Source organism: Streptomyces sp. NPDC049813, assembly GCF_044465085.1.
Classification (GTDB): Bacteria; Actinomycetota; Actinomycetes; order Streptomycetales; family Streptomycetaceae; genus Streptomyces.
Genome location: NZ_JBITLI010000003.1, coordinates 322,489 through 437,264 on the forward strand (window position 1 = coordinate 322,489; position 114,776 = coordinate 437,264).

Sequence of the window (114,776 nt, forward strand, 5' to 3'; positions counted from 1 at the left end):
CCGGCGCCTCGCGCTCGCCGAGTACGACGCCGAGATCGCGCTGCGCCGCCTGGAGCGGCACGGCCTGGCCGCCCAGTCCTCGGCGCGGCCCGGCCGCTGGGTCGCCGCCCCGCCCGGGGTCGCCCTCGGCGCCCTGCTCACCCAGCGCCGGCACGATCTGGAGCAGGCGGAGCTGGCCGCGGCGCTCCTCGCCGAGGAGTACCGGGCCCAGGCCGCGGAGCCCGCGGTGCACGACCTGGTCGAGGTGGTGACCGGCGCGGCCGCGGTCTCGCAGCGCTTCCTGCAGATCCAGCTGGGCGCCACCGCGGAGGTCTGCGCGCTGGTCACCGGCAACCCGATCGCCGTGACCGGCATGGAGAACGAGGCGGAGCCGCAGGCCGTCAGCCGCGGCGTCGGCTACCGCGTCGTCATCGAGCGGGAGGTCCTCTCGCTGCCGACCGGCCTCACCGAGCTGTCCGCGGCGATCGGCCGCGCCGAGCAGGTCCGCGTCCTGGACCGGGTGCCGACGAAGCTGGTGATCGCCGACGGCGCGCTGGCGCTGGTGCCGCTGGTCTCCCGCGCCTCGGAGCCGGCCGCGCTCGTCGTGCACGCCAGCGGCCTGCTCGAATCCCTCTCCGGGCTGTTCGAGGCGGTCTGGCGCCAGGCGCTGCCGCTGCGGCTCGGGGAGCACGGGCGGGTGGAGGAGGCGGGCCGGGCCGGGCCGGACGGCACCGACCTGGAGATCCTCTCGCTGCTGCTGGCGGGGCTGACCGACGTGAGCGTGGCCAAGCAGCTCGACCTGGGGCTGCGGACGGTGCAGCGCCGGGTGAAGCGGCTGATGGAGCTGGCCGGGGTGACGACCCGGCTGCAACTGGGCTGGCACGCGTACGAGCGGGGCTGGGTGGCGCGCTGAGGCGGGGCCCGGAGGGGCGCGAGGCCTCGGCTCACCCTCTGATCTGCGCGTTCGCCGCGTCTGGGGGACCCTGGGGCCATGGGAGCGTGGGAACTCCTGCTGGTCGGGGCCGTGCTGGCGCTCGGCCTGTGCGGGGTACTGGTGCCGGGGGTGCCCGGGTCCTGGCTGGTGTGGGCCGGGGTCGCCGTCTGGGCGCTGCGCGATCCGCACGGCCTGGCCTGGGGCGTCCTCGTGGGCGCCACCGCCGTCCTGCTCGCCGCGCAGGTGCTGCGCTGGCTGCTGCCGCCGCGGCGGCTGCGGCAGGCGGGGGCCACGCGGGCGCTCGCGCTCTGGGCGGGCGCGGGGGCCCTGGCCGGGTTCTGCGTGCTCCCGGTGATCGGCGCGATCCCCGGCTTCGTGGGCGGTATATACGCGGCGGAACGGCTGCGGCTCGGCAGCCACGGGGACGCCGTGGCCTCCACCAGGACGGCCATGCGGGCGGGCGGCTCCAGCGTGCTGGCCGAACTGTTCGCGTGCCTGCTGATCGTCGGGGCGTGGGCGGGAGCGGTGATCTGGGGCTGACGCGGCTCCCCGCGCGTCCCGGGGGTGCGGGCCGGGGGTGCGGGCCGGGGCCGGGACGCCCGTCGTGTCCCTCGGTGGGGCCGGTAGGCTCGACGACCGTGACGGTGACACGGGTGGGACGCACGGGACCAAGGGGGCTCCCCGGGGCCCCGCGCGGTCGGGAGGCGTGAGCCGTGGACCACATACAGCAGTGGGCGGGCGGCGGGGACGACGCCGCGCTGTGGCTGGTGCGGACCGACGCCGGGCCCGGCCCTGCGGCGGACGCGGGCGTCCTCGACGCCGACGAGCGGCGGCGCGCCGCCGCCTTCGCCTTCGACCGGCACCGGCTGCGGTACGTGAACGCGCACGTGGCGCTGCGCCGCGTCCTGGGCGAGCGGCTGGACCGCGCGCCCGGCACGCTGCGCTTCGTGCGGCTGCCCTGCCCGGGCTGTGGCGAGCCGCACGGCCGCCCGGCCCTTGCCGACGCCCCCGGGCTGCACTTCTCCCTCTCCCACAGCGGTGATCTGGCGCTGGTGGCGCTCGCCGCGGTGCCGGTCGGCGCGGATGTGGAGGAGCTGACCCAGTCCCTGGCCGCCGACGACCTGGCCGGGGTGCTGCACCCGCGGGAGCGGGCCGAACTGGCGGCGCTGGCCGGCCCCGCGGAGCGGCGTCTTGCCGTGTCCCGTGCCTGGGTCCGCAAGGAGGCCTACCTCAAGGGCATCGGCACGGGCCTGTCCCGCTCCCCCGACCTCGACTACGTAGGAACGCTGCCGGGCTCCCCCGGCGCGCCCGGCGGCTGGTCGCTGCGGGACGTCCCGGTCCCCGCCGGATACGCGGCGGCGGTGGCGCTGAGCCCCGCGTGACGGGCGGCGCACGCGGAGACCGCCCCGGTGCGCCTACAGCGAGCCCTCCAGGGTCAGCAGCCGCACCTTGCGCTCCAGCCCGCCCGCGTAGCCGGTGAGCGCCCCGCCGGCGCCGATCACCCGGTGGCAGGGGCGCACGATGAGCAGCGGGTTGGCGCCGATCGCGCCGCCGACGGCCCGCACGGCGACACCGGAGGCGCCGATCCGGGCGGCGACGGCGCCGTAGGAGGTGGTCGCGCCGTACGGCACCTCGTCGAGCGCGTCCCACACGCGCCGCCGGAACTCCGTGCCCCGGGGCCGCAACTCGACGTCGAACTCCTTGAGCTCACCGGCGAAGTACGCGTCCAGCTGGTCCGCGACCGCGGTGAACGGCGCCGGGTCGCGCACCGGCCCGTCCCGCAGCTGCTCGACCGTCCGCCCGCCCTTCTGCCCGGGCACGGACAGGGACGTGAGCGCGCCGGCGGCGTCACCGGTCAGCAGCAGCTCGCCTAGCGGGCTGGCGAGGGTGGTGTAGTACGTGGTCGCGCTGGGAGTGTTCACAACTGTCCTTCTGCGATGAGGTGGTGGCGGGCGTACGACCGCCAGGGCCGCCAGGCGTCGGCGGCGATGCCGTCACCGGGCACGGCGACGTCCGGGTCGCCGAGGGCGCGCAGCCGGATGAGGGCCGCGGTGCGCGCGTCCAGGCCGGGCAGCCGCCGCAGCGCCGCCTCGGCGTCGTCACGGTCGGCGCCCGGGCCGAGGTTCAGGCCGCCGCCGGCGAGGGCGCGGGCGAGCGCGCCGAGCGTGCCGGGTTCGCCGGCGAGGGCGTCCGGCGCGGGGAAGACCAGGTGCAGCCCGCCGCAGGGGGCGTCGAGCCGCTTGCCGTACCGCTCGACGAGCCGCGCGGACTCCTGCGGCCCGGCGACCGTCCGCACCGCCAGCTCCTCCGGGTCGGCGGCGCCCGGCGAGCGCAGGCCCGGCCGGGCGGCCGCCGCCGCGGCGAGCCGCGGGTCGGCGCCGAGCCGTGCGTCGATCGCGTACGGGTCGCTGTCCAGGTCGAACAGGCGCCGCAGCCGGCCCACGGCGGTGGTCAGGTCCCGCAGGTCGGTCAGGTGGATACGGGCGTCGAGCCAGCCGCCGCGGTGCTCGGCCCGCGCGCCGGGCTGCTCGTGCCCGGCCTCGTCGACGGAGACGATGCCCGTGCCGTACGGCAGCCGCAGCACCCGGCGGTACGTGCGCGCGCCGCGCTCCCCCGTGGCCTCCTCGACGCCGGGCAGGAGTTCGGCGCCGAGCAGGTCGAAGACGGGGCCCGCCCGGTAGGGGCCGCGGTGGGCCAGGCGCAGCGGGATCCCGGCGGTGGCGGCGACGGTCCGCCGCTCGCCGGCCCGGCCGGGGGCGTCGGTGCGCAGCTGCGTGGGCGTGCGGGCGTACACCTCCCGGATGGTGTCGTTGAACTGGCGGACGCTGGCGAACCCGGCGGCGAACGCGATCTCCGTGACCGGCAGCGGTGTCGTCTGGAGCAGGACCCGTGCGGTGTGCGCCCGCTGGGCGCGGGCGAGGGCGACCGGGCCCGCGCCCACCTCCGCGGTGAGCTGGCGCTGGACCTGGCGTGCGCTGTACCCGAGCCGCCCGGCGAGGCCGCCGACCCCCTCCCGGTCGACGACGCCGTCCCCGATGAGCCGCATCGCGCGGCCGACGACGTCCGCGCGCACGTTCCACGCGGCGGAGCCGGGTACGGCGTCCGGGCGGCACCGGCGGCAGGCCCGGAACCCGGAGCTCTGGGCGGCGGCGGCGGAGGCGTAGTAGCGCACGTTGTGGCGTTTGGGGGTGACCGCGGGGCAGCTCGGGCGGCAGTAGATGCCGGTGGTCCGGACGGCGAAGAAGAACTCGCCGTCGAACCGGGCGTCCCGGCTGCGGACGGCTTCGTAGCGGGTGTCTTCTGGGGTGGTCACGGGTCCAGTGTGCGCTTGCGCTCCGCTTGGGGCTGGCGGAAATCGGACGCGGGGTTCGCCCCGCGCCCGGGGGGGCCGTCCTTCGGCTAACCGGCCGGTGAGGGCCGATCGCGCAGTTCCCCGCGCCCCTCAAGGGCCGTCGTTCGACTGACCGGCCGGTGGGGGCTTGGCGCGCAGTTCCCCGCGCCCCTGAAGGGTCGTCGTTTGGCTCACCGGCTGGTGGGGGCTTGGCGCGCCGTTCCCCGCGCCCCTCAAGGGTTGTCGTTCGACTAACCGGCTGGTGGGGGCTTGGCGCGCCGTTCCCCGCGCCCCTCAAGGGGCGTCGTTCGGCTCACCGGCTGGTGGGGGCTTGGCGCGCCGTTCCCCGCGCCCCTCAAGGGCCGTCGTTCGGCTGGCCGGGCGGTGGGGGCTTGGCGCGCCGTTGCCCGCGCCCCTCAGAGGCAGTCTCTCGACTGACGCGCCGTCGTGGTTGCTCGCGCAGTTCCCCGCGCCCCTGGAGCATGCGGCTTCGCCGCAGCCCCATGAGATGGCGCACGTAGTGCGCATCTCAGGGGCGCGGGGAACTGCGCGAGAAGCCCCACCGGGCCCGCAGCCGAAGACGGGGGCGCTCGCAGTGCGCCCTTCAGGGGCGCGGGGAACTGCGCGACCAGCCCCCACCGGGCCGCAGCCGGGTGACCGCCCCGGGTCCCTGAGGCGCGGGCGGGTCAGGCGTGGCGGCCGCGCTTCGCTTCCAGGGCCGCGCGCCCGAGCGCCCCACGCTGCTTGAACTCCCGCCGCATCTCCCCCCGCAACCTCGCATCCGTCCGGGCGGCCAGCCGCTGGTTCTCCCGGAGGAGCTTGCGGTAGCTGTCGAGGCGGCGCTGATGGAGCGCCCCGTCATCCACCGCGGCGAGCACCGCGCAGCCGGGCTCCACGGTGTGCGCGCAGTCCTGGAAGCGGCAGTCCCGCGCCAGTTCCTGGATCTCCGCGAAGACCTGCCCGACCCCGCTCTGCGCGTCGTAGAGGCCGACGCCGCGCAGCCCGGGCGTGTCGATGAGGACGCCGCCACCGGGGAGCGCGAAGAGGTTGCGGGTGGTGGTGGTGTGGCGGCCCTTGCCGTCGACGTCACGGACGGCCCGGACGTCCATCTCCTCGGCGCCCAGGAGCGCGTTGGCGAGGGTCGACTTCCCGGCGCCCGACTGCCCGAGCAGCACGGCCGTGCCGTCGGCGACGGCGGCCCGCAGGACGTCGGTGCCGTCGCCGTCGTGGGCGCTGACGGGCAGCACCTGGACGCCGGGCGCGCTGGTCTCGACGTCGGCGACCAGGTACGCCAGCGTGACGGGGTCGGGCACGAGGTCCGCCTTGGTGAGCACGACCAGCGGCTGCGCGCCGGACTCCCAGGCGAGCGCCAGGAACCGTTCGATCCGCCCGAGGTCGAGTTCGGCGGCGAGGGAGACGGCGATGACCGCCTGGTCCACGTTGGCGGCGAGGATCTGTCCCTCGGACCGCTTGGAGGAGGTGGAGCGCACGAAGGCGGTGCGGCGCGGCAGGTACGCCTGGACGTAGCGCGGATCGTGGTCGTCGGGGTCGACCGCGGCCCAGTCGCCGGTGCAGATGACTTTCATGGGGTCGCGCGGTACGACGTACTCGGTGTCGGCGTGCACGATCCCCTCGGGCGTGACGAGATCGCACCGCCCGCGGTCGACGCGCAGCACCCGCCCGGGCACGAGGCCGCGCCCGGCGAACGGGGCGAACGCGGCGGCCCAGTCGGAGTCCCAGCCGTAGGGGGCGAGGACGGAGTGGTCGAAGCGGAGAGACAAGGGGTGACCCTTCGAAGGGCGGCCCCGGCGACGGAGGAGGAGCGCGACGGCTCAGCCGGTGGCCACGGAGGTGGACGAGATGAACTTCCGGATGCGGGCAGCGCCCGTCGCCATGACAGTCATCGGTCTCCACCTCCCTGATCCCGGCGAGATCTGCGATCTCGGCTCTCGTCGTGCCTGGTCCCTCACGCTCCCGGGTGGCTGACCGCCCGGGAACGAGAGGACCGTATCCCCGGGCGCGGACGGCGCGCCACTTCTTTTTCGCCGCCCCGGCCCCCGCCCGCGTCCGCGCCGCGCCGGGGGGTCAGTCCGCGGCCTTCGCCTGGGCGGAGATGCCGCCGTCCACCGGCATCGCGGAGCCCGTGACGAAGGAGGACCGGTCGCTGCAGAGCCAGAGCGCGGCCTGTGCGATCTCGACGGGCGACGCCATGCGCTTCTGGATCTGCGGGGCGATGAACGCGCTCTCCAGCACCGGTAGTTGCCGGACCGCTTCGTCGATCATCTCGCTGCGGGTGGTGCCCACGACGAGCGCGTTGACGCGGATGCCCTGCTGCCCGTACTCGGCGGCGGCGCCGCGGGTGATGCCGAGGACGGCGTGCTTGGCGGCGACGTAGGCCACGGACGCGCCGGTGGCGTACCGGCCGGCCGTGCTGCTGGTGTTGACGATGGAGCCGCCCCCGCCGGCCAGCATCACCGGCAGCTGCTGCTTCATGCAGTTCCAGACGCCGCCCGCGTTCACGTCCATCGTGCGGGCGAACACGTCGTCGTCCGTCTCGTGCAGCGGGCCGTCCAGGGTGGCGTAGCCGGCGTTGTTGAAGGCGCAGTCGAGTCCGCCGAAGCGGTCCACGGCCGTGCCGACGGCGCGGCGCGCGTCGTCCGGCCGGGTCACGTCGCCGACGGAGGCCGCGGCGCGTCCGCCGTCCGCCTCGATCTCCGCCACCAGCGCCGCCAGCGGGTCACCGCGCCGCGCCATCAGGACGACGGCGGCGCCTTCCCGGGCGAAGAGGCGCGCGGCGGCGGCCCCGATCCCGCTCGACGCCCCGGTGATCATCGCCACCCGGCCCGCGAGGAGCCCCGTGTGCCGTCCGTCCCCGTTGTCTCGCTCAACTTGTTGGATCATCGTGCGAGCATACGGACAAGTCGGTCGTCAGTCGCTCAATTCCTTCTCCAGGTGCGGCTGTTGGGCCGCCCCAATCGGGGTGGCGAGGAGGGCCTCGGTCACTTGCCGGACGCTGTCCACCGCCGTGCGGTCGCCGCAGCGCAGCGCGGTGTTGGCGGCGAGCAGCACCGCGTCGAGCTGGAAGGCCGCGAGTGCGGCGGCGTCGGGGGACGCGCCGGTGGCGTGCCGCACTTCCCCGGCGAGCAGTCGCCGCCAGTCGCGCTGGCCCGCGAACAGCGCGTCGTGGACCGGGCCCGGGCGACCGTCGAAGGCCGCCTGGTTCGCCGCCCAGAAGCAGCCGCCCGGGAAGAGCGGCTCGGACGCGTAGCCGATCCACGCCTCGACCAGGGCCCGCAGCCGCGCGGCTCCGCGCCCGGCGCTCAGCGCGGGCCGGACCACGGCCTCGTCGAAGACTTTGCGCGCGTGCTCGGCCGTGGCGGTCTGGAGGTTCTCCTTGGTGGCGAAGAGGGTCTGGACACCGCTCTTGCTGAGGCCGAGCCCGGTGGCGAGCGCCCCGAAGCTGAGTCCGTCCAGGCCCTCCACCGAGGCGACGTCGACGGCCCGGCGCAGGATCGTCCGCCGCGACCGGGCCCCGCGCAGCAGCCGCCGGTCCCCGCTCTCCTGGTCCGTCGTCTCGCTCATGGCGGCATTCTTCCAGAGGCCTTGCCGAAAGCGTACGTACGACCGTACGTTTTCTTTATGGACTCCACGGAACAGGCCGAGGCCGCCCTGGACAGCATCCGCATGCTCAAGCTGGCGCACGCGCTGGCGCGCGCCAAGAGCCGGCAGGACGTGCCCGCGGCACTGCGCTGCCTGCACCCCGACATGACGCTCCGGGCGCCGGCCTTCGGCTCGCTGGCGCGCGGACTCGCCGCCAACGAGAAGGCGCTGACCGGCTTCTTCGCCTCGTTCCCCGACTACGAGGTCACCCTGGAGGGCCACGCGACCGGCGCGGGGACGCTGGTGTGCTGGGGGACGGCGCGGATGACCATGACCGGCGACCGGTTCGGGGTGCGGCCGAGCGGACGCCGTGCCGTGCTGCCGGTCGACATCCGGTTCGGCTTCCGGGACGGGCTGATCGCCGACGAGCGGTTCTGCTTCGACCTGGCCGAGCTCTGCGCGCAGTCGGGGGTCTCGACGGACGCCGTCCGGGCCACGCTCTTCGCCGACGGGAGGCGATGACGATGACGGGCGACCCCCGGGTCAAGGACGTCGCGCCGCCGCGTACCGTCCGGCTCTTCGACATGGTCGTCGACCTGGACCCGCGCCGTGACTTCGGTGCGGGACCGCTGGGGCGGCGGGTGTTCTTCGGCTCCGCGGGCGGCACGTTCGACGGGCCACGGCTGCGCGGGGACGTGCTGCCCCTGGGCGGCGACTGGGGCCTGTTCCGCCCGGACGGCGTGCTGGCGCTGGACGTCCGGCTGCCGCTGCGCACGCACGACGGCGACCTCGTGCACATGACGTACGGCGGCCGGTGGGTCACGCCGCCCGAGGCGCGGGCCGACGTGGCGGACCCGGACCGGCGCCACCTCGTCGATCCCGCGCGCTACTACTTCCGCACGAACCCGCTCTTCGAGACGGGCTCGCAGCGGTACGCGTGGCTCAACGACGTGGTGTGCGTCGGCTCGGGCTACCTGGTGGCGGGCGGGATCGCCTACCGGGTCTCCCAGCTGCTGTGACCCGCGCCGGGGCCACACCTCACACCGGCAGGCCCCGCGGCTCCTTGACGCGCTTCATGATGATCTGCGAGTTCACCTCGGTCACCCCGTCGAGGGTGGTGAGCCGCTCGATCCACAGCCGCTCGTACGCGGCCAGGTCCGCGACCGCGATGCGCAGCAGGCAGCCGGGGCTGCCGAAGAGGCGGTAGGCCTCGATGACGTCCGGGATGTCCTGGAGGGCCCGCTCGAAGGCCTCGACGGCGGCGCGGTCGCGGCGCACCTCGATGGAGACCAGGACCTCGAAGCCGCGGCCGACCGCGGCCGGGTCGACGACCGCGCGGTACCCCTGGATGACGCCGTCCTTCTCCAGCTGGCGGACGCGGCGCAGACAGGGCGACGGGCTCAGGCCGACCCGCTGGGCCAGCTCCTGGTTGCTGAGGCGCCCGTCGTCCTGGAGCTCGCGCAAGATATGCAGGTCGATCCGGTCCATGACGCAATTCTGCGCCATGGAACAGCCGGACGTCGGCCATGATTCGCAATCCGATTGCGCCTCGCTGGAATTATCCTTGCTGGAGATCGAACATGTGCGCGCCCTGCCCCGGTGGCGCACCCCTTCCCCCTTCGCGAGGCAGCCCCCCATGGAACGCACCCGCGCGCCCAAGCGCATCACCCTCATCAGCACCGGCGGCACCATCGCCAGCCGCTGGCAGGGCACCGGTTACGCCGCCGACGCCGGCGGCGACACCGTGCTGGCCAGCGCGGCCGTGCCGGACGGGGTGGCGGTCGAGGTCGTCGACCTGTTCAACGTGAACAGCTCGCGGATGACCAGCGAGCGGCAGCTGACCCTGCTGCGCACCGTGCGGGAGGTCCTCGCCGACCTGGAGGTGGACGGCATCGTCGTCACCCACGGCACGGACACCCTGGAGGAGTCCGCGTTCCTGCTCGACCTGCACCACGACGATCCGCGCCCGGTGGTGTTCACCGGGGCGCAGAAGCCGCTCGGCGCCACCGACGGCGACGGCCCCGGCAACATGTACGACGCGCTTCAGGTCGCCGCGGACGCGCGGGACCTGGGCGTCCTGGTCGTCTTCGACGGGCGGGTGCACGCCGCGCGCGGCACCGTGAAGACGCAGACCCTCGCCGCGAACGCGTTCGCCGACCCGTCGGCCGGGCCGCTGGGCCGCCTCGGCTTCGGCCGGGTGGACATCCGCACCGGTCCGCAGCGCCCCGAGCCGCTGCCGGCCCCGCGGGAGGCGGCGGGGACACCGCGCGTCGACATCGTCATGCACCACAGCGACGCCGACCCGGCGCTCTTCGAGGCCGCGCTCGCGGCCGGCGCGCGGGGCGTCGTGCTCGTCGCGACGGGCGCGGGCAACGCGACGCCCGCGTTCGTCGACGCGGTCGCGGCCGCCGTGCGCCGCGGTGTCCTGGTCGCCGTCAGCACCCGGGTCCCGGCCGGGCCGCTCGCCGAGATCTACACCGGGGGCGGCGCCGTCGACCTGGTCGCCGCGGGCGCCGTGCTCTCCGGCACCCTGCGCGCGGGCCAGACCCGGATCGCGGTGCTCGCCGCGCTCCTGGCGGACGCGGCCCCCGCCGCCCGCCCCGCGCTGCTGCGCCGGCTGATCGCCGCGCCGCTGTCCGGTGAGGGCGCGGCGGACGCCGAGCGGGCGGCCTGAGGCCCTGGGGGGCGGCCGGAGGGTCTGAGGGGCGGGCGCCCCTCAGACCTCCACGGCTTCCTCGTTCGGGGCGAGGCTGTCCATGAAGGAGCTGACCGAGAAGACGGCGCGGCCCGCGCCCGAGGGGCCGTAGCCGGGCGGGGACGAGAGCCCGAACTCGTCCATCGTCGAGCGGTAGGCGTCCAGGAGCCGGATGTGGTACTCCAGCGGGGCGCCGTTCGGGTTCTCCTTGCCGAGCGGCGTCGTCGGCTCCGGGCACCACGTGGTGAAGCGCGGGGTGATGCCGTTCGACATGAAGAAGCGCAGCCCCTCCGTGGTGGAGGCGATGGCCTCGTCGACCGTCGTGAAGCCGAAGGGCTGGGCCATCTCGACCCCGGCCACGAAGTTCGGGATCACGTTGCGGGCGCCGAAGACGTCGCGCGATTCGAGGATGCGCTTGTGCCACTCGTCGCGGCCGACGTACCGCTCCTTGCCGGGGCAGTACATCTTGAAGAGGTACTCGTCCCACACCTCGTAATTGGGGTGGTAGATCTGGATGCCGTAGTCCTTGAAGCGCTGGACGTCGTCCTTGGGCAGTGCCTGCGCGACGACCTTGCCGATCCAGCGGCCCGGGAAGTACTCCTCGATGGCCTTGGCGTACCGCCCGTAGAAGTCCGCCTCGTCCAGGCCCTGGACCTTCGAGGTGATCGCGCCGCCGGTGAGCGTGTAGGCGGTCGAGGCCTTCGCGGTGTCGTACTTGTCGATGATCTCCAGCGCCTCGAGGACCTCGTCGACGTCCTTGACGCCCGTGTAGGGCCGGCCCGCCGCCTTGTGCTGGCGCCAGTTGTGGTTGATGTCGCAGTACTGGCACTCCTCCTTGGCGCCGAAGTACTGGCAGACGCGGAACGCGGTCAGGTAGATCAGGTAGCCCCACTGGATGGTCGGGGCGACCTCCATGACCGACTTGCCGTTGGAGAGCTTGTGCCGGTAGTACTCCGGCATCGGGGGCACCCCGACGTCGGAGATCCGCTTGCCGTCGAGGTAGAGGCCGAGCATGCCGTCCTCGGAGGCCGCCACCCGGTAGGGCGACGAGGGGTTCACGCGGACCGAGACGACCGTGCGGCGCAGGTCGTAGGGGCCGCCGGTGAGGACGATCTCCTCGGGCGGGCGGCGCAGCGCGGCCTCGCCCAGCTCGGGCAGCGTGCCGTGGTCGAAGGAGAAGATGAAGTACGACTTCGGCTTGACCTCGCCGTCCTCGTTGTCACTGAGAGCCGAGGCGTCGAAGGCGACACCGCCGCGGAGCAGGTCCTCCTTGAAGACGGCCTCTTTGGGAACGTGCGGGAAGCGCTCCATCAGGTCCTCGACGAGTGCCGTGCGGCTCTGCATCCCGTTCTCCTTGCTCTACGACGTGCTTCTCCGACTGTCCTGACAGTCGCAGTTCGACACCTCACGGTATGCCCCCGCTTGTCGCTCAGCCCTGGCGGGTCCCCGCTCGCGCCACCACATGGGCGGGCGCGGTGATGCCGGGCGCCAGCAGCGGGTCCGCGGTGGGCGCTCCCCAGCGGGAGGTCAGCGGCAGGGTGCCGGCCCAGCGGCCGAGCTGGGCGTCCGGGGAGCGGCCGTCGTCCGGCGGGCCCGCGCTGATCTTGACCGAGGCCTCCTCCAGGGAGAGTTCGAGGACGGTCGTGGCGGCCAGCTCCTTGCGGTCCGGGCGGCGGGCGTACTCCCACTGGCCCGGCGCCGCGTGGTGGGTCAGCACGCGCAGCGCCTCGGTCTTCTCGGCGTCGTCGGCCAGGACGCGCGGCACGCCGTAGACCATCGCGGAGCGGTAGTTCACGCCGTGCTCGAAGACGGAGCGGGCCAGGACGAGGCCGTCGACGTGGGTGACGGTGACGCATATCTCGGTGTCCGGATCGGCCGCCAGACTGCGGCTGGCCACCGAGCCGTGCACGTAGAGCCGGCCTCCGTCGCGGCCGTAGACGGTCGGCAGGACCCGGGGCGCTCCGTCGACGATCACTCCCAGGTGGCAGACGAAGCCCGCGTCGAGGACGGATTCGAGGTCGGAGCGCTCGAAGCTCGCCTGTTCCTTCATGCGGCGCGGGCGGGTCCGGTCGGTGGGGGTGAGCGTGTGCGGCGGCTCGGTGTGCGTCATGGCCCGGACAGTACTCCCGGGCGGGCGTGATCCAATCTGCGGGACGCCCGCATCCGAGAGAGGCAGCCGCCGTGGCCGAGACCAGCTCCCACGCCCCCACCAACTGGGCCCGCAACATCACCTTCTCCACCGCGCGCCTGCACCGCCCGGAGTCCCTGGACGCGCTGCGCGGCCTCGTCGCGCGCAGTGCGCACATACGGGTCCTCGGCAGCGGCCACTCCTTCAACCGGATCGCCGACGTGGACGGCGGCCGCTCGGGCACCCTGGTCTCGCTCGCCGGGCTGCCGGGTGGCATCGAGATCGACTCGGCGGCGCGGACCGTGCGGGTCGGCGGCGGCGTGCGCTACGCGGAACTCGCCGCCGAGCTGTACGCGCACGGGCTCGCCCTGCCCAACATGGCGTCGCTGCCGCACATCTCGGTCGCCGGGTCCGTGGCGACCGGCACCCACGGCTCCGGGGTGGGCAACGCCTCCCTGGCCGAGGCGGTGCGCGCCGTGGAGCTGCTCACCGGGGACGGCGAGACGCTCACGCTGGCGCGGGGCGACGCCGGGTTCGAGGGCGCCGTCGTCTCGCTCGGCGCCCTGGGGATCGTGCTGTCGCTCACCCTCGACGTGGAGCCCGCCTTCGAGGTGGCCCAGCACGTCTTCGGACGGTTGCCCTTCGAGGGGCTCGATTTCGCGGCCGTCGCCTCGGCCGCGTACAGCGTGAGCCTGTTCACCGGCTGGCGCGGCCCGCACTTCGACCAGGTGTGGGTGAAGCGGCGGCTGCCCGAGCCGCTCGCCTTCCCCTGGGCGCGGCCCGCGGCCGAGGCGCGACACCCGGTGCCGGGGATGCCCGCCGTGCACTGCACCGAGCAGTTCGGCGTGCCCGGGCCCTGGCACGAGCGGCTGCCGCACTTCCGGGCCGCGTTCACGCCCAGCAGCGGCGAGGAGTTGCAGTCGGAGTACCTGCTGCCGCGCGAGCACGCCACGGCGGCGCTGCACGCGCTCGACGCGGTGCGGGAGCGGATCGCGCCGGTGCTCCAGGTGTGCGAGGTGCGGACCGTCGCGGCCGACACGCAGTGGCTGAGCCCCGCCCACGACCGGTCCACGGTCGCCTTCCACTTCACGTGGGTGGCGGACACCGAGCGGGTGCTGCCGGTGGTGTCGTTCGTCGAGGACCGGCTGCGGGAGTTCGCTCCGCGGCCGCACTGGGGCAAGGTGTTCACGGCCGCGCCCGAGCAGGTCGTCGCGGGCTATCCGCACGCCGCCGACTTCGCGGCGCTCGTCCGGCGCCTCGATCCGCGGGGCACGTTCACCAACGCGTTCGTCCGGGCGCTGCTGCCGCGCTGAACCGGGGCCGGGAGCAAGGGTTTCGCGGCCTGCCCGGGACGGGCCACGAGGACTTCCGCGCGAGTTGTTGGACTTCCGTTCTCCTGTGGTGGCGCCGCCCGGGCGACGGGGTAACGCTTCCCGGGAGACCGCAGCCCTGCCCGTGCCCCGCCCCGAGGAGCCCCATGTCCGTCTCGTACGTCGAGGACGTCTCGCCCGGGACCGGGGCGCTGCCGCCGCGCGCCTGGTACGCCGCCTCCTCCGCCGCCGCGCTCTGCCTGAACGGGACCTGGCGCCTGCGCGTCGCGGAGACCGCCGACGCGCACGACGAGTCCTTCGCCGCCGAGGGCTACGACGCCGGGGCCTGGGCGGAGGTGGCGGTGCCCGGCCACTGGGTGCTGCAGGGGCACGGCGCGCCGGTCTACACCAACCACCGCTACCCGTTCCCGGTCGACCCGCCGCACGTGCCGGACGAGAACCCGACCGGCGACCACCTGCGCGTCTTCGACCTGCCGGACGACTGGCCCGCGGACGGCGGGGCGGTGCTGCGCTTCGACGGGGTCGAGTCGTGTGCGCGGGTGTGGCTGAACGGCACCGTCCTCGGCACGTTCACGGGCAGCCGCCTGCCGCACGAGTTCACCGTCGGCCACCTGCTGAAGCCGGCCGGGAACGTGCTCGCGGTCCGGGTCCACCAGTGGTCGGCCGGCTCCTACCTGGAGGACCAGGACCAGTGGTGGCTGCCGGGCATCTTCCGCGACGTGACGCTGCTGCACCGCCCCGCCGGGTGCGCGCTCGACTTCTTCACGCACGCCTCGTACGACCACACCGCCGGGACGGGCACGCTGCGCGTCGACAGTGACGTCGCGGGCCGGGTCGTCGTCCCGGAGCTGGGCATCGACGCGGCGACGGGCGAGCCGGTGACCGTGCCCGTCGAGCCGTGGACGGCGGAGACGCCGCGGCTGTACGCGGGCACGCTCGACACCGGCGGCGAGCGCGTCCCGCTGCGGATCGGGTTCCGTACGGTGGCGCTGTCGGACGGGCTGATCAAGGTGAACGGCGTGCCGGTCCTCTTCAAGGGCGTCAACCGGCACGAGTGGCATCCCGAGCGCGGCCGCGCCCTCGACCCGGACACGATGCGGCGCGACGTCGAGCTGATGAAGCGCCACAACGTCAACGCCGTGCGCACCTCCCACTATCCGCCGCACCCCGCCTTCCTCGACCTGTGCGACGAGTACGGGCTGTGGGTGATCGACGAGTGCGACCTGGAGACCCACGGCTTCGTCGAGCAGGGCTGGCGCGACAACCCCGTCGACGACGACCGGTGGACGCCCGCGCTCCTGGACCGGGCGGCGCGCATGGTGGAGCGCGACAAGAACCACCCGTCGGTGGTGCTGTGGTCGCTGGGCAACGAGGCGGGCACCGGCCGCGGCCTCACTGCGATGGCGCAGTGGATCCGGGGCCGCGACCCCGGCCGGCTCGTGCACTACGAGGGCGACCTCGACTGCCGTGACGTGGACGTCTATTCGCGGATGTACGCGGACCACGCGGAGGTCGACCGGATCGGCCGCAGCCTCGACGGCGGCCCGGTGCGCCGCCGCTCGCTCCCCTTCCTGCTGTGCGAGTACGCGCACGCGATGGGCAACGGCCCCGGCGGACTCGCCGACTACCAGCGATTGTTCGAGGCCCACGCGCGCGTGCAGGGCGCCTTCGTCTGGGAGTGGATCGACCACGGCATCAAGGACGACCGCTACGGATACGCCTACGGCGGTGACTTCGGCGAGGAACTGCACGACGGGAACTTCGTCTGTGACGGCCTGCTCTTCCCCGACCGGACGCCGTCGCCGGGCCTGCTGGAGTTCAAGAAGGTGATCGAGCCGGTGCGGTTCGAGATCGACGCGCGGGCGGGCACGGCGCGCGTCACCAACCGGTTCGACTTCCGCGACCTGTCGGGCCTGACCTTCACGTGGTCGTACGAGGACGGGGACGGGGCCGCTGTCGCGTCCGGGCCGCTGACGGTACCCGCGCTGGGTCCCGGCGAGTCGGTGACGCTGGAGCTGCCGCCGGAGTGCGCCGGTCAGGCGGCCGGGTGGACGACGCTGCGGGCCCTGGACGAGGACGGCCACGAGGTGGCGTGGGGCCAGTCGCAGGCGCCCCCGGCCCCCGTGCCGGCGGGGCGCTTCGAGGCCCGCGCGGTGGCCGGTCCCGGCCGGATCACGGTCGGTCCCGGCGTCCTCGACGCGCGCACCGGCGCCCTGCGCTCGGTCGGCGGGGTGGAGGTGGCGGGGCTGCGGCTCGACGTCTGGCGGGCGCCCACCGACAACGACGACGGGGCGAGCTGGCAGGACGACGAGCGGCTCGGCCCGCTCTGGCGCCGGTACGGGCTGCACCGCATGCGCCACCGGGTCGACGCCGTCGAGGTGGCGCGGGACGCCCTGACCGTACGCGGCCGGGCCGCGCCCGCCGGGACCGACATCGCGCTGCGGACCGTGTTCCGCTGGTCGGCGCGGGAGGAGACGCTGCGGCTCGCCGTGTCGGTCGTCCCCGAGGGCGACTGGCGCGTCCCGCTGCCCCGGCTCGGGGTGCGGCTCGGGCTGCCGGGCGGCGCGGACGCCGTGCGCTGGTGCGGCGGCGGCCCCGGCGAGGCCTACCCGGACACGCGGGCCGCGTCCCGCCTCGGCCGGTGGGAGTCGACGGTCGACGCCCTCCAGACGCCGTACGTACGCCCGCAGGAGAACGGGGCCCGCGCGGACGTGCGCTGGGCCGAACTCGGCGGACTGCGCATCGAGGGCTCCCCCGCCTTCTCCTTCACCGCCCGCCGCTGGACGACGGAACACCTCGACGCGGCCGACCACCTGACGGACCTGGTCCCGTCCACCCCGGTCTGGCTCAATCTGGACCACGCCCACCAGGGCATCGGCACCCAGTCCTGCGGCCCCGGCCCCCTCCCCCACTACCGCCTGACCCCGACCCCGGCATCCTTCACCTTCACGTTCCGCCGGTCCTGAGCACCGCGGAAGAGGGCGTACGTCCTTGGTCGGGGGCGGGGTCCCCGCGCGCAGGGGGTGGGGGCGGTTGTCATGATGGTGGGGTGAACTTCCGGTCGATCTATGCCCATGGTTTCGCGCGCGTGGCCGCCTGTACCGGCCAGACCGCCCTCGCGGACCCGCCCGCCAACGCCGAGGCGATCCTGCGCCAGGGACGCAGGTGCGCCGAGGAGGGGGTGGCCGTCGCGGTCTTCCCCGAACTCGGCCTGACCGGCTACTCCATCGAGGACCTGGTGCTCCAGGACGCGGTGCTCGACGAGGTCGAGCGGGGCCTGGCCCGGGTGGTGGCCGGTTCCGCGGAGCTGCTGACCGTGCTCGTCGTCGGCGCCCCGCTGCGCCACCGCGGCCGGGTCTTCAACTGCGCGGTCGTCGTGCACCGCGGCCGGATCCTCGGTGTCGCCCCCAAGTCGTACCTGCCGAACTACCGCGAGTTCTACGAGCGCCGGCAGCTCGCGCCGGGCGACGACGTGCGGGGCGGCTCCATCCGGATCGGCGGCACCGACGTGCCGTTCGGGGTGGACCTGCTCTTCGCCGCCGAGGACGTGCCGGGGCTTGTCGTGCACGTGGAGATCTGCGAGGACATGTGGCTGCCGGTGCCGCCGAGCGCCGAGGCGGCGCTCGCCGGGGCGAGCGTGCTGCTCAACCTGTCGGGCAGCCCCATCACCGTCGGCCGCGCCGACGACCGCACGATGCTCTGCCGCTCGGCGTCCTCGCGCTATCTGGGCGCGTACGTCTACGCGGCGGCGGGCCTCGGTGAGTCGACGACCGATCTGTCCTGGGACGGACAGACCATGATCTTCGAGAACGGGGTGCTGCTCGCGGAGACCGAGCGGTTCCCGGACGGCGACCGGGCCGCGGTCGCCGACGTCGATCTGGACCTGCTGCGCCAGGAGCGCCAGCGCATGGGCACCTTCGACGAGAACCGCCGCACCCACGCCGCCCGCACCGGCGACTTCCGCACCGTGGGCTTCCAGCTCGACCCGCCGGTCGGCGCCGACCTCGGCCTGCGCCGCCCGGTCGAGCGCTACCCGTTCGTGCCCGCCGACGCGCAGCGGCTCGCCCAGGACTGCTACGAGGCGTACAGCATCCAGGTCGCGGGCCTGCAGCAGCGGCTCGGGGCGATCGGCGACCCGAAGGTCGTCATCGGGGTCTCGGGCGGGCTCGACTCGACGCACGCGCTGATCGTCGCGGCCCGGGCGATGGACCGCGCGGGCCGGCCGCGCAGCGACATCCTCGCCTTCACGATGCCGGGCTTCGCCACCGGCGACCACACCAAGAGCAACGCGCACAAGCTGATGAAGTCGCTCGGCGTCACGGCGGCCGAGCTGGACATCACGGACACGGCGCGGCTGATGCTCAAGGAGATGGACCACCCGTTCTCCGCCGGCGAGCCGGTGTACGACGTCACCTTCGAGAACGTGCAGGCCGGTCTGCGCACCGACTACCTCTTCCGCCTCGCCAACCAGCGCGGCGGCATCGTGCTGGGCACGGGCGACCTCTCCGAGCTGGCGCTCGGCTGGTGCACGTACGGCGTGGGCGACCAGATGAGTCACTACAACGTGAACTCGGGCGTGCCCAAGACGCTGATCCAGCACCTGATCCGATGGGTCGTCAGCAGCGAGCTGTTCGGGGAGGAGACCGGCCGCACGCTGACCGCGATCCTCGCCACGGAGATCAGCCCCGAGCTGGTGCCCGGCGAGGAGCTGCAGTCGACCGAGTCGAAGATCGGCCCGTACGCGCTGCACGACTTCAGCCTCTTCTACGTGCTGCGGTACGGCTTCCGGCCCTCGAAGATCGCGTTCCTCGCGTGGCACGCCTGGCGCGACCAGCAGGCCGGGGAGTGGCCGCCCGGCTTCCCCGAGTCCGACCGCGGCGCCTACGGCCTCGCGGAGATCCGGCACTGGCTGGAGTACTTCTGTCAGCGCTTCTTCGGGTTCGCGCAGTTCAAGCGGTCCGCGATGCCGAACGGGCCGAAGGTCTCCGCGGGCGGTTCGCTCTCCCCGCGCGGCGAGTGGCGCGCCCCGTCCGACGGCAACGCGCGGGCGTGGCTGGCGGACCTGGCGCGCTGGGAGTGGCCGGCCGACGAGTGAGACCCCGGCTCGCGCCCCGTGGGCCGGCGCGGCCTCAGCCGGCCGGGCTGAGGCTGCGGAACGTGCGCCGGTAGGCCCGCGGGGAGACGCCGATCGCCGCCTGGAGGTGCTGGCGCAGCGAGGTCCCGGTGGCGAAGCCGACCTCGGCGGCGATCCGGTCGACCGGCAGGTCGGTGGATTCCAGGAGGTGCCGGGCCCGGTGCACCCGCTGCTGGATGAGCCAGCGGCCCGGGCTCGTGCCGGTCTCGTCCTGGAAGCGGCGGGCGAAGGTGCGCGGGCTCATCCGGGCGTGCCCGGCCAGCTCCCGCAGGGCGAGCGGCCGGTCGAGGTGGTCCAGCGCCCAGGCGCGGGTGGCGGCCGTGCCGGAGCTGCCCTCCTCGGGGACCGGCTGCTCGATGTACTGGGCCTGCCCGCCGTCGCGCCAGGGCGGCACGACGCAGTGCCGGGCCACCCGGTTGGCGGCCGCGCTGCCGTGGTCGCCGCGCACCACGTGCAGGCAGGCGTCGACGCCGGACGCGGCGCCCGCGGAGGTCAGCACGGTCCCGTCGTCGATGAACAGGACGTCCGGGTCCAGGTCGACCTGCGGGAACATCCGGCGGAAGACGTCGGCGAGCGCCCAGTGCGTCGTCGCGGGCCGCCCGTCCAGGAGCCCGGCCGCGGCCAGTGTGAAGGCGCCGGTGCAGATGGAGAGCAGGCGGGTGCCCGGCCGGATCCGGGCCAGCGCGGCCCGTACGTCCTCGGGCAGCTCCGCCGAGATGCGCCGCAGGTCGTAGGGCGGGATCACCACCGTGTCGGCGCTCTCCAGCGCCTCTGGGCCGTGCTCGACGGTGATCGTGAAGTCGGCGTCGGTCGCCACCGTGCGCTCGTCGGACGCGGCGCAGGTGAGCACCTCGTACGCCCCCGGCACCAGTGGGAAGACCCGGTTCGGGATGCCGAGCTCGAAGGGGTAGACGCCGTCGAGCGCGAGGGTGACGACGCGGTGCGGGCGGCCTGCCCGGGGTTCGTGAAGGGCCATGGCACGATGTTATCGGTACCTGGCAATCTTGCCATTGCCCAGGTCAGCGGGGGCAGGCAGGCTGGGTCCATGACCAAGAACACGATGAACGCGCTCACCCAGGCCACCCTCGGCGACCCCGACGTCCTGCACGAGGCGCGGCTCGCCCGCCCGGAGCCGGGCATCGGCCAGATCCTCGTCGCCGTGCACGCGGCGGGGCTCAACCCCACGGACTGGAAGCACCGCGCCTCCGGGCTCTTCCTGGGCGAGCCCCCGTTCACCCTCGGCTGGGACGTGTCCGGCGTCGTGGAGGCGGTCGGCTTCGGCGTCTCCCTCTTCGCGCCGGGCGACGAGGTGATGGGCATGCTGCCCTACCCGTACGGCGCCGGATCGCACGCCGAGTACGTGACCGGTCCCGCCCGCGCCTTCGTGCCCAAGCCCGCCGGGCTGAGCCACGTCGAGGCGGGTGCGCTGCCGCTGGCGGCCCTCACCGCCTGGCAGGCCCTCGTCGACAACGCGCAGGTCGGTCCCGGACAGCGGGTCCTGGTGCACGCGGCGGCCGGCGGCGTCGGCCACCTCGCGGTGCAGATCGCCAAGGCGCGCGGCGCCCACGTGATCGGCACGGCCAGCGCCGCCAAGCACGACTTCGTGCGCGGCCTGGGCGCCGACGAGGTCATCGACTACCGCACGACCGACTTCGTGACGCAGGCGCGCGACGTCGACGTGGTGCTCGACTCGCTGGGCGGCGAGAACTGCCTGCGCTCACTGGAGGTGCTGGCGCCGGGCGGCATCCTCGTGTCGATCCTGCCCGACCAGTGGGACGCGGTACCGGTCCGGGCGCGGGAGCTGGGGGTGCGGGCCCGCTTCATGCTGGTCGAGCACGACCAGGCGGGGATGGCGGCGGTCGCCGGTCTCGCCGCGTCCGGGCAGCTGCGCGCGCACGTCTCCGGCACGTACTCCCTCGCCGAGGCGGCCAAGGCCCACGCGGAGGGCGAGACGGGCCGCGTCACGGGCAAGCTCGTCCTCGCGGTCCGGGCGTAGGGACCGGGGCGGGCCGGGGTCCGTTAGCGTCGCAGGTATGAACAGCGACGCCCCGGCACCCCGCTCGTTCCCCGAGGCCCTGGCCCGGCGGGCCCTCGTCCTGGACGGCGGTCTCTCCAACCAGCTGGAGGCCGCCGGGCACGACCTCGGGGACGCCCTGTGGTCGGCGCGGCTGCTCGCCGAGGAACCGGAGGCGGTGACCGCCGCGCACCTCGCGTACTTCGAGGCGGGCGCGGAGGTGGCCATCACGGCCAGTTACCAGGCGACCTTCGAGGGGTTCGCCGCGAAGGGGTTCAGCCGGGATCGCACGGCCGAACTCCTCGCCCTGAGCGTCGAGCTGGCGCGGACGGCGGCCCGGCGGGCGGCGGTGCGGCGGCCGCTGTGGGTGGCCGCCTCGGTCGGCCCGTATGGGGCGATGCTCGCGGACGGATCCGAGTACCGGGGCCGGTACGGGCTGAGCGTGGCCGCGCTCGAACGCTTCCACCGGCCGCGGATCGAGGCGCTGGCCGCGGCGGGGCCGGACGTTCTCGCCCTGGAGACCGTGCCCGACGCCGACGAGGCGCGCGCGCTGCTGCGGGCGGTGCGCGGGGCCGGGGTGCCGGCCTGGCTGTCGTTCAGCGCGGCCGGGCGGCGGACGCGGGCCGGACAGCCGCTGGAGGAGGCGTTCGCCCTGGCCGCCGACGCCGAGGAGGTGGTCGCGGTCGGGGTCAACTGCTGTGCCCCGCAGGACGTGCCGTACGCGGTCGAGACGGCGGCGCGGGTGACCGGCAAGCCCGTCGTGGTCTACCCGAACAGCGGCGAGGAGTGGGACGCGGCCGCCCGCGCCTGGCGGGGCCGCCCCACCTTCACCCCGGACCAGGTCGCGCGGTGGCACCGGGCGGGGGCCGCGCTCATCGGCGGCTGCTGCCGGGTGGGCCCGGCGACGGTACGGGACATCGCGGTGACGCTCGGGCGCTGAGCAGGCGGTGCGTGGGGGCTGGCCGCGCTGGTGTGCCCGGGCACGGTCCGCGCTGGTTCCCTCCGGGCGCCGACTGACCCGCCGTCGTGGCTGGTCGCGCAGTTCCCCGCGCCCCTGAGATGCGCACTTCGTGCGCCATCTCATCGCCCCTGGGGAGCGGCCCTCCGGTAATGCCCCCCGGAGAGCAGCCCTTCGGCAAGTGGGCCCCTGAGGCTGCGGCGAAGCCGCACGCCTTCAGGGGCGCGGGGAACTGCGCGACCAGCCCCCACCGGGCCCGCAGCCAAAAACGGTGGCGCACGCAGTGCGCCTTCCAGGGGCGCGGGGAACTGCGCGAGAAGCCCCACCGGCCCGCAGCCGACAAGCGGGGGCGCACGCAGTGCGCCTTCCAGGGGCGCGGGGAACTGCGCGAGAAGCCCCACCGCCCCGCAGCCGACAAACGGGGGCGCACGCAGTGCGCCTTCCAGGGGCGCGGGGAACTGCGCGAGAAGCCCCACCGCCCCGCAGCCGACAAACGGGGGCGCACGCAGTGCGCCTTTCAGGGGCCCCCGGAGGGGCTGGACACCCGGCCCGCCGGGGCGGCACGCGTCCGGGGCGCGCCGGCGTCGCCTACGCCGTGGTGGCGATGCCGCCGTCGACCGGGATCACCGCACCCGTCAGGTAGGCGCCCGCCCGCCCGGCGAGGAAGACGGCGACGCCCGCCATGTCGTCGTCGCGGCCGATCCGGCGCAGCGGCGCGGACGCCGCGATCGCCTCGCCCAGCTCGTCGAGGGTCGCCGCCATCATCGCCGACGGGAACGGGCCCGGCGCCACGGCGTTCACCGTGACGTGCTGCGGCCCCAGCTCCCTGGCCAGCACCCTGGTGAGCTGGTGCAGCGCCGCCTTGCTGCTGGAGTACGAGTAGTTGGGCCGGTGCGGGACGTGGATGGCGGCGATGCTGCCGACGTTGACGACCCGCGCGGGATCGTCGGCGGTACCCGCCGCGCGCAGCGCCGGCAGCAGCGCCTGGACCAGCCGGAACGGCGCCTTCAGGTTGAGGTCGACGACCGTGTCCCAGGCCGCGTCCGGGAACGTCTCCAGCGGCTCGTCCCACATGGCGCCCGCGTTGTTGACGAGAATGTCGAGCGGTTCCGGGCCGGCGGTGACGAGGTCGGCCAGGCGCCGGCACTCGTCGGCCCGGGACAGGTCGGCGGGGACGGCCCGCACCGCGCCGAACGCGGACAACTGCTCCTGCGCCCGTGCGCACGCCTCCGCGTCCCGTGCGCTGATGACCACGCGGGCGCCCGCCTGGAGCAGGCCCCGCGCGATCATCAGCCCGATGCCCCGGGTGCCACCGGTGACGAGCGCGCGCTTCCCGCTCAGGTCGAAGAGTTCCGCATGCCCGCTGAACTGGTTGTCTGCCATGTGCCGTCTCCGGTCGGTCGTGCCTCGTACTGTCGCCGCCCATGGGACCCCGGCGGCACGCGCGGGCGGGAGTCACCGCTTTTCCGGGTAACGGCAGTACCTCCCTGCGCGCCGCCGCACGGCCTACGGTGGAGCGGTGACCGACAGCGCGAAAAGTACCCGGGCCGACGAGGTACGGGAGTTCCTGCGCACCCGTCGCGCCCGCATGACACCGCAGCGGGCCGGGCTGCCCCTCGTCGGCGGCCGGCGACGGGTGGCCGGGCTGCGCCGGGAGGAGGTGGCGCTGCTGGCCGGGATGAGCGTCGACTACTACATCCGCCTGGAGCGCGGGAACCTGCGGGGTGTCTCCGACTCGGTGCTCGACTCCTTGTCGCACGCCCTGCAGTTCGACGACGCCGAGCGGGCCCACCTCTATGACCTGGCCCGCGCGGCCACCGCCTCCGCGCGTCAGCCCCGCGCCGCGACGGGACAGCCCCGGCCGGTGGTCCTGCGGGTGCTCGACGCGATGACCGACCTGCCGGCCTACGTCCGCAACGGCCGGTTCGACATCGTCGCCGCCAACCCCCTGGGCCGGGCGCTGTACGCGCCGGTCTACGACTCCCCGCTGTTCGCGCGGCGGGGCCCGGTCAACACCGCGCGGTTCCTGTTCCTCGATCCCGGCTCCGCCGATTTCTGGCCCGATCGGGAGAAGGCCGCCGCCGACTCGGTCGCCTTCCTGCGCACCGAGTCCGGCCGCTCGCCGCGGGACAAGGGGCTGACGGACCTGATCGGCGAGCTCTGCGCCAAGAGCGAGGAGTTCGCCCGGCGCTGGGCCCGGCACGACGTGAAGTTCCAGCGCTCCGGCGCGAAGCGTCTTCGCCACCCGCTCCTCGGGGACCTGGTCCTGCCCTACGAAGCCTTCGACCTGCCCGCCGACCCCGGGCTGCACCTCACCGTCTACTCGCCCGAGCCCGGCTCACCGGAACGCGGGCGGCTCGATCTCCTGGCCGACGTGGCCGACCTGGCCGGCTCGCCGGCTCCCGGCCGCTGACGCGCGCCACCGCGCCGGCGCGCTGTCCGTTTCGTACAAGACCCGGCGGTGGACGGCTGCCTACGGTGAGGCCATGACTGACAGCACCGTCCGTATGGACGCCATCGGGATCCGCACCACCGACCTGGCCGCCGCTCTCGCGTTCTACCGTCTGCTCGGGCTCGCCTTTCCCGACGGTGCCGAAGGGCTCCCGCACGTGGAGGCGGCGCTGCCCGGCGGCATCCGGCTCATGTTCGACCCCGACGACAGTGGTGAGGACGGCGGCCGGGGCAGGATCGCGCTCGCCTTCCACTGCGGTGACGCCGCCGGGGTCGACGCGACGTACGCGGCGCTGACGAAGGCCGGGCACCACGGCGAGTGCGAGCCGTGGGACGCGGTGTGGGGGCAGCGGTACGCGGTCGTGCACGACCCGGACGGGAACCAGGTCGACCTGTTCGCGTAAGGCGCCACGTGTGCGCGCACCCGGCGAAATCCGCTCAGACCAGCCCGCTGAGCGTCGTCCCCGTCAACGCCCGTACGTCGCGCGCCAGATGCGCCTGGTCCGTGTAGCCCGCCCGGACCGCGGTCTGTGCGAAGGGCACGCCCGCGCGGGCCAGCGCCAGGGCCCGCTGGAGGCGCAGCACCCGGGCCAGCGTCTTGGGCCCGTAACCGAACGCGGCCAGCGAACGGCGGTGCAGGACACGGGGGTCGAGCCCGACCGCCGCGGCCGTGTCGGTGACGCTGCGGCCCGCGTCCAGGGCGGCCACGACCCGGGCGAGCAGCGGGTCGGGCGGTCCGGCCGCGGACATCAGGCGGGCGGCGGCCCGCTCCAGCTCGGCCGCGGGGTCGGCGGCCGCGTCGATCCGCTCGGTGAGCCGGCGGGCGTCGGCGCCGGGCCACAGGTCGGCCAGGTCGACGCGGGCGTCACGGAGTTCGTGGGCGGGGACGCCGAGGCAGGCCGGGGCCGTGCCGGGGGCGAACCTGATACCGGTGAACCGGCCGCCCGCACCCGCCGCGACGGCGTGGGCGCGGGTGTCGGGTCCGGCGACGAAGAGCCGGCCCTCGCTCCAGATCAGGTCCATGCAGCCGTCGGGCAGCACCGGACGGCCCGGGGCGGCGCGGGCGGCGCTCCGCGTCCAGAGCACCGCGCCGGGCACGCCGCTGGCCCGCTCCCGGTACCGCCCGCCCTGCTCCTCGCCGGACCCCGCGTCGCCCTCCGCGTCGCCCTCCCCGCTCACGGAGGCGTCCCGGTCACCGGGGCTGGTCCTCCTCGTCCTCGTGCGGCGCGTCCCCGTGCTTGCGGACGTGCGTGCGCAGCCGGGACGTCACGTCCTCGGGCGGCAGGAACCGCGACCAGCGCTCCGGGAACTCGGACGGCATGTCGGCGTCGTCGGTGTCGTCAGGGTCGTCGGGATCGTCGGGGTCCTGCGTCTGCCAGGCGGGGCGGGCGGCGGCCCGGGCCATGTAGTGGGCGGCGCCCGCGGTACGCACCCGCTCGTTCGAGGCGCGGGCCGCCGCGGTGGCGACGGACGGCCAGACCCGGTCGATCGCGGCGTTCATCGCGGCGCCGACGAGGACCGCGAACGCCGAGACGCCGATCCACAGCAGCACCGCGACGGGGGCGGCGAGGGAGCCGTAGATGGTCGGCCCCTCGATGGTGTTGGTGAGGTAGAGGCGGAGCAGGAAGCTGCCGGGGATCCACATCGCGAGGGCCACCAGCGCGCCGGGCACGTCCTCGATCCAGGGGGAGCGCACGGGCACGGACACGTGGTAGAGCGTCGTCAGGAAGGCGACCGACAGGATCAGCACCACCGGCCAGTACAGGACCTGCACGACCGTCTCGGACCAGGGGACGAGACCGATGACCGCGTCCGGCCCCGCGATCATCAGCGGCAGCGCCACCGAGCCGACGACGAGGCCGACGAGGAAGAGCAGGAAGGCGAGCAGCCGGGTCTTCACGATGCCGCGCACCCCGTCGAGGCCGTACATGACGGTCACGGTGTCGACGAACGTCGAGACGGCCCGGGAGCCGGACCACAGGGAGATGAGGAAGCCGATGGAGATGACGTCGGGCCTGCCGCCCTTGATGACGTCGTCCAGAATCGGTTCTGCGATCTCCTTCACGCCCTGGTCGGTCAGGACCGTGCGCGAGGCCTCCAGGATGTTGTCGCGCACGCCCGCGATCGTGTCGGCGCCGGTCCAGGAGTCGACGTAGGCGAGCAGCCCCACCAGGGAGAGCAGCAGCGGCGGGACGGAGAGCAGGGTGAAGAACGCCGCCTCGGCCGCGAGGCCCAGGATGCGGTACTCCATGCACGAGTTGACGGTGTCCTTCAGCAGCAGCCAGGCGGTCCTGCGCTTGGAGACGTTCTCGTAGAGAACGCGGGCCCGGTGGAGACGGCCGGACGGCGGTGGGGGGGAGTCACTTGCTGGCTGCACGGTCCAAAGGTATCCGCCGTGCGCGGGTGTACCCATCCCCCGGTGCCCCGGTCCGCGCCCGCGCGCGACCGGGCCGGGCCCGCGGCACGGGGCACGGTCGCGGGCCGGGCCGCGCCACCGGTAGGTTCGCCGGCATGTCGGGCAGCACGCACACGGTCACTAATCAGCCCCCGCCCCTGGTGGGACACGACGTATTCGCCACCGACCGGGTCCTCACCGAGGGCCTGGCGCGGCATCTGGACCCGGGCCTCGGGGACGAGGTGCGGGCGGAGCTGACGGTGCTGGGCCGCGCCGCCGGTTCCGCCCAGGCACGGGAGTGGGGACGGCTGGCGGACGTGCACCCGCCGGTGCTGCGCACCCACGACCCCGCCGGCCACCGGATCGACGAGGTCGACTTCCATCCGGCCTGGCACCGGCTGGTCGGCAAGGGCGTCTCGGCGGGGCTGACCGCGGCCTGGTCGCGGCCCGCCGGGCAGCTGCGGCGGGCCGCCGCCTTCCTCGTGTGGGCACAGGTGGAGGCGGGGCACCTGGGTCCGCTGTCGACGACGCACGCGGCGGTGCCCGCGCTGCGCGCCGAGCCGGACCTCGCGGCGCTCTGGGAGCCCCTGCTGACCTCCACCGTCTACGACTTCGGGCTGCGGCCCGCGGCGCGGAAGGCGGGGGCGCTGCTCGGCATGGCGCTGGCGGAGAAGCAGGGCGGCAGCGACGTGCGGTCCGCCGCGACGCGGGCCGAGCCGCTGGCCGAGGACGGGACGTACGCGCTCACCGGGCACAAGTGGTTCTGCTCCGCGCCCATGTCGGACGGGTTCCTGGTGCTGGCACAGGCCGGTGCGGGACCGACCTGCTTCCTCGTGCCGCGCGTCCTGGCGGACGGCGCGCGCAACCCGTTCGCGATCCAGCGGCTCAAGGACAAGCTGGGCGACCGGTCGGACGCCACCGCCGAGGTCGAGTTCGACGGCACGTGGGCGCGGCGGGTCGGGGACGAGGGGAGCGGCGCGAACCTCCTCCTCGACGCGGTGGCGGCGGCCCGCCTGGACCGCGTGCTCGGCTCCGCGGCGCTCATGCGGCAGGCGGTGGCGCAGGCGGTCCACCACTGCGCGTACCGCGAGGCGTTCGGGGTGCCCCTCGCCGACCAGCCGCTGATGCGCAACGTGCTGGCCGATCTGGCCGTGGAGTCGGAGGCCGCGACCACGCTGGCGCTGCGGCTCGCGGCGGCCCAGGACGGCGCGGCCGGTGGGGACGAGCGGGAGCGGGCGTTCCTGCGGCTCGCCGTACCGACGGCGAAGTACTGGGTGACGAAGCGGTGCACGCCGCTGGTGGCCGAGGCGCTGGAGTGCCTCGGGGGCAACGGCTACGTGGAGGAGTCGGTGCTGCCGCGGCTGCTGCGCGCGGCGCCGGCCGACTCGGTCCGGGAGGGGGCGGGCAACGTCCAGGCCCTGGACGTGCTGCGGGCGTTGCAGCGCGAGCCGGGGGCGTTCGACGCGTTCCTGCTGGAGGTCGGGAAGGCGCGCGGCGCCGATCACCGGCTGGACGCTGCGGTGCGGGGACTGCTCGGCGAACTGGGCGACCTGGACGCCGTGGAGGCGCGGGCCCGGCGGCTCGCGGAGCGGATCGCGCTGGTGCTGCAGGGGTCGCTGCTGGTGCGGTACGCGCCGGCCGAGGTGGCGGACGCGTTCTGCGCGGCGCGGCTCGGCGGGGACGGGGGCGCCGCGTTCGGGACGCTGCCGCACACGCTGGGCCTGGCCGGCATCGTCGAGCGGGCCCGTCCGGTGGAGTGACCTGCCGCCCGGGGGGCGGTGGTGTGGTGGGGACGGTGCCGCGCCGACACGGCGCCGTCCCCGCCTGCAAACCCCGCAAGGAGCTTGAGCGCCACCGGGGCGGCGCTGCTGCCAGTCTCGGTCGGCGCGGGGGCGTCCCGCCAGGGTTGCAAGGGGTTGCAACGTTGTGGGCCAACTCCCGTCCGCGGCAGGCCCCGGCGGTGCACGATGGGCGTAACTCCCCGCTCACCGAGGATGCAGGCATGAAGAAGGACGCGACCATCGATCTGGCGCGACTGGCCGTGGTGGACACGGCGTCGGCGTCCCGTCTGCTCAAGGGCGTGCGCGAGGCGACGCTCGCCGGGCAGCGGCCGCCGGTCGAACCCCGTCCGGAGATCGGCGAGTCCTGGCGGCGGATGCTGCGCGGCGGCGTCGACCCGGACCGCGACGTGCGCGCCGGGCTGCTCGGGGCCGACGAGGTGGCGGAGCGCCGCAGGTCCTCGCCGCTGCTGCCCGTCCTGCCGGTGCTGCGCGAGGCGCTGGTGGCGGTGGCCCAGGCGGCGCAGCACATCATGGTGGTCAGCGACGCCGAGGGGCGGCTGCTGTGGCGCGAGGGGCATCCGGGCGTGCTGCGCAAGGCCGACCAGCTCGGTTTCGAGGTGGGCGCGGACTGGGCCGAGGACGTCGTCGGGACGAACGGGGTGGGGACGCCGCTGGTGACCCGGCGGCCGGTCCAGGTGTTCGCCGCCGAGCACTTCGTGCAGTCGCATGCGCCGTGGACGTGTGCGGGGGCGCCGGTGACGGACCCGCGGGACGGCCGGCTGCTGGGGGTGGTGGACGTCAGCGGTCCGCTGGAGACGATGCATCCGGCGACGCTCTCCTGGGTGCGGTCGGTGGCGCAGCTCGCGCAGGCGCGCCTGCGCGAGCTGCACGTGCACAGCCTGGAGCGGTTGCGCGCGGTGGCGGCGCCCGCGCTGGCTCGGCTGGGCGGGCGGGCCCTGGCCGTGGACGGCAACGGCTGGACGGCGGCGGTCACCGGGATGCCGATGGTCGACCGGGTGGCGCTGCCGGCCTCCCTGGCGGAGGGCCCGTGCCGGATCCCGTCGCTGGGGGCGTGCACGGCGGCTCCGCTGCCCGGGGGCTGGCTGCTGCTGGTGGACGACGCGCCGGAGCCGTTCGCCGCGACCCGGCTCGTCCTGGACGTGAGCCGGCCGCGCCGCTGGTCGGTGGAGGTGGCGGGCCCGGCCGGTTCCTGGTCGCACGAGCTGAGCCCGCGCCATGCGGAGCTGCTGTACCTGCTCGCCCGGCACCCGGCGGGGTGCAGCGCGTCGGGGCTCGCGCAGGAGCTGTTCGGCGATCCCGCGCGGACGGTGACGGTGCGCGCGGAGCTGTCCCGGGTCCGCCGCTACCTCGGCGGGCTCCTCTCCCACCGCCCGTACCGGTTCGTGGACGGCGCGGAGGTGCGGGTGCTGCCGCCGGCCGATCCGCTGGACCTGCTGCCGCACTCCGCGGCGCCGGCGGTGCGCGCGGCCCGGGCGGGCGGGTAGCGCCTTGGCCCGCGCGCCCGCGCCGTGATGCCATGGCCCGCATGAGCAGCAGCCTTGTCACCGTCACCACGTGGTCGCTGGAACAGACCTCGCCGTCCGATCTGCGCCCCGCCGTCCCGCCGGCGGGCGAGACCGTCCGCATCGTCCGCGCCGAGCTTCCGTCGCCCGAGTTCAGCCGTTTCCTGTACGCGTCCGTGGGCGGTGACATCAAGTGGATCGACCGGCTCGGCTGGTCGTACGCGCAGTGGCAGGAGCAGGTGGGGCGGCCGGGCGCCGAGACGTGGGTGGCCTACGACCGCGGGACGCCGGCGGGGTACGTCGAGCTGGCCGCGCAGGACGACGGGGTCGTGGAGATCGTGTACTTCGGGCTCATCCCGGCGTTCCGGGGGCGGCGGATCGGTGGGCACCTGCTGTCGTACGGCGTCGCGCGCGCCTGGGACCTGGCCGAGCGATGGCCGGAGCGGACACCGACGAAGCGGGTGTGGCTCCATACGTGCAGCCTGGACGGGGAGTACGCGCGGGCCAACTACGAGCGGCGCGGGTTCCGGGTGTTCCGCACGGAGACCGGGGAGGAACCGGAGGCGGTGACTCCGGGCCCCTGGCCCGGAGCGTTCCCCTCCGCCTGACTCCAAGGGGGGCGAAAGCCACCTTTCGCCGCCCCGGCCTGTGACCGGCACCACCATCGTCCACCATGTGGGACATCTGCGTCCGAATGACGGACGATGGTGGACCGGGCCCAAAGTCCCGTGACACGCTTCCGTCATGTCTACAGCTGGAACCGCCTTGGTGAGTCGACGGCACGTCGACTACGGCCGCATGTCCAGCGCCATCTGTCCGGCGCGCTGAGAGAACCAGCACCGCCGACATTCCCCGCTCCACCCGACCTCCCAGCGCACCGCCGCGCCTTGGCGCGAAGTGTGCTGGTCAGAGCCGTCTGAGCCAGCTCGTTAAGGACGTACACCCATGGCTGCCACCCCTGAGAACCCCGCTGCCGCAGCGCCCCGCCGCAAGGTGAGCCGTCACCGTGGTGAGGGCCAGTGGGCCGTGGGCCACTTCACGCCGCTCAACGGCAACGAGCAGACCAAGAAGGACGACGACGGTCTCAATGTGCGGACGCGCATTGAGACGATCTACTCCAAGCGCGGATTCGACTCGATCGACCCCGGTGACCTGCGGGGCCGGATGCGCTGGTGGGGTCTGTACACCCAGCGCCGCCCCGGGATCGACGGCGGCAAGACCGCCGTCCTGGAGCCGGAGGAGCTGGACGACGAGTACTTCATGCTGCGGGTGCGCATCGACGGCGGCCGGCTGACCACGCGGCAGCTGCGCGTCGTCGGCGAGATCTCGCAGGAGTTCGCGCGCGGCACCGCCGACATCACCGACCGGCAGAACATCCAGTACCACTGGATCCGGATCGAGGACGTGCCGGAGATCTGGAACCGCCTGGAGGGCGTCGGCCTGTCGACCGTCACCGCCTGCGGCGACACCCCGCGCGTCATGATCGGCTCGCCGGTCGCGGGCATCGCCGAGGACGAGATCATCGACGCCACCCCGGCCCTGGAGGAGATCAAGCGCCGGGTCCTGAACAACCCGGCGTACTCGAACCTGCCGCGCAAGTTCAAGACGGCCATCTCGGGTTCGCCGCTGCTGGACGTGGTGCACGAGATCAACGACGTCTCCTTCGTCGGCGTCGTCCACCCCGAGCACGGCCCCGGCTTCGACCTCTGGGTCGGCGGCGGCCTGTCCACCAACCCCAAGCTGGGCGTGCGGCTCGGCGCCTGGGTGCCGATCGAGGACGTGCCCGACGTCTACGAGGGCGTCATCTCGATCTTCCGCGACTACGGCTACCGCCGCCTCAGGAACCGGGCCCGCCTGAAGTTCCTGGTCGCCGACTGGGGGCCGGAGAAGTTCCGCCAGGTCCTCCAGGACGAGTACCTCGGCGGACGCCGGCTCACCGACGGGCCGGCCCCGGAGCAGCCCTCCTCGCAGTGGCGCGACCACATCGGCGTGCACCGCCAGAACGACGGCCGCTTCTACGTGGGCTTCGCCCCGCGCGTGGGCCGCGTCGACGGCGCCACGCTCACCAAGATCGCCGACCTGGCCGAGGCGCACGGCTCCGGCCGGGTGCACACCACGGTCGAGCAGAAGATGATCGTCCTCGACGTCGAGCAGGACCAGGTCGACTCGCTGGTGGAGGGGCTGGAGGCGCTCGACCTCACCGCGCGCCCGTCCACGTTCCGGCGCGGCACCATGGCCTGCACCGGCATCGAGTTCTGCAAGCTCGCGATCGTCGAGACCAAGCAGCGCGGCGCCCAGCTCATCGACGAACTGGAGCGGCGCCTGCCGGAGTTCGACGAACCGCTGACCATCAACCTCAACGGCTGCCCGAACGCCTGCGCCCGTATCCAGGTCGCGGACATCGGCCTCAAGGGCCAGCTCATGCTCGACGCCGACGGCGAGCAGGTCGAGGGCTACCAGGTGCACCTCGGCGGCGCGCTCGGCCTGGAGGCCGGGTTCGGCCGCAAGGTGCGCGGCCTGAAGGTCACCTCGGCCGAGCTGCCCGACTACATCGAGCGGGTCCTCACGCGCTTCCAGGCGGAGCGCGAGGAGGGCGAGCGGTTCGCCGCCTGGACCACCCGCGCCTCCGAGGAGGCCCTGTCGTGAGCGAGCGCGCCGCCCCCTTCTACTGCCCCTACTGCGGTGACGAGGACCTGCGGCCGAGCGAGGCCACGGGCGCCGGTCACGGCGCCTGGGAATGCGCGGCATGCAATCGGGCCTTCCAGTTGAAGTTCCTCGGGCTGCTCGCCCGGGGGGTTCAGCGCAACGACGGTGGAGGGGAACAGATATGACGACAGCTCAGATCTCGTCGGACACCGAAGAGCTGAAGGCGCTCGCCGAGCGGGCCGGGCGCGACCTGGAGGACGCCTCCGCGCTGGAGATCCTGCAGTGGGCGACGCGTACCTTCGGCGAGCAGTTCTGCGTGACCTCCTCGATGGAGGACGCGGTCGTCGCCCACCTCGCCTCGCGCGCTGTGCCGGGTGGTCGCAAGGTCGACGTGGTCTTCCTCGACACCGGCTACCACTTCGAGGAGACCATCGGCACCCGCGACGCCGTCGAGGCCGTGATGGACGTGAACGTCATCACGCTCACGCCCCGGCAGAGCGTCGCCGAGCAGGACGCCGAGTTCGGCCCGCGGCTGCACGACCGCGACCCCGACCTGTGCTGCGCGATGCGGAAGGTCAAGCCGCTGGAGGAGGGGCTGACCCGGTACACCGCGTGGGCGACGGGGCTGCGCCGCGACGAGTCGCCGACCCGGGCGAACACGCCGGTCGTCAGCTGGGACGAGAAGCGGCAGAAGGTCAAGGTCTCCCCGATCGCCCGCTGGACGCAGGACGACGTGGACCGTTACGTCCAGGAGCACGGCGTGCTCACCAACCCGCTGCTGATGGACGGGTACGGCTCCGTGGGCTGCGCCCCCTGCACCCGCCGCCTCCTGGAGGGCGAGGACGCCCGCGCCGGACGCTGGGCGGGCCGCGCCAAGACCGAGTGCGGCCTCCATGGCTGAGGCGAGCGAACTCCCGTACCCCCCACCGACTTTGGAGACGCAAGTGACCGGAGCCACGATCTGGCTCACGGGTCTGCCGAGCGCCGGCAAGACCACCATCGCCAACGAGCTGGCCGCCACGCTGCGCGCCGAGGGCCGGCAGGTCGAGGTGCTGGACGGCGACGAGATCCGCGAGTACCTCTCGGCGGGTCTCGGCTTCAGCCGCGAGGACCGGCACACGAACGTGCAGCGCATCGGCTTCCTGGCCGAACTCCTCGCCCGTAACGGTGTGTTGACGCTCGTCCCGGTCATCGCCCCGTACGCCGACAGCCGCGAGGCGGTGCGCAAGCGCCACCAGGCCGGCGGCACCGCCTACCTGGAGGTGCACGTCGCCACGCCGGTGGAGGTCTGCTCCGTCCGCGACGTGAAGGGCCTGTACGCCAAGCAGGCGGCGGGCGAGCTGTCCGGGCTCACCGGCGTCGACGACCCGTACGAGGCGCCCGACGCACCCGACCTGCGCATCGAGTCGCACCAGCAGAGCGTGCAGGAGTCCGCGGCCGCGCTCCGTGCGCTGCTCACCGAGAGGGGTCTCGCCGCATGACGACCGTAGTGACTGTCTCCGAGGAGACCGACAGCCCGTACGCCCTCAGCCACCTGGACGCCCTGGAGTCCGAGGCGGTGCACATCTTCCGCGAGGTGGCGGGCGAGTTCGAGCGGCCGGTGATCCTCTTCTCCGGCGGCAAGGACTCGATCCTCATGCTGCACCTCGCGCTGAAGGCGTTCGCCCCGGCCCCGGTCCCGTTCTCGCTGCTGCACGTCGACACCGGGCACAACTTCCCCGAGGTCCTGGAGTACCGCGACCGCGTCGTGGCCGAGCACGGGCTTCGGCTGCACGTCGCCTCCGTACAGGAGTACATCGACCGCGGTGTACTCAGGGAGCGCCCGGACGGCACCCGCAACCCCCTCCAGACGCTGCCGCTGACGGAGAAGATCCAGGCGGAGAGGTTCGACGCCGTCTTCGGCGGCGGGCGCCGCGACGAGGAGAAGGCCCGCGCCAAGGAGCGCGTGTTCTCGCTGCGCGACGAGTTCTCGCAGTGGGACCCACGCCGCCAGCGCCCCGAGCTGTGGCAGCTCTACAACGGCCGCCACGCCCCCGGCGAGCACGTCCGCGTCTTCCCGCTCTCCAACTGGACCGAGCTGGACGTGTGGCAGTACATCGCCCGCGAGGACATCGACCTGCCCGAGATCTACTACGCGCACGAGCGCCCGGTCTTCAACCGCAACGGCATGTGGCTGACCGCCGGCGAGTGGGGCGGTCCGAAGGAGAGCGAGAGCGTCGAGACGCGGCAGGTGCGCTACCGCACCGTCGGCGACATGTCCTGCACCGGCGCCGTCGACTCGGACGCCACGACCATCGAGAAGGTCATCGCCGAGATCGCCGTCTCCCGGCTCACCGAGCGGGGCGCGACGCGGGCCGACGACAAGATGTCCGAGGCCGCGATGGAAGACCGCAAGCGCGAGGGGTACTTCTAACCATGAGCACCACCACTGCTGCCGAAGAGCTGGCCGGCCTGTCGGCCACCACCCTGCTGCGGTTCGCCACGGCGGGCTCCGTCGACGACGGCAAGTCCACGCTCGTGGGCCGCCTGCTGCACGACTCCAAGTCGGTCCTCACCGACCAGCTGGAGGCCGTCGAGCACGCCTCGCGTTCGCGCGGCGCCGCCGAGCCCGACCTCGCGCTGCTCACCGACGGCCTGCGCGCCGAGCGCGAGCAGGGCATCACCATCGACGTCGCCTACCGCTACTTCGCCACGCCCCGGCGCCGCTTCATCCTGGCCGACACCCCCGGGCACGTGCAGTACACCCGGAACATGGTGACCGGCGCCTCCACCGCCGACCTCGCCGTGGTCCTGGTCGACGCCCGTAACGGCGTCATCGAGCAGACCCGCCGGCACGCCGCCGTCGCCGCCCTGCTGCGCGTCCCGCACGTCGTCCTCGCGGTCAACAAGATGGACCTCGTCGACTACCAGGAGTCCGTCTTCGCGCGGATCGCCGAGGAGTTCACCGCGTACGCGGGCCACCTCGGCGTCCCCGAGATCACCGCGATCCCGATCTCGGCGCTGGCCGGCGACAACGTCGTGGAGCCGTCCGCGAACATGGACTGGTACGGCGGCCCGACCGTCCTGGAGCACCTGGAGACGGTGCCGGTCAGCCACGACCTCACCGGCTGCCACGCCCGGCTTCCCGTGCAGTACGTGATCCGGCCGCAGACCGCCGAGCACCCCGACTACCGGGGCTACGCGGGCCAGATCGCCGCGGGCACGTTCCGCGTCGGCGAGTCCGTCACCGTGCTGCCGTCCGGGCGCACGTCGACGATCGCCGGGATCGACCTGCTCGGGCAGCGGGTCGACGTGGCGTGGACACCGCAGTCGATCACCCTCCTCCTGGCGGACGACATCGACGTCTCGCGCGGCGACCTGATCGTGCCGAGCGGCGACGCGCCCGCCACCTCGCAGGAGATCGAGGCGACCGTCTGCCACGTCGCGGACACGCCCCTCGCGGTCGGCCAGCGGGTGCTGCTCAAGCACACCACCCGCACCGTCAAGGCGATCGTGAAGGAGATCCCGTCGCGGCTCACGCTCGACGACCTCTCCCAGCACCCCGAGCCGGGGCAGCTCGTCGCCAACGACATCGGCCGCGTCAAGGTGCGTACCGCCGAGCCGCTGGCGCTCGACAGCTACGCGGACTCCCGGCGCACCGGCTCCTTCCTGCTGATCGACCCGGCGGACGGCACGACGCTCGCGGCGGGGATGGCGGGCGAGGCGTTCGCCGCCGCCGAGACGCCGGTCGTCGCCGCGGCCGAGGCCGCCGGGGAAGACGCCGGCTGGGAGTTCTGACATGGACCTCTTCGACTACTACGGGACGTTCGCGAAGGAGGGCGGCCGCGTCGGCAGCGGCGCCCTCGGCAGCGGACAGGGCGGGGTCGGCCGATGTGCGTGCTGACGTCCGCGCACTGCCTGCGCGCCCGCACCCCCCGCACCGTTCACCGAAGACGAAGACCTGCCGACCTCCCGGCCACGCCCTGAGCGCGTGACCGCCGGGCCAACGAGAGGAAAGCCTCCCGTGCCTGCCAACCGATCCGCCCTCGCGCGCCGCGGCCTCGTCGCCGCCGCCGCTCTCCCGCTCCTCGCGCTCACCGCGACGGCCTGCGGCTACGGCTCCGACAGCGACGACAGCTCCCAGGAGAACGTCTCCGCCAAGGGCAAGGCCCTCTCCGCGGACACCGTCCGCATCGGCTACTTCGGGAACCTGACCCACGGCACCGCCCTGGTCGGCAACCAGAAGGGCTTCTTCCAGCAGGAGCTCAAGGGCACCCAGGCCAAGTACCAGGTCTTCAACGCGGGACCGTCCGAGATCGAGGCGCTCAACGGCGGCTCCATCGACATCGGCTGGATCGGCCCCTCCCCCGCCATCAACGGCTACACCAAGTCGCAGAGCAAGTCGCTGCGGATCATCGGCGGTTCGGCCTCCGGCGGGGTCAAGCTGGTCGTCGACCCCAAGAAGATCAAGACCCTGGACGACGTCAAGGGCAAGAAGATCGCCACCCCGCAGCTCGGCAACACCCAGGACGTCGCGTTCCTGAACTGGGTCGCCGAGAAGGGCTGGAAGGTCGACGCCGACTCCGGCAAGGGCGACGTGTCCGTGGTCCGCACGGACAACAAGATCACCCCGGACGCCTACAAGTCGGGCTCCATCGACGGCGCGTGGGTGCCGGAGCCGACCGCGTCGAAGCTGGTCGCCGAGGGCGCCAAGGTGCTGCTCGACGAGGCCGACCTGTGGCCCGACAAGAAGTTCGTGATCACGAACATCATCGTGAAGCAGTCGTTCCTCAAGGAGCACCCGGACGTCGTCGAGGCCGTGCTGCGCGGCTCGGTGAAGACGAACAAGTGGATCAACGCCAATCCTGACGAGGCGAAGGCCGCCGCCAACAAGCAGCTGGAGAAGGACTCCGGCAAGCCGCTGCCGGCCGACGTCCTCGACCCGGCGTGGAAGTCCATCGATTTCACCGACGACCCGCTGGCCTCGACCCTCGACTCCGAGGCGGACCACGCGGTCAAGGCGGGCCTGCTGAAGAAGCCCGACCTGGCCGGGATCTACGACCTGAAGCCGCTCAACAAGGTCCTCGCCGCCACCGGCGGAGGCAAGGTCGACGACGCCGGTCTCGGCGTCAAGTAACCCGCATCAAAGCCGAGTCCCCGAGATTCCCAGGAGGTGACGACCATGGCGACCACCCTCGCCAAGGCGGGTGACCCCGCCGCCGTGACGGGCGGCCGGACGGCCCGGATCGAGCACGTCTCGAAGTCCTTCGCCACACCGGCCGGCCCCCAGCTCGTCCTGGACGACATCACGCTCGATGTCGCGCCGGGCGAGTTCGTCACCCTCCTGGGGGCCTCCGGCTGCGGCAAGTCGACGCTGCTCAACCTGGTGGCCGGGCTCGACCGGCCGTCGGCGGGCTCCATCGCGACGGACGGGCGCCCCGCCCTGATGTTCCAGGAGCACGCCCTGTTCCCGTGGCTGACCGCGGGCAAGAACATCGAACTGGCCCTGAAGCTGCGGGGCGTGGCCAAGGCCGAGCGGCGCACGCGCGCCGAGGAGCTGCTCGACCTGGTCCGGCTCCAGGGCGCGTACGGCAAGCGGGTGCACGAGCTGTCCGGCGGTATGCGCCAGCGGGTGGCGCTGGCGCGGGCGCTGGCCCAGGACGCCGGGCTGCTGCTGATGGACGAGCCGTTCGCGGCGCTCGACGCGATCACGCGTGACGTGCTGCACGGCGAGCTGACCCGCATCTGGCGCGAGACGAACGTCTCCGTCCTGTTCGTCACGCACAACGTGCGCGAGGCGGTGCGGCTCGCCGAGCGGGTGGTGCTGCTGTCCTCGCGGCCCGGCCGCATCGCCCGGGAGTGGACGGTGGACATCCCGCAGCCGCGCCGCATCGAGGACGCCGAGGTGGCCGAGCTCTCCGTCGAGATCACCGAACAACTGCGTGGGGAGATCCGCCGTCATGGCAAGGACTGAACCGACGGCCGCGGTCGGCGAGGCCGAGCGGCCGGACCGGACGCCGAAGGCCGGCAAGGACGACCTGGCGGGTCTGGAGGCCGGGCTCGACGCCCTGGACCAGGTGGACACCGGCCGGGTGCCGCTGCGCCGCACGCTGCGGGAGAAGGTCCTGCCGCCGCTGACGGCGGTCCTCATGGTGCTCGTGGTCTGGCAGGCCCTGGTCTCCTTCGACATCGTCGACGACCCGACGAAGCTGCCCGCCCCCTCGGCGGTCTGGGACGAGGTGCGCACGGCCTGGCTCCAGGGCGAACTGCTCGGCTACATCTGGACGAGCGTCTCGCGCGGCCTGCTCGGCTTCCTGTTCGCGCTGGTCATCGGCACCCCGCTGGGGCTGCTCGTGGCGCGGGTGAAGTTCGTGCGCGCGGCGATCGGCCCGATCCTCTCCGGCCTCCAGTCGCTGCCCTCGGTGGCCTGGGTCCCGCCGGCCGTGCTGTGGCTGGGCCTGAACAACTCGATGATGTACGCGGTCATCCTGCTCGGCGCCGTCCCCTCGATCGCCAACGGGCTGGTCTCCGGTGTCGACCAGGTGCCGCCGCTGTTCCTGCGCGCGGGCCGCACCCTCGGCGCGACCGGGGTGCGGGGCCTGTGGCACGTGGTGCTGCCCGCCGCGCTACCCGGCTACCTGGCGGGGCTGAAGCAGGGCTGGGCGTTCTCCTGGCGCTCCCTGATGGCGGCGGAGATCATCGCGTCCTCGCCGGACCTGGGCGTCGGCCTCGGCCAGCTCCTGGAGAACGGCCGCAACGCCTCGTCCATGCCGCTGGTCTTCCTCGCGATCCTGCTCATCCTGATCGTCGGCATCGTCATCGACCTGCTGGTCTTCAGCCCGCTGGAGCGCCGCGTGCTGCGCGGCCGCGGTCTCCTCGTCAAGAACTGAGCCCTGCCATGCACACGCCCCCCGTCCTGCTGGTCATCGCCCACGGCAGCCGCGATCCGCGGCACGCCGCGACGGTGCACGCCCTCGTGCGCGAGGTGCGGGCCCAGCGGCCGGGCGTGCGGGTGGAGACGGCGTTCCTGGAGTTCACCCTCCCGTCCGTGTCCGGGGTGCTGGAGTCCCTGGCGGCGGAGGGCGTCCGCGATGTCGTCGCCCTGCCGCTGCTGCTGACCCGGGCGTTCCACGCGAAGTCCGACATCCCGTCGGTGCTGCGCGCGGCCCCGCGTTCGCTGCGCATCCACCGCGCCGACGTCCTCGGCCCGTCGCCGCTGCTGCTCTCGGCGCTCGAACGACGCCTGTACGAGGCCGGGCTCACCCCGGCCGACAAGCCCACGACCGGGGTCGTCCTGGCCTCGGCGGGCTCCTCCGACCCGGAGGCGATCGCAGTGATCGCTGAAATCGCGCGGGAGTGGCGGCACACCGGTTGGTGCGCCGTGCGGCCTGCGTTCGCCTCCGCTTCCCTGCCCCGCACCGAGGACGCCGTCCGGGAGCTGCGGGCGCTCGGCTGCGCCCGCGTCGCCGTCGCCCCCTACGTCCTCGCCCCCGGCCGCCTTCCCGACCGCATCGAGCGGGGCGCGGCCGGCGCGGACGTGCTGGCCGACGTGCTCGGCCCGGCGCCGGAGGTCGCGCGGGTGCTGCTGCGGCGCTACCAGGACGCGCTCCTGCGTCAGCCGGTGGCGCTCGGCGCCTGACCGCCACCCCGCGCGCCCCCGCCCGCACTCCAGGGCCCCGGCGGGCTCACCCGCACAGCCGCTCCCCCAGCTCACTGCGTACATAGCGCACACTGCGCCCGCTGCGGGCGCGCAGCAGCAGCCCGGCGTCGTACAGGATCGCCAGGTGCTGGCTGACGGCGCCAGGGGTCACCGCGAGGCGGTGGGCGAGTTCCGTGGTGGAGGCGGGTTCCGCCAGAAGGTGCAGGATGCGGGCGCGGGCCGCGCCGAGCAGCCGGGTCAGTGCCTCGCCGGAGACCGGGGGCGGGGTCTCGGAGATCGTCGCCCGGCCGCGCGCGGGGTAGGACAGGAGCGGCGGCAGACCCGGGTCGATCATGGTGTGGGCGCCCTGGGCGAAGAGCGTGGGGACGAGGACGAGGCCCCGGCCGCCGATGCGGATGTCGGCCTCCGGCCACGGGTGCCGGTCGAACTTCTTGACCAGGGTGAGGACTTCGCCGCTCCAGCTCAGTCGCGGGTCGAGGCTCGCGAAGAGGCCGCCCGCGCCCTCCTCGGCCAGGACCTTGCCGCGGTGGGCGAGGTCGGCCTCCAGGACGGCGTGGACGCGCGGCCACCAGTCCGGGGCCAGGCAGTCGGCCCAGTAGGCGTCCAGGGCGCGCACGACACGGTCGAGGAACGCGGCCGGGTCGCCCAGGCCCCGGCGCACCACGTCCGGCAGCGGGGCGCCGGCGTACGCGGCGGCGAAGTCGGGGGCCAGTTCGTGCGGCTGGGTCCGGCCGAGCGCGGTCAGCTGGTGGGCGAAGGCGGGCCGGGGCCGGTCCGGGCGCGGGGTGAGGAAGTCCGGGATCCACAGGCTCGGTGCGATGAGCGCGGTGAGCAGGTCGGTGTCCTGGCGCCGGAAGGCGGGGCCGAGGCGGCGCAGCCACGGGCGCTGGTGCGGGTAGCGGGCCGGGTCGCGCCAGCACCGCAGCGAGTACACGGCTTCCTGAAGCGGCGAGTACGCGAACGAGGTCCGGGCCAGATCGCCCACGACGAACCGGAACTCGATCACTGCTCTCCCCCTCCGGCGCCCCCTGCCCGGCCGGGCCTCGGCCGCACCCTTTAGCCGCACGCTAAAGGAATGTCCCACGGCCCGGAACCCCGGTTCGCTATGGATATGACCACTACGCCGACCCTGGCGCGCTCCGTCGGGACCGCGCCCGCCACCCGGTTCGCCGGGCTGCTGCCTTCCGATCCGCTGCTGCTGCGGCTGTCGCTGCTGACGCTGCTCAACGCGTTCGGGCGGGGCCTGTTCTTCCCGGTCAGCGTCCTGTACTTCACACGGATCGTCGGGCTCGGCGCCACCTCGGTCGGGGTCGGCCTGACCGTGGCCGGCCTCTTCGGGATCGCCGCGGGGGTGCCCGCGGGCTGGGCCTCGGACCGGTGGGGGCGGCGGCCCGTGCTGACCTTGCTGTGGGCCGGGTGCGGGGTGCTGCTCGCGGCGTACACGGTGGTCGGCTCGTACGCCGCGTTCCTGGCGACGGCGATCGGCTACGCCGCCTTGTGCCAGGCGAGCATGGGGGTGCGCAACGCCCTGTACGCCGATGTGCTGCCGGTCCGGACGCGGGTGGAGGGCCGGGCGCACCTGCGGATGGTGACCAATGTGGGGATGGGCCTGGGCGGTGCCTTCGGCGCGCTGGCGCTCCAGGTGGACAGCCGGCCCGGGTACACGGTGCTGATCCTCGCCGACGCGGTCGCGTTCGTCGTCTCCGGCTGGCTGGTGCACCGGCTGCCGGCCGGCGCGGCGCCGCGTCCCGCGGCCGACGCGCCGCGGGAGGGCAGGCTGCGGGCGGTGCGCGATCTGCCGTACCTCGCGGTGACCTGCCTCAATGCCGTACTGGCCTTGCAGTACAGCCTGTTGGAGGTCGGGCTGCCGCTGTGGATCGTGCGGCACACGCAGGCGCCGCGCTGGTCGGCCGCGCTGGTCATGATCCTCAACTGTGTGCTGGTGGCGCTGCTTCAGGTGCGGGCGACGCGCGGGGTGGAGGACCTGCCGGGCGCGGTGCGGGCGATGCGCCGCTCGGGGCTGCTGCTCGCGCTGGCCTGCGCGGTGTTCGCGTGCACGGCGGGCCTGTCCCCGCTGTGGGGGCTCGGGGTGCTGCTGGTGGGCGCGGTGGTGCAGGTGCTGGCCGAGGTGTTGTCCGCGGCGGGCGGCTGGACCGTCGGGTACGGCCTGGCCGACGCGCGGGCGCAGGGCGTCTACCAGGGCGTCTTCAACTCGGGCCAGGCCGCGGCGACGATGGCCGCGCCGGCCCTGGTGACGGTGACGGCCATCGACCACGGGGCGGCGGGGTGGGCCGTGCTCGGGGTGCTGTTCGTCGCGGCGGGGCTCGGGGTGGGGCCGGCCGTGCGTAGGGCCCGGCGGGATGCGTGGCGGGGGGAGGGGGGTGCGGAGTAGCCGCCGGGCTCGCGGGGGGGCGGTGCGTTTGTTGGTGCGGGTTCGGTGGGGGCTGGTCGCGCAGTAGCTGCGGGTCCGGTGGGGGCGGGTCGCGCAGTTCCCCGCGCCCCTGTGATGCGCACTGCGTGCGGCATCACATCGGGGAGGCTGCGCGCAGCGCATGCCTCAGGGGCGCGGGGAACTGCGCGATCAGCCCCCACCGGGCCCGCACAGACAAACGCACCGGCCCCCGGCGGAGCCTCACGCCCCCCGGGTCCACTCCACCAGCGTCCCCACCGTGTTCCAGTTCCGGCTGGTCGCCACGACCCCCTTGGTCAGCGCGGGCCGGCCCAACTGCACCGCCAGCTTGGACGTGCCGAGCCCCGAGGGCGCGTAGAGATACAGCGCCCGGTCCCCGAGCCGGAACTCCTCCGGCGCGAACGCCGCCGCGTCCACGGCGGCGAACCGCTCGGCCGGCACCGGCTCGGAGAAGTACGTGACGTGCAGCTGCTTGGCCTCCAGCTCGGCCGCCGGGAACGGGCACGCGTCCCTGACCGCCGCCAGATACGCGTGCGTCCGTACCAGCACGTCGACCGGGAACCCGAACTCCCCGGCGATGGCGGCCTCGACGTCCCGCGCCAGCGACGTCTCGTCGCCGTGGTCCGCCGCGAAGGTGACGTTGCCGCTCTGCAAGTAGGTGCGGACGTCGGTGAGGCCGAGGCCCTCGACCAGGGGCCGCAGCCGGGCCATGGGGACCTTCTTGTGGCCGCCGACATTGATGCCGCGCAGCAGGGCCGCGTATCTCGTGATCGCCATCCGCACACGATAGGGCGGTCGCCGCGCCCCGCGGGCAGGGGCACGGACACGGCGGGCGGGCCGTGTCGAAGCGGAGCGCCGGCCCCCGCCCCGATACGTGTAAGGGGCGCTCCTCCTCCTGGGCGGGGAGCCGGGCAGCCCGCAGGGATGAGCCGGGGCGCCCGCACCTCACCGAGGAGCACGACGAACGCGCCGCGTCCCGCCCCTAGCGTCGAGGACGGAGGTGACCTCATGGGGAGGAACGGGGAGCGGCGGGAGCCGGCGGTGCGGGGTTTCGCCGCCCGGGCCGGCGGATGGAGCGTCCGGCACCGCTGGGCGGCGGTGGGGATCTGGGTGCTCTTCGTCGTGCTGGCGCTGGGCGCCGGATCGGCGGCGGGCCGCGTCGACGTCGAGGACAGCGACCAGCTCAGCGGGGAGACCAGCCGGGCCGCACGGATCGTGGCCGACGCGGGCATCGACGAGCCCGTGGGCGAGAGCGTGCTGATCCAGGGCAAGGACGGCCGGCTGCGGGCCACGGCACCGGAGTTCGAGGCGGCCGTGGCCGATGTCGTCAAGGCCGTCGAGGGCACGGGCGAGGTGACCGCGGTCCGCTCGCCGTACGCGGCCGGGGCCCGGACGGTATCGGCGGACGGTCGCACCGCGCTCGTCCGGTTCGACATGCGGGGCGATCCGGAGACGGCGTCCGAGCGGGTCGCGCCGGTCCTGGCGGCGGTGGCGGGCGTCGCCGACGACCACGACGCGCTGCGGATCGAGGAGATCGGCGGCGCCAGCATGGACAAGACCTTCGACGACGCTTTCGGGGACGACTTCCGGCGGGCCGAGTTCTCCGCGGTCCCGGTGGCGCTCGGCATCCTGCTCATCGCCTTCGGCGCGGTCGTCGCCGCGCTGCTGCCGGTCGCGCTCGCGCTCACCGCGATCATGGCGACGATGGGGCTGATGGGCGTGGTCAGCCATCTGCAGCCGATGAGCGAGACGGCCGACTCGGTCATGCTGCTGGTGGGCCTGGCGGTCGGCGTCGACTACTGCCTGTTCTACCTGCGCCGGGAGCGCGAGGAGCGCCGCAAGGGCCACGACCCGCGGACGGCGCTGCGGGTCGCCGCCGCCACCAGCGGCCGGGCGATCATCGTCTCCGGGGTCACGGTCTGCGTGGCGATGGCGGGCATGCTCTTCACCGGCCTCGCCGAGTTCCAGGCCATGGGGCTCGCCTCGCTGATGGTGGTGGCGGTCGCGATGGTCGGCTCCGTCACGGTGCTGCCCGCGTTGCTCTCGCTGCTCGGCGAGCGCGTGGAGAAGGGCCGCCTGCCGTTCCTGCGGCGCTCGAAGCCGCGCGGCGGGGACGGCGAGGACGGCAGCCGCTTCTGGAAGCGGGTCCTCGGTGTCGTGCTGGCGCGGCCCGCCGTCTCCGTCGCCGTCGCCGTCGGCGCGCTGCTGGCGATCGCCGCGCCCGCGCTCGGTATGAAGACCCAGAACCTGACCCTGGACCAGGAGTTCGGGGACTCGCTGCCGATCGTCCAGACATACGACCGACTCAACGCGGCGTTCCCGGGCGGTTCGGACCCGGCGGAGGTGGTCGTACGGGCCGACGACATCGAGGCACCCGCGGTGCGCGCGGCCCTCGCCGACTTCCGTGCGCAGGCGGTGCGTTCGGGTGCCTCCCGCGGCCCGGTCGAGGTGAGCGTGCACGCCGAGGAGAACGTGGCGTTCGTCGACGTCCCGCTCGTCGGCGGCTCCGACCAGGACAGGGCCGAGAAGAGCCTGGCGCTGCTGCGTGACCACGTCCGGCCCGACACCCTCGGCAAGGTCGACGGCGTCGAGGCGCCGATCACCGGGCAGGTGGCGGGGTCGAAGGACTTCAACGACCAGATCGTCGGCTCGGTCCTGCCGGTCTTCGTCTTCGTGGTCGTCTTCGCCTTCCTGCTGATGCTGCTCTCGTTCCGGTCGCTGACCGTCGCGGTCACCTCGATCGCGCTCAACCTGCTCTCGGTGGGCGCGGCCTACGGGATCCTGGTCGCCGTCTTCCAGCACGGGTGGGGCGCGGGCCTCGTCGGGGCGGAGGGGGTGGGCGCGATCATCTCCTGGCTGCCGCTGTTCCTCTTCGTGATCCTCTTCGGGCTCTCGATGGACTACCACGTGTTCGTGGTGTCGCGGATCAAGGAGGCGCGGCTTCAGGGCCGGAGCAACCAGGACGCCATCCGGCACGGCGTCGTCACCACGGCGGGCGTCGTCACCAGTGCCGCCGTCATCATGGTCGCCGTCTTCGGGATCTTCGGCACGCTGTCCATGCAGTCCTTCAAGCAGATGGGCGTGGGGCTCGCCGCCGCGGTCCTGATCGACGCGACCGTCATCCGGGGCGTCCTGCTCCCGGCCGTGATGGCGCTGCTCGGCGAGCGCAACTGGTACCTGCCGTCGTGGCTGCGCCGGATGCCCGACCTGTCCCACGACGAGGCCGCCCTGCCCGGGCCGCGCGTGGCCCGGGAGGACGGTCCCGCCCGGGTCACCCGGGTCTGAACCAGCGTTACCCGGCGGGCGGCCCGGCTCCTTCACGGCCGGGCAGTTCGGCCTCGATGAGGTCGGCCGCCCGCCGGGTGCCGCCCTCGCCCGCCATCTCCCGCTGGATCGTGGCGAGGCGGCGCGCCACCTCGGGGTCGTCGACGAGGCCGAGGACCTCGGCGCGCAGCCGCTCGGGGGTCGCCTCCTCCATCGGGACGTGCCGGGCGACGCCGAGGCCCGCCAGCATGTCGGCGTTGCCGAACTGGTCGACGGCCTGCGGGACGGCGACCATCGGGGTGGCGGTGGCCAGCCCTTCCTGGCTGCCGCCCGCCCCGGCGTGCGTGATGAACGCGTCGGCCTTCTTCAGGACCGCCAACTGCGGCACCCACGAGTGGACTTCGACGTTGTCCGGCAGGTCGCCGAGGTCGTCGGCCGTGACGTGCTTGCCGACCTGGAGCACGACGTGCCAGCCGGGCAGGCCGGCGAAGGCCTCGGCGCACGCGCGGTAGAAGGCGGGCTGCTTGGTGAAGGAGGAGCCGAGCGAGACGAGCAGCACCCGCTCGGCCCCGGCCGGCCGCTCCCAGTCGCCCTGCGCGGACCGGTCGCCCTGGCAGGCGCCGACGAAGGTGTACGTCTTCTCGTCGACCCGGTCGGCGTGCGGCTGGAGCGCCTTGGGGATGAGGACCAGCGAGCGGTCGGGGCGGCCCCAGAACTCGTCGGCGGTCTTCGTCACCCCGTTGCTCCGCAGCCAGTCGGTGAAGGCGGCGAAGTAGGCCTGGCCGCGCGGGGTGCTGCGGGGCTCGGCCCACATCGGCTCGGCGACCTCCTCCTCGTACCCCTGCCACGCCACGAGGTTGGGCGACAGGGAGATGGCGGGGACGCCCCAGCGGTGGGCGAGGACGGCCGCCGGGTACGAGGTGATGTCGTGCAGGACGAGGTCGGGCACGCCCGCCCCGCCCTCCCCTTCGTAGGCCTCGATGAGCTGGGGCAGTGCCTGGATCGCGTCGTTCAGGAACGGCTCGACGTTGTCCAGCAGGGTGGTCCCCCAGGCCGCCGGGTCGTCGTCGGGGCCGGGCAGCGTGGTGCGGTACAGGACGGGTTCGGCGCCCGTCTCGGCGACCTTGGCCTCGAAGAGGTGCGGGATCGCGTACGTGACGCGGTGCCCCCGCGCGACGAGCTCCCGGATCACCTCGAGGCTCGGGTTCACGTGTCCGTGGGCGGCGATGGAGAACATGGCGATGTGGGCGCGGGCTTCTTGGTTCGTCACGCCGCCACCTTAAGCGAGACGAGACGTCTCGTGCAAGGGTGAGGGCGTCCGCCTCGCGGCCGGGTGGGAGACTGGCCCGGTACGGGCAGGAACGCGGGAGGTCAGTGATGGACGAGGGACAGGCACGGGACGTGCTGGCCCGGGCGGGTGTCGTGGACGGCGGGACGGGCGGCGCCGAACTGCTCGCGCTCGGCGAGAACGCGGTGTTCGCCGCCGGCGACCTCGTCGTCAAGGTGGGCCGCTCCACCGCGCTGGCGCCCGAACTCCTGGGCCGGGCCCGCCGCGAGCTGGCCGTCGCCGCGTACCTCGCCGAGCACGGCGTCCCGGCGGTCCGGGCGGCACGGGCCGAGCCGCTGGTCGTCGACGGGCATCCGGTGACGGTGTGGCACCGCGTCCCCGCGGCGCTGCGCCCCGCCGAGCCGCGCGATCTGGCGCTGCTCCTGAAGCTGGTGCACGCGCTGCCGGCCCCGACCGCGTTCGCCCTGCCCCGGCGGGAGTTGCTGGGGGGTGTCGAGCGCTGGCTGCGGCTCGCGGGCGACGCGATCGATCCGGCGGACGCGGCGTATCTGCGCGAGCGGCGCGACGGGTTCGCCGCGGCCGCCGCGGCGCTCACCCCGCGCCTGGCTCCCGGGCCGGTCCACGGGGACGCCCTGCCCCGCAACGTGCACATCGGGCCCGAGGGTCCCGTCCTCGTCGACCTGGAGACGTTCTCCAGCGATCTGCGCGAGCACGATCTGGTGGTCATGGCGCTGTCGCGGGACCGGTACGGCCTGCCCGCGCCCGCCTATGACGCCTTCGTCACGGAGTACGGGTGGGACGTGCGGGAGTGGGACGGGTGCGGGGTGCTGCGCGGGGCGCGGGAGACGGCGTCCTGCGCGTGGGTCGCGCAGCACGCGCCCAGCAACCCGGCGGCGCTGGCGGAGTTCGGGCGGCGGGTGGCGTCGCTGCGGGACGGGGACCCGTCCGTGCGCTGGTATCCGTTCTGAACCTGGACCCGGCCGCGCAGCCGTCCACGCGCGGGCCGCGCCCCCGGGCCCGCGCTCCTCAGACGCCGGACGGGCTGGGGCGCGAGGCGGACACACCGGCCCCGGTGAGCGCGCGGATCGGCCACGCCGGGTCCACCACCGCTGCCGCGTCGCCCTTCCCGCGCAGGAAGCGCTGGAAGTCCGCCGCCCACTGCGCGTACCACTCGACCTGGCGGCGGTGCAGTTCGGCCGGGCCGAGCGCGGCGACCTTCGGGTGGCGCTCGCCTATCGCGCGGGCGAGCAGCGCCGCGGCCAGCGCGTCCGCCGCGGCGTCGTGCGCGGCGTCCAGCGGGACGCCGTACTCGGTGCAGACCGCCTCGAGGTTGCGCTTCCCGCGGCGGTAGCGGTCGGCGGTGCGGTCGATCGTGTACGGGTCGACGACCGGGGCCGGCTCCCTGCCGAGGCGGTCGCTCAGGGACGGCCGCCCGTACCGCGCCAGTTCGGCGGAGAGCAGGGTGAGGTCGAACGCCGCGTTGTACGCGACCACCGGGACGCCCGTGCGCCAGTACCCCACCAGGACGTCGGCGAGGGCCTCGGCCACCCGGTCGGCCGGCTCGCCGTCCGCCCGGGCCCGCTCGGTGCTGATCCCGTGGACCGCGACTGCGTCGTCCGGGATCGGTACGCCGGGGTCGGCGAGCCACTGCCGGTGGCCGAGGACCGCGCCGTCCCTGACCTCGATGACGGCTCCGGTGACGATGCGCGCCTCGCGCGGATCCGTCCCCGTGGTCTCCAGGTCGAAGCCGACCATCAGCTCCCGGTGCCAGGCCATGGCAGCCCCCTTCTCGTGGTGCGTTCCCCCAGTGACCATCACCCTCGCACGCGCCACTGACAATCAGGCGGGTGCCGGTCCTGGGCGGCTCCGGGGCCGCTACGAGACCGGGCGGGCATCCGCCCAGGCCTGCTCGAACTCGTCCCGGTACGTCACGAAAAGCCCGTTCTCGCCTGATTCAGCCGAACTGTTCGCCCGGACCGTCCGGCCGCCGCCGCGCAGCACGAGGACCGGCGCCTCCATCCCCCGGCTGCGGCGCAGATAGGACTGGACGACCGCGACGCCGTCGGAGCCGTCGCCGTCGACGAGGTAGGCGGTGAAGCGCGGCGTCTCGTCGAAGACCTGGATCTCGAACGCGCCGGGATCGCGCAGCCGGGCCCGTACGCGCCGCATGTGCAGGATGTTCATCTCGACGGCCCGGCTCAACTCGCCCCTTTTGAGCCCCAGTTCCCTTTCGCGCCGTTTGACCGCGCTGGAGGCCGGGTTCAGGAAGAGCAGCCGGGTGCGGCAGCCCGTCTCGGCGAGCCGCATCAGCCGGCGCCCCGAGAAGTTCTGCACGAGCAGGTTGAGGCCTATCCCGATCGCGTCCAGGCGCCGGGCACCGCCGAAGATGTCCTCGGCCGGGAACTGGCGCAGCAGCCGGACCCGGTCCGAGTGCACGCCCACCACGTCCGCGAACCGGTCGCCGACCAGCTCCTCGACGGCGTCGATCGGCAGCCGGCGGGCGGAGGGCACGTCGGAGCCCGCGCCGAGCATCTCCAGGAGACGGGCGGAGGCGCGCTCGGCCTGGGCGAGGACCGTCTCGTTCAGGGCGCGGTTGCGGGAGACCACGTTGCGGGTGACCTCCAGCTCGTCCAGGGCGAGCTCGACGTCACGGCGCTCGTCGAAGTACGGCTCGAAGCAGGGCCAGTGCTGCACCATCAGCTCCCGCAGCTGCGGGAGGGTCAGGAACGACAGCACGTTGTCATCGGCCGGGTCAAGGAGGTACCCCTTGCGGCGGCTGACCTCGCGCACGGCGACGGCCCGCTGCACCCACTCCTGCCCGGCGGGGCCGGCGGCGGCGACGACCCAGTCGTCGCCGTGCACCGGCTCGTAGACGGGCCGCAGCACGGCGGCGACCACGGCCCGCAGCCGCTGCTCCACCAGATTCAGCCAGATGTAGGCGCGACCGGCCCGCTGGGCGCGCGTACGCACCTCGCGCCAGGCGTCGGTACCCCATTCCAGCTCCGGTCCGATCTGGGTTCCCACGTCCACGGGCCGGGCCAGCGACACCGCTCCGGGCGGGATGTCCGCGGCGGCCGCCCCGGAACCCTCCTGACCCTCGTGACCGTCGCCACCAGGGGGCAGCTCAAGACCTCCCGAGCTCACCCGCTCCGCACCGCCTTCCGCTCCCCCGAGTCCGTCGGACACTCCCCCAGCAACGATCAAGGAAGGGTACTCCGGGAGCGGCGGGCGGTGCAGCCCGATGGGACGGAGAGTTTCTCAACTGCCGTTTCGGGGAACCCCGTTCTGGTCCGCCAGGTCGGCCGGAGTGAGCGGGCTCATAGCGGTGACGTCCCTGGGGGCCACCGAGAAGCCCTGCCAGTGGACCGGCATCGGCTGCTGGTCCTCGTCCCGGGCTATGTGGTGGAACCCCACGTTGACCCAGGTGATCGGGTGCGTCAGCGTCTGGCCGCCGACCCACTTGTCGACGCTCGTGCCGCCGCAGTTGGCCGCAGGGTTGTCGCTCGCGTACTGCTCGCACTTCTTGTACTCGGTGAAGTACACGTCGTGCTTGGTGAACGAGCGGCCGGGGAAGGTGGTGGAGCGGCCGGGCACGAACTCGTAGGACCGCGGGTGGCCGTCCTTGTTCTTGCCGGCGGTGGACACCACGCGCCACCAGCGCAGGTTCTTCACGTCCCCGGCGAGTTCCTTGGTGACGGGGGTCCTGGTGGTCTTCGTGGTCGGCACCCCGTTCCCCCGGGGCGCGGTCACCGTGGAGTCGTACTGCTCGACCTTGCTCTTGTTCGAGCCGTCGAGGCCGAAGTCGAGCCGCCAGAAGACGTTGTGGCTGTGGCTCTCGGCGTAGGCGCTCGCCCCCTTGCCGATGGGCCAGCCCCGGCCGTCGGTGCCGTCGTAGTCGTACGGGGAGAGGCTGCCGGTGGCGCCGACGTTCGACGTGATGGTGCCGTCCGAGGAGAAGCGCCACTCGGTGATGTACTCGTACCAGGACGCCTTGTTGACGGTGTAGACGAGCAGGTCCTTGCCCTGGGCGCTGAACAGCTTGCCGCTGCCGCCGGTCGACTCGTCGTCGTTCAGGCGGTACGCGTGCCCGCGCGCCCGCGTGGTGGCGCACAGCCCCTTCACATCGCCCCGGTCGGGGACCTTGACCGTCTTGATGGTGCCGCCGGGGCACTCGGCCGGGCGGAGGTTCTGCAGGGCCTGGCCGAAGTCGGTGCCGGTGATGTCGTCGTACTCGGCCTCCCCGTCGTCATAGGGGACATGGACCTGCGCCAGGCGGGCACTGGTGAGGACACGGATCGGCTTGGGCTCGCTCTTCGGCTGGTAGCTCACGTCGTCCAGGACGAGGCCGGAGAGGGTGTTGTAGTGCCAGCACATGCGCCAGGTGGTGCCGCCGTCCAGGGTCTGCTCGATCCGGTACGCGGCCGAGCAGCCCGGCGCGGCGACCTGTGCCCGGTCGGGGTCCACGGGAGAGGCGGAGACGGAAGGGGCGGTGGCGAGGGCGGTGCCGAGCAGCGCGGTGACCGCGAGACCCGAGAAAGCGGCGGCGGGCCGGATGCGGGCGCGCCGGGCTCTGTTGACGTGCATACGGAAGGGCTCCCTTGTGCAGAAGGAGTACGTGACGGAGTCGGTGGCGGGGTCCCGGTCAGGCGAGGCGGCCCACCGTGCGCCCGCTCAGGTCGATGACGAGGGCACGGGTGTCGATCCAGGGGCCGCTGCGGACCTTGGCGATCACGCGCAGGCAGCGGTGCTCCCCGCAGGCGGTCAGCCCGGCCGGCACCTTCTCGACGGTCGCCTTGCGGAACACCATGCCGCTGAGCTGCAGCTGGCCCATGCTCGTCAGCTTCTTCCCGGTGGCGTCCCGGTAGTCCTCGCGCAGCCCGGCGCCGAGCCGGTCCGCCATCAACAGCCGCGCCGCCTCGGCCAGTTCGTCCTGGCTCGGCGGCGGCTGCACGCCGTGGTCGGTCCGTGTCTCCTCCACCTTGCCGGTGTCCAGGTTCACGGTCTTGGTGAGGACGGAGTCGCTCTTGTAGTCGTAGGAGACGACGTCCGCGCGGCGCTGGGCCGCCGCCGCGCCGGTCAGGCGCGGGTCGATCTCGGTCAGGTTCGTCGACAGGTGCTGCGGGCCGCGGTCGCCCGCCACGTCCCTGGCCTCCCTCCGCAAACTTCCGTTCGATATCGCCAGGCTCTCGGCCCGCTCCGTCTCGGCCTCGGTGAGCGGGTCCCGGCCCACGCCCTCGGCGCGCTCGGCGGGCGCCGCCTCGACCTTCCCCTCCGGAGCCACCGCGTCCTGCTGCGCGGCTCCCGCCCTGGCCGCGTCCCCCGCGCCTTCTGCGCCGTCCGGCAGGCTCGCGCCCACCACGACGGCGGCACCGGTGACGGCGAGGGCCACTGTGGCCACCAGCTTCCCGAGATGGCGTCTTGCTAGCTCGCGCACATCTTCCCCCTGCTTCCCCGGCAGTCCCACGCTCGGGCATACCGGATGTACGTGGTCGTCCTGTAAGAGGGGTCCAACTCGTGGGTGGTTCCGTCACTTTCGGGGAGAGACTCAACCGTGTCGCCCGGAGCCCCGGGCCGGAAGTGGAAGAGTCGTCAGCATGCAGGTGTGGCCTGGACAGGCATATCCACTCGGCGCCACGTACGACGGTGCCGGAACGAACTTCGCGGTCTTCTCGGAAGCCGCGTACCGCATCGAGTTGTGTCTTTTGCACGACGACGGTTCGGAGACGGCGGTGGAGCTGAGGGAGTCCGACGCGTTCGTCCGGCACGCCTACCTCCCCGGCATCATGCCGGGGCAGCGGTACGGCTACCGTGCGCACGGCCCCTACGAGCCCGCGCGCGGGCTCCGCTGCAACTCGGCGAAGCTGCTCCTCGATCCCTACGCGCGCGCCATCAGCGGGCGCATCGACTGGAACGAGGCGGTGTACGGCTATCCGTTCGGGTCGCCGGACGAGCGCAACGACCTGGACTCGGCGCCGCACATGATGGCCTCGGTCGTGGTCAACCCGTACTTCGACTGGGGCGACGACCGGCCGCCGCGCACGGAGTACCACGAGACGGTGCTCTACGAGGCGCACGTCAAGGGGCTGACCATGCGCCACCCCGCGCTGCCGGAGGAGCTGCGCGGCACGTACGCGGCGCTCGCCCACCCGGCGATCATCGAACACCTCACCGAACTCGGCGTCACCGCGCTCGAACTGATGCCGGTGCACCAGTTCGTCAACGACCACCGCCTGGTCGAGATGGGCCTCAACAACTACTGGGGCTACAACACCATCGGCTTCTTCGCCCCGCACAACACGTATGCGTCCTGGGGCGACCGGGGCGAGCAGGTCCTGGAGTTCAAGTCGGCGGTGCGGGCGCTGCACCAGGCGGGCATCGAGGTCATCCTCGACGTCGTCTACAACCACACGGCGGAGGGCAACGACCTGGGCCCGACGCTCTCCTTCAAGGGCCTCGACAACGCGTCGTACTACCGGCTGGCCGAGGACCCGCGCTACTACATGGACACCACGGGCACCGGCAACTCGCTGCTCATGCGGTCCCCGCACGTCCTTCAGATGATCATGGACTCGCTCCGCTACTGGGTCGAGGAGATGCACGTCGACGGGTTCCGCTTCGACCTGGCCGCCACGCTGGCGCGCCAGTTCCACGAGGTGGACCGGCTGTCGTCCTTCTTCGACCTGGTGCAGCAGGACCCGGTGGTCTCGCGGGTGAAGCTGATCGCGGAGCCGTGGGACGTCGGCGAGGGCGGCTACCAGGTGGGCAACTTCCCGCCGCTGTGGACCGAGTGGAACGGCAAGTACCGCGACACCGTACGGGACCTGTGGCGGGGCGAGCCGCGCACGCTCGCCGAGTTCGCCGGGCGGCTGACCGGGTCGTCCGACCTCTACCAGGACGACGGCCGCCGGCCGCTCGCCTCCATAAACTTCGTCACCTGCCACGACGGGTTCACCCTGCACGACCTGGTCGCGTACAACGACAAGCACAACGACGCCAACGGGGAGGAGAACCGGGACGGCGAGAGCCACAACCGGTCGTGGAACTGCGGCGCCGAGGGCGACACCGACGATCCGGACGTGCTCGGCCTGCGGGCCCGCCAGATGCGCAACTTCGTCGCCACCCTGATGCTGTCGCAGGGTGTGCCGATGCTGAGCCACGGCGACGAGTTCGCCCGCACTCAGGGCGGCAACAACAACGCGTACTGCCAGGACAACGAGGTGGCGTGGCTGCGCTGGTCGGACCCGGACGAGCCGCCGGAGTCGTTCCTGGAGTTCACCCGCGCGATGGTGCGGCTGCGCCGTGAGCACCCCGTCTTCCGCCGGCGCCGCTTCTTCCACGGCCGCCCCGTGGAGGGCACCCACGACGAGCTGTCGGACATCGCCTGGTTCACGCCGGAGGGCGAGGAGATGACGCAGCAGGACTGGGACGCGGCGCAGGCCGGTGCCCTGTCGGTGTTCCTGAACGGCAACGCGATCTCGGAGCCGGGCGCGCGCGGTGAGCGCATCCTGGACGACTCGTTCCTGCTGCTGTTCAACGCCTCGCCGCAGGAGCTGGAGTTCGTGGTGCCGGTCGACCACGGCCGCCAGTGGGAGCCCGTCGTCGACACGGCGCTGCCCACTGGGCTGCCCTCGGGCGACACGCAGAAGGTGCAGGCGGGCGACCGGCTGACGCTCATCGGCAGGAGCCTCACGGTGCTGCGACGGCCCGCGTAGCCGTCCGCGGGGGCCGCACGCGCAGCGCGACCACGAAGGCGAGGGCCGCCGCGGCGCTGCCGAGCGCGAACGCCGTGGCGGGCCCGTGGGCCTGGGCGAGCCGCCCCGCCACGGCGAGCGTGACCGCCTGCCCGCCGACGAAGGCGCTCGCCGCGGCCGACATGCCCTCGGCGAGCCGCTCGCGCGGCACCGCCCGCTCGGTGAGGCCGAAGCCGGTGATCAGGTTCGGCGCGAACAGCGCGCCGAACACGGTCACGACGACGTACAGCAGCGGCATGGCGTGGGTGACGGTCAGCGGGAGGGAGAGCAGCGCGGCGGCCGCGGTGGCGACCCGCCAGCGGGCGGGCAGTGTGAAGCGTTCCGGCACGGCCGCCATCGACAGGCCGACGACGGCGCTCATGACGCCCATGGCGGCGTAGACGAGGCCCGCCTGGTCCTCGTGGCCTAGCTCCTGGGTGAGTGCGGTGATGCCGGCGCCGCAGCCGCCCAGCAGGACACCCAGCAGGACGAGGCCGACGCGCACGAGACGTACCTGGCGGGGCATCGGGGCCCGCCCTCCCCGCGCGCGTGGGTGGGCGGGTCCCGCGGCCCGCGGGACGGCCGCCGCGGTGGGGTGCAGCGCGAACCCGGTGCCGCAGACCGCGACCAGCAGGGCCGCCGCGCCGAACGCGTAGGCCGGATGGGCCACCACGGAGGCGACGCCGATGAGGGCGGGGCCCAGCACGAAGGAGAGCTCGTCCATGGTGGACTCCAGCGACAGGACGGCGTTCACCACCCGCTCGTCGGCGTCCGTGGAGCCGCCCGCACGGCGGACGAGGGCGACGCCGCGGGCGCGCGCGAGCGGCCCGACGCCGGGCACCGTGGCGCCGGCCAGGACGCCGAGGGCGACCAGGAGGGGCGTGGGCAGCTCGGACAGGGCGCCCAGCGTGTAGGCGGCGATGGCGGCCGCGTTGAGCAGCGCGAGGACGAGCACGACCGGGCGCTGTCCGCGCCGGTCGGCCAGGCGTCCCACGGACGGCCCCATGGCGACCTGGCCGAGCGCGAGGGCGCAGGCGACGGTGCCGCCGGTGGCGAGCGACCCGCTGGTCCGGGTCACCAGCAGGACGCTGCCGAACTGGATCACCGCGACCGGCAGCCGTCCGAGGAAGGAGACGACCGGGAGGAGGCGGCCGGTCACGGCGATCACCTGGCGGTACGTGTCGAGGGTGCTGGGCGGCCGCGTGGCTGAGCTGGTCATCGTGCGACGCTAGCGACGCGCGGCGCGCCGCCCGCATGCGGTGAACGCACGAAAGGCGGCGGTGGGGGTAAGTAGATTCGCATGACGCCTCTCGCCCCGACGGCCACCTACCGGCTCCAGCTGCAGCCCGATCTCGGCTTCGCCGCGGCCGCGGCCGCCGTCCCCCATCTGGCCTCCCTGGGGGTCTCCCACCTGCACCTGTCCCCGGTCCTGGAGGCGGTGCCCGGCTCGACGCACGGCTACGACGTGGTGGACTGCGCGCGCGTGCGCGGCGAACTCGGCGGCGAGGACGGGCTGCGGGCGCTCGCCCGCACGGCGCACGAGCACGGCCTCGGCCTCGTCGTGGACATCGTGCCCAACCACATGGCCGCCTCCGTCCGGTACAACCGGCCGCTGTACGAGGTCCTGCGCGAGGGCCCGTCGTCCCCGTACGCGCGCTGGTTCGACATCGACTGGGAGGCGCAGGGCGGCCGGGTCCTGCTGCCCGTCCTGGGCGGACACCTCGGCGACGAACTGCCCCACATGAAGGTGGAAGGGGACGTACTGCGCTACTACGAGCACGAGTTCCCGCTGCGCGACGGCACGCGCGGGCTGCCGCTCCCGCAGCTCCTCGACGCCCAGTGGTACCGGCTGGCCTGGTGGCGGCTGGCCAGGACCGAGCTGAACTACCGCCGTTTCTTCACCATCTCCGACCTGATCGGGGTCCGCGTGGAGGAGCCCGAGGTCTTCGACGCCACCCATGCGACCGTGCTGCGCCTGCTGCACGAGGGGGTCGTCGACGGGCTGCGCGTCGACCACCCCGACGGGCTCGCCGATCCGGGCGCCTACCTGCGGCGGCTGAGCGAGGCGACGGGCGGCCGGTGGACCGTCGTCGAGAAGATCCTGGAGGACGACGAGCAGCTGCCCGCCGGCTGGCCGGTGGCCGGCACCACCGGGTACGACGCCCTGCGCCACATCGACGGTCTCTTCGCCGACCCGGCGGGCGCAGGCGAACTCCTGGAGGCGTTCCGGCGGTTCACGGGCGCCGACGCCGACCGGGGCGGCCGCTGGGCGCCGACCGCCCGCCGCGCCGCGCACCGGGTCGTCCGCCACGAGCTGGCCACCGAGGTGGAGCGGCTGACGCGGGAGGCGGCCGCGCTGTGCGCGCTGGAGCCGCGCCTGCGCGACCACGCTCCCTGGGCGCTGCGCACGGCGCTGCGCGAGCTGCTGGTGCGCGTCCCGGTGTACCGGCCGTACGTGAGCGGGGGCGCCGACCCGGAGACGGTCCTGACGGCGTCCGCCGCGGCCGAGGCGAAGGCGGCCTTCACCGTGCCCGAGGAGGCGCGTGCCGTCGACGCCGTACGTGACCTGGCGCTCGGCCGGCACGGTGACGGGCCCGCGCACACGGCGTTCCGGGCGCGGTTCGCCCAGACCGCGTCGGCGCTGCGGGCCAAGTCCGTCGAGGACAAGGCGTTCTACCGGTACACGCCGCTCCTGTCGGCCCTGGAGGTGGGCGGCAGCCCGCACGGCCCGGCGGTCCCCGCCGCGTCGTTCCACGCGTACTGCGCGCGGATGCAGCGCGACTGGCCGGACACGTCGACGGTGCTGTCGACGCACGACACGAAGCGCAGCGCGGACGTGCGCGCGGGCATCTCGGTCCTCAGCCAGTGCCCCGGCCGGTGGGAGGAGCTGCTGGCCCGGGTGACCGAGCGGACCGCGCACGGCGGCGGCACGAGCGCCCCCGACCCGCAACTGGCGTGGGCGGCCTGGCAGACCGTGGCGGGGCTCGGCCCGGCGGAGCCGGAGCGGCTCCAGGGGGCGCTGCTCAAGCACGCGCGCGAGGCGGACCTCTTCACGACGTGGACGGAGCAGGACAGTGCCTACGAGGGCGCGGTACGGGACTTCGTGGCGTCCGGCCCGTGCGGCCCGCCCGGCGACGAGGTGCTGCGCTTCATGGCGGACCTCGCCCCCCACGTACGGGCGAACGTCCTCGGGGCCGCGCTGGTCCACCTCACCATGCCGGGCGTACCGGACCTCTACCAGGGCACCGAGCACGAGTACCGCGCCCTGGTGGACCCGGACAACCGGGCGCCGGCCCGCTTCCACGCCAAGGAGCGCGGTCCGCTCTCCACGGACAAGGAGGCGCTGACCCGGGCCGCCCTGCACCTGCGGCGGGAGCACCCGGACTGGTTCGGCGGCGCGGCGACCTACGAGCCGCTGGCCGCGGCGGGCCCGGCCGCGGAGCACTGCGTGGCGTTCGTGCGCTCGGGCCGGGTCGCCGTCGCGGTGACCCGGCTGTCCCTGCGGCTGGCCGAGGCCGGCGGGTGGCGGGAGACGGAGCTGGCGCTGCCCGCGGGCGAGTGGGCCGACGCGCTCGGTGAGGGCCGGCGCTTCAGCGGCCACGCGCGCGTGGCGGACCTCTTCTCCCGGCTGCCGGTGGCGCTGTTGGTCCGCACCGACTCCCACGGCGCGGACGGCGACGGCGGGCGGGAAGCCACCGGCTGAGCCCGGCACGGGAGGGGCCGGGACCTTGGGGAACCGGCCCCTGACGCCGTCACGGGGCGTAGCCTGCAACCGGCGATGTGTCACGGCACAGGCCTTCTTGACAGGTGCGGCCGGGCGTGGGGTACTGCGGGTGCTGACGCCGGGAGCACCAACGGGGGTGAGTCATCTGACGGAGCAGCGGTACCCCACCTCGGCCGAACAGGCCCAGTCGGCGCGGGACCTGGTGACTCACCGACCCGACCTGTGCCGCCTACGCCAGGTCGGCACGTCACGTGCGGGGCGGCCCCTGCATCTGCTGTCCGTCGGGCACGACCGGCGCACCGTGCTCGTCGTCGCGGGCGCCCACGCCAACGAGCCGACGGGCGGCTCGACCGTCCTGCACCTCGCCGAACGAGCCCTGCTGGAGCCCGGGTTGCGGGCGGACCGGTCCTGGCACTTCCTGCTGTGCGCGGACCCGGACGGCGCGGCGCTGCACCGCACCCCCGCCCCGCGCACGCTGCTCGACTACCACCGGCACTTCTTTCGTCCCGCGGGCCCCGAGCAGCCCGAGTGGTCGCCCTCGGTCCTGCCCCCCGACCGGCTGCCGCCCGAGACGACGACCCTGACCGGCGTCATCGACGACCTGCGGCCCTACCTCCAGGTCTCCTTGCACGGCACCGAACTGGGCGGCAGCTGGGTGCAGTTGACGCGCGACATACCGGGGCTCGCGGAGGCGTTCGCCAAGTCGGCGGCCGAGCTGCACATACCGGTGGAGACCGGCGCGTCGGACGCGGCCGGGTGGCCGACGTCCGGGCCCGGCGTCCATGTGATGCCCGATCCGGACGTGCAGGCGGCGTTCCCCAGCCTGCCCGACGACGCCCGGCACTCCACCTGGCACCACGCGCACCGCTACGGCGGCTCCACGGCGATCGTGGAGGTGCCGATGTGGGCCAGCGACCTGGTCGACGACCCGGCGCCGCACCCGGCCCCCGAGCGGGCCCTGCGGCGCATCTCGGCGCGGCTGAGCCGGGACACCCGGCTCGTGGAGGCGATCCTCACCGAGACGCTGCCCCGGCTGCCCGACACCACGGGCCCGCTGCTGCGGGCGGCGCGCTGGGCGCTGAGCCTGGTTCCGGGGCTCGCCGACGACTGGGTGCAGCCGCCGCCCCCGGACGCGACGATGGCGTACGTGGGCAGCATCGACGCGTTCGCCAGGCGCCTGCCGCTGCGCGCCGCCGCGATGCTGCTCCGGGTCCTGGAGGAGGCCGGGGACCCGGCGGCGCCCGGCCTCGACGCCCTCGTCACCCGCTGGTGCGAGGTGTACGCGGACCGGTTCGGGGCGCGCTGGGTGCCGGTCGCCCACCAGATCGAGCACCAGGCCCGTACGACGATCGCGGCGGTCCGGCACGCCCGGGGCTGAACCGGTGCGGGGTCGAACCCGTCCCGGGGGCGAGCCTGTTCCGGGGCCGGGCCTGTTCCGGGGCCGGGCCTGTTCCGGGGCCGGGCCTGTTCCGGGGTCGAGCCGGTGCGGGGCGTGCCGTTCAGGCGGCGGAGAGCCGGAAGGCCATGTGCCCGAAGCAGATCTGGTCGCCGTCCTGCACGACGGCGACGCCGATCACCCGGCGCCCGTTCACCGACGTCCCGTTCGTGGAGCCGAGGTCGCGCACCACCCACCGGCCGCCCTGGCGGCTCAGCTCGGCGTGCACCCGCGAGACCGTGTCGTGGCTGAGCCGCAGCCCGTTGGCCGGGTCGCGGCCGATGCGCAGCGGATAGGGATCGTCCTGCGCGGGCAGCAGCAGCTTCGGCAGCCGCTCGACGGTCCAGGCCCTGCGCAGCCGCACGGTGAAGCCGGAGACCGCGCCCACCGCGCCGAGCACGGCCCGCGACCACGGGTTCTCGTGCCGCAGATCGGCGGTCAGCGCGTCGAGTTCACCGGGGGTGCGGGCGGCGAACGCCAGCTCCATGCGGCGCACGAACGTGTCGTGCGAGAGCCGTCCGACCGCGACGCCGTCCCTGAGCACCTTCAGCGCACGGTCCCGCTCGGCATCGGACAGCCGGGCCGGGTACGTGTGGTGTTCGAAGGAGGAGGTCACCCTTGTGATTGTCGGGCAGCGCGGCCGGAGTGTCCAGAAAGCGACCGGGGGGTCGGCGACGTCCGCCGCCTGTGACCGGCCACGACGGCGAACGGGGTTAGCGGGAGGCGGGGTTGGGCAGGGCCCCGTGAGCGCTCCGGCCGGGCCCGGCGCCGCCGACCGCGCAAAATGCGGGCTCAGTAGTCGCGATTTCCCGGCGGAACGATCACTCCTGGCGCAGGATGGACGCGTCGTCACTGTCGGCAGACACCCGGCTACGAGGGGGAAGCGCCCGTGCAATTCGAGGTGTGGGCACCACAGGCAGAGCAGGTCGCGCTCCATTGCGACGGCGCCGCGCGCGCGATGCGGCCGGACGCGGACCGCGTCGGCTGGTGGACCGCGGAGGCCGACGCGCAGGACGGCACGCGGTACGGGTTCGCGCTCGACGGCGGCCCGGTGCTGCCCGACCCGCGCTCGCGCCGCCAGCCCGAGGGGCCCGACGGGCCCAGCGCGGTCGTCGACCAGGGCCGGTACGCGTGGCAGCACGACTGGGCGGGCCGGGACCTGGCCGGCGCGGTCCTCTACGAGCTGCACGTGGGCACGTACACGCGGGAGGGCACCCTCGACGCGGCCGCGGCGCGCCTCGGGCACCTGGCCGCTCTCGGGATCACGCACGTCGAGCTGATGCCGCTGTGTCCCGTGCCGGGCCGGCACGGCTGGGGGTACGACGGCGTCAGCCTGTGGGCCGTGCACGAGCCGTACGGCGGCCCCGAAGCGCTGAAGCGTTTCGTCGACGCGGCGCACGGGCTCGGGCTCGGCGTGGTGCTCGATGTCGTCCACAACCACCTGGGCCCCTCCGGCAACTACCTGCCCGCGTTCGCCCCGTACTTCACCGACACGCACCACACGCCCTGGGGCAGCGCCGTCAACCTCGACGCGCCCGGCTCGGACGAGACCCGCGCCTATCTGCTCGGCAGCGCGCTGGCCTGGCTGCGCGACTACCGCCTCGACGGGCTGCGCCTCGACGCGGTCCACGAGCTGCACGACTGGCGCGCCCTGCCCTTCCTGGAAGAGCTGTCCGCGGCCGTGGACGGGCTCGCCGAGCAACTGGGCCGGCCGCTCTTCCTGATCGGTGAGTCCGACCTCGGCGACCCGCGTGTCGTCACGCCGCGCTGCGAGGGCGGGCTCGGGCTCCAGGCGCAGTGGAACGACGACGTCCACCACGCCGTGCACGCGGCCGTCACCGGTGAACACAGCGGCTACTACGCGGACTTCGCGCGCGAGCCGCTGGCCGCCGTTGCCAAGACGCTGACCCACGGCTTCTTCCACGACGGCACGTACTCGTCCTTCCGCGGACGCCGCCACGGCCGGCCCCTGGACCGGGCCCGCACCCCCGCGCACCGGCTCCTCGCCTACACGCAGACCCACGACCAGGTCGGCAACCGCGCCCAGGGCGACCGGCTCGCCGCCACCGTCTCCCCCGGGCTGCTGGCGTGCGCGGCGACGCTGGTCCTGACGAGCCCGTTCACGCCGATGCTGTTCATGGGCGAGGAGTGGGCGGCCAGCACCCCGTGGCAGTACTTCACCGACCACACCGACCCCGACCTCGCGGAGGCCGTGCGGCAGGGCAGGCGGCGGGAGTTCGCGGCGCACGGCTGGGCCGAGGAGGACATCCCCGATCCGCAGGACCCGGCGACGCGGGAGCGGTCCTGTCTCGACTGGGCGGAGGCCGAGACGGGTGACCACGCGCGCGTCCTGGCCTGGTACCGCGAGCTGATCGCCCTGCGGCACGCCCGCAGCGACCTCCAGGACGCGGATCTGGCCTCCGTCAAGGTTGCCCACGACGAACAGGCCCGCTGGATCGCCTACCGGCGGGGGGATCTGCGGGTGGCGGTGAACCTGTCCGCCCGGCCGGTGACGATTCCGCTGGGGCGGCCGGTCCTGGGGGTGCTGGCGGCCTGGGAACCGGTTCGGGTGCCCTCGGCGGGCGGGGAGTTGGTTGTGCCGGGTGAGTCGTGTGCGGTTGTGGTCGCGCCTTAGGGCGCGGGTAGCTCGCCGCGCGGGGGGGGCGCGGCCGGCGCCCCTCGCAGGTAGTTGTTCGACTACGGGCCGGTGGGGGTTCTCGCGCAGTTCCCCGCGCCCCTAGGTAGCTCGCCGGCTGCGGGCCGGTGGGGGCTGATCGCGCAGTTCCCCGCGCCCCTGAAAGACTTCGGCCGACCCGCCGTCGTGGCTGGTCGCGCAGTTCCCCGCGCCCCTGAGAGGCGCACTTCGTGCGGCCTCTCATCGGGGACATGGAGCTGCGGCGGAGCCGCATGCTCCAGGGGCGCGGGGAACGGCGCGAGAAGCCCCACCGGACCCGCAGATGAAAACGGGGGCGCACGTAGTGCGCCTTTCGGGGGCGCGGGGAACTGCGCGACCAGCCCCCACCGGACCCGCAGACGGAAACGGGCGGCGCACGCAGTGCGCCTTTCAGGGGCGCGGGGAACTGCGCGAGAAGCCCCCACCCGGCCCGCGGACGAAAGCGGACGGGGCGCACGCAGTGCGCCTTTCAGGGGCGCGGGGAACTGCGCGAGAGGCCACGACGTGCGGGCGGGATCGGCACACGTTCCGCCCCTACCCGCGGCACGGGCGCCGAGTCAGTCCGAGACCTGTTCCAGAAGGATCGGCTCCCAGGCGCGAGCCAACCGTGCTCGGGTGAGCGCCCCCGGCACCTCCCCCACCCGCACCACCGCCTCGCAACGAGCCAACCACAACCCGCGCAGACAGACCCGGGCCCCATACCCGGCCAGCGTCGCGGACCGCACCGCCGCCCGCGCCCCGACCGCCCCCGCGAGCCCCGCGATGTCCTCCGCCGGGTCACCCACCACCGCGTCCCCCCAGTCGAGCACCCCCCGCACCCGCCCGTCCCGCCCGACGGTCAGCCGCGCTCCCGTGAGGGCATGATGGACGAGCACCGCGTCCCCCTGCGCCCCGAGCTGCGCGACGGCCTGCGGCGTCAGCTGCTCCAGGCGCCCCGCGTCGAACTCGTCCGCGTCCAGCCCCGCCGCCGCCGCGTGCGCCGCCCGCCGCACCGGCTCCAGCCCCCGCGCGGCGACCTTCGGCACGCCGAGCGGCACCGCGCGGGCGGGCGGCACCGCGTGCAGCCCGGTGAGCAGCCCGGCGAGGTCCTCCTCACCCCCGGCGGTGACGTCCCGGACCTCCGCGGACTCCCCGGGCAGCCGGGTGTCGAGGGTGTAGGCGAGGCCGGGCTCCCACTCCCCCGCCGCGACCGACGCGGGGACGGCCACGGGCGCGTAGCCCCGCACGAGATCGCGTAGGCGCACCTCGCGGCGCAGGCGCCGGGAGGCGTCCGCGTCGGCGGCGAGGCGCACGACGTGCCGGGACCCCACCCACCAGGCGGCGTGCTCGCCGTGGCCGCCCACCGGCCGCAGTTCGGCACCCCCGCCATCGGGGAGCAGTTCCCCGAGCAGGCGGCGCACGGTGTCCTCGGTCGGCCCCCGCGGTGGCTCCGGCGTCGGCTTCATCGTCGCTCAGCCCACGATCGCCAGGTCCCGCGCGGTGGAGTTGAGGCGCCGGCCGCCGTCCTCGGTGACGGTGACGATGTCCTCGATCCGGACGCCGAAGCGGCCGGGCAGGTAGATGCCGGGCTCCACCGAGAAGCACATGCCCGGGACGAGGGGCTGTTCCTCGCCCTCGATCATGTACGGCGGTTCGTGCGTGGTGACGCCGATGCCGTGCCCGGTGCGGTGGATGAAGTACTCGCCGTACCCGGCGTCGGTGATGACGGCGCGGGCGACCCGGTCGACGTCCTGGCAGGCGATCCCGGGCCGCACGGCCTCGCAGGCCGCGGTCTGCGCCTCGCGCACGACGGCGTGGACGCGGCGCTCCTCCGCGGTGGGTTCGCCGACGTGCACGGTGCGGGTGGTGTCGGAGCCGTAGCCGTGCTTGAGGCCGCCGAAGTCGAGGACGACCATGTCGCCGTCCTGGATGACGCGCTCGCCCGCCTCGTGGTGCGGGTTGGCGCCGTTCGGGCCGGAGCCGACGACCGTGAAGTCGACCTGAGAGTGCCCGAACTGCCGCAGCAGCGCGGCGAGTTCGCGGGCGATGTCGCTCTCCTTGCGGCCGCGGAAGGCGACCTTCTTGATCTCCTCGTACGTGGCGTCGGCGGCGGCGCCCGCCGCGGCGAGCCGCTCCAGTTCCGCCGCGTCCTTGACGCCGCGGAGCATGGGCAGGGCCTCGGTCAGCGAGACGTACGAGGTGCCGGGCAGGGTGCGCTGGAGGCCGAGCAGGTGCATGGCCCACGCGTTGTCGCTGACCCCGAACCGGCCCCGCGCGTCGAGCAGCGGCGCGGTGATCCCGTACGGGTCCTTGCCATCGGTCCAGTCGCGCAGGCGCAGCGCGGCGGCGCCCGCGGCCTCGGCGGCGTCGGGCGCCTCCAGGGTCGGGACGACGAGTGTCGGCTCCTGGCCCGCGGCGAGCACCAGGAGGGTGAGCCGCTCGGTGTCCCCCGGCGCGTACCCGGTGAGCCACACCAGGTCGGGCCCCGGCGCGACGAGCACCCCCGCGAGGCCCGCGTCGGCGGCGGCCCGGGCGGCCCGGTCCATGCGGGACGCGTAGTCGGCGGCGGTGAAGGGCGCGGGGGTGCCGGTCGTCATGGCCTGGCCTCCGGGTTCTGGTGACGGGATCGCGTGGTGGCGCGCGTGCGGACAAGCGCGATCGTAGGGACAAGGGCGACATGCGGTCTACGGCAGCATCCTGCCCGGCCCCCTGCCCCGGCGCGAGTCCGCCTCCCTCCTGGCGGCAGGGGCTTGCCCGACGCCCGCCGGACGCCGGGTCGCGGCCGGCGGAGCGGACGGCCCGGCCCGGCGCCGGGGTCACGTCAGGACGCCGGGGACCGCGGTCAGCCGCTGATGTGCCCCCGTGCCGTGCCGCACCGTCATGAGCAGTTCCACGGCGCCGGGCGGCGTGCGGGCGCCGCGGTGGGGGGTCGGCGCGCTCGCCTCTCCCGGTTCACCGATCCCCTTCCCGCCCCAGCGCCCGGCCTCGGTGCTGTATGGGCCTAGAAGGCGCCGAACGCTCCCGCCGGGCTGCCTGGGGGCCGCGTCCCGGACGCGGCGGGTTCGGGGGCGGGTGGGGTGCCGGGTACGGCCGGGGCGCGGTCCGGCAGGAAGCCGTGGGCGCGGCCGGCCAGGTAGCCGGCGCGGTAGCGGTCCACGTTCCGGTGCCAGTTGAGGATGCCCGCCATCCAGTTCCGCAGCTGCTCGACGTAGCCGTCCAGGACGGCGCGGGCCTCGCCGCGGAGCTTGAAGTCCTCGTAGAGGACGGGGAACTCGTGCGTGACGATGTGCTCGAACTGCCGCAGTCGCTGCGTCATGAGGTCGTGCACGATGCCCAGGGCCCGCGGGTAGTCGATGCCGAAGAAGTTCTGCACGACGAGGATCGCGTTGTGGATCTCCCCCTCGTACTCGATCTCCTTCTGGTACGAGAACACGTCGTTGATCAGCATGCCGTAGTCGACGGCCGCGTTCTCCAGGGCCCGGACGGGACCCGAGCGGTACACCTCGCGCGGCACGGCGGGGCCGTGGCCCATCCGGCACATGCTCATGGTGAGGTCGGAGCCGAAGGTGGCGCGGCGCATCTCCAGGTAGTCGACCGGGTCGGGGATGCGGTGCTGCACCTGGTTGAGGACCTCCCACACCCAGCTGTCCGTCATGACGTCGACCGACGCGCGGAACTCGGCCCGCCGGCGCCGCGACATCCCCGCCGTGGTGCGGGCCCACAGGTCGAGGAGACCGCGCTCCATGGCGTTGGCCGGGGCGGGGACGGGTTCGTCCGCGACGGGCATGCAGGCCGACAGGCGGGCGGTGCAGTGCCGGGCGGCGGCGAGGTCGCGCCGGTGTCCGAAGACCAGCGGGTAGTAGTCGTCCCCGTAGGTGCCCCAGGCGAGCCACTGCGCGCTCAGGTCGAGGGCCTCGGGCGTGCCGTCCGGATCGATCCCGGCGGAGCAGAGCGCCAGGTCGGCGGCGGCGAGCCGGTCCTCGTCCCAGACGCCTTCGGCGAGCATGCCCATCCGCCGCGTCCAGGGCACGAGGTGCTCGCGCGCGCGGTCGAGCGCCGGGTTCAGCCGCACCTCGAACGGCAGGGCGAAGTCCGGCAGCAGCGAAGGGCCGGTCTTCTGGTACGGCACGTGCGTGTACGCCCGCAGCCGCTCGGCCCCCACCGAGTCGAGCAGGGCGCGCACGTCGGCGGAGGCGGTGCCGGTCCCGGTGGGTCCGTGCAGCGGCGAACTCTCCTGCACCGCGCCCTCGTTCATGTACCGGCTGGAGCGCAGGTGCCATTCGTGGCCGCCGGACTGCCAGTCCTGGAGGCCGCGCGTGTACGCGGCGACGGCGGCGACCTCGTCCGGGGCGAGCCCCGCGTCCAGGGCGAGGGCGGGCACCTCGGTGAGCGCGGTGTGCTCGAACTGGTGCAGCCGCGAGGTGAGCACGTCGTTGACGATCTCCGCCGCCTCCTGGGTCGCACAGCCGAAGAAGGTCTCCAGCACCAGGACGCCATTGGAGAGTTCGCCCTCGTCGTGGACCTCGCGCTCGTAGGAGAAGAGGTCGTTGCGCAGGTGCACGGCGTCGGAGAAGGTCTCCATCAGCACGCGCAGCGGCCGCGATCCGGCGACGGAGGCGGGGACCTCGGCGGTCGCGTACTCGACGAGCCCCGCCGACCAGGGCGCGCCGCCGACCTTGCGGCGCATCTCGATGTACTCGACGGGGTTGGCGACACGGCCCTCGTTGATGTTGGAGAGCTCCCACAGCGACTCGTTGAGGAGGTGCTCGGTGGCCTCGGCGAACCGGCGACGCCAGTCGGCGGACATCGCGGGCACGGTGCGCCGCCACAGGTCGGCGAGGCCCGCCTCGACCGGGTTCTCCGGCTCGGGCACCGGGATGGCGAGGTCCATGGGCATGAAGAGCGGCAGCCGGGCGAGGTGGGCCCGGCCCGCCTCCCGGTCGTTCGTGCGCTTGAACATGTCCAGGAAGTGGTCGTCGAAGAAGAACACCCACACGTACCAGTCGGTGACCAGGGAGAGGGCGGGCCCGTCGCAGTCCGGGTGCGTGTACGCGCACAGCAGTCCGTAGTCGTGGGCGTCGAGATCGCGCTGCTCCCAGACGCCGCTGCCCTCCAGCATGCCCATGGAGCGCGCCCACGCGCCGGAGTGGGCGCGCGCCTCGTCGAGGTGCGGGTTGAGCCGCGCGCGGTACGGCATGTAGAAGCGCGGCAGCTGGAACGGCTGTGAGGACTGCTCAGTCATGTGCGCGGGCCTACCCGTGCCCCGGGGCGGGCATCCGCGGGGCGGCCCGTGATCGCCCCATCGCGTGAACGATGACTGAACGGGCCCCGGGCGGGGAAGCGGCCCGCCCGGGCGGTGAGAAGCGCGACAGGCGCGGGTCACGCCGCCCAGTGCGCGGGCCGCGTCAGGCCCGCCGGCAGCTTGGTGGCGCCGTCGCCGCGGGCGGCCTCCAGCTGGGCCTGGGTGAGGAAGACGGCCCCGGTCAGGTCGGCGCCGTTGAGGCGCGCGTCCCGCAGGTCCGCGCCGATCAGGTCCGCCGAGCGCAGGTCGGCGCCGGTCAGGTCGGCGGCGACGAGGAGCGCGCCGCGCATGGTGGCGCCGCGCAGGTCGGCGGCGCGCAGCCGGGCGCCGACGAGGTCCGCGCCGCGATGGTTCTTCTTGCGCCCGGGCACGGTGGCGCGCACCAGGTCGCTCGCGGTGAGCAGCACCGTGTTGACCTCGCCGCGGACGGCGGGCACGTCGACGGCGAGCAGGGCGTCGGCGCCCGCGCGCGTGAGCCGCTCGATGGCGTCGTACGCGCGCTGTGCCTCCTCGTGCACCGGCTCCGCCGCGGGCAGCCGCACGACCTCGCTCAGGTACCAGAGCAGCTCGTGCAGGTGACGCATGGTGGGGAACACGTCGTACATCGCCCGCGCGCTCTCGGGGCGCTCGCGCCAGCTGACGCCTTCGAAGGTGACCTGGGAGATCTTCTGGCCGGCGCCGAAGCAGTCGAAGACGGTGCAGCCCCGGTAGCCCTCGACGCGCAGCTTCGTGTGGATGCCGCAGCGGAAGTCGTCCCGGAGGTGGTGGCAGGGGGTGCCCGCGCTCTTGTTCCGCGCGAAGTCCTGCGACTTGGCGAACGGCAGTGCGACGCAGCACAGTCCGAAACAGTCGGCGCAGTCGGCGCGCAGCTCCGGGCGGTCGGGCTCGTGGGGCACGCGGGGCACGTGCGGCTCGTCGGGGGAAGCGTCGGGCGAGGTCACTCCCCCATTGTCGCCGACCTCGCGGCCGCTGCGCCGGGCAGGCCCTCTTGTGGCCGGCGCGTGGCCGCGCCACCGTGGACGCACCCCCCGCCCCGCCCCATGCCCCGGGAGTCGACGTGGCCTCCACCTACCTGCTTCCCCATGAGCTGCACGGAGACGGCCCGCACCGGGTGATCGCGGTGCACGGCTGGTTCGCCGACCGGTCCGCCTACGACGCGGTCGTGGCCGATCTGGACCGGCACTCCTTCACGTACGCGCTGGTGGACCTGCGTGGCTACGGGGAGGCGAAGGACACCCCGGGCGCGTACACGACGGCCGAGGGCGCGGCCGACGTGCTGGCGCTCGCGGACCGGCTCGGCTGGGAGCGCTTCTCGCTCATCGGACACTCGATGGGGGCGAGCGTGGCGCAGCGCGTCCTGGCGTCGGCCGGGCACCGGGTGCGCCGGATCGTGGGCGTCTCGCCGGTCCCGGCGTCGGGGCTCGCGCTGCCGCCCCAGCAGTGGGAGCTGTTCGCGACGGCGGACACCGAGCCGGCGCACCGCCGCACCATCCTGGACCTCACCACCGGCGGGGTCCGCCCGGAGGCCTGGCTGGACCGGATGACGGCGCGGTCCGTGGCGCGCAGCGACGCCAAGGCGTTCCGCGCCTGGCTCGACTCGTGGACCGGCGACGACTTCCACCGGGAGCTGGACGGCTGCGGGACGCCCGCGCTGGCGGTGACCGGTCGGCTCGACCCGGCGCTGCCCGCGGAGCTGATCCGCTCCACGTGGCTGCGCTGGTTCCCCCGCGGCGAACTGGTCGACCTGCCGGTCTGCGGCCACTACGCGATGGACGAGGCGCCGCTGGCGCTGATCCGGGTGGTGGAGGACTTCCTCCGCGCGGACCGGCCCGGCCCCCGGTCCTAGGGCCTCAGCCCGCGTCCGGCTCCAGCCGCAGCGACACCGAGTTGATGCAGTAGCGCTGGTCGGTCGGGGTCGCGTAGCCCTCGCCCTCGAAGACGTGGCCGAGGTGCGAGCCGCACCGCGCGCAGCGCACCTCGGTGCGGACCATGCCGTGCGAGCGGTCCTCGATGAGTTCGACCGCGGCGGAGTCCTTCGGGTCGTAGAAGGAGGGCCAGCCGCAGTGGGACTCGAACTTCTCGGTCGAGGTGAACAGCTCGGCGCCGCAGGCCCGGCAGCCGTAGACGCCCTTGGTCTTGGTGTCGGTGTACTCACCGGTGAAGGCGGGCTCGGTGCCGGCCTGGCGCAGTACCGCGTACTCCGCCGGGTTCAGCTCCGCGCGCCACTGCTCGTCCGGCTTCTCGACGTCGTACGACATGGAGGCACTCCCTTTCAGCGCTGTGCGAGGTGGTCCAGGATGCGCGGGCCGAGGTCCGTGACGTCGCCCGCTCCCATGGTGAGAACGAGATCACCGGGCTTCGCCATTCCCGCGACGGCCTCGACCGCCGCGGCCCGGTCCTCGGCGGCCTGCACGTCGGCGCCGGCGGCGCGGGCCGCGTCGACGATCAGGGCGCTGGTGATGCCGGGGATCGGGTCCTCGCGGGCCGGGTAGATGTCGAGGACGACCGAGGCGTCCGCGAGCTTGAGGGCCTCGCCCATCTCCTGGCCGAGCTCCTGGGTGCGGGAGAAGAGGTGCGGCTGGAAGAGGACCAGCAGCCGGGAGCCGTCCGCAGCGGCGCGCATCGCCTCCAGGTCGGCCGTCATCTCGGTGGGGTGGTGCGCGTACGAGTCGATGACCTGCACGCCGTTCGCCTCGCCCTTGAGCTGGAGGCGGCGCTTGACGCCCGTGTACGACTTGATCGCCCCGGCCAGGTTCCGGGAGGGGATGCCGAGCGCGACGCCCGCGGCGAGCGCCGCGACCGCGTTGTGCGCGTAGTGGCGGCCGGGGACCGAGACGGTGAAGGTGAGCAGCTTGCCGTCGAGGAGCACCGTCACCTCGCTGGTCAGGCCGCGCGGCGTGACCTTGTGGATGCGGATGTCCGCGGCACTCGACTCGCCGTAGGTGACGACCTTGAGGGAGGTCGTGTCGCGGATGCGGCGGGTCAGCTCGACGGCGCCGGGCTGGTCCGCGGCGATGACGAGGGTGCCGCCGGGGACGATCTTCGAGGTGAAGATCTCGAAGGAGTCGTAGATCTCGTCCATCGACGCGTAGTTGGCGTGGTGGTCGAGTTCGACGTTCAGGATGATCGCGACTTCGGGGCGGTACTTGTGGAAGCTGCGGTCCGACTCGTCGGCCTCGGCGACGAAGATGTCGCCCTCGCCGTGGAGCGCGTTCGAGCCCGGGGCGTCCAGGTCGCCGCCGATCGCGTACGAGGGGTCGAGGCCGAGCGAGGAGAGGGCCACGGCCAGCATCGACGTGGTCGTCGTCTTGCCGTGGGTGCCGGCCACCGCGATGGGGCGCAGGCCGTCCATGAGGGCGGCGAGCGCGTCGGAGCGGTGCACGACGGGGATGTCGAGCTCGGCGGCGCGCCGCAGCTCGGGGTTGTCCTCGCGGATCGCCGAGGAGACGACGACGCAGCTGGCCTCGGGCGACAGGTGCGCGGCGTCGTGCCCGATGTGGACCGTGGCACCGAGCGCGCGCAGCGCCTCGGCGGTTGCGGACTCCCGCGCGTCGCTGCCCGCGACGCGCGCGCCGCGCTGGGCGAGGATCTTGGCGATGCCCGACATCCCGGCGCCGCCGATGCCGATGAAGTGGGGTCGGTCCATGGCGGCGGTAGAAGTGGGCAGGCCGGGTGCCATACGTGTCTCTCCCCTGGGGTTCTTTCGGGTGCTGCGGTCCGCGGTCACGGCGACCGCGGGCGGGGGCCAGCCTATGGCCTCGGCCCCGCCCGCCCCGCATCCGCGCCCGCGGCCCGCGCCACCGCCCGCGAACCCCGCGGCGTCACGCCTTGCTGTGCGAGAACAGCTTCAGCACCGGCACGCCCACCTTGTGCCGGGCGCGCGAGGCCCAGTCGCGGTGGAAGAACTCCTCGACGTAGTGCGGGTCGGTCAGCACGATCACCTCGTCGGCCCGGACCTCGTCGACAAGACCCTTGAGCGCGTCGAGCGGGTGGTTCTCGATGAGCCGGCCCGCGGCGGCGCAGCCGGCCTGGTGCAGCGCGGTGAGGGAGACGCCGAGCGCCTGCTCCGCCGGGGCCCTGGCCTCGTCGCCCTCGGGCACCTCGTCCTCGCGGGCCGCCTCGTCCAGCTCGCCCATCGCGACGTCGTCGATGGCCCGCAGCAGGCGGTCCGCCTGGTCGCCGCGGGGCTGGAGCAGCACGTGGAAGGAGACCTCCTCCTCCCCGTGGAGTGTGGTGACGAACTCCACGTCGGCGGAGGTCAGAGCCTTTTCGATCATCAATACGCTCGTGAACACGACGGGCGCCCTTCTTCTCCTGCCGCGGGCCGTCCTGCATCCGGCCCTGGGGACCTGCGGAAACCATCCTGCCCCGTGGCCGCACGGGGTCTGCAGGTTTTAGTGTGCCCAGCGGGGACTAAACGGAACGAGTCATTCCGTTCCGTGTCGGGGCCGACGGTACCGGGAGAAGAGGAAACCGTCCTCCTCCAGCAGCGACGCCAGTTCGAAACGGGCCGGCAGGACCGGCCCCGAGCCCCCGGCGATGCGCTGCGCGGTACCCGACGTGAGCAGCGGCGACAGGGTGAGACAGAGCTCGTCGAGCACCTGTGCGGCCACGAACTGGCCCAGGAGCCGCGGGCCGCCCTCGGTGAGCAGCCGCGTCAGCCCCCGCCCGGCGAGGGCCGCCACCGCACGCTCCGGTTCCACCCCGGCGCCCTCGCCCGCGATCAGCACCTGCGCGCCGGACGCGCGGGCCGCCGCCATCCGCTCCGCGGGCGCGGCCGCGCCCGTGAGGACGTACGTCGGGGCCAGCGGCTCGGTGAAGAGCGGCAGTGTGAAGTCGAGGTCGAGGCGGGCGCTGATCACGGCGATGGAGGGGGCGGGGCCCTGCCCGGCCGCCGCGCGGCGCGCGGCGAACGCGTCCCGGGCCCGGGCCGGCCGGTACCCCTCCTGGCGGACCGTCTCGGCGCCGACGACCACGGCGTCCGCGAGGGCGCGCAGGGTGCCGAAGATCCGCATGTCGGCGGGGCAGGAGATGGGCTGGGAGCGGCCGTCGTGCTGCGCGGCGCCGTCCAGGGTGGAGACCATGTTGGCGCGCAGCCAGACCCCCGCCGCCGCCTCGGCCGGATATCCGTAGGCGTCGGCCAGCTCGTCGAGGCTCCACTCGCGGCCGGACGGGCCCGCGGCCGCTTCGCGTCCCTCCCGGCCCTCGTGATCTGCTGTTTCGTACGTCACAGGGAACAGGCGTCGCATGACGTGCAGTGTGGCACGGCCATTAAGCTGATGAGTTGTGTCGTCCTCCCCCGAAGCCCCCGGCTCCCGCCCGACGGGCAGCAGCCCCATAGCCGACGCGGCGCCCCCGTCCCTGTGCGCCCGCGAACCGCACGTCCCCGCGGAGCGCCTGGTCGCCGAGATGGTGCCGCCGCCCCGGTTCAGCGCCGCTCGTTTCGACACCTACATCCCGGACCCGAACCAGCCGAGCCAGACACAGGCCGTGCAGGTCCTCAGCTCCTTCGCCGCCGGGCTCGGCGCGCAGGCGGGCGGCGGCAAGAAGCGCGGGCTGTTCGGCTTCGGGAAGAAGCCCGCCGCCCCGGCCGGCCCGCGCGGCGTCTACCTGGACGGCGGGTACGGCGTCGGCAAGACCCACCTCCTCGCCTCGCTGTGGCACGCGACCCCGGCCGCGCCCGAGCAGAAGGCGTTCGGCACCTTCGTCGAGCTGACGAACCTGGTCGGCGCCCTCGGCTTCCAGCAGACCGTGCGCACGCTGAGCGGGCACCGGCTGCTGTGCATCGACGAGTTCGAGCTCGACGACCCGGGCGACACCGTCCTCGTCTCCACGCTGCTGGGCCGGCTGGTCGAGGCGGGCGTCGCGCTCGCCGCCACGTCGAACACGCTGCCCGGCAAGCTCGGCGAGGGCCGGTTCGCCGCCGCGGACTTCCTCCGCGAGATCCAGGGCCTGTCCGCCCATTTCCGGCCACTGCGCATCGACGGCGAGGACTACCGGCACCGCGGCCTGCCCGAGGCGCCCGCGCCCTTCTCGGACGAGCAGGTCACCAAGGCCGCGTACGCCACCGAGGGCGCCTCGCTCGACGCCTTTCCGCAGCTGCTCGACCACCTGGCGCGGGTGCACCCCAGCCGGTACGGCGCGCTGACCGACGACCTGAGCGCGGTCTGCCTGACGGACGTCTCCGCCGTGCCCGACCAGTCCACCGCCCTACGCCTGGTGGTCCTCGCCGACCGGCTCTACGACCGGGAGATCCCGGTGCTCGCCTCGGGGCTGCCGTTCGACGGCCTGTTCAGCGAGGAGATGCTGAACGGCGGCTACCGGAAGAAGTACTTCCGGGCGATCTCGCGGCTCACCGCCCTCGCCCGCGACGCCAAGGACCTCGTCCGGCCGTAGCGGCGCGCCGCCGGTACGGCGATGGATCACGGAGCGCCCGCGACCGGTCAGGCGCGAGATCGCGCCACCGGCACGCCACCGGTGCGGAGCGGGACCGCGCGCGGCCCGCCACCGGTCCGGCCACCGGAGCGCGGCGCGGCCCGCCGACGCTACGCGCGTGGTTCCCGCGCCGCGGCGCAGGTGATAGACACACCGGGTCACAGTTCCTGTCCGCCAGCAGGAGGTTGTCCCATGTCTGAGACACGGCTGTCCGCGACACGACGTCAGATGCTCGCCCGTTCCGGCGCGTTGGGGGTGGGCATCGCCTTCGCCGGGACCCTGTCCGAACTCTTCGCGGGCTCCGCCGCCGCCCACGGCCGCGCCGGCTACGGCCCGCTGGTCCCCGATCCGGCCGGGCTGCTCGATCTGCCGAAAGGTTTCCGCTACCGGGTGCTCTCGCGCGAGGGCGACCAGCTGCGCTCCGGGGAGGGGCCGGTCCCCAGCAACCACGACGGCATGGCCGCCTTCGCCGGCCGCCAGGGCCGCGTCCACCTCGTGCGCAACCACGAGAACCGCGTCACCGGCAAGATCCCCGTACCGACCGTCGAGGGCCTCACCTACGACCCGATGGGCAAGGGCGGCTGTACGGCGCTGACCGTCGACCGGCACGGCGCGGTGCTCTCCGAGCGGGTCGCCATCGCCGGTACGGCCGTCAACTGCGCGGGCGGCCACACCCCGTGGGGCACCTGGCTGACCTGCGAGGAGACCGAGGACAAGGCCGGCACGAACGGGTACACCAAGGACCACGGCTTCATCTTCGAGGTCGACCCGGTCGACCCGCACCGCTCGGGGGCGGTGCCCCTCACCGCCATGGGCCGCTTCCAGCACGAGGCGATCGCCGTCGATCCGCGGCGCGGCGTCGTCTACGAGACCGAGGACGCCTTCGACAAGCCGTTCGGCCTCTTCTACCGGTTCCTGCCCGAGAAGCCGCACGGCGGCCTCGGCTCGCTGCGGGCCGGCGGCCGGCTCCAGGCGATGCGGGTGCCCGGCCTGCCCGACCTGTCGGTGGTGCAGGAGACCGGCGCGACCTTCACCGGCATCGAGTGGGCCGACGTCCCCGATCCGCTCGCCACCGAGACCCCCATCCGCAATCAGGACTTCGGGCGCCGCGGCATCACCCACGCGCAGAAACTGGAGGGGTGCTACTGGGGCGGCTCGTGCGTCTACTTCGTCTCGTCGTACGCGCGCAGCCGCGAAGGGTCCGCCGCCGACCACTTCGGGCAGATCTGGCGCTACGACCCCGCGGCACGCCGGCTCACGCTGGTCATCGTCTTCGGCCCGGACACGGACGTGCAGCTGCCCGGCGAGGAGCCCGACAACATCTGCCTGGCACCCAGCGGCGGTCTGATGGTGTGCGAGGACGGCGAGGGCGCGCAGCACGTCTTCGGCGTGACCCGAAAGGGCGAGGTCTACGCGATGGCGCGCGGCCGGCAGAACATCGGGACGGCGCAGGAGCCCGCCTGGGGCGAGTTCGCCGGCGTCACGTTCGCGCCGGACGGCAGGACCATGTACGTGAACTGCTACACGCCGGGGACGACGTTCGCGGTGACCGGCCCCTGGCACACGTGACGCGGCACTGACGCCGCCGCCCGCGACCGGCCGCCCGTCATCTGACCGGTTTCGGGCGGCGTGGTGCGCGGGCGCCCTGGGCAAGGTCCCAGCATGAACGAACGACCGGACAGCGCATGGGAGTTCACCGACGACCGCGGGCACCTGGCCACCGCGCCACGGACGCCGCGGCGGGTCGTCGCGTACATACAGGCCGGAGCGAGCCTGTGGGACCTGGGGATACGTCCCGTGGGGATCTTCGGCTCGTACCACGACGGCGGCGGACCCGATCGCGCCAAGTCCGGGGCGCTGCCCCTGGACGACGTCGCGTACCTGGGGGCCGGGGCGGGGCTCGGGCTCGACGACGTCCTCGCCGTGCGGCCCGATCTCGTCGTCGCGCTCACCTACGGCGGCGGGCAGGTGTACGGCGTCGAACCGGACGTGGCGAAGCACCTGGAGGAGCACGTCCCCGTCGTCGTGATCGACGTGGGGCAGGGCCGGGGGCTGGCCGCCGTCCGCGAGCGGGTGGCGGAGCTGGGCCGGTCGCTCGGCGCGGCCGAGGACGCGTCGGCGCAGCGGGAACTGGCGCGGGCGGAGCGGGAGCTGGCCGCCGCCGCCGCGGCGGCGGGCCCGGTCCGGGTGCTGGCGCTCTCGCCCGGCGGCCCGGACAGCGTGCACCTCGCGCGGCCCGCGAAGTGGCCCGATCTGAGCGCCCTGACCGGTTTCGGGGTGCGCACCATGGAGCCGCCGGAGGGGCCCGGGGCGAACTGGTCCACCGGCTCCTGGGCCGACGCGGCCGAACCGGCGCCGGACGTGGTGCTGGTGGACGCCCGGGCCAACGCGGCGCCGCCGGAGCAGTACGCGGGGGACGCGCGGTGGGCGGCCGTCGCCGAGCGGGCCGTGGTGCTGCCGTGGAACCCGGAGATCGCGGCCAGCGCCACCGCGCACGCGGCGTTCTTCGCCCAGGTGGCGCAGGTGCTGCGACGGCATGGGGGTGACGGCGCCGCCCGCCTGCCCGATTAGTACCATTTTCGGGTTTACCGTCGCGGAGTGATCCGTACTCTCCGCCGCACCACAGCGACCCGCACCGCAGCGACCCGCACCGCAGTGACCCGCACCGCGCTGACCTGCGCTTTGGGTGCCCTCGCCGTCGGTGCCGCCGCCTGCGCGGGCGGCGGCACCGCGCCCCCGGGCCCGGGGCACACTCCCCGGCCCGCGGCGAGCCGCCCGGCCGCGGCGCCGTCCGGGCCGCCCACGCTGGCGCCCGGCCCCGCCGGGCTCACCCCCGTCTTCACCCACGTCCCGCGGGCGCGGGAGCGTACCGTCGCGCTCACCTTCGACGCCGACATGACCGCCGACGAGGGCGCCCGCGCCGCCGCGGGCGAGCACTTCGACAACCCCCCGCTCATCGCCGCCCTGCGGGCGCTGCGGGTGCCGGCCACGGTCTTCATGACCGGGCGGTGGGCCGAGCAGTATCCGGCGCAGGCCCGGGACATCGGCGCCGACCCGCTCTTCGAGGTCGCCAACCACTCGTACAGCCACTACGCCTTCACCGGCGACTGCTACGGGCTGCCCACCGTGCCCGCCGGGCGGATGCGGGCAGACGTCGAGCGGGCGTTCGCCGCGTTCCGCCGGGCCGGGATCAAGCGCGTGGTGCCCTACTTCCGCTTTCCGGGCGGCTGTTACGACCGGCGGGCGCTGCGGGCCCTGACCCCGGCCGGGGTCACCGCGGTGCAGTGGGACGTGGTGAGCGGCGACGCGTTCGCGACGGACGCGGACGCGGTGGCGCGGCAGGTGCTCGACGGGGTGGCGCCGGGGTCCGTCGTCGTCCTGCACTGCACCCGCAGCGCGGCGCCGACGACGGAGCGGGCCGTGCGGACCGTGGTGCCGGCGCTGCGCGCGCGGGGCTTCCGGTTCGTCCGGGTCTCCGAACTGCTCGGGACGGCCCGGACGGCGTGACCGTACGCTGGGGCGCATGGAGAACACCCAGGGCGGGACGGCAAGGACGGCGGGACCGAGGTCGCCGAGGTCGCCGAGGTCGCCGAGGTCGCCGAGTGCGTGCTGTGCCGCAGGCCCACCGAGTACCCCGAGTCCACCAAGGGCGTGACGCTGTGCCCGGTCTGCGAGTGGCAGGAGGCACAGCGCCAGGCCTGTTCCGGCTGAGGCGGCCCGGGGCTCGCGCGGGCTCAGGGGTGTGCCCGGCTGCTGGCAGACTGGAGGGGTGACCAGCGACGACACCTCCACGCCTCAGACCCCGGCGACGGCCGCCGGGGCCGACAGCCCGTTCCGCGACGAGCGCACCGCACGCGACGAGGCACCGCAGTTCGTGCTGCCGCTCGTGGTGCGCATCGAGCGGGCCGCGCCGCCGGCCCGTACGGACGCCCTGGAGACGGCGGCGCGGGCGGTCCTCGTGATGCTCGCCGACGAGCGTTCGCTGGGCGAGGGCGAGTGGGCCGCCGTGATGCGGGACTGGCAGGACGCCCGGATCCGCAAGGTGGTGCGGCGGGCGCGGGGCGCGGAGTGGCGCCGCGCGGAGGGCCTCGACGGCATCACGGTCACCGGGCGCGGCGGCGCCGAGGTGCGGGTCTTCCCGCCGGTCCCGCTCGACGGCTGGCCCAAGGACCTGGCGAAGCTCCAGGTCTCCGGCACGGACCTCGACGACCCGCAGCCGCCGCCCGCCCCGGACCCCGCGGCGCCGGTGCTCTGGCTCAACCCCGACCTCGACATGACGGCGGGCAAGGCCATGGCGCAGGCCGGGCACGGCGCGCAGCTGGCGTGGTGGGAGCTGTCCGACGGGCAGCGCAAGGAGTGGCGGGAGGCGGGCTTCCCGCTGTCGGTGCGGGTGGCCGCCCGGGAGCGCTGGGAGCCGCTGACCCGGGCAGGGCTGCCGGTGGTCCGGGACGCCGGGTTCACGGAGATCGCGCCGGGATCGTGCACGGTGGTGACCGAAGGGGCCCGCGACGGCGGCCTGTTGTCGGGGCTCGGCCGGGCGTGAGCGGCGGCCGGGTGTCCTGCCCGGGGATCGGCCGGGGCAGCGCTGCCGGAATCGGCGGGGAGACCGGTGGGGAGACCGGTGGGGAGACCGGTGGGGAGACCGGTGCGGAGACCGCTGCGGAACCTCAAATGTAGCTCTGAAGGTCCCTCCCGCACGGTTCGTCCGGCCCCGCCCGGGTGAGGTAGAGAGCACGCCGCAGCGGACCGGCACGGCGCGGGAGGGGGACGGTCATGCAGGAAATGTCACGGTTGGGCACCGGGATCGGCTGGCGGCCCGAGATCGCCGGCGTCGTCGAGGAGATGCCCGGCATCGACTGGGTCGAGGCGGTCGCCGAGAACCTCTGCCCCGGGCACCTGCCCGACTCCCTGCTGCGGCTGCGCGAGCGCGGCGTGACCGTCGTGCCGCACGGTGTCTCGCTCGGCCTCGGCGGGGCGGAGCGGCCGGACGAGCACCGGCTCGCGGCGCTCGCCGCGCGCGCCGAGGCGCTCGGTTCGCCGCTGGTCACCGAGCACATCGCGTTCGTCCGGGCCGGCGGCGACCGCACGGCGTCGCCGCTCCTGGAGGCGGGCCACCTGCTGCCCGTGCCGCGGACCCGGGACGCGCTCGACGTGCTGTGCGAGAACGTCCGGATCGCGCAGGACGCGCTGCCCGTGCCGCTGGCCGTGGAGAACATCGCGGCGCTGTTCGGCTGGCCCGGCGAGGAGCTGACCGAGGGGCAGTTCCTCTCGGAGCTGGTCGAGCGCACCGGCGTCCGGCTGCTGATCGACGTGGCGAACCTCTACACGAACTTCGTGAACCGGGGCGAGGACCCGGCCGCGGCACTGGACGAGCTGCCCGTCGAGGCCATCGCGTACGTCCATGTCGCGGGCGGGTTCGAGCGGGACGGCGTCTGGCACGACAGCCACGCCCATCCGGTGCCGGAGGCCGTCCTCGCCGTCCTGGCCGATCTCGCCTCGCGCGTGTCCCCGCCCGGCGTCCTGCTGGAACGGGACGACAACTTCTCGTACGACGGGACGGAGCTGGAGCGGGAGGTGGCACGGATCCGGGAGACGGTGACCGCCGCCGGGACCGCACCCGAACCCGCCGCACCCGTCCGCCCGGTGCCGGACACCGGGCGGGACGCCGGACCGAACACCGAGCGGGACGCCGGACCGGACACCAGGCCCGACGTCGAGCGGGTGGCGCCGGTCGCCGAGCGGGTGGCGCCGGTTACCGAGCAGGTGCGTGGTCGGCTCGCGCTCGGGCAGGCCGCCCTGCTCTCCTCGCTCGTCGCGGGCACCCCCGCCCCCGAGGGCTTCGACCGCGCGCGGCTCGCCGTGCAGAGCAGGGCCTTGGCGGCCAAGCGGGCCGACGTCGTCGCGAAGGTGGCGCCCGAACTGCCGTCCGTCATGGGCCGCGCGGCGTACCGGACCGCGTTCCTCGCGTACGCGCAGCGGCGGCCCATGGCGGACGGGTACCGGCGCGACGCGCTCGACTTCGCGGAGGACCTGCTGATCGCGCAGCGCGTCGACGACCCCTTCGTCCGCAAGCAGCTGACCGACTGGTGGCTGGAGCGTTCGGGCCCGCGCTCGCTGGTGGGACGCCCGATGGCGCGGGCGCTGCGGGCCGCCCGGTTCGCGCTGCGCCGGTGAGGGCCGGGCCGCCCTCTCCCCCACCCAGCGGGCGCGCGGGCGCGCACAACCCCCGCGCTCCGTACGGCGGTTGGCGTAGTCGCCGATGATCTCCGGCACATCGTGTCCGGAGCGCACTAGCGTGCGGTGCCGCACCAGGAGGCACCATGCGACTGTTCTCGCCCACCGGATCGCCGGGCGGCGTCCACGTCAGCGGCACCGCGCTCATCGTCACGGGACTCGTGGCGACGCTGGCCGCGCTCGTCTTCCCGATCTGGTCGTACGCGGACCGCGCGGGCACCGGCCTGGACACGCTCGACGCGCAGAGCGTGCCGACCGCGTTCGGCCCGCTGTCGGCCACCGACCGCGTCTTCCTCACCAAGGTCCGGCTCGCCGGGCTCTGGGAGCTGCCCGCGGGACAGCAGGCCGAGGAGCGGGCGCCGAGCCGGGCCGTCGCGACGGCGGGCCGGCACCTCGTCGAGGGCCACACGTTCCTGGACGCCCGGGTGCGCGAGGTGGCGGCCCGGCTGCGCCTGGGGCTGCCGAACCAGCCCACCGCCCAACAGCGGGGCTGGCTGCGGACGCTGACGGCGGCGCGGGGCGCGGAGTACGAGCGGCAGTTCGCCAACCTCCTGCGCCGCGCCCACGGCCAGGTGTTCGCGCTGGTGGCCCAGGTGCGGGCGGCGACCCGCAACACGCTCGTCCGGGACCTCGCGGACGACGCCAACACCACCGTCCTGGACCACATCACGGTGCTGGAGGCCACCGGTCTCGTCGACTTCGACGCGGCGGCCCGGGACGGCGCCACGGCGAGCCCGCCGCCGCTGACCCGGCCGCCCGCCCCGCCCGGGCCGGCCGCTTCCCCGGCCCCGGTCATCCCGCTCACGCCGACGCCCACGCCGACTCCCTCGCTGACCCTGCCGCCCGCGGCGTCCCGGCCCCGGAGCTGAGCGGCCCGGCCGCGGAGAGCCCGCAGCCCGCAGCGAAACGGAACGTCACGTACCGGTCACGGCGTGTCCGCATATTGAACGGGCCGTAGCGCCTACCCGAACACCTGTCGTAAAAACACCGCATGCTCTGGGTCCTGTTCCTCGTCCTCGCCTGCGCCGTCACCGGCCTGTCCTGCGGTCGGCTCGGCCTGGCCGCCGCGCGCGCCGCCGACGCCGAACTCGCGCTGGGCACCGCGCGGCCCGGGCACGAACTGTCGCTGTACGAGACGGCGTTCCTGTCCGGCGGCCCGGCCCGGGTCGCCGACGTGACCCTCGTGTCGATGGCCCGCGGCCGCCGGCTGCTGCTCGCGCACACCGGCTGGGCGACGGTCGTCGACCCGGTGGGCGAGGACGACGTGGAGCGTGCGGTGATCGGCGCGATCGGGCCCGCGGGCCAGTCGCCGATCGCCCCGCTGCGCGCCGCGGCGGCCGCGGGCGACGCCGTCCGTGCCGTCGCCGAACGGCTCGTGGCGGCCGGACTCGCGGTGCCGGAGACCGCCCGGGCCGCGGTGGCCGGGGCGGCGCGCCAGGTGCGGGCGGCGGCCGTCGCCGTGGTGGCCCTGGGCGCCGCGGCGGTGCTGGTGCCGGGCGGCACGGCCGGGCAGGGGCTGCCGGTGGTGCTCTGGTTCGCGCTGCCGCTGGTGCTCACGCTGAGCTGCCTGGCGCTCGTCCGCATCGAGATCCACCCGCACACCCGCTGGGCCTCACCGGCGGGGCAGCGCCTGCTCGCCGCCCTGCCCGCGGGCGCCGGCGGCCTGCACGCGGTCGCCGTACGCGGCGTGCGCGCGCTGGACGACCCGGCGCTGCGGGCCGCCCTCGGCAGCCGCACCGCCGTCGGCGGCTGAGCCGGGCCCCCTATAGGCACGGCCCTCGCCGGCCCGACACGCCGCCCGGTGCTTTACATCCTCAACCCCCGCCTCAAGTATCCCTTTTGACCCCGGCCTCTGACCGCGAGCCGCACCGGCTCGGGAGCCCGGCGAAAGGGACGCATGCGCGCGACGAGAACAGCATCCGCCCTCTGCGCCGCCGTCGGATCACTGATCCTGGCGGCTCTCGGGACCGCACCGGCGGGCGGCGCGAGCGCTCCCCGCGATCTCGGCGCGCCGCAGGCCCTGGGCACCGCCGTCGCCGCGCAGCGCGCCGCCGCCGCCGGGATCCGCTTCGGCGCCTGCCCCGCGGTGGAGCACCTGCCCGCGCCGGTCACCTGTGGCACCGTCTCCGTGCCGCTGGACTACGCCCGGCCGCGCGGCAGGCAGATCGAGCTGACCGTCAGCCGCGTCAAGGCGGCCGGGAAACACGGCGGCAAGAGGGTCGCCCGGCAGGGCGCGTTCGTCTTCAACCCGGGCGGCCCGGGCGGCAACGGCATGTACTTCCCGCTGGTGCGCACCGTGCCCGAATGGGAGCGCGTCGGCGCGGCGTACGACCTCGTGGGCTACGCGCCGCGCGGCGTCGGCCGCTCGGCGCCCCTGTCCTGCCGGGACCCCAAGCAGCTCGGGACCCACCCCACACCGGCGCCGACGCACCCCTCGGAGTCGTACAAGCAGGAGCGCATCGCGCAGGCGAAGGCGTACGCGCGCGGCTGCGCGCGCCGCAACCCGGACCTGCGCCACTACACGACCCTGAACAACGCCCGGGACCTGGACGTCCTGCGGGCCGCGCTCGGCGAGCGGACGCTCACGTACATGGGCGCCTCCTACGGGACGTACATCGGGGCGGTGTACGCGCAGTTGTTCCCCGCGCACGTGCGGCGGATGGTCTTCGACTCGGCGGTCGACCCGGACCCGCGCCACGTCTGGTACGTCAACAACCTGGAGCAGTCGGCCGCGTTCGAGCGCCGCTGGTCCGACTTCCGGGCGTGGGTCGCCAAGCACGACGCCGTCTACCACCTGGGCAAGACGCCCGAGGAGGTGCAGACGGCCTACGAGCGGGTGAGCGCGGAGCTGGCGCGCGAGCCGGCCGGCGGCCGGGTCGGCCCCGGCCAGTTGCAGAACGCGTACCTGCAAGTGGGGTACGCCGACGACTACTGGCCGGTGCGGGCCAGGGCCCTGTCGGCGTACCTCAAGGGCGACCCGGGGCCGCTGGTCGAGCAGGCGGCGCCGCGGGCGGCCGGCGCGGCCGCCGGCGAGAACAGCGCCGCGGTCTACACGGCGGTCGAGTGCAACGACGCGCCCTGGCCGACCGACTTCCGCACCTGGGACCGCGACACGACCCGGCTGGCGCGCACCGCGCCGTTCGAGGCGTGGGACAACACGTGGACGAACCTGCCGTGCGCGTACTGGACCGCGCCCCGGCAGCAGCCCCTCGACGTGCGGACCCGGCCGGGCGCGCTGCCGCCCACGCTGGTCCTGGCCGCCGAACGGGACGCGGCCACGCCGTACGCCGGAGCGCGGGAGCTGAGCCGGCGGATCCGCGGCTCCGTGCTCGTGACCGAGCGCGGCGCGGGCACGCACGGGGTCGCCGGGGGCGCCAACGCCTGTGTGAACGGGCACTTCTACGCGTACGTGCTGGAGGGCCGGGTGCCGGAGCGCCGTGCGTCGTCCTGCGCCCCGCACCCGGAGCCGACGGCGCTCGCCCCCTGAGGGGGCGGAGCCCCGCGACCCTCCGGCCCGAACTAGGCCAGCCCGGCCACGAGATCGGCCACGCTCTTGCGACGCCCCGTGTAGAAGGGAACTTCCTCACGGACGTGCATCCGTGCCTCGGAGCCGCGCAGGTGGCGCATGAGGTCGACGATCCGGTCCAGCTCGTCCGCCTCGAAGGCCAGCAGCCACTCGTAGTCGCCGAGCGAGAACGAGGCGACGGTGTTGGCGCGCACGTCCGGGTAGCCGCGGGCCATCTTGCCGTGGTCGGCGAGCATCTTGCGGCGCTCGTCGTCGGGGAGCAGGTACCACTCGTAGGAGCGCACGAAGGGGTAGACCGAGACCCAGTTGCGCGGCGTCTCGTCGGCGAGGAACGCCGGGATGTGCGAGCGGTTGAACTCGGCGGGGCGGTGCAGCGCCATGTTCGACCACACCGGGTCGAGGGCGCGGCCCAGCTTGGTGCGGCGGAAGAGGTTGTACGCCTCCTGGAGCTGGTCGGCGGTCTCGGCGTGCCACCAGATCATGAGATCGGCGTCGGCGCGCAGACCGGAGACGTCATAGGTGCCGCGGACGGTGACGTCCTTGGCGGCGAGCTGGTCGAACAGCTCCTGGACCTCGTCGGCGTAACCGGCCCGCGCGGTGCCCTCGGGCAGCGCGTCCTTCAGCTTGAAGACCGACCAGAGGGTGTAGCGGATGACCTCGTTCAGGTCCTTGGCCAGCTTGCCCTTGTTCGGGATCCGCGCCGGGTCGGTGGTAGGGGTGTCGTCGCTCATGTCCCTATTCTCCTGCGCCGCCGTGCAGGCTCTGCACCGGGTTCGCCTTCAGCTCCTCGCGGGCGCCGCCGTCGCCGCGCAGCTCGTCGGCGGCGGCGTAGGCGCTCGCGATGCACGCGGGGATGCCGACGCCGTCGTAGGCGGCCCCGCAGACGGTGAGGCCGGGCAGATGGGTGAGGTGGTCGCGGATGCGTGCGACGCGGGCGGTGTGGCCGACGGGGTACTGGGGCAGCCCGTCCTGCCAGCGCGTGACGTGGGCGGCGACCGGGGCCGCGCGCTGCCCGGTGGCGGCGCCCAGGTCGTGGCGGGCGGCGTCGACGAGGTCGGCGTCGTCGCGGGCGAGGTCCTTCTCGTCGCCGTAGCGGCCGACGGAGGTCCGCACGACGCGCAGCTGCGGGTTCTCGGCCCCGATCCAGCCCCATTTGTGCGAGGCGAAGGTGGCGGCCTTGATGGTGTGACCGTCGACGGGCGGGACGAGGAAGCCGCTGCCCTCCGGCAGCCGCGCCTCGTCCGTGCGGAACGCCATGGTGATCAGGGCCATCGACGCGTAGTCGATGCCGCGCAGCTCCTGGGAGGCCAGCGGTGAGGCGGTGCGCAGCAGGCTCGCCGCCGCGGGGGCGGGCAGCGCGACGATCACCTGGTCGGCGGTGAAGGTGCGGCCCTGTTCGGTGACGACGCGCCAGACGGGCTCGGGCACGGGGGTCCGCGCGGGCCGGCCGGCCGGGCGGGGGTGCCCGGGCCCCGTGCGGCGGGCCTGCTCGGCGCCGCCGCGGGCGCGCAGCGTGCTGGCCCGCTCCCCGGTCAGGATCGTGCCGCCCAGCGCGCGCACCGCGTCGGCCACCGCCGCGGGCAGGGTGCCGATGCCGCCCTCGATGCCCATGAAGACCGGTCCGGGCTGCTGGTGCTGCGCGGTGCGGGCCTGGATCGCGCGGACCGCGGCCGTCAGGGTCGGGTGGCGGCGGGCCTCCTCGAAGAGCTGGGGCACCGCGCTGCGCAGCGAGATGCGGTAGGCGTCGCCCGCGTAGACGCCGCCGAGGAGGGGTTCGACGAGCCGGTCGACGACCTCGCGGCCGAGACGGGCGGCGACGAACTCGCCGACGGCCACGTCGTCGCCGAGTTCCACGGGGGGCAGGTCGGCCTCCTGCCCGATCCGGGCGAGCCCTTCCTCGGAGAGGACCCCGGTGAGCGCGTCGGCGGCGGCGGGGACCCCCATGACGTGGCCCTTGGGCATCGGGTGCAGGACGGAGCGGGTCCACAGCGAGGCGGTCGCGGTGGACGGCGGCTGGAGCCGCTCGCCGAGGCCCACCTCGCGGGCCAGGCCCACCGCCTCGGGGCGGCGGGCCAGCATCGACTCGGCGCCGAGGTCGACGCGGACCCCGGCGATCTCCCCGGCGCGCAGCTTGCCGCCGAGCCGGTCGGACGCCTCCAGGACGGTCACCTCGACCCGCTCGTCCCGTCCCGCGGACGCGAGCAGCCGGTGGGCCGCGGCGAGCCCCGCGATGCCGCCGCCGATCACGAGGACCCTGCGGTGCCTCGCCTCCCCCGAGCCCTCGAACCCGCTCGCACCGAGGCGGTTCCCGTCCGTACCTGTGTCCGTTTCGCGCATCCCCCCACTCTGTCAGAACCGGCGCCGCCCGCCGACGAGTCCCGACCGTGACCGGTTCGGGACCGTGCGGCAACCACCGCGGCGGCCCCTCGCGCGTCGAAGGAGCGTCCACCGTTCGCCATGTCCCGTGGGGGTACGACCATGCACACGTCCCGTTCGATCCGTCCGCGTCCCCGGCCGCGGCCCGCACGGACTCTCGCCGCACTGCTGTTCGCCGCGGCGCTCGCGCTGACCGGCTGCTCGGCCGGGGGTGACGACGGCGCGAACGACAAGAGCGCCGCCCGCGAGGGGTCCCGGCCGGCGGCGGGCGCGGCGGCCGACAGCGGCCGGGCCGCCGGCGGCACCGGCGCGAAGAAGCCGCCGCAGCCGGCCGGGGTCCACATCATCCGCACCGCTTCCCTCTCCGTCCGGGTCAAGGACGTCCCCGAGGCCCTCGACAGGGCGCGCTCGGTCGCCGAGGACGCGGGCGGCATCGTCGGCGACGAGACCACGGACCGGGACGGCCGGGGCCATGAGCGCTCGCGGCTCACGCTGCGGGTGCCGCAGGACGCGTACCAGGACGTGCTGGACCGGCTCTCGGGCGCGGGGCGGCTGCTGGAGCGGAACGTGAGCGCGAAGGACGTCACCGACCAGGTCGTCGACGTCGGCAGCCGGGTCGCGTCGCAGCGGGCGAGCGTGGCCCGGGTGCGCGACCTCATGGACCGGGCGACGAAGTTGAGCGATGTCGTGGCGCTGGAAGGGGAGTTGGGCAGCCGCGAGGCGGAGCTGGAGTCGCTGCTCGCGCAGCAGGCGTCGCTGAAGGACCGCACCACGCTCGCGACGATCACGCTGCGGCTCTCCGAGGCACCCGCGAAGGCGGCGGCCGGCGAGGACGACGAAGCGGGGTTCCAGGACGCGCTGTCGGGCGGCTGGGACGCCTTCGTGACCGTGCTGAAGTGGGTGGCGATGGTGCTCGCGGCCGTGCTGCCGTTCGCGGCGGTCGCGGCGCTGCTCGCGTTCCTGTGGCTGCGGCTCGTGCGTCCCCGCCTGGCGCGGCGCGGCCGGGGCGGGCCCGCGCGGCCGGTCTCCGCACCTCAGGCGCCCGACGCGCGGGACTGACGCGCGCGCCCGACGTAGCGTTGCGCCCATGAGCACTGATGAGTCTGCGCGCGAACGTCTCGTGGTCGTCGGCGGCGACGCGGCCGGCATGTCCGCCGCGTCGGGCGCCCGGCGGCTGCGCGGCCCGGACGAGCTGGAGATCGTGGCCTTCGAGCGGGGGGACTTCACCTCGTACTCGGCGTGCGGCATCCCGTACTGGGTGGGCGGCCAGGTCGGCGGGCGCGACGAACTGATCGCCCGCTCGCCCGAGGAGCACCGGGAACGCCATATCGATCTGCGGATGCGCACCGAGGTCGTCCGGATCGACGTCGAGGGGCGCCGGGTGCGGGCCCGGGACCTGGACGGCGGCGAGGAGTCGTGGGTGGCGTACGACAAGCTCGTGATCGCCACCGGGGCCCGGCCGCTCCGCCCCGACCTGCCGGGCATGGACGCGGACGGTGTGCACGGCGTGCAGACCCTCGGCGACGGGCAGGCGCTGATCGACACGCTGCGGGCGACCGAGGGGCGCAGGGCCGTCGTGGTGGGCGCCGGGTACATCGGCGTGGAGATGGCCGAGGCGCTGCTGCACCGCGGCTACGAGGTGACGGTCGTCAACCGCGGCGCCGAGCCGATGGCGACCCTCGACCCGGACATGGGACGCCTGGTGCACGAGGCGATGGCGGGGATGGGCATCACCCTGGTGAACGACGCCGAGGTGACCCGGATCCTGACCGGGGACGACGGGCGGGTGCGGGCGGTGGCGACGCGGGACGCCGAACACCCGGCGGACGTCGTGGTGCTGGGCATCGGCGTGCGCCCCGAGACGACGCTCGCGCGCGACGCGGGCCTGCCGCTGGGCGAGAACGGCGGCCTCCTGACGGACCTGGGCATGCGGGTGCGCGGGCACGAGGACATCTGGGCCGGCGGCGACTGCGTCGAGGTCCTGGACCTGGTGTCGGGCCGCGAGCGGCACATCGCGCTCGGCACCCACGCCAACAAGCACGGGCAGATCATCGGGGCCAACGTGGGCGGCGGTTACGCGACGTTCCCCGGGGTCGTGGGGACGGCGGTGAGCAAGGTCTGCGACCTGGAGATCGCGCGCACCGGGCTGCGCGAGAAGGACGCGCTCCGCGCCGGTCTGCAGTTCGTGTCGGTGACGGTCGAGTCGACGAGCCGGGCGGGGTACTACCCGGGGGCGGCGCAGATGACCGTGAAGATGATCGCCGAGCGGCGCACCGGGAAGCTGCTCGGTGTGCAGATCGTGGGGCGCGAGGGCGCCGCCAAGCGGGTCGACGTGGCGGCGGTCGCGCTGACCGCCGGGATGACGGTGGAGCAGATGACGGCGCTGGACCTCGGGTACGCGCCGCCGTTCTCACCGGTCTGGGACCCGGTGCTGGTGGCGGCCCGCAAGGCCTCCGCCGCCGTCCGCGCGGCCGCGTCCTCCTGATCACCGCAGGGCGCGTCGTTTTCGACATGGCGCCGCTTTCCCGCCACTTTTGACCGAAACCGTCCTCAACTCCGCTCCGGGCCCCACGATGTGACCCATGACGGCTGTGCGGCCGGTGCGGCCGGGCACGTCTCTCGCGCCGAAGGGAGTGTGACCCGGCCGTGCGTCTGCTCGTCCTGGGCGCCCGCGGATTCCTGGGCCGGCACGTCGCCGGGCGGCTGCGCGCCCTGCCGGGCGTGCGGGTGCTCACCGGGGGCCGCCACCCGGCCGACGACCTGCGCGTCGACCTCGCGACGGTGCGGCCCGGCACGCTCGCGGAGCTGATCGGCCGCGCCGCACCCGACGCCGTCGCCAACTGCGCCGGGGCTGTCGGCGGCAGCTCCCTGACCCTGGTCGAGGCCAACTCCCGGGCCCCGGCTGTCCTCTGCGCGGCGCTGCGGGACGCGGCGCCCGCGGCCCGCCTGGTCCACCTCGGCTCGGCCGCCGAGTACGGGCCGACTGCGCTCGGCGAGCGGACCCCGGAGGAGGCACCGGCCCGGCCCGTCTGCGCGTACGGGGCGAGCAAACTGGCGGGCACCCTGGCCGTCACCGGCTCCGGCCTCGACGCGGTCGTGCTGCGGGTGACCGACGCGGTCGGCCCGGGCGCGGGCCCCGCGCAGCTGCCCGGCCGGCTCACGGCCGAACTGCGAGAAGCGCTGCGCCACGGCCGGACGGACCCGCTGCGGGTCGGCGGCCTGGCGGCGCACCGGGACTACGTCGACGTCCGCGACGTGGCGACCGCGGTGGCGCTCGCCCTGACCGCGCCGCAGCCGCTGCCGCCGCTGCTGAACATCGGCAGCGGCCGCGCCGTCGCGGTGCGCGAGCTGGCGCACGGCCTGGTGCGGGCGTCCGGGTACCGCGGCCGGGTGGAGGCCGCGCCGGGCGCGGACCGGGCCCCGGCCGTGCCCTGGCAGTGCGCGCGGATCACCGCCGCGCGCCAGGTGCTGGACTGGCGCCCCACCCACACCCTGCACGCCTCGCTGAGCGCGCTGTGGCGGGCGGACGGCGCGCCCGGCCAAGAGCCGCGGTGAACCGGGCTACGCGGTCGGGCTACGCGGTCCGCGTGTGGACGTACTCCACGAGACGGGTGAGGGCGTCCGGGTCGGTGTTCGGCGGGACGCCGTGGCCGAGGTTGAACACGTGGCCCTCCAGGCCCGCCGCCGCGTCGAGCACCTCGGCGGCCTTGGTCTCGACGGCCTCGGGCGTGGCGAAGAGGGTCGCCGGGTCGAGGTTGCCCTGGAGCGCCTTGCCGGGGCCGACGCGCCGCGCGGCCTCGTCGAGCGGCACCCGCCAGTCGACGCCGACGACGTCCGCGCCGGCCTCGCCCATCAGCCCGAGCAGCTCACCGGTGCCGACGCCGAAGTGGATGCGCGGCACGCCGTACGCCTCGACGGCCCGGAAGACCTTCTGCGAGGCGGGCATGACGGAGCGGCGGTAGTCGGCGGGGGCGAGCGCGCCGACCCAGGAGTCGAAGAGCTGTACGGCGCTCGCGCCCGCCTCGATCTGCACCTTCAGGAAGGCGGCGGTGATGTCGGCGAGCCGGTCGAGCAGGTCGGCCCAGAGCTGCGGGTCGCCGTACATGAGCGCCTTGGTGTGCTCGTGGCCCCGCGACGGGCCGCCCTCGACGAGGTAGCTGGCGAGGGTGAAGGGGGCGCCGGCGAAGCCGATGAGCGGGGTCGCGCCGAGCTCGGCGGTCAGCATCCCCATGGCCTCGGTGACGTAGCCGACGTCCTCCGGGGTCAGGTCGCGCAGCTGCGCCAGGTCGGCGCGGCTGCGGATCGGCTTCTCGACGACCGGTCCGACGCCGGGCTTGATGTCGAGGTCGATGCCGATGGCCTTGAGGGGGACGACGATGTCGCTGAAGTAGATCGCCGCGTCGACCTTGTGCCGGCGCACCGGCTGCAGGGTGATCTCGGTGACCAGCTCGGGCCGCATGCACGACTCCAGCATCGGGATGCCCTCGCGGACCTTGCGGTACTCGGGCAGTGAGCGCCCCGCCTGCCGCATGAACCACACCGGCGTGTGCGGCACGGGCTCACGCCTGCACGCCCGCAGGAAGGCGGAATCCTTGACGGCGTCGTTCGTCGCTGACGGCTGCTGGCCCGTGGCCTGGGTGTTGGCACTCACACCGGAGAGTCTCGCACGGCCCCGAAGTGTCGGGAGAACGGCGTCGGTGCCGGGTGTCCCTGCCTGCGCGAGGGGCTCCTTCCCCTTAACCTTCCCGGCATGGCCGCCGCGCGCGACGAGGGTCGTACGGACCGCGGGGCTCGGCAGGACCCAGCAGGACTCGGCAGGACTCGGCAGGGCTCAGCAGGACCCAGACGGACTCGGACGGGATGAGTGAATCGGTGCGGGAGGGGCAGAACGCTCGGGACATGAACGCTGCACATGAGGACGACACGGCTCCGCCCACCCCCCTGGCCTTCCGTACGGCGGTCGACGGCCTGCGGTCCGCGCGGCTGCGCCCGGAGATCGAGATCGATCCCACGCGCCCGCCGCAGCGCCTGGCTCCCTTCTCCTACGCGCTGGAGGCGACGGTCGTCGATGCGGCCGCCGCCGACCCCGAGAACGACGCCCTGGCCGACGGGCGGCTCGTGCTGCTGCACGACCCGTCGGGCCACGAGGCATGGCACGGCACGTTCCGCCTGGTGACCCTGGTGCGCGCGGAGCTGGAGGCGGAGATGGCCGCCGATCCGCTGCTCCCCGAGGTGTGCTGGTCGTGGCTGACGGGCGCGCTGGCGGCCCGGGGCCTGTCCTACGGGGAGCCGTCCGGCACGGTGACCCGCGCCAGTTCGCACTACTTCGGCGGGATCGGCGACCGGCCGCCGGCCTCGCAGATCGAGATCCGCGCCTCCTGGACGCCGCGCGAGGGGCCCCGCGGGGTACCGGACACGGCCGCGCACCTCGCGGCCTGGTGCGAGCTGCTGTGCCAGGTCGCCGGGCTCCCGCCGGTGCCGGGCGCGATGCACGGGTCCGAGGGCGCGGTGGTGACGCTGCCCCAGCGAAGGGGCCCGCACTCCGCCTGACCCAGACCCACACCTCTCCTCCGGGCCTCCTTCAAGAGGGACTGTTTTCGGCCGCGTCGGCTCCTGCTGACGCGGCCGTTGCACGTTTCGATTCGGTTTGATCTTCGGATGATCGATACTGTGTCTGAATTGCGTGGATTGTTACTCACCAAATCGTGATCTTTCTCTAAAGGCGGACGGGTTTGGTGCCGAAGACCTCAGTGACCTTGAAAGCACGGTTCGTCCCGGCTTCACCCCCCGAGCCGGCTCCGTCCCGCACCCCAGGAGGCCTGGTGTCCGTTCTCCTCGAGCAGCCCTCAAGCCTGGTCGCCTACCGCCCGAACAAGCCGACCGCCATGGTGGTCGTGGCCGACCCCCGCGTCCGTTCCACCGTCACCCGCCATCTGTGGGCGCTCGGTGTGCGCGACGTGATCGAGGCCTCGTCCGTCGCGGAGGCTCGTCCCCGCATCGGCAACCCCCGCGACATCTGCGTAGCCGACGTCCACCTCCCCGACGGATCCGGCCTCACGCTCCTCTCCGAAACCCGAGCCGCGGGCTGGCCCAACGGCCTCGCCCTCTCCGCCGCCGACGACATCGGTGCCGTGCGCAACGCCCTCGCGGGCGGCGTCAAGGGCTACGTCGTCACCGGCACCCGCACGAACGTAGGACTCCCCACCCGCCCCGGCGCCGCGCCGATCGGTTCCGCGGCCGCCCGTATGCACCGCCGCCCCCCGGGTGCCCCGAGCCACCCGGGCGGCTACCGCGAACTGTCCGGACGCGAGGTCGAGGTGCTCCGCCTCGTCGCCGAGGGACAGTCGAACAAGGCCATCGGCGTCTCGATGGGCCTGTCCGCACTGACCGTCAAGAGCCACCTCGCCCGGATCGCGCGCAAGCTCGGCACGGGTGACCGGGCCGGGATGGTGGCGGTCGCCCTGCGCACCGGCATCATCCACTGATCCCACCGCACCACGGACTCCCCCTGGCCGGATCTTTCCGGTGGTCACACCTTCAGCGCCCGTCGACGGAACGTTCCGTCGACGGGCGCCGTCCGTTCACAGATACCCTTGACAGGTGACCGACGCCCAAGAGACCGCAGCAGACAGTTCACTGCGCACCACCGGAGGCGCTCCTCCGGACGACGTCGAGACGGCGCCGATCCCCCTGCTCGAACCGAGCGAGGGCATTCCCCCGGTGATCGCCGACGAGGCCGCGCTGGCCCAGGTGGTCGCCGCGTTCGCCGCGGGCACCGGACCCGTCGCCGTCGACGCCGAGCGGGCCTCCGGTTACCGCTACGGGCAGCGCGCCTATCTTGTGCAGCTGCGCCGCGAAGGCGCCGGCAGCGCGCTCATCGACCCCGTCGCCTGCCCGGACCTGTCCGGCTTCGGCGCGGCCATCGAGGACGCGGAGTGGGTGCTGCACGCCGCCACGCAGGACCTGCCGTGCCTGCGCGAAATAGGCATGGTGCCGTCGGAGCTCTTCGACACCGAACTGGCCGGGCGGCTCGCCGGGTTCCCGCGCGTCGGCCTCGGCGCGATGGTCGAGGGCGTCCTCGGCTACGTCCTGGAGAAGGGGCACTCCGCGGTCGACTGGTCGACACGGCCGCTGCCCGAGCCGTGGCTGCGGTACGCGGCGCTCGACGTGGAGCTCCTCGTCGACCTGCGGGACGCGCTGGAGAAGGAGCTCGACCGGCAGGGCAAGCTCGACTGGGCCCACCAGGAGTTCGACGCGATCGCCTCCGCGCCGCCCGCGCCGCCGCGCAAGGACCCCTGGCGGCGCACGTCCGGCATGCACAAGGTGCGGCGGCGCCGGCAGATGGCCGTGGTGCGTGAGCTGTGGACCGCCCGCGACCGGGTCGCGCAGCGCCGTGACGTGTCGCCGGGCAAGGTCCTCGGGGACGCGGCGATCGTCGAGGCCGCGCTCGCGCTGCCGCCCACCGTGCAGGCGCTCGCCGCGCTGCCCGGGTTCGGGCACCGCATGGGGCGGCGCCAGCTGGAGCAGTGGCAGGCGGCCGTGGACCGGGCCAGGGCGCTGCCGGACGCGGAGCTGCCGCAGCCCGGGCAGCAGGTGGCCGGGCCGCCGCCGCCCCGGGCCTGGGCGGACAAGGACCCGGCCGCGGCGGCACGGCTCTCCGCTGCGCGGGCGGCGGTCTCGGCGCGGGCGGAGGCGCTGCACATGCCGCAGGAGAACCTGATCACGCCGGACACGGTGCGGCGGGTGTGCTGGGAGCCGCCCTCGGTCGTGGACCCGGACTCCGTCGGCGCCGCACTCGCCGCGCATGGCGCTCGGCGCTGGCAGGTGGAGCAGGTCACTCCCGTGCTGGTCACCGCATTGGCGGCCCGCGCGTAGGCGTCCCTGGGGGCGCTTCCTCCCCCGCGGCGCCGTCGTGGCTGGCCGCGCCGTTCCCCGCGCCCCTGGGCAATCGTTCGCCCGCGGACCGGTGGGGGCTGATCGCGCCGTTCCCCGCGCCCCTGGAGGTGCGCACTACGTGCGCGATCTCCAGGGGGAAGCGCGGCGAAGCCGCAGCTTTCAGGGGCGCGGGGAACTGCGCGAGAAGCCCCACCGGGCCGCGGCCGCCCACGACCTCCCCGCCCACGGCGTCACGCCCCCGGGGCACGAGCCACCCCGCACACAAACCCCCGCCCCCAGCGGCAGCGAAAGTGTGACGTTCGCCGCTTGGAGCGAGGGGGCTGGGCAGCATGGTTACCCGCAAGTAGCATGAGGGGGTGAGCGCGCGCTCAGCCGCGCGCCGTGGCAGTGCCGTCCCGCATCTTGGAGGAGAGCCATCGTGCCTCGTACCGTCAGGGACGTCGTCTTCGTCGACGGCGTCCGCACCCCGTTCGGCAAGGCGGGCCCGAAGGGCATCTACCACGAGACCCGCGCCGACGACCTCGTCGTCAAGGCCATCCGGGAGCTGCTGCGCCGCAACCCGAACCTCGACCCCGCCAAGATCGACGAGGTCGCGATCGCCGCGACCACGCAGATCGGCGACCAGGGCCTGACCCTGGGCCGCACGGCCGGCATCCTCGCGGGCCTGCCGCAGTCGGTCCCCGGCTACTCGATCGACCGCATGTGCGCGGGCGCCCTGACCGCCGTCACGACCGCCGCCGGCTCCGTCGCGTTCGGCGCGTACGACGCCGTGATCGCCGGTGGCGTCGAGCACATGGGCCGCCACCCGATGGGCGAGGGCGTCGACCCGAACCCGCGGTTCGTCTCCGAGAAGCTGGTCGACGAGTCCGCCCTGTTCATGGGCATGACCGCGGAGAACCTGCACGACCGCTACCCGCAGATCACCAAGGAGCGCGCCGACAAGTACGCCGTCGCCTCCCAGGAGAAGGCGGCGAAGGCGTACGCGAACGGCAAGATCCAGCAGGACCTGGTCCCGATCTCGGTGCGCAACACCAACGCCGAGGTGGGCGAGACCGGCTGGGGCCTGGTCACGGCCGACGAGCCGATGCGTCCGGGGACCACCCTGGAGAACCTCGCGGGCCTCAAGACCCCCTTCCGTACGCACGGCCGCGTCACCGCGGGCAACGCCGCCGGTCTCAACGACGGTGCCACCGCCTCGATCATCGCCTCCGAGGAGTTCGCCCGGGAGAACGGCCTCCCGGTGAAGATGCGCCTGGTCTCCTACGCCTTCGCGGGCGTCGAGCCGGAGGTCATGGGCTACGGCCCGATCCCGGCCACGGAGAAGGCGCTCGCCAAGGCGGGCCTGTCCATCGAGGACATCAACCTCTTCGAGATCAACGAGGCGTTCGCCGTCCAGGTCCTCGCGTTCCTGGACCACTACGGCATCGCCGACGACGACGCGCGCGTCAACCAGTACGGCGGCGCCATCGCCTACGGCCACCCGCTCGCCTCCTCCGGCGTGCGTCTGATGACGCAGCTGGCCCGCCAGTTCGAGGAGCAGCCGGAGGTCCGTTACGGCCTCACCACCATGTGCGTCGGCTTCGGCATGGGCGCCACGGTGATCTGGGAGAACCCGCACCACAAGGACGCCGGAGGCGACAAGTGAGCACCACCACCGCTGAGCTCCTGAAGGGCGCGGCCGAGCTGTTCCCCGGCGAGGTCGTCACCTCCGCGCACGTACGCCACCTCGACCTGCCGTACGGGGCGGGCCGGTTCGCGCTGATCACGCTGGACAACGGCTTCGACCACACCAAGCCGACCACCTTCGGCCCGGGCTCGCTCGCGAACCTGAACACCGCGATCGACCAGGTCGAGGCGGAGGCCGCGGCGGGCGACATCGTCGGCGTCGGCATCACCGGCAAGCCGTTCATCTTCGCCGTCGGCGCCGACCTCAAGGGCGTCGAGCTGCTGAAGAACCACGACGACGCGCTCGCCATCGGCAAGGGCGGCCACGAGGTCTTCAAGCGCCTCGCGGGCCTGGCCGTACCGACGTTCGCGTACTACAACGGTGCCGCGATGGGTGGTGGCGTCGAGGTCGGCCTGCACTGCTCGTACCGCACCGTCTCCAAGGCGCTGCCCGCCTTCTCGCTGCCCGAGGTCTTCCTCGGCCTGGTCCCCGGCTGGGGCGGCTGCGCGCTGCTGCCGAACCTGATCGGCGCCGACAAGGCCGTCTCGGTGATCATCGAGAACAGCCTCAACCAGAACAAGCAGCTCAAGGGCGCGCAGGTCTTCGAACTCGGCATCGCCGACGCGCTGTTCGAAGGCGCCGACTTCCTGGAGCAGTCGCTGCTGTGGACCGCCCGGGTACTGACGGGCGACGTCAAGGTCGAGCGGCCCGACGTCGACCGCGGCGAGGCCTGGGACCAGGCCGTCGCGCGCGGCCGGTTCGTCGCCGACTCCAAGGTGCACGGCGCGGCCCCGGCCGCGTACCGCGCCCTTGAGATCATCGCCGCCGCGAAGAGCGGGGACCTCCAGGCCGGGTTCGACGCCGAGGACAAGGCGCTCGCCGACCTCATCATGGGCGGCGAACTGCGCGCCGGGATCTACTCGTTCAACCTCGTGCAGAAGCGCGCCAAGCGGCCCGCGGGCGCCCCGGACAAGAGCCTGGCCCGTCCGGTCACGAAGGTCGGCGTCGTGGGCGCGGGCCTGATGGCCTCGCAGCTCGCGCTCCTCTTCCTGCGCCGCCTGGAGGTGCCGGTGGTCCTCACCGACATCGACCAGGAGCGGGTCGACAAGGGTGTGGGCTACGTCCACGCCGAGATCGACAAGCTGCTCGGCAAGGGCCGCGTCAACCAGGACAAGGCCAACCGCCTCAAGGGCCTGGTCTCCGGCGTCCTCGACAAGGCCGAGGGCTTCGCCGACGCGGACTTCGTCATCGAGGCCGTCTTCGAGGAGATCGGCGTCAAGCAGCAGGTGTTCGCCGAGGTCGAGGCGGTCGCCCCGGCGCACGCGATCCTCGCCACCAACACCTCCTCGCTGTCGGTCTCCGAGATGGCGTCGAAGCTGAAGCACCCCGAGCGGGTCGTCGGCTTCCACTTCTTCAACCCGGTCGCGATCCTGCCGCTCCTGGAGATCGTGCGCGGCGAGCAGACGGACGACGCGGCGCTCGCCACGGCGTTCGGCGTCGCCAAGAAGCTGAAGAAGACCGCGGTCCTCGTGAAGGACGCCCCGGCGTTCGTCGTGAACCGCATCCTCACCCGCTTCATGGGCGAGATCCAGAACGTCATCGACGAGGGCACGCCCGTCGAGGTCGCCGAGAAGGCCGTCGAGCCGCTCGGCCTGCCGATGTCGCCGCTGGTCCTGCTCGAACTGGTCGGCCCCGCGATCGGTCTGCACGTCTCCGAGACCCTGAACCGCGCCTTCCCGGAGCGCTTCACCGTCTCGCCGAACCTCGCGGCCGTCGTCAAGGCGGGCAAGCGCGGCTTCTACGTGTACGAATCGGGGAAGCCGGAGCTGGACCCGGAGGTCGCCGCGCTCCTGAAGCAGGGCGATGTCGTCCTGACCGAGGAGCAGGTCCGCGAGCGCGTGCTGGACGCTGTCGCTCAGGAGATCGGGCTCATGCTCGAGGAGGGTGTCGTCGCCGAGGCGCAGGACATCGACCTCTGCCTGATCACTGGCGCGGGCTGGCCCTTCCACCTGGGCGGAATCACTCCGTACCTGGACCGTGAGGGTGTCTCCGAGCGGGTCACCGGCAAGCGGTTCCTGGAGGTTGGGGTGGCGAGCGTCCCGGCGTAACAACGGGCGCTCGTCCTGCTTTCCTGAGGGGCGTGGGGCGACCGCGGGCCAGCTGTGGCTGGTCACGCGGTTCCCCGCGCCCCTTGCGGCTGTCACGCGTCTGGCCCCCCGTGGGGGCTGGTCGCGCCGTTCCCCGCGCCCCTGGGGCAGTCGGCCGCCTGCGGGCCGGTGGGGCTTCTCGCGCCGTTCCCCGCGCCCCTGTCGGGCCGTTGCCCGGCTGAGCGTCGGTGGGGCTTCTCGCGCCGTTCCCCGCGCCCCTGACGGGCCGTTGCCCGGCTGAGCGTCGGTGGCGCTTCTCGCGCAGTTCCTCGCGCCCCTGGGGGCGCCCCTTGTGCGGGTCAGAGCGCTGCGCGCCATGCCTCCAGGGCCAGGCCCGGTTCGTTCTTGCGGTGGGTCAGGTGCATGCGGGGTGGGCTGCCGGGGACGTAGGTGGCGGCCACTATGCCGTCCGAGGCGTCCTTGGTCAGGGCGATCCGTGCGTCCGGGGGCAGGGCGGGGCCCGACTCCGTCCACCAGGCGCCGGCCGACTCCAGCTCCGTGGGGTACGCGGCGAAGGCGACGCGGCCGCTGTGGGCGCGCTGGGCGAGCACCGTGCAGTCGACGCCGTCCAGCACGCAGCGGACCGCCGACACGGGCCCGGGCCCCGCCGCGTCCGTCAGGCGTACCGGGGCCTCGTCGCCCCGCCACGCCCACAGGCCGTCGCTCTCCTCGTCCGTGTAGAACAGCGTCGTGTGCTCGGCCGAAGTGGCGAGCGCCCGCAGGGAGTCGGGGCGGGCGAGGGCGGGCGCCGGCTTCTCGGCGAGGACGGGGTCGGTGCCGAACGCCTCCTGACGCCAGCACAGAAGGGTCTCGGCGCTCGCCGCGTACACGTTGATGAGGCCCGACTCCGCCCGCACGGCGGCGAGTTCACCGCGTACGCCGCGGCCCTTCAGGTCGTGCCAGGTGGTCCAGCTGCCCTTCACGCGCTGGGCGCGCATGCTGACGCCGCCGCCCCGGTTGCGGACGAAGACGTGGGCGCGGCCCTGCGCGTCGACGGCCACCGCGGGCGGCCCCGTGCGGTCGCCCGTCCTGTTCGGGTGGCCGATGGGGATCCAGTCGAGTGCCGCGAGGTGCGGCTGGAAGTGCGTCGAGTGCACCAGTCCGGCCTCACCGGGGACGGTGGGGCGCCAGGACACGAGGTGTACGTAGTCCAAGGGGCCCTGGGCCAGCGCCAGGACCGGATGCACCCGCTGGTCACCGCCGACCGTGCGCGGGGCGGTCCAGGCGCCGCCCGGGGTGCGTTCGGTGCGGCAGAGGACCGCGTCGCCGTCGGGGGCGAACTCGTAGGCGCAGAGCCCGCCGTCACGTCCGCGTATCAGCCAGTCGCCGTTCACGGCTTCATTTTAAGTGGAACCGGGGCACACCTCGTCCGCCGCCCCTGGCACGTACGGTTCCCGCATGACGACTCTTGTGGTGGTGGACGGCGCGAACGTCGTCGGTTCCGTTCCCGACGGCTGGTGGCGCGACCGGCGGGCCGCCGCGGTCCGGCTCCGCGACCGGCTCGCGGTCCATGCCGAGCGGCATCCGGACGAGGAGGTCGTCCTCGTGGTCGAGGGCCGGGCGCGGGGCGTCGAGCCGGTGCCGGGCGTGCGGATCGAGGAGGCTCCCGGCGAGGGCGACGACCACATCGTGGCGGTGGCGGCCGCCGCGACGGGGCCCTGCGTGGTCGTGACGGCCGACCGGGAGCTGCGGCGCAGGGTCGAGGAGACCGGAGCGCGCTGTGTGGGCCCGCGGACGGTCTACCCGTGATGCCGGCCCCGGCTCGTGCCTCCCGGTTCCCGGGCCCCAGCTCCAGGGGCACGCGCGGCCGCCCCCGCCCCGCTCACGTCCGCCGTACGTAGAGCACGGCGCCGTCCACGGTCCCCGCCACCTCGTAGGGCGCCAGCATCCGGCGCAGGGCGGGCGTCCGCCGGGCTCCGTACGGCGCGCCGCGGGAGTCGTCCACGACCAGCCGGGGCGGGCGGGCGGCGAACTCCCCGCGGAAGGCCGCCCAGGCGCCCCGCACGGCGTACTTCTCGCCCACCTGGGGCCCGTCCCGGCCCCCGCTGTAGTTCGTGAGGAGCCCGGCCGTCAGGAAGCGGCTCGCGGGCTCCCGGTCGGCGAGCCAGTACGTTTCCGGATGCATGCCCCACACGAGCACCGGCTCCCCGGGCGCGGAGTGCGTCCGCACCGCGTCGGCGACCCGCCGGGTGTGCGCGAGGTCGGGCCGCGGCGCGAGCAGCCCCCAGGTGAGGAAGAGCGCGCAGCAGCACGCGGAGGTCAGCAGCGCCGTGCCGCGGCGTTCGGGCGGCAGGGCCTGGAGCGCGGCGGTGCCCAGCAGGGCCAGGGGCGGGGTGAGTTGCAGGTAGTAGTGGCCGAAGAAGTGGAACCCGAGCAGGACCGCCCCGGCGGACGAGGCGAGCCAGAGCCACAGCTCCGCGCCGGCGCGGGCGGTGCGCGGCGCCCGTACGAGCGGGGGGAGGAGACCGGCGCAGGCCACGCCCAGGATCGCCGCGTTGAGCAGGCCCCGGCCCAGGACGTGCAGTTCGGAGCCGGCGAAGGAGGCGTACGCCGCCGATCCGGTGACCGTCCAGAACAGGAAGCCCGCCGGGTCGGTGGCGAGGGCCGCCAGGAGCACCGGCAGCGCCGCCCCGGCCCCGCACAGCAGCACGCCCCGCCGGGGCGCCCCGCACCGCCACAGCAGCCAGGCGACGGGCACGAGGACCGCGCCCCCGGTCTGCTTGGTCAGGAAGGCGCCGGCGACGGCGGCCCCGCACCAGCCCCACCGGCGCCGGTCGGCGCACCACAGGGCCGCCGCGGTCCACGGCAGCATGAACACCTCGAAGGTGGCGGCCTGCGCGTCCTGCGGGTTGAGCCCGACCGAGATCAGCAGGTACAGCGTGCCCGCGGTGCGCCCGGCCGTGGGTCCCCAGCGGCGGCGCGCGATGGAGGCGAGGAGCAGGGCCGTGGCCAGTTGCGCGGCGACGGCGCAGATCCGTAGCGGGGTGAGCGAGCCGGAGCCGAGGACGGCGAAGACGGCTTCGTACAGCCAGGGCACGAGCGGTGGTTTGCGGTCGACGACGTTCTCGTAGAGGGCGCCGCCGTGCGCCAGTATCCGCGCCTGGACGGCGAGGTAGCCCTCGTCGGGGTTCCACAGCGGCCCGGCGAAGGACGGGACGCGGGTGGCGCAGGCGAGGAGGGCGAGGAGCGGGACGAGGCGCCGCCAGTAGCCGGGGGCGGCCCGGCCGGGGGCGTCCCGCCGGACCTCGGACACGTACGGTGATGGCGTCGGCGCCTCGGTGAGCATGGGCGCCAAACTATCCGGCCCCGCACTTCCCGCCGGAACGGGACATACGGGGCCGGGGAGGTCGGTCGGCGGTCACGCGGAGTCGCGGCGGCCCAGTCGGCTGTGGCGGCGGCCGTAGAGGAAGTAGATGACGAGGCCGAGCACCATCCAGGCGAGGAAGCGCAGCCAGGTCTCCACCGAGAGGTTGAGCATCAGCCACACCGAGGCGGCGACCGAGGCGACGGGCAGGACGGGCACCCACGGCGCGCGGAAGTTGCGGTGCAGGTCGGGGCGGGTCCGGCGCAGGATGATCACGCCGAGCGCGACCACGACGAAGGCGAAGAGCGTACCGATGTTGACCAGCTTGGAGAGCTCCTCCAGGGAGACGAAGCCGGCGAGGATCGCCGACGCGACGCCGAGGATGATCGTGGAGCGGTAGGGCGTGCGGAACCTGGGGTGGACCTCGCTGAAGACCTTCGGCAGGAGTCCGTCGCGGCTCATCGCGAAGAAGACCCGGCCCTGGCCGAGCAGCAGGATCATGACGACGGTGACCAGGCCGATGATGGCGCCGAAGTTGATGAGCCCGGCCCAGAACGGCTGGTCGATCGCCTTGAACGCGTCGGCGAGCGGGGCGTCCGCGCTGAGCGTGTCGTACTTCTGCATGCCGGTGACGACGATCGACACGGCGACGTACAGGGCCGTGCAGATGGCGAGGGAGCCGATGATGCCGCGCGGCACGTCCTTGGCCGGGTCGACGGTCTCCTCGGCGGCGGTGGCGACGACGTCGAAGCCGATGTACGCGAAGAAGACGATGGCGGCGGCGGTGAAGATGCCCATGATGCCGAAGGCGGACGGGGTGTAGCCGAAGATCGATTCGAGCAGGGTCGCGCTGAGCCCCGTGCCGCCGGGCACGTCCTTCTTCGGCGGGATGAAGGGGTCGTAGTTGGCGCCGACGATGTGGAAGCTGCCGACGGCGATGATGATCAGGACGACGAGCACCTTGACCGCCACGACCAGCGACGTGACGTGCGCGGAGAGCTTGACGCCCGCGACCAGGACGCCGGTCATCACCAGGATGAGCAGGGCGGCGGCGAGGTTGAAGCCGAACTTGCCGTCCTGCGGGCCGACGAGCACGGCGGGCAGCGGGATGCCCCAGCTGTCGAGGAGCGACTGGACGTATCCGGACCAGCCGACGGAGACGGTGGCGGCGCCCAGGGCCAGCTCCAGGACCAGGTCCCAGCCGATGATCCAGGCGACGAACTCGCCGAGGGAGGCGTACGCGAAGGTGTACGCGGAGCCCGCCACCGGGACGGTCGAGGCGAACTCGGCGTAGCAGAGCGCCGCGAGCGCGCAGACGATGCCGGCGACGACGAACGCGAGGGCGACGGCGGGGCCCGCGTAGTCCTTGGCCACCGTGCCGGTGGTGACGAAGATGCCGGCGCCGATGACGACGCCGACACCGAAGACGGTGAGGTCGAGGGCGGACAGCGATTTGTTGAGCTTGTGCTCGGGCTCCTCGGTGTCCTGGATGGACTGTTCGATGGACTTGGTTCTGAACAGCCCGCTGCGTGCGCGTCCCGAATCTGGCTGGGTGGTCACCGGCTACCTCCGTCGTCTGTCGTCCCCGACATGATTCGGACAAGTAACCGTGGACCGGCTGATCAGTCCTGCGTGTTCACGCGAAAGAGCGCGGGGCCGGACCACCCTTTGGGTGAGTCCGGCCCCAGGGCGTGCGCGTCAGTCCCGGGCGGGCTCCATGGCCCCCTCGGCGGACCGGTCCCGCTCGATACGGCCGTCCAGCTTGGACACGAGGCCGGTCACCTGACGGGCGATGTCAGGCGCCGTGAGGCCGATCTCCGCCATGATCTCCTTGCGGGAGGCGTGGTCGAGGAAGCGCGGCGGGATGCCGAAGTCCCGCAGCGGCACGTCGACGCCCGCGTCGCGCAGGGCCTGGGCGATCGCGGAGCCGACCCCGCCGACCCGGGAGTTGTCCTCCACCGTCACCACGACGCGGTGGCGCTCGGCGAGCGGGGCCATCGCCTCGTCGACCGGCTTGACCCAGCGCGGGTCGACGACGGTCGTGGTGATGCCCTGCTTGTCGAGGAGGGCGGCGATCTCCAGGCACATGGGGGCCAGCGCGCCGACGGAGACGAGCAGCACGTCGGGCCGGTCGCTGCCCGGCTCGCGCAGCACGTCCATGGCGCCGACCGTGCCGACCGCCTCGACCGCGGGGCCGACGGCGCCCTTGGAGTAGCGCACGACGGTCGGGGCGTCGTCGACCTGGACGGCCTCGCGCAGCTGGGCACGGACCTGGTCGGCGTCGCGCGGCGCGGCGATCCGCAGGCCCGGGACGACCTGGAGGATCGACATGTCCCACATGCCGTTGTGCGAGGCGCCGTCGGTGCCGGTGACCCCGGCCCGGTCCAGGACGAAGGTGACGCCGCACTTGTGCAGGGCCACGTCCATCAGGAGCTGGTCGAAGGCGCGGTTGAGGAAGGTCGCGTAGACGGCGAAGACGGGGTGCAGGCCGCCGGCCGCGAGGCCCGCGGCGCTGACCGCGCCGTGCTGCTCGGCGATGCCCACGTCGTAGACCCGGTCGGGGAACTTGTCCGCGAACTTCTTCAGGCCGACGGGCTGGAGCATCGCGGCGGTGATCGCGACGATGTCCTCGCGCTCCTCGCCGAGGCGGGCCATCTCGTCGCCGAAGACGGAGGTCCAGTCGGCGCCGGAGGCCTTGACGGGCAGGCCGGTGTCGGGGTGGATCGGGCCGATGCCGTGGAAGCGGTCCGCCTCGTCCTGGAGGGCGGGCGTGTAGCCGCGGCCCTTCTCGGTGAGGCAGTGCACGATGACCGGGCCGCCGAACCGCTTGGCGCGGGTCAGCGCGGACTCCAGGGCCTCGATGTCGTGGCCGTCGATCGGGCCGACGTACTTCAGGCCGAGGTCCTCGAACATGCCCTGCGGGGCGATGAAGTCCTTGAGGCCCTTCTTGGCGCCGTGCAGCGTCTCGTAGAGCGGGCGGCCGACGACCGGGGTGCGCTCCAGGAGGTCCTTGCCGCGGGCCAGGAAGCGCTCGTAGCCGTCCGTGGTGCGCAGGGTGGCGAGGTGGTTGGCGAGGCCGCCGATGGTGGGCGCGTAGGAGCGCTCGTTGTCGTTGACCACGATGACCAGGGGGCGGTCCTTGGCGGCGGCGATGTTGTTCAGCGCCTCCCAGGCCATGCCGCCGGTCAGGGCGCCGTCGCCGATGACCGCGACGACGTGGTCGTCCTTGTCGCGGACCTCGTTGGCCTTGGCGAGGCCGTCGGCCCAGCCGAGGACGGTGGAGGCGTGGCTGTTCTCGATGACGTCGTGCTCGGACTCGGCCTGCGAGGGGTAGCCGGAGAGGCCGCCCTTCATCTTCAGCTTGGAGAAGTCCTGGCGGCCGGTGAGCAGCTTGTGCACGTAGGACTGGTGGCCGGTGTCCCACAGGACCTTGTCCCGCGGCGACTCGAAGACGCGGTGCAGGGCGATGGTCAGCTCGACGACGCCGAGGTTGGGGCCGAGGTGGCCGCCGGTCTTGGAGACCGCGTCGACGAGGAAGGTCCGGATCTCATCCGCCAGCTGGTCCAGCTGCTCCAGGGTGAGCCGGTCCAGATCGCGCGGTCCCGTGATGCGGGTCAGCAGCGGCACCCGTGCCTCCTTGCAATAGAGCTGTGAGTAGCTGGTCGAGCTGTACGAGCTTGCCGGGTCCGTCGAGTCTAATGTTCCGCCGGCGTGGACGGGGGGCGGGCTGTGCGTTGCCGGTCACACGTTCGGCCCAGGCGGCGGGAACACACGTTCTGCCCGGGACATGACTGTGCCCGGCGTCGTCCTTGACGCCGGGCACAGTCGGCTCGGTAAAGAGCCTGGTCGGAACTGGTAAGGAGCCGTCAGGCGCGGCCGGCCGACTTCTGGGTCTTACGGGTGACGGAGTCGATGACGACCGTGACCAAAAGGACAGCACCCGTGATCATCTGCTGGATCGCGGTCGCGATGCCCTCCAGAGCCAGGCCGGACTGGATCGAGGTGATCACGAGCACACCGATCAGCGCGTTCCAGGTACGGCCCCGGCCACCGAAGAGGCTGGTGCCGCCGATCACGGCCGCGGCGATGACGTTCATCAGCAGGTCGCCGGCGCCCGCGCTCTGGTTCGCCGCCGCGATCTTGGAGGCCCAGAAGAGACCGCCGATCGAGGCGAAGAGGCCGGAGATGGCGAAGACCGAGACACGAACCACCACGACGTTGATACCGGCACGACGGGAGGCCTCGACGCTGCCGCCGAGGGCGAAGACCTTACGGCCGTACGAGGTGCGGCGCAGCACGAAGTCGGTGATGACGAGGGCGACCCCGAACAGCAGGACCGCGAGCGGCAGGCCCTTGTACTGGTTGAAGACAGCGGCGGCGGCGAACGTGGCGATCGCCAGGAGCACCGTGCGCATCAGGATGTCGCTCAGCGGGCGGGACGGGATACCGGCGGCGGCCCGCCGGCGCGCGCCGAGGAACGCTGTCAGGAAGTAGGCCGCGACGACGAGGACCGCGAGGCCGTAGGCGGCCGCCACGTCGGAGAAGTAGTAACCGGTGAGGTGACCGACCACGCCGTCACCATCGATGTTGATCGTGCCGTTGTCGCCGAGGATCTGGAGCATGAAGCCGTTCCAGAACAGCAGACCTGCCAGCGTCACCGCGAAGGCCGGCGCGCCCAGCCGGGCGAAGAACCAGCCGTGGACGGCGCCGATCACAGCGCCGCCCGCGAGCGACACCAGGATCGCGAGCCACTCGTTCACGCCGTGCGTGACGCTCATGACGGCCAGGACGGCTGAGGAGACGCCGGAGACGGAGCCGACCGACAGGTCGATCTCGCCGAGCAGCAGAACGAAGATGATGCCGATGGACATCATGCCTGTGGCGACCATCTGGACGCCGAGGTTGGAGAGGTTCTCCGCGCCCATGAACGCCGAGTTGAGGCTCTGGAAGATCGCGCAGATGATGATCAGGCCGATGACGACGGGTATCGCACCGAGGTCACCACCCTTGATCTTGCGCTTGAACTCGCTGAGGTAGCCGGCGAAACCTTGCTCGCGCACGAGCAGGCGGGGGTCGACGGCCGAGACGGACGCGCCCGCCGCGGCCGGAGCGGCGTCCACCGCGTCCTTGGTCACGTTGGTCTTTTCGATGCTCACTTCTGAGCCTCCGCGTTGCTGCGCGCCGCACGGCGGGTCACGGCGTTGTCCGTGGCACCGGTGATGGCGGAGATGATCTCTTCCTGCGAGGTCGTCTTGACCTCGAACACACCGTTGTTGCGGCCCAGCCGCAACACGGCGACCTTGTCCGCGACGGCCTTCACGTCGGCCATGTTGTGGCTGATGAGGATGACCGCGTGGCCGCGCTCGCGCAGCCGCTCGACGAGGTCGAGGACCTGGGCGGTCTGCTCGACGCCGAGGGCGGCGGTCGGCTCGTCCAGGATGACCAGCTTGGGCTCGCCGAGCATGGAGCGGGCGATGGCCACGACCTGGCGCTGACCGCCGGAGAGCGAGGCGATCGGGATGCGCACGCTGGGGATCCTGATGGAGAGCGTCTCCAGCAGCTCCCGGGACCGGCGCTCCATCTCGACCTCGTCGAGGACACCGCGCCGCTTGAGCTCACGGCCCAGGAACAGATTGCCGACGACGTCGATGTTGTCGCACAGCGCCAGGTCCTGGTACACCGTCGCGATGCCCAAGCTCTGGGCGTCGTGCGGACGGTTGACCGCGACGGCCTGGCCGTTCCACTCGATGACGCCGTCATCGATGGGGTGCACCCCGGCGATCGTCTTGACCAGGGTGGACTTGCCGGCGCCGTTGTCGCCGACCAGGGCGACGACCTCTCCGGCGTGGACCTCGAGCTCGACGTCGGTGAGCGCCTGAACGGCACCGAATCGCTTCGATACCCCGCGCAACGCCAGCACAGGCGTAGCGGACACGTGAACCATCTCCTTCGCCGCCGAAGGCCTGACCCGGGCGGGAGGTTGAACAGAAGTGAAGACTGAGGGGGGTGTACTGCGTCCGGCGCCCCGCCGTTGAGCTTGCGGGGCTGTCGGCGGCGGGGCGCCGGACGTGCTCACACAGGAGCGCTACCGGAAGGGGTGCGCGGGTCCCGTGCGGGACAAGGGGTTACTTCAGGCCGAGCTTGTCGCAGGCCGACTTGTACTTGGCGGTGCAGATCTCGTCCAGGGTGTAGTAGCCCTGGTCGATGACGGTCTCCTTGATGTTCTTCTGGGTCAGGGAGACGACCGGCACGATGACCGAGGGGATGCTCTTCTCGGTGCCGCTGTCGACCGTGCTGGTGTCCAGGCCTGCGGAGTCGAGCTTGCCCGTCTTGGCGACCGCGACGGCCATCTTGGCGACGGTCTCGGCCTCCTCGGGGTACGACTTGAAGACCGACATGTTCTGGTCACCGGTGATGATGCGCTGCACACCGGCGAGCTCGGCGTCCTGGCCGGTGACCGGAGGGAGCTTGCTCAGACCCGCGCCCTTGAGCGCGGTGATGATGCCGCCCGCCATGCCGTCGTTGGCCGAGTAGACGCCCTTGATCTTGTCCTTGCCGATCGCGGAGATGGCGCCCTCCATGTTGGAGTTGGCATTCTCCGGCTTCCACTCCTTGGTGTCGTAGGACTTGGCGATGTCCACCTTGCCCTTGAGCACCGAGAGCGCGCCGTCCTTGAACTGCTTGGCGTTCGGGTCGGTGATCGCGCCGTTCATCATCACGATCTTGCTGCTGGCCTTGGCGTCCGAGCCCATGGCGTCGAGCAGGGCCTTGCCCTGGGTCTTGCCGACCTCGGTGTTGTCGAACGAGGTGTACGCGGCGATCGGGCCCTCGGCCAGACGGTCGTACGCGACGACCGGGATACCCGCGTCCTTGGCCTTCTTCACGCCGGAGGCGACGGCCTTGTAGTCGACCGCGTCCAGGATCAGGACGTCGACCTTCTTGGTGATCATCGTGTCGATCTGCTGCGACTGGAGGTTCACGTCCTGCTTGGCATTGAGGTACTCGACCTTGCCCTTGCCGTTCGTGAGCTCGGATATCTGCTTCTCAATGATCGGCTTGTCGAACTTCTCGTAGCGAGCGGTCTGGTTCTCCGGCAGGAGCAGACCGACGGTGATGTCGTCGCCCTTCTTGGCGCTGGACGACTTGTCGCTGTCGTCACCCTTGGACTCCTTGGCGGAGCCACAGGCGGCGAGAGAGACGGCCATGGCGGTGGCACAGAACGCAACGGCGGCACGACGCGTACGCGTGTTCACTTCAGAAACCTCCCTGACGAGGCCGCGACGTTGCGGCCGAGGTGGCTGGAAGTCAACTCGGCCGCAACCCCAGCGTCAAGGAGTAAATCCTTAACGAGATGGCAACGGTGTCATGCGTTCTCTAAGTGAAGGCAGGTGCTACCGAAGGTACAGACCCGTCCAAAAGGGTCGAATCGCCCATCTCGCTGAGGGCCAGCGCGAGCGCGCCGAGCACCTCCGCGCGGCCGCCCAACGCCCCAGGAAGGACGGAGAGTTGGCGGGCGGCACTCGGGATCGCATAGCGCCCCACGGACTCCCTGATGGGCCCCAGGACCAGCTCTCCGGCCTCCGCCAGATCACCGCCGAGGACGACCCGGCTCGGATTGAGCAAGTTGCAGAGATTCGCGACGCCTGAGCCGATGTGCCGGCCCACGTCGGCGATCACGCGGCGGCATCCCGGGTCGCCGTCGCGGGCGAGGCGGACCACGCCCTCCATGGTCAGATCCGTGCCGTGGCTCGACTGGAGCAGCGGCAGCACGTACCGGGCAGCGGTGAAGGTCTCCAGGCAGCCGCGGTTGCCGCAGCGGCAGACCGGGCCCGACTCGTCCAGCGTGATGTGCCCGATCTCGCCCGCGGTGCCGCCGGGCCCCCGGTAGATCTTCCCCTCGATGACGAGACCGGAGCCGACGCCGCTCGCCACCTTGATGTATGCGAGGTCCCGCACGCCGCGCCCGCTGCCCCAGACCAGCTCGCCGAGCGCGCCCAGGTTGGCGTCGTTGTCGACGTGCACGGGCACGCCCAGGCGCCGCCCGAGCTCCTCCGCGGGCCGGGTGCCGGTCCAGCCCGGCAGGATCGAGGTGGAGCCCAGCGTGCCGCTCTCCACGTCGATCGGGCCCGGCACCCCGAGCCCCACCCCCGCCACCTTGGCGCGGTCCACGCCGGTCGCCGCGACGAGCCGCTCCACCAGCTCCTCGGCCCGGTCGAAGCCCTGCGCGGCGCTGGCGTCCACGTCCAGCGGCTCGGACTCCTCGGCGAGCACCTGGTGGGCGAGGTTGCCGATGGCCACCCGCAGGTGCGTGTGGCCGAAGTCGACGCCGATCACGATGCCCGCGTCGCCGCTGAGCGAGACGCTGCGGGCCCGGCGGCCGCCGGCCGAGGTGGGCGTGACCTCGACGGTCCCCCCGTCCTTCAGCTCCCGGACGATGTTGGAGACGGTGGCCGCGGACAGACCCGTCGTCCTCGCGATCTCCGCCTGCGTGAGCGAACCGGCGAGCCGTACGGCGCGTACGACCCGCTCCAGATTGGCCCGGTGCAGCGACGACTGCGACCCCGGAGTCTCCATTGACTCATCCCACCTCTGCCCCTGGCCCGCGTCACACCGGGTGACCGACCCTTGTACAAGTTATGAACTCCAAGCTCCGCTGAAGGGGCATCTGCCGTCAAGCCCTTGAGGGAAATCGGTTCCAGCGGGCACGCGCACGGGTCCGGCCCCGGAGAGGTGCTCTCTCCGGGGCCGGACCCCTGTGCGCGACGGGTGAGGCGGCGGTCACCCGCGGGCGCCGCCCGCCCGCCGTCACGCGGCCGTCAGCGGAAGGTGCCCTGCGACACCGAACCGGCGATGCGGCGCTGGAAGATGATGTAGACGATCAGGACGGGCACCACCGAGATCACGATCGCCGCGAACAGGCCGCCGTAGTCGATGTTGTAGACCTGTGAGGACGCGTAGGCGGACATCCCCTGGGTCAGGACCCACTTGTCCTGGTTGGTGTTGAGTGCCACCGGCAGCAGGAACTGGTTCCACAGCCCGAGGAAGTTGAAGATCGCCACCGCGGCCATGCCCGGACGGGCCATCGGCAGCATCACCTGGAAGAACGCCCGCCAGTCCCCCGCGCCGTCGATCAGCGCGGCCTCGTAGACGTCATGCGGCAGGGACCGGAAGAACGAGTACAGGAAGAACATCGTGAACGGCAGCGCGAACGCGACGTAGGTGAGGATCAGCCCCGGCCGCGTGTTCAGCAGCCCGAAGTTCTGGAGCTGGAAGAAGAGCGGCACGATCGCCAGGAAGACGGGGAAGGTCAGCCCGGCGAGCATCACGTAATAGATCAGCCGGCGGCCGGGGAACTCGAACCGGGCCAGGATGTAGGCGCACATCGCGCCCAGCAGCATCACCAGGACCAGTGCGCAGACCACGACGATCACCGAGTTGAGGAAGTACTTCCCGATGCTCGCGTCGGTCCACGCGTGCGCGTAGTTCTCGAACCGCCAGCGGTGCGGCAGGGCGAACGGCGACGACAGGATCTCGCTGGTCGACTTGAACGACGAGACCAGCACCCACAGCATGGGCACGATCACGATCACGGACCACAGGATCAGCAACGTGTGCGAGATCACCGCGAACCTGCGGTCGCTGCTCTCGGCAGCTCTCGCCAGCTTCCGGTCCCGCGCCGGCCTACGCTCACTCGCCTGCTTGCGGTCAGCGGCAATGACGCTCACTGGGCAACTCCCTTGGCTCCGGCACGCCGAGCCTTCAACCCACGCGCGTTCTTCTTGCCCTCGCCCTCGCCGCCGCCCGTCAGACGGTTGACGAGGAAGACCAGCGCCGCGAAGACCAGGGTGACGGCGGCGAGGACGACACCCATCGCGGTGGCGTAACCGAACTGCTGCTTGGCGAAGGCGACGCTGAACAACCGCTGGCTGATCGTCAGCGTCGAGTTCTCCGGCCCACCGCCCGGCAGCATCGCCTGTACGTAGACGAACGAGTCCAGGGCGGCGATGCCCAGGTAGACGTACCCCGTCTGCACCGTGTCCCGGATCGACGGCAGGGTGATCGAGAGCGTCGTCCGGAACCGGCCGGCCCCGTCGATCTTGGCGGCCTCGTACAGCTCGCCGGGAACCCCCTTGATCGCGGCGATGAAGAGCACCGCGTAGAACCCGACGAGCCCCCAGACGATGACGAACATCAGGGCCGGCATCGCCGTCGTCGTCTCGCCCAGCCAGGCGAACTTGTCGAACCCGTCGAGACCGAGCCCGGTGAGGACGCCGTTGAGCAGGCCCGCGTTCGGGTCGTACATCTGCGCCCAGATCAGGCCGACGATGATCGCCGGCACGACGTAGGGGAAGAACGAGATGATCCGGTAGAACGACGCTCCCTTGATCCCCCGGACGGGGCCCTTGCTGGGCCCGCCCAGGGTGATGGCCACCGCGACCCCCAGGGCGAGCGTCAGCGTCACCAGCGGCACGCAGACCGCCAGCAGTACGACGTTGCGCAACGCCTTCAGGAAGATGTCGTCCTGGAACATCTTGGTGAAGTTGTCGAAGCCGACGAACTCGTAGTCCGGGCTGAAGCCGCGCCAGTCCGTCATCGCCCAGAAGACCGCCTGGACGAAGGGGTACAGGACGAAGATCACGAAGATGGCCAGCGGGACGCCGAGGAACGCGAGGAAGAACGTCACCCGGTCGAAGGTGAGCTTGCGGCGCCGGGGCCGCCCACCGCGAGCGGCCGGCGTGGGCCGGCGGCTCGCGGTGTCGGATGTGGTGATCGTGTCTTTCATCGCTGTCTTAGCTGACCTTGATCTTGTCGACGGAGTCGTCTTCCCTGACCTTGTCCGAGATCTTCTGAAGAGCCGAGGTCAGACCCTTGGCGTCGAGGTCACCGGCGAGGAAGGAGTTCCACGGCACCAGCTGGTCCGTGTTCATCCCGTACGCCTCGATGAAGTTGTAGGTGAAGATGTTGGTGCCGGCGGCGTCGAGCATCTTCGTCTGCGAGACGAGGGCCGAGGACCCGTAGCCGTCGGCGGGCACGGTGCCCTTGACGATCGTCGGGGCCAGCTTCGTCTTCGAGAAGTTCGCCGCCGCCTTCTCGGACAGCATCGCCCGCAGGACTTCCTTGCCGCCGGCCGGGTTCTTGCCCTGCTTGGGCACGATGAACGGCTCACCCGCGGCCGCGCGAATCGCCTCGTAAGGCAGCTTCGGCTTGTCGGTGAGCGTCATCGACGGAATGCCGGTCATCTGGAAGTCGGCCTTGGTGGCCTTCTTCATCTCGTTCTCGATCCAGCCACCGGACGGGTAGAGCAGCGCCTTCTGGTCGTTGCTCCAGATCGCCTGCGCCTTCTGGAACTGGGTGCCGGAGCCGCCGGGGACGAACATCTTCTGCTTGACCATGGTCTCCATGACCTTGAGCACGCCCTGGATGGCCGGGTGCGACCAGGAGTCCTTCTCCAGGTTCTCCAGCGCGATGCGGACCTCGTCGCCGCCCTCCTTGATCGCCGAGTCGATCAGGAGCGTGCGGTAGTAGGTCGCCGCCTCCTTGCCGTGGACGAAGAGGTACTTGCCCTTCTTCTTCGCCTTCTGGCCGAGGTCGAGCGCCTCGTCCCAGGTCTTCGGCGGGGTCCAGTTGTTGGCCTCGAACAGCGTCTTCGAGTACCAGACGCCGTACACCGTCATCACGTAGTTGAGCCCGACGAACTTGTCCTTGAACGTTCCGGGGCCCTTGACACCGGGGTAGACGATGTCGGCGATCTTCTTGCCCTCGTAGGTGTTGGCCTCGAACACGTCGTCGAGCTCCTCGAGCTGGTCGAGGATGCCGAGGAAGCCGATCTGGTCCTCACCGGAGTTGTCGATGAGGTCCGGCGGGTTGCCGCCGACGAAGCGCGGCTGGAGCTCAGGGGCGATGTCGACCACCGGCTTGACCTGGACCGTGAGGCCCTTGACCTGGCTTCCGACGACCTTGCTGGTGTAGCTGACGTAGTCGGTGCCGTAGCCGCCGTTGAAGATGGCCGCGTCGACCTTGGAGTTCGCGGCGACGCCGAACGGGTTCTTGGCGCTCTTCTCGCCCTTCGGGCCGCTGTCGCTGTCGCTGTCCTTGCTGGAGGGAGAGCCACACGCGACCGCGAAGGAGCCCATGGCCGCGGTCGCGATCGCCCCGCGCAGGAGCGTCCGCCTGTCAAGAGATCCGGCACGAATGGTCATCTCTGCATCCTCACTGATCGAACTGATCGAATGGATCTGTACGGGGTGTGCCGAGGGTGCGGCCGCCGGGCCGGAACCGGCCCTGCGCCGACCGCACGTCTCGTCGGGCACGCCCTGTGCGGGCCCGTGCGCCGGGGAGGCCGGCGCACGCTGCGCAGCGGGGCGTTTTCGCGTCGTCTCGGAGCCGCTCGGCGGCGCCGTCGGCGATCAGCTGAGCGATGCCGGGAGGGCGGTCGCCGAGGCCGCGGCGGGAGCCGCGGGCGCGCTCCGCTCGATCAGATCGCGATGGCCTACGCCGGGGGTGGTTCCCATGCTCAAGTCCTCGCCTTCCAACAGGACTCAGGCGGTGAACCGGATCCTCCCCGGCACCGCGGTGATGTGCTGTGTCGTGCCGGGACCGAATCCCGGGCCCCGGAACGGAAACCCATTTCCGGAGGCCTTCCGGAAATGCTCCGTGCCGAGGGAACGCAGGTGGAGCTGGGTGGTGCAGGAGTTCCGGGATCGACAGAGCCAACCGGCCGGCACGCGTCCGCACGCCCCGCCGATTCCCCCTGGTCCCCCCGGGTCCGACCACGGCCTGAACGCGGCCGGTCCGGACGCCGACAGGTATAGTCCACTCCCTGTGAGCTGGGCAAGATCGAATGCAG

At 73.5% G+C, this 114,776-nt stretch carries 95 protein-coding genes (1 of these 95 running past the window's edge); 52 read left to right on the plus strand and 43 right to left on the minus strand.

The window, feature by feature from the left end; translation table 11 throughout:
* The 3 genes from ACIBW6_RS08905 to ACIBW6_RS08915 form a co-directional block, all read left to right on the plus strand.
* A protein-coding gene (locus tag ACIBW6_RS08905; RefSeq protein ID WP_399058241.1) for a helix-turn-helix transcriptional regulator crosses the window boundary here: on the plus strand, positions 1-892 show its 3' portion. 89 nt of this gene lie to the left of the window's left edge; only the last 892 of its 981 coding nucleotides appear in the window; its start codon lies beyond the left edge, outside the window; its stop codon occupies positions 890-892.
* 78 nt (positions 893-970) lie between these two features.
* Complete coding sequence (locus tag ACIBW6_RS08910; protein ID WP_399058244.1) at positions 971-1,453, plus strand: DUF456 domain-containing protein; 483 nt, start codon at positions 971-973, stop codon at positions 1,451-1,453.
* Positions 1,454-1,626: 173 nt separating this feature from the next.
* Positions 1,627-2,295, plus strand: coding sequence for a 4'-phosphopantetheinyl transferase family protein (locus ACIBW6_RS08915; RefSeq protein WP_399058246.1), 669 nt, complete (start codon positions 1,627-1,629; stop codon positions 2,293-2,295).
* A gap of 33 nt (positions 2,296-2,328) precedes the next feature.
* Here ACIBW6_RS08915 and ACIBW6_RS08920 read toward each other — a convergent pair whose 3' ends face one another.
* The 5 genes from ACIBW6_RS08920 to ACIBW6_RS08940 form a co-directional block, all read right to left on the minus strand.
* Complete coding sequence (locus ACIBW6_RS08920) at positions 2,329-2,835, minus strand: methylated-DNA--[protein]-cysteine S-methyltransferase (protein WP_399058248.1); 507 nt, start codon at positions 2,833-2,835, stop codon at positions 2,329-2,331.
* Positions 2,832-4,226, minus strand: coding sequence for a bifunctional transcriptional activator/DNA repair enzyme AdaA (locus tag ACIBW6_RS08925; RefSeq protein WP_399058250.1), 1,395 nt, complete (start codon positions 4,224-4,226; stop codon positions 2,832-2,834). Before ACIBW6_RS08925 ends, ACIBW6_RS08920 begins: the two co-directional genes overlap by 4 nt.
* A gap of 704 nt (positions 4,227-4,930) precedes the next feature.
* The gene (gene rsgA / locus ACIBW6_RS08930; protein ID WP_399058252.1) at positions 4,931-6,025 is read right to left on the minus strand and encodes a ribosome small subunit-dependent GTPase A; all 1,095 of its coding nucleotides are present in this window, start codon (positions 6,023-6,025) and stop codon (positions 4,931-4,933) included.
* A 304-nt stretch (positions 6,026-6,329) separates the two neighbouring features.
* Positions 6,330-7,145: an SDR family NAD(P)-dependent oxidoreductase gene (locus ACIBW6_RS08935; protein ID WP_399058254.1), complete on the minus strand. Its 816-nt coding sequence runs from the start codon at positions 7,143-7,145 to the stop codon at positions 6,330-6,332.
* Between the two features lie 27 nt (positions 7,146-7,172).
* Entirely contained in the window at positions 7,173-7,826 is a 654-nt protein-coding gene (locus ACIBW6_RS08940) for a TetR/AcrR family transcriptional regulator (RefSeq protein WP_399058256.1), read from the minus strand.
* A 57-nt stretch (positions 7,827-7,883) separates the two neighbouring features.
* Here ACIBW6_RS08940 and ACIBW6_RS08945 point away from each other — a divergent pair, with 57 nt between their 5' ends.
* Both ACIBW6_RS08945 and ACIBW6_RS08950 read left to right on the plus strand, forming a co-directional pair.
* Positions 7,884-8,366, plus strand: a complete 483-nt coding sequence (locus ACIBW6_RS08945) for an ester cyclase (RefSeq protein ID WP_399058258.1) — start codon at positions 7,884-7,886, stop codon at positions 8,364-8,366.
* Positions 8,367-8,368: 2 nt separating this feature from the next.
* Entirely contained in the window at positions 8,369-8,863 is a 495-nt protein-coding gene (locus ACIBW6_RS08950) for a DUF3237 domain-containing protein (protein WP_399058260.1), read from the plus strand.
* 19 nt (positions 8,864-8,882) lie between these two features.
* On the opposite strand, the gene ACIBW6_RS08955 is transcribed toward ACIBW6_RS08950, so the two are convergent.
* Entirely contained in the window at positions 8,883-9,332 is a 450-nt protein-coding gene (locus ACIBW6_RS08955; RefSeq protein ID WP_399058262.1) for an Lrp/AsnC family transcriptional regulator, read from the minus strand.
* A gap of 148 nt (positions 9,333-9,480) precedes the next feature.
* Between ACIBW6_RS08955 and ACIBW6_RS08960 the strand changes: the two genes are divergently transcribed.
* Positions 9,481-10,518 carry an asparaginase gene (locus ACIBW6_RS08960; RefSeq protein ID WP_399058264.1) on the plus strand — a complete coding sequence of 346 codons (1,038 nt, stop codon included), beginning with the start codon at positions 9,481-9,483 and terminating at the stop codon, positions 10,516-10,518.
* Between the two features lie 42 nt (positions 10,519-10,560).
* Here the strand turns inward: ACIBW6_RS08960 and ACIBW6_RS08965 are convergent, their stop codons facing one another.
* Positions 10,561-11,883 carry a radical SAM protein gene (locus tag ACIBW6_RS08965; RefSeq protein ID WP_399058266.1) on the minus strand — a complete coding sequence of 441 codons (1,323 nt, stop codon included), beginning with the start codon at positions 11,881-11,883 and terminating at the stop codon, positions 10,561-10,563.
* An 85-nt stretch (positions 11,884-11,968) separates the two neighbouring features.
* A complete protein-coding gene (locus tag ACIBW6_RS08970; RefSeq protein ID WP_399058268.1) occupies positions 11,969-12,649 on the minus strand; it encodes a pyridoxamine 5'-phosphate oxidase family protein in 681 nt (226 codons plus the stop codon).
* A gap of 71 nt (positions 12,650-12,720) precedes the next feature.
* On the opposite strand from ACIBW6_RS08970, the gene ACIBW6_RS08975 reads away from it, so the two are divergent.
* The 3 genes from ACIBW6_RS08975 (at position 12,721) to ACIBW6_RS08985 (ending at position 19,093) form a co-directional block, all read left to right on the plus strand.
* Positions 12,721-13,980: an FAD-binding protein gene (locus ACIBW6_RS08975; RefSeq protein ID WP_399058270.1), complete on the plus strand. Its 1,260-nt coding sequence runs from the start codon at positions 12,721-12,723 to the stop codon at positions 13,978-13,980.
* A gap of 164 nt (positions 13,981-14,144) precedes the next feature.
* Positions 14,145-16,964: a glycoside hydrolase family 2 TIM barrel-domain containing protein gene (locus tag ACIBW6_RS08980; RefSeq protein ID WP_399058272.1), complete on the plus strand. Its 2,820-nt coding sequence runs from the start codon at positions 14,145-14,147 to the stop codon at positions 16,962-16,964.
* A gap of 83 nt (positions 16,965-17,047) precedes the next feature.
* The gene (locus ACIBW6_RS08985; RefSeq protein WP_399058274.1) at positions 17,048-19,093 is read left to right on the plus strand and encodes an NAD(+) synthase; all 2,046 of its coding nucleotides are present in this window, start codon (positions 17,048-17,050) and stop codon (positions 19,091-19,093) included.
* Positions 19,094-19,127: 34 nt separating this feature from the next.
* On the opposite strand, the gene ACIBW6_RS08990 is transcribed toward ACIBW6_RS08985, so the two are convergent.
* The gene (locus ACIBW6_RS08990) at positions 19,128-20,108 is read right to left on the minus strand and encodes a GlxA family transcriptional regulator (protein WP_399058276.1); all 981 of its coding nucleotides are present in this window, start codon (positions 20,106-20,108) and stop codon (positions 19,128-19,130) included.
* A gap of 69 nt (positions 20,109-20,177) precedes the next feature.
* Between ACIBW6_RS08990 and ACIBW6_RS08995 the strand changes: the two genes are divergently transcribed.
* Both ACIBW6_RS08995 and mmuM read left to right on the plus strand, forming a co-directional pair.
* Positions 20,178-21,128: an NADP-dependent oxidoreductase gene (locus tag ACIBW6_RS08995; protein ID WP_399058278.1), complete on the plus strand. Its 951-nt coding sequence runs from the start codon at positions 20,178-20,180 to the stop codon at positions 21,126-21,128.
* Between the two features lie 37 nt (positions 21,129-21,165).
* Positions 21,166-22,086: a homocysteine S-methyltransferase gene (mmuM, locus tag ACIBW6_RS09000; protein ID WP_399058280.1), complete on the plus strand. Its 921-nt coding sequence runs from the start codon at positions 21,166-21,168 to the stop codon at positions 22,084-22,086.
* A 606-nt stretch (positions 22,087-22,692) separates the two neighbouring features.
* Here the strand turns inward: mmuM and ACIBW6_RS09005 are convergent.
* Complete coding sequence (locus tag ACIBW6_RS09005) at positions 22,693-23,487, minus strand: SDR family oxidoreductase (RefSeq protein WP_399058282.1); 795 nt, start codon at positions 23,485-23,487, stop codon at positions 22,693-22,695.
* Positions 23,488-23,623: 136 nt separating this feature from the next.
* Here ACIBW6_RS09005 and ACIBW6_RS09010 point away from each other — a divergent pair, with 136 nt between their 5' ends.
* Complete coding sequence (locus ACIBW6_RS09010) at positions 23,624-24,517, plus strand: helix-turn-helix transcriptional regulator (RefSeq protein WP_399058284.1); 894 nt, start codon at positions 23,624-23,626, stop codon at positions 24,515-24,517.
* A gap of 73 nt (positions 24,518-24,590) precedes the next feature.
* Positions 24,591-24,959 (plus strand): VOC family protein, encoded by a 369-nt coding sequence (locus tag ACIBW6_RS09015; RefSeq protein ID WP_399058286.1) that lies wholly within the window; start codon positions 24,591-24,593, stop codon positions 24,957-24,959.
* A gap of 34 nt (positions 24,960-24,993) precedes the next feature.
* Here ACIBW6_RS09015 and ACIBW6_RS09020 read toward each other — a convergent pair whose 3' ends face one another.
* Entirely contained in the window at positions 24,994-25,734 is a 741-nt protein-coding gene (locus ACIBW6_RS09020; RefSeq protein WP_399058288.1) for a helix-turn-helix domain-containing protein, read from the minus strand.
* 13 nt (positions 25,735-25,747) lie between these two features.
* On the minus strand, positions 25,748-26,932 hold the full coding sequence (locus ACIBW6_RS09025) for a YihY/virulence factor BrkB family protein (protein WP_399058290.1): 1,185 nt from the start codon (positions 26,930-26,932) through the stop codon (positions 25,748-25,750).
* A gap of 134 nt (positions 26,933-27,066) precedes the next feature.
* Here ACIBW6_RS09025 and ACIBW6_RS09030 point away from each other — a divergent pair, with 134 nt between their 5' ends.
* The 13 genes from ACIBW6_RS09030 to ACIBW6_RS09090 all read left to right on the plus strand — a co-directional run bounded on the left by ACIBW6_RS09030 (position 27,067) and on the right by ACIBW6_RS09090 (position 40,518).
* Positions 27,067-28,710 (plus strand): acyl-CoA dehydrogenase family protein, encoded by a 1,644-nt coding sequence (locus ACIBW6_RS09030; protein ID WP_399058292.1) that lies wholly within the window; start codon positions 27,067-27,069, stop codon positions 28,708-28,710.
* Positions 28,711-28,952: 242 nt separating this feature from the next.
* Positions 28,953-30,236 (plus strand): GAF domain-containing protein, encoded by a 1,284-nt coding sequence (locus ACIBW6_RS09035; protein ID WP_399058294.1) that lies wholly within the window; start codon positions 28,953-28,955, stop codon positions 30,234-30,236.
* A 41-nt stretch (positions 30,237-30,277) separates the two neighbouring features.
* Positions 30,278-30,862, plus strand: a complete 585-nt coding sequence (locus ACIBW6_RS09040; protein WP_399058296.1) for a GNAT family N-acetyltransferase — start codon at positions 30,278-30,280, stop codon at positions 30,860-30,862.
* 337 nt (positions 30,863-31,199) lie between these two features.
* Positions 31,200-32,900: a nitrite/sulfite reductase gene (locus ACIBW6_RS09045; protein WP_399058298.1), complete on the plus strand. Its 1,701-nt coding sequence runs from the start codon at positions 31,200-31,202 to the stop codon at positions 32,898-32,900.
* Positions 32,897-33,085, plus strand: a complete 189-nt coding sequence (locus ACIBW6_RS09050) for a hypothetical protein (RefSeq protein ID WP_399058300.1) — start codon at positions 32,897-32,899, stop codon at positions 33,083-33,085. The genes ACIBW6_RS09045 and ACIBW6_RS09050 overlap by 4 nt, the downstream gene beginning before the upstream one ends.
* On the plus strand, positions 33,082-33,801 hold the full coding sequence (locus tag ACIBW6_RS09055; RefSeq protein ID WP_399058302.1) for a phosphoadenylyl-sulfate reductase: 720 nt from the start codon (positions 33,082-33,084) through the stop codon (positions 33,799-33,801). The genes ACIBW6_RS09050 and ACIBW6_RS09055 overlap by 4 nt, the downstream gene beginning before the upstream one ends.
* A complete protein-coding gene (gene cysC / locus ACIBW6_RS09060; RefSeq protein WP_399058304.1) occupies positions 33,794-34,381 on the plus strand; it encodes an adenylyl-sulfate kinase in 588 nt (195 codons plus the stop codon). Before ACIBW6_RS09055 ends, cysC begins: the two co-directional genes overlap by 8 nt.
* A complete protein-coding gene (gene cysD / locus ACIBW6_RS09065) occupies positions 34,378-35,313 on the plus strand; it encodes a sulfate adenylyltransferase subunit CysD (RefSeq protein WP_399058306.1) in 936 nt (311 codons plus the stop codon). The genes cysC and cysD overlap by 4 nt, the downstream gene beginning before the upstream one ends.
* 2 nt (positions 35,314-35,315) lie before the next feature.
* Positions 35,316-36,677 (plus strand): sulfate adenylyltransferase subunit 1, encoded by a 1,362-nt coding sequence (locus ACIBW6_RS09070; RefSeq protein ID WP_399058308.1) that lies wholly within the window; start codon positions 35,316-35,318, stop codon positions 36,675-36,677.
* A 226-nt stretch (positions 36,678-36,903) separates the two neighbouring features.
* Entirely contained in the window at positions 36,904-38,016 is a 1,113-nt protein-coding gene (locus tag ACIBW6_RS09075) for an aliphatic sulfonate ABC transporter substrate-binding protein (RefSeq protein WP_399058310.1), read from the plus strand.
* 45 nt (positions 38,017-38,061) lie between these two features.
* Complete coding sequence (locus tag ACIBW6_RS09080) at positions 38,062-38,853, plus strand: ABC transporter ATP-binding protein (protein ID WP_399058312.1); 792 nt, start codon at positions 38,062-38,064, stop codon at positions 38,851-38,853.
* The gene (locus ACIBW6_RS09085; RefSeq protein ID WP_399058314.1) at positions 38,840-39,769 is read left to right on the plus strand and encodes an ABC transporter permease; all 930 of its coding nucleotides are present in this window, start codon (positions 38,840-38,842) and stop codon (positions 39,767-39,769) included. The genes ACIBW6_RS09080 and ACIBW6_RS09085 overlap by 14 nt, the downstream gene beginning before the upstream one ends.
* Positions 39,770-39,777: 8 nt before the next feature.
* Positions 39,778-40,518, plus strand: coding sequence for a sirohydrochlorin chelatase (locus ACIBW6_RS09090; RefSeq protein ID WP_399058316.1), 741 nt, complete (start codon positions 39,778-39,780; stop codon positions 40,516-40,518).
* A 46-nt stretch (positions 40,519-40,564) separates the two neighbouring features.
* Here ACIBW6_RS09090 and ACIBW6_RS09095 read toward each other — a convergent pair whose 3' ends face one another.
* Positions 40,565-41,545: a DUF5937 family protein gene (locus ACIBW6_RS09095; protein WP_399058318.1), complete on the minus strand. Its 981-nt coding sequence runs from the start codon at positions 41,543-41,545 to the stop codon at positions 40,565-40,567.
* 105 nt (positions 41,546-41,650) lie between these two features.
* Here ACIBW6_RS09095 and ACIBW6_RS09100 point away from each other — a divergent pair, with 105 nt between their 5' ends.
* Positions 41,651-42,931: an MFS transporter gene (locus tag ACIBW6_RS09100; protein WP_399058320.1), complete on the plus strand. Its 1,281-nt coding sequence runs from the start codon at positions 41,651-41,653 to the stop codon at positions 42,929-42,931.
* Positions 42,932-43,171: 240 nt separating this feature from the next.
* Here the strand turns inward: ACIBW6_RS09100 and ACIBW6_RS09105 are convergent, their stop codons facing one another.
* Entirely contained in the window at positions 43,172-43,726 is a 555-nt protein-coding gene (locus tag ACIBW6_RS09105; protein ID WP_399058322.1) for a DUF1697 domain-containing protein, read from the minus strand.
* A gap of 231 nt (positions 43,727-43,957) precedes the next feature.
* Between ACIBW6_RS09105 and ACIBW6_RS09110 the strand changes: the two genes are divergently transcribed.
* Complete coding sequence (locus tag ACIBW6_RS09110; RefSeq protein ID WP_399058324.1) at positions 43,958-46,234, plus strand: MMPL family transporter; 2,277 nt, start codon at positions 43,958-43,960, stop codon at positions 46,232-46,234.
* A gap of 7 nt (positions 46,235-46,241) precedes the next feature.
* Here the strand turns inward: ACIBW6_RS09110 and mgt are convergent, their stop codons facing one another.
* Entirely contained in the window at positions 46,242-47,483 is a 1,242-nt protein-coding gene (gene mgt / locus ACIBW6_RS09115; protein ID WP_399058326.1) for a macrolide-inactivating glycosyltransferase, read from the minus strand.
* Positions 47,484-47,590: 107 nt separating this feature from the next.
* Between mgt and ACIBW6_RS09120 the strand changes: the two genes are divergently transcribed.
* Positions 47,591-48,469 carry a phosphotransferase enzyme family protein gene (locus ACIBW6_RS09120; RefSeq protein ID WP_399058328.1) on the plus strand — a complete coding sequence of 293 codons (879 nt, stop codon included), beginning with the start codon at positions 47,591-47,593 and terminating at the stop codon, positions 48,467-48,469.
* Positions 48,470-48,527: 58 nt separating this feature from the next.
* Here ACIBW6_RS09120 and ACIBW6_RS09125 read toward each other — a convergent pair whose 3' ends face one another.
* From ACIBW6_RS09125 to ACIBW6_RS09140, 4 genes are all read right to left on the minus strand, one after another.
* A complete protein-coding gene (locus ACIBW6_RS09125) occupies positions 48,528-49,277 on the minus strand; it encodes a 3'-5' exonuclease (RefSeq protein ID WP_399058330.1) in 750 nt (249 codons plus the stop codon).
* Between the two features lie 99 nt (positions 49,278-49,376).
* On the minus strand, positions 49,377-50,645 hold the full coding sequence (locus tag ACIBW6_RS09130; protein WP_399058332.1) for an SAV2148 family HEPN domain-containing protein: 1,269 nt from the start codon (positions 50,643-50,645) through the stop codon (positions 49,377-49,379).
* A gap of 114 nt (positions 50,646-50,759) precedes the next feature.
* The gene (locus tag ACIBW6_RS09135; protein WP_399058334.1) at positions 50,760-52,085 is read right to left on the minus strand and encodes a copper amine oxidase; all 1,326 of its coding nucleotides are present in this window, start codon (positions 52,083-52,085) and stop codon (positions 50,760-50,762) included.
* Between the two features lie 58 nt (positions 52,086-52,143).
* A complete protein-coding gene (locus ACIBW6_RS09140; RefSeq protein ID WP_399058335.1) occupies positions 52,144-52,899 on the minus strand; it encodes a Tat pathway signal sequence domain protein in 756 nt (251 codons plus the stop codon).
* Positions 52,900-53,095: 196 nt separating this feature from the next.
* Between ACIBW6_RS09140 and glgX the strand changes: the two genes are divergently transcribed.
* Positions 53,096-55,213, plus strand: coding sequence for a glycogen debranching protein GlgX (gene glgX, locus ACIBW6_RS09145; RefSeq protein ID WP_399058337.1), 2,118 nt, complete (start codon positions 53,096-53,098; stop codon positions 55,211-55,213).
* Here the strand turns inward: glgX and ACIBW6_RS09150 are convergent.
* On the minus strand, positions 55,188-56,450 hold the full coding sequence (locus ACIBW6_RS09150; protein WP_399058339.1) for an MFS transporter: 1,263 nt from the start codon (positions 56,448-56,450) through the stop codon (positions 55,188-55,190). The two genes, glgX and ACIBW6_RS09150, sit on opposite strands and share 26 nt — an antisense overlap.
* Before the next feature lie 81 nt (positions 56,451-56,531).
* Between ACIBW6_RS09150 and treY the strand changes: the two genes are divergently transcribed.
* Both treY and ACIBW6_RS09160 read left to right on the plus strand, forming a co-directional pair.
* Positions 56,532-58,934 carry a malto-oligosyltrehalose synthase gene (gene treY, locus ACIBW6_RS09155; RefSeq protein WP_399058341.1) on the plus strand — a complete coding sequence of 801 codons (2,403 nt, stop codon included), beginning with the start codon at positions 56,532-56,534 and terminating at the stop codon, positions 58,932-58,934.
* A 157-nt stretch (positions 58,935-59,091) separates the two neighbouring features.
* A complete protein-coding gene (locus tag ACIBW6_RS09160; protein WP_399058343.1) occupies positions 59,092-60,333 on the plus strand; it encodes a M14 family zinc carboxypeptidase in 1,242 nt (413 codons plus the stop codon).
* Positions 60,334-60,454: 121 nt separating this feature from the next.
* Here the strand turns inward: ACIBW6_RS09160 and ACIBW6_RS09165 are convergent, their stop codons facing one another.
* Positions 60,455-61,006, minus strand: coding sequence for an FHA domain-containing protein (locus ACIBW6_RS09165; protein ID WP_399058345.1), 552 nt, complete (start codon positions 61,004-61,006; stop codon positions 60,455-60,457).
* A gap of 273 nt (positions 61,007-61,279) precedes the next feature.
* On the opposite strand from ACIBW6_RS09165, the gene treZ reads away from it, so the two are divergent.
* Entirely contained in the window at positions 61,280-63,025 is a 1,746-nt protein-coding gene (treZ, locus tag ACIBW6_RS09170) for a malto-oligosyltrehalose trehalohydrolase (protein ID WP_399058347.1), read from the plus strand.
* 596 nt (positions 63,026-63,621) lie between these two features.
* Here treZ and ACIBW6_RS09175 read toward each other — a convergent pair.
* From ACIBW6_RS09175 to ACIBW6_RS09190, 4 genes are all read right to left on the minus strand, one after another.
* Positions 63,622-64,509 carry a phosphotransferase gene (locus ACIBW6_RS09175; protein ID WP_399058349.1) on the minus strand — a complete coding sequence of 296 codons (888 nt, stop codon included), beginning with the start codon at positions 64,507-64,509 and terminating at the stop codon, positions 63,622-63,624.
* 6 nt (positions 64,510-64,515) lie between these two features.
* Entirely contained in the window at positions 64,516-65,640 is a 1,125-nt protein-coding gene (locus ACIBW6_RS09180; protein ID WP_399058351.1) for a M24 family metallopeptidase, read from the minus strand.
* A gap of 404 nt (positions 65,641-66,044) precedes the next feature.
* Positions 66,045-68,285 carry a germacradienol/geosmin synthase Cyc2 gene (cyc2, locus tag ACIBW6_RS09185; RefSeq protein WP_399058353.1) on the minus strand — a complete coding sequence of 747 codons (2,241 nt, stop codon included), beginning with the start codon at positions 68,283-68,285 and terminating at the stop codon, positions 66,045-66,047.
* Positions 68,286-68,422: 137 nt separating this feature from the next.
* Positions 68,423-69,286, minus strand: coding sequence for a pentapeptide repeat-containing protein (locus tag ACIBW6_RS09190; RefSeq protein WP_399058355.1), 864 nt, complete (start codon positions 69,284-69,286; stop codon positions 68,423-68,425).
* Positions 69,287-69,402: 116 nt separating this feature from the next.
* Between ACIBW6_RS09190 and ACIBW6_RS09195 the strand changes: the two genes are divergently transcribed.
* Positions 69,403-70,191 (plus strand): alpha/beta fold hydrolase, encoded by a 789-nt coding sequence (locus tag ACIBW6_RS09195; RefSeq protein ID WP_399058357.1) that lies wholly within the window; start codon positions 69,403-69,405, stop codon positions 70,189-70,191.
* Positions 70,192-70,195: 4 nt separating this feature from the next.
* On the opposite strand, the gene msrB is transcribed toward ACIBW6_RS09195, so the two are convergent.
* From msrB to ACIBW6_RS09215, 4 genes are all read right to left on the minus strand, one after another.
* Entirely contained in the window at positions 70,196-70,603 is a 408-nt protein-coding gene (gene msrB, locus ACIBW6_RS09200) for a peptide-methionine (R)-S-oxide reductase MsrB (protein ID WP_356493957.1), read from the minus strand.
* A 14-nt stretch (positions 70,604-70,617) separates the two neighbouring features.
* Entirely contained in the window at positions 70,618-72,024 is a 1,407-nt protein-coding gene (murC, locus tag ACIBW6_RS09205; protein WP_399058360.1) for a UDP-N-acetylmuramate--L-alanine ligase, read from the minus strand.
* 142 nt (positions 72,025-72,166) lie between these two features.
* Complete coding sequence (locus tag ACIBW6_RS09210; RefSeq protein ID WP_399058362.1) at positions 72,167-72,640, minus strand: indole-3-glycerol phosphate synthase; 474 nt, start codon at positions 72,638-72,640, stop codon at positions 72,167-72,169.
* 132 nt (positions 72,641-72,772) lie between these two features.
* A complete protein-coding gene (locus ACIBW6_RS09215; protein ID WP_399058364.1) occupies positions 72,773-73,594 on the minus strand; it encodes a pyrimidine reductase family protein in 822 nt (273 codons plus the stop codon).
* A gap of 37 nt (positions 73,595-73,631) precedes the next feature.
* Here ACIBW6_RS09215 and zapE point away from each other — a divergent pair, with 37 nt between their 5' ends.
* The 9 genes from zapE to ACIBW6_RS09260 all read left to right on the plus strand — a co-directional run bounded on the left by zapE (position 73,632) and on the right by ACIBW6_RS09260 (position 84,501).
* Positions 73,632-74,741, plus strand: a complete 1,110-nt coding sequence (gene zapE, locus ACIBW6_RS09220) for a cell division protein ZapE (RefSeq protein WP_399058366.1) — start codon at positions 73,632-73,634, stop codon at positions 74,739-74,741.
* A gap of 231 nt (positions 74,742-74,972) precedes the next feature.
* Positions 74,973-76,349 (plus strand): alkaline phosphatase PhoX, encoded by a 1,377-nt coding sequence (locus tag ACIBW6_RS09225; RefSeq protein WP_399058368.1) that lies wholly within the window; start codon positions 74,973-74,975, stop codon positions 76,347-76,349.
* Positions 76,350-76,442: 93 nt separating this feature from the next.
* Positions 76,443-77,351, plus strand: a complete 909-nt coding sequence (locus ACIBW6_RS09230; protein ID WP_399058370.1) for an ABC transporter substrate-binding protein — start codon at positions 76,443-76,445, stop codon at positions 77,349-77,351.
* Positions 77,352-77,435: 84 nt separating this feature from the next.
* Positions 77,436-78,287, plus strand: coding sequence for a polysaccharide deacetylase family protein (locus ACIBW6_RS09235; RefSeq protein WP_399058794.1), 852 nt, complete (start codon positions 77,436-77,438; stop codon positions 78,285-78,287).
* Between the two features lie 262 nt (positions 78,288-78,549).
* Positions 78,550-79,323: a peptidyl-tRNA hydrolase gene (locus ACIBW6_RS09240; protein ID WP_399058372.1), complete on the plus strand. Its 774-nt coding sequence runs from the start codon at positions 78,550-78,552 to the stop codon at positions 79,321-79,323.
* 239 nt (positions 79,324-79,562) lie between these two features.
* A complete protein-coding gene (locus tag ACIBW6_RS09245; protein WP_399058796.1) occupies positions 79,563-80,954 on the plus strand; it encodes a DUF692 domain-containing protein in 1,392 nt (463 codons plus the stop codon).
* A 146-nt stretch (positions 80,955-81,100) separates the two neighbouring features.
* Positions 81,101-81,883, plus strand: a complete 783-nt coding sequence (locus ACIBW6_RS09250; RefSeq protein WP_399058374.1) for a DUF4142 domain-containing protein — start codon at positions 81,101-81,103, stop codon at positions 81,881-81,883.
* Between the two features lie 122 nt (positions 81,884-82,005).
* Complete coding sequence (locus ACIBW6_RS09255; RefSeq protein ID WP_399058376.1) at positions 82,006-82,767, plus strand: TIGR04222 domain-containing membrane protein; 762 nt, start codon at positions 82,006-82,008, stop codon at positions 82,765-82,767.
* 144 nt (positions 82,768-82,911) lie between these two features.
* Positions 82,912-84,501, plus strand: a complete 1,590-nt coding sequence (locus ACIBW6_RS09260) for an alpha/beta hydrolase (RefSeq protein ID WP_399058378.1) — start codon at positions 82,912-82,914, stop codon at positions 84,499-84,501.
* A 32-nt stretch (positions 84,502-84,533) separates the two neighbouring features.
* Here the strand turns inward: ACIBW6_RS09260 and hemQ are convergent, their stop codons facing one another.
* Both hemQ and hemG read right to left on the minus strand, forming a co-directional pair.
* Positions 84,534-85,271: a hydrogen peroxide-dependent heme synthase gene (gene hemQ, locus ACIBW6_RS09265; protein ID WP_399058380.1), complete on the minus strand. Its 738-nt coding sequence runs from the start codon at positions 85,269-85,271 to the stop codon at positions 84,534-84,536.
* Positions 85,272-85,275: 4 nt separating this feature from the next.
* Complete coding sequence (gene hemG / locus ACIBW6_RS09270) at positions 85,276-86,877, minus strand: protoporphyrinogen oxidase (protein WP_399058382.1); 1,602 nt, start codon at positions 86,875-86,877, stop codon at positions 85,276-85,278.
* Positions 86,878-87,018: 141 nt separating this feature from the next.
* Here hemG and ACIBW6_RS09275 point away from each other — a divergent pair, with 141 nt between their 5' ends.
* The 3 genes from ACIBW6_RS09275 to ACIBW6_RS09285 all read left to right on the plus strand — a co-directional run bounded on the left by ACIBW6_RS09275 (position 87,019) and on the right by ACIBW6_RS09285 (position 90,471).
* On the plus strand, positions 87,019-87,975 hold the full coding sequence (locus ACIBW6_RS09275; RefSeq protein WP_399058384.1) for a DUF4349 domain-containing protein: 957 nt from the start codon (positions 87,019-87,021) through the stop codon (positions 87,973-87,975).
* 28 nt (positions 87,976-88,003) lie between these two features.
* Positions 88,004-89,401, plus strand: coding sequence for an FAD-dependent oxidoreductase (locus tag ACIBW6_RS09280; RefSeq protein ID WP_399058387.1), 1,398 nt, complete (start codon positions 88,004-88,006; stop codon positions 89,399-89,401).
* Positions 89,402-89,562: 161 nt separating this feature from the next.
* On the plus strand, positions 89,563-90,471 hold the full coding sequence (locus tag ACIBW6_RS09285; protein ID WP_399058389.1) for an NAD-dependent epimerase/dehydratase family protein: 909 nt from the start codon (positions 89,563-89,565) through the stop codon (positions 90,469-90,471).
* Between the two features lie 19 nt (positions 90,472-90,490).
* On the opposite strand, the gene hemE is transcribed toward ACIBW6_RS09285, so the two are convergent.
* Positions 90,491-91,567, minus strand: coding sequence for a uroporphyrinogen decarboxylase (gene hemE, locus ACIBW6_RS09290; RefSeq protein ID WP_399058391.1), 1,077 nt, complete (start codon positions 91,565-91,567; stop codon positions 90,491-90,493).
* A 248-nt stretch (positions 91,568-91,815) separates the two neighbouring features.
* Between hemE and ACIBW6_RS09295 the strand changes: the two genes are divergently transcribed.
* The 5 genes from ACIBW6_RS09295 to ACIBW6_RS09315 all read left to right on the plus strand — a co-directional run bounded on the left by ACIBW6_RS09295 (position 91,816) and on the right by ACIBW6_RS09315 (position 98,586).
* The gene (locus ACIBW6_RS09295; RefSeq protein ID WP_399058393.1) at positions 91,816-92,466 is read left to right on the plus strand and encodes a DUF3000 domain-containing protein; all 651 of its coding nucleotides are present in this window, start codon (positions 91,816-91,818) and stop codon (positions 92,464-92,466) included.
* 272 nt (positions 92,467-92,738) lie between these two features.
* Positions 92,739-93,401, plus strand: coding sequence for a response regulator transcription factor (locus ACIBW6_RS09300; protein WP_353945341.1), 663 nt, complete (start codon positions 92,739-92,741; stop codon positions 93,399-93,401).
* 115 nt (positions 93,402-93,516) lie between these two features.
* Positions 93,517-94,791 carry an HRDC domain-containing protein gene (locus ACIBW6_RS09305; protein WP_399058395.1) on the plus strand — a complete coding sequence of 425 codons (1,275 nt, stop codon included), beginning with the start codon at positions 93,517-93,519 and terminating at the stop codon, positions 94,789-94,791.
* A gap of 439 nt (positions 94,792-95,230) precedes the next feature.
* Positions 95,231-96,457: a thiolase family protein gene (locus tag ACIBW6_RS09310; protein WP_399058397.1), complete on the plus strand. Its 1,227-nt coding sequence runs from the start codon at positions 95,231-95,233 to the stop codon at positions 96,455-96,457.
* A complete protein-coding gene (locus ACIBW6_RS09315; protein ID WP_399058399.1) occupies positions 96,454-98,586 on the plus strand; it encodes a 3-hydroxyacyl-CoA dehydrogenase NAD-binding domain-containing protein in 2,133 nt (710 codons plus the stop codon). Before ACIBW6_RS09310 ends, ACIBW6_RS09315 begins: the two co-directional genes overlap by 4 nt.
* Before the next feature lie 338 nt (positions 98,587-98,924).
* On the opposite strand, the gene ACIBW6_RS09320 is transcribed toward ACIBW6_RS09315, so the two are convergent.
* Positions 98,925-99,959, minus strand: coding sequence for a hypothetical protein (locus tag ACIBW6_RS09320; protein ID WP_399058401.1), 1,035 nt, complete (start codon positions 99,957-99,959; stop codon positions 98,925-98,927).
* 64 nt (positions 99,960-100,023) lie between these two features.
* Here ACIBW6_RS09320 and ACIBW6_RS09325 point away from each other — a divergent pair, with 64 nt between their 5' ends.
* A complete protein-coding gene (locus ACIBW6_RS09325; protein WP_399058403.1) occupies positions 100,024-100,374 on the plus strand; it encodes an NTP pyrophosphohydrolase in 351 nt (116 codons plus the stop codon).
* Between the two features lie 73 nt (positions 100,375-100,447).
* Here the strand turns inward: ACIBW6_RS09325 and ACIBW6_RS09330 are convergent, their stop codons facing one another.
* From ACIBW6_RS09330 to ngcE, 10 genes are all read right to left on the minus strand, one after another.
* Positions 100,448-101,911 (minus strand): ArnT family glycosyltransferase, encoded by a 1,464-nt coding sequence (locus ACIBW6_RS09330; protein ID WP_399058405.1) that lies wholly within the window; start codon positions 101,909-101,911, stop codon positions 100,448-100,450.
* 72 nt (positions 101,912-101,983) lie between these two features.
* Complete coding sequence (locus tag ACIBW6_RS09335; protein ID WP_399058407.1) at positions 101,984-103,489, minus strand: amino acid permease; 1,506 nt, start codon at positions 103,487-103,489, stop codon at positions 101,984-101,986.
* A gap of 138 nt (positions 103,490-103,627) precedes the next feature.
* Positions 103,628-105,556 carry a 1-deoxy-D-xylulose-5-phosphate synthase gene (gene dxs, locus ACIBW6_RS09340; protein WP_399058409.1) on the minus strand — a complete coding sequence of 643 codons (1,929 nt, stop codon included), beginning with the start codon at positions 105,554-105,556 and terminating at the stop codon, positions 103,628-103,630.
* Positions 105,557-105,795: 239 nt separating this feature from the next.
* Positions 105,796-107,085 carry a sugar ABC transporter permease gene (locus tag ACIBW6_RS09345; protein ID WP_399058411.1) on the minus strand — a complete coding sequence of 430 codons (1,290 nt, stop codon included), beginning with the start codon at positions 107,083-107,085 and terminating at the stop codon, positions 105,796-105,798.
* On the minus strand, positions 107,082-107,873 hold the full coding sequence (locus tag ACIBW6_RS09350) for an ATP-binding cassette domain-containing protein (RefSeq protein ID WP_399058413.1): 792 nt from the start codon (positions 107,871-107,873) through the stop codon (positions 107,082-107,084). Before ACIBW6_RS09350 ends, ACIBW6_RS09345 begins: the two co-directional genes overlap by 4 nt.
* 181 nt (positions 107,874-108,054) lie before the next feature.
* A complete protein-coding gene (locus ACIBW6_RS09355) occupies positions 108,055-109,182 on the minus strand; it encodes a sugar ABC transporter substrate-binding protein (protein WP_399058415.1) in 1,128 nt (375 codons plus the stop codon).
* A gap of 121 nt (positions 109,183-109,303) precedes the next feature.
* Positions 109,304-110,503 (minus strand): ROK family transcriptional regulator, encoded by a 1,200-nt coding sequence (locus ACIBW6_RS09360; protein ID WP_399058417.1) that lies wholly within the window; start codon positions 110,501-110,503, stop codon positions 109,304-109,306.
* Positions 110,504-110,745: 242 nt separating this feature from the next.
* Entirely contained in the window at positions 110,746-111,654 is a 909-nt protein-coding gene (locus ACIBW6_RS09365; protein ID WP_399058419.1) for a carbohydrate ABC transporter permease, read from the minus strand.
* Positions 111,651-112,712, minus strand: a complete 1,062-nt coding sequence (locus ACIBW6_RS09370; RefSeq protein WP_399058421.1) for a carbohydrate ABC transporter permease — start codon at positions 112,710-112,712, stop codon at positions 111,651-111,653. The genes ACIBW6_RS09365 and ACIBW6_RS09370 overlap by 4 nt, the downstream gene beginning before the upstream one ends.
* A gap of 7 nt (positions 112,713-112,719) precedes the next feature.
* Complete coding sequence (gene ngcE / locus ACIBW6_RS09375; protein WP_399058423.1) at positions 112,720-114,129, minus strand: N-acetylglucosamine/diacetylchitobiose ABC transporter substrate-binding protein; 1,410 nt, start codon at positions 114,127-114,129, stop codon at positions 112,720-112,722.
* Positions 114,130-114,776: the final 647 nt, after the last annotated feature.

Excerpts from the sequence above, each read along its gene's own strand:
- ACIBW6_RS08910 (WP_399058244.1), top strand. The coding sequence starts at position 971 with ATGGGAGCGTGGGAACTCCTGCTGGTCGGGGCCGTGCTGGCGCTCGGC.
- ACIBW6_RS08935 (WP_399058254.1), bottom strand. The coding sequence starts at position 7,145 with ATGATCCAACAAGTTGAGCGAGACAACGGGGACGGACGGCACACGGGG.
- ACIBW6_RS08940 (WP_399058256.1), bottom strand. The coding sequence starts at position 7,826 with ATGAGCGAGACGACGGACCAGGAGAGCGGGGACCGGCGGCTGCTGCGC.
- ACIBW6_RS08945 (WP_399058258.1), top strand. The coding sequence starts at position 7,884 with ATGGACTCCACGGAACAGGCCGAGGCCGCCCTGGACAGCATCCGCATG.
- ACIBW6_RS08950 (WP_399058260.1), top strand. The coding sequence starts at position 8,369 with ATGACGGGCGACCCCCGGGTCAAGGACGTCGCGCCGCCGCGTACCGTC.
- ACIBW6_RS08955 (WP_399058262.1), bottom strand. The coding sequence starts at position 9,332 with ATGGACCGGATCGACCTGCATATCTTGCGCGAGCTCCAGGACGACGGG.
- ACIBW6_RS08960 (WP_399058264.1), top strand. The coding sequence starts at position 9,481 with ATGGAACGCACCCGCGCGCCCAAGCGCATCACCCTCATCAGCACCGGC.
- ACIBW6_RS08965 (WP_399058266.1), bottom strand. The coding sequence starts at position 11,883 with ATGCAGAGCCGCACGGCACTCGTCGAGGACCTGATGGAGCGCTTCCCG.
- ACIBW6_RS08970 (WP_399058268.1), bottom strand. The coding sequence starts at position 12,649 with ATGACGCACACCGAGCCGCCGCACACGCTCACCCCCACCGACCGGACC.
- ACIBW6_RS08980 (WP_399058272.1), top strand. The coding sequence starts at position 14,145 with ATGTCCGTCTCGTACGTCGAGGACGTCTCGCCCGGGACCGGGGCGCTG.
- ACIBW6_RS08990 (WP_399058276.1), bottom strand. The coding sequence starts at position 20,108 with ATGGCCCTTCACGAACCCCGGGCAGGCCGCCCGCACCGCGTCGTCACC.
- ACIBW6_RS08995 (WP_399058278.1), top strand. The coding sequence starts at position 20,178 with ATGACCAAGAACACGATGAACGCGCTCACCCAGGCCACCCTCGGCGAC.
- mmuM (WP_399058280.1), top strand. The coding sequence starts at position 21,166 with ATGAACAGCGACGCCCCGGCACCCCGCTCGTTCCCCGAGGCCCTGGCC.
- ACIBW6_RS09005 (WP_399058282.1), bottom strand. The coding sequence starts at position 23,487 with ATGGCAGACAACCAGTTCAGCGGGCATGCGGAACTCTTCGACCTGAGC.
- ACIBW6_RS09015 (WP_399058286.1), top strand. The coding sequence starts at position 24,591 with ATGACTGACAGCACCGTCCGTATGGACGCCATCGGGATCCGCACCACC.
- ACIBW6_RS09030 (WP_399058292.1), top strand. The coding sequence starts at position 27,067 with ATGTCGGGCAGCACGCACACGGTCACTAATCAGCCCCCGCCCCTGGTG.
- ACIBW6_RS09035 (WP_399058294.1), top strand. The coding sequence starts at position 28,953 with ATGAAGAAGGACGCGACCATCGATCTGGCGCGACTGGCCGTGGTGGAC.
- ACIBW6_RS09040 (WP_399058296.1), top strand. The coding sequence starts at position 30,278 with ATGAGCAGCAGCCTTGTCACCGTCACCACGTGGTCGCTGGAACAGACC.
- ACIBW6_RS09045 (WP_399058298.1), top strand. The coding sequence starts at position 31,200 with ATGGCTGCCACCCCTGAGAACCCCGCTGCCGCAGCGCCCCGCCGCAAG.
- ACIBW6_RS09055 (WP_399058302.1), top strand. The coding sequence starts at position 33,082 with ATGACGACAGCTCAGATCTCGTCGGACACCGAAGAGCTGAAGGCGCTC.
- cysC (WP_399058304.1), top strand. The coding sequence starts at position 33,794 with ATGGCTGAGGCGAGCGAACTCCCGTACCCCCCACCGACTTTGGAGACG.
- cysD (WP_399058306.1), top strand. The coding sequence starts at position 34,378 with ATGACGACCGTAGTGACTGTCTCCGAGGAGACCGACAGCCCGTACGCC.
- ACIBW6_RS09070 (WP_399058308.1), top strand. The coding sequence starts at position 35,316 with ATGAGCACCACCACTGCTGCCGAAGAGCTGGCCGGCCTGTCGGCCACC.
- ACIBW6_RS09080 (WP_399058312.1), top strand. The coding sequence starts at position 38,062 with ATGGCGACCACCCTCGCCAAGGCGGGTGACCCCGCCGCCGTGACGGGC.
- ACIBW6_RS09085 (WP_399058314.1), top strand. The coding sequence starts at position 38,840 with ATGGCAAGGACTGAACCGACGGCCGCGGTCGGCGAGGCCGAGCGGCCG.
- ACIBW6_RS09090 (WP_399058316.1), top strand. The coding sequence starts at position 39,778 with ATGCACACGCCCCCCGTCCTGCTGGTCATCGCCCACGGCAGCCGCGAT.
- ACIBW6_RS09100 (WP_399058320.1), top strand. The coding sequence starts at position 41,651 with ATGACCACTACGCCGACCCTGGCGCGCTCCGTCGGGACCGCGCCCGCC.
- ACIBW6_RS09105 (WP_399058322.1), bottom strand. The coding sequence starts at position 43,726 with ATGGCGATCACGAGATACGCGGCCCTGCTGCGCGGCATCAATGTCGGC.
- ACIBW6_RS09110 (WP_399058324.1), top strand. The coding sequence starts at position 43,958 with ATGGGGAGGAACGGGGAGCGGCGGGAGCCGGCGGTGCGGGGTTTCGCC.
- ACIBW6_RS09120 (WP_399058328.1), top strand. The coding sequence starts at position 47,591 with ATGGACGAGGGACAGGCACGGGACGTGCTGGCCCGGGCGGGTGTCGTG.
- ACIBW6_RS09125 (WP_399058330.1), bottom strand. The coding sequence starts at position 49,277 with ATGGCCTGGCACCGGGAGCTGATGGTCGGCTTCGACCTGGAGACCACG.
- ACIBW6_RS09135 (WP_399058334.1), bottom strand. The coding sequence starts at position 52,085 with ATGCACGTCAACAGAGCCCGGCGCGCCCGCATCCGGCCCGCCGCCGCT.
- glgX (WP_399058337.1), top strand. The coding sequence starts at position 53,096 with ATGCAGGTGTGGCCTGGACAGGCATATCCACTCGGCGCCACGTACGAC.
- ACIBW6_RS09150 (WP_399058339.1), bottom strand. The coding sequence starts at position 56,450 with ATGACCAGCTCAGCCACGCGGCCGCCCAGCACCCTCGACACGTACCGC.
- treY (WP_399058341.1), top strand. The coding sequence starts at position 56,532 with ATGACGCCTCTCGCCCCGACGGCCACCTACCGGCTCCAGCTGCAGCCC.
- ACIBW6_RS09175 (WP_399058349.1), bottom strand. The coding sequence starts at position 64,509 with ATGAAGCCGACGCCGGAGCCACCGCGGGGGCCGACCGAGGACACCGTG.
- ACIBW6_RS09180 (WP_399058351.1), bottom strand. The coding sequence starts at position 65,640 with ATGACGACCGGCACCCCCGCGCCCTTCACCGCCGCCGACTACGCGTCC.
- cyc2 (WP_399058353.1), bottom strand. The coding sequence starts at position 68,285 with ATGACTGAGCAGTCCTCACAGCCGTTCCAGCTGCCGCGCTTCTACATG.
- msrB (WP_356493957.1), bottom strand. The coding sequence starts at position 70,603 with ATGTCGTACGACGTCGAGAAGCCGGACGAGCAGTGGCGCGCGGAGCTG.
- murC (WP_399058360.1), bottom strand. The coding sequence starts at position 72,024 with ATGGCACCCGGCCTGCCCACTTCTACCGCCGCCATGGACCGACCCCAC.
- ACIBW6_RS09215 (WP_399058364.1), bottom strand. The coding sequence starts at position 73,594 with ATGCGACGCCTGTTCCCTGTGACGTACGAAACAGCAGATCACGAGGGC.
- ACIBW6_RS09225 (WP_399058368.1), top strand. The coding sequence starts at position 74,973 with ATGTCTGAGACACGGCTGTCCGCGACACGACGTCAGATGCTCGCCCGT.
- ACIBW6_RS09230 (WP_399058370.1), top strand. The coding sequence starts at position 76,443 with ATGAACGAACGACCGGACAGCGCATGGGAGTTCACCGACGACCGCGGG.
- ACIBW6_RS09245 (WP_399058796.1), top strand. The coding sequence starts at position 79,563 with ATGTCACGGTTGGGCACCGGGATCGGCTGGCGGCCCGAGATCGCCGGC.
- ACIBW6_RS09250 (WP_399058374.1), top strand. The coding sequence starts at position 81,101 with ATGCGACTGTTCTCGCCCACCGGATCGCCGGGCGGCGTCCACGTCAGC.
- ACIBW6_RS09255 (WP_399058376.1), top strand. The coding sequence starts at position 82,006 with ATGCTCTGGGTCCTGTTCCTCGTCCTCGCCTGCGCCGTCACCGGCCTG.
- ACIBW6_RS09260 (WP_399058378.1), top strand. The coding sequence starts at position 82,912 with ATGCGCGCGACGAGAACAGCATCCGCCCTCTGCGCCGCCGTCGGATCA.
- hemQ (WP_399058380.1), bottom strand. The coding sequence starts at position 85,271 with ATGAGCGACGACACCCCTACCACCGACCCGGCGCGGATCCCGAACAAG.
- hemG (WP_399058382.1), bottom strand. The coding sequence starts at position 86,877 with ATGCGCGAAACGGACACAGGTACGGACGGGAACCGCCTCGGTGCGAGC.
- ACIBW6_RS09275 (WP_399058384.1), top strand. The coding sequence starts at position 87,019 with ATGCACACGTCCCGTTCGATCCGTCCGCGTCCCCGGCCGCGGCCCGCA.
- ACIBW6_RS09280 (WP_399058387.1), top strand. The coding sequence starts at position 88,004 with ATGAGCACTGATGAGTCTGCGCGCGAACGTCTCGTGGTCGTCGGCGGC.
- ACIBW6_RS09295 (WP_399058393.1), top strand. The coding sequence starts at position 91,816 with ATGAACGCTGCACATGAGGACGACACGGCTCCGCCCACCCCCCTGGCC.
- ACIBW6_RS09325 (WP_399058403.1), top strand. The coding sequence starts at position 100,024 with ATGACGACTCTTGTGGTGGTGGACGGCGCGAACGTCGTCGGTTCCGTT.
- ACIBW6_RS09330 (WP_399058405.1), bottom strand. The coding sequence starts at position 101,911 with ATGCTCACCGAGGCGCCGACGCCATCACCGTACGTGTCCGAGGTCCGG.
- ACIBW6_RS09350 (WP_399058413.1), bottom strand. The coding sequence starts at position 107,873 with ATGGTTCACGTGTCCGCTACGCCTGTGCTGGCGTTGCGCGGGGTATCG.
- ACIBW6_RS09360 (WP_399058417.1), bottom strand. The coding sequence starts at position 110,503 with ATGGAGACTCCGGGGTCGCAGTCGTCGCTGCACCGGGCCAATCTGGAG.
- ACIBW6_RS09370 (WP_399058421.1), bottom strand. The coding sequence starts at position 112,712 with ATGAAAGACACGATCACCACATCCGACACCGCGAGCCGCCGGCCCACG.
- ngcE (WP_399058423.1), bottom strand. The coding sequence starts at position 114,129 with ATGACCATTCGTGCCGGATCTCTTGACAGGCGGACGCTCCTGCGCGGG.